The 115,343-nt window shown below is 49.2% G+C and carries 102 protein-coding genes and 4 tRNA genes (1 of these 106 running past the window's edge); 43 read left to right on the plus strand and 63 right to left on the minus strand.

The window, feature by feature from the left end; genetic code table 11:
* Nucleotides 1–1,262: 1,262 nt before the first annotated feature.
* The 3 genes from truA to Q0577_RS23245 are packed head-to-tail and all read right to left on the minus strand — an operon-like array spanning nucleotide 1,263 to nucleotide 4,214.
* The gene (gene truA, locus Q0577_RS23235) at nucleotides 1,263–2,021 is read right to left on the minus strand and encodes a tRNA pseudouridine(38-40) synthase TruA (RefSeq protein ID WP_298740569.1); all 759 of its coding nucleotides are present in this window, start codon (nucleotides 2,019–2,021) and stop codon (nucleotides 1,263–1,265) included.
* Entirely contained in the window at nucleotides 2,021–3,670 is a 1,650-nt protein-coding gene (locus tag Q0577_RS23240; protein ID WP_298740571.1) for a DUF4476 domain-containing protein, read from the minus strand. The genes truA and Q0577_RS23240 overlap by 1 nt, the downstream gene beginning before the upstream one ends.
* Nucleotides 3,671–3,716: 46 nt before the next feature.
* Complete coding sequence (locus Q0577_RS23245) at nucleotides 3,717–4,214, minus strand: acetyl-CoA carboxylase biotin carboxyl carrier protein subunit (protein ID WP_298740573.1); 498 nt, start codon at nucleotides 4,212–4,214, stop codon at nucleotides 3,717–3,719.
* A 122-nt stretch (nucleotides 4,215–4,336) separates the two neighbouring features.
* Here Q0577_RS23245 and Q0577_RS23250 point away from each other — a divergent pair, with 122 nt between their 5' ends.
* The gene (locus Q0577_RS23250) at nucleotides 4,337–6,892 is read left to right on the plus strand and encodes a M1 family aminopeptidase (RefSeq protein WP_298740575.1); all 2,556 of its coding nucleotides are present in this window, start codon (nucleotides 4,337–4,339) and stop codon (nucleotides 6,890–6,892) included.
* Between the two features lie 61 nt (nucleotides 6,893–6,953).
* On the opposite strand, the gene Q0577_RS23255 is transcribed toward Q0577_RS23250, so the two are convergent.
* From Q0577_RS23255 to Q0577_RS23275, 5 genes are read right to left on the minus strand one after another with little or no spacing between them, the layout of a single operon-like run.
* Complete coding sequence (locus tag Q0577_RS23255; RefSeq protein ID WP_298740577.1) at nucleotides 6,954–8,366, minus strand: MBL fold metallo-hydrolase; 1,413 nt, start codon at nucleotides 8,364–8,366, stop codon at nucleotides 6,954–6,956.
* A 15-nt stretch (nucleotides 8,367–8,381) separates the two neighbouring features.
* Complete coding sequence (locus tag Q0577_RS23260) at nucleotides 8,382–8,852, minus strand: DUF4442 domain-containing protein (protein WP_298740579.1); 471 nt, start codon at nucleotides 8,850–8,852, stop codon at nucleotides 8,382–8,384.
* Nucleotides 8,853–8,859: 7 nt separating this feature from the next.
* The gene (locus Q0577_RS23265) at nucleotides 8,860–9,363 is read right to left on the minus strand and encodes a thioredoxin family protein (RefSeq protein WP_298740581.1); all 504 of its coding nucleotides are present in this window, start codon (nucleotides 9,361–9,363) and stop codon (nucleotides 8,860–8,862) included.
* A 51-nt stretch (nucleotides 9,364–9,414) separates the two neighbouring features.
* A complete protein-coding gene (gene ppk1 / locus Q0577_RS23270; RefSeq protein ID WP_298740583.1) occupies nucleotides 9,415–11,484 on the minus strand; it encodes a polyphosphate kinase 1 in 2,070 nt (689 codons plus the stop codon).
* Nucleotides 11,485–11,490: 6 nt separating this feature from the next.
* Complete coding sequence (locus tag Q0577_RS23275; RefSeq protein WP_298740585.1) at nucleotides 11,491–12,774, minus strand: Pycsar system effector family protein; 1,284 nt, start codon at nucleotides 12,772–12,774, stop codon at nucleotides 11,491–11,493.
* Between the two features lie 82 nt (nucleotides 12,775–12,856).
* On the opposite strand from Q0577_RS23275, the gene Q0577_RS23280 reads away from it, so the two are divergent.
* Nucleotides 12,857–13,699, plus strand: coding sequence for a hypothetical protein (locus tag Q0577_RS23280; protein WP_298740587.1), 843 nt, complete (start codon nucleotides 12,857–12,859; stop codon nucleotides 13,697–13,699).
* A gap of 101 nt (nucleotides 13,700–13,800) precedes the next feature.
* Nucleotides 13,801–17,439, plus strand: a complete 3,639-nt coding sequence (locus Q0577_RS23285) for a BamA/TamA family outer membrane protein (protein ID WP_298740590.1) — start codon at nucleotides 13,801–13,803, stop codon at nucleotides 17,437–17,439.
* 69 nt (nucleotides 17,440–17,508) lie between these two features.
* Here the strand turns inward: Q0577_RS23285 and Q0577_RS23290 are convergent, their stop codons facing one another.
* The 4 genes from Q0577_RS23290 to Q0577_RS23305 all read right to left on the minus strand — a co-directional run bounded on the left by Q0577_RS23290 (nucleotide 17,509) and on the right by Q0577_RS23305 (nucleotide 23,318).
* Nucleotides 17,509–19,848 (minus strand): hypothetical protein, encoded by a 2,340-nt coding sequence (locus Q0577_RS23290; RefSeq protein WP_298740592.1) that lies wholly within the window; start codon nucleotides 19,846–19,848, stop codon nucleotides 17,509–17,511.
* Between the two features lie 335 nt (nucleotides 19,849–20,183).
* Nucleotides 20,184–21,413: a diaminopimelate decarboxylase gene (gene lysA / locus Q0577_RS23295; RefSeq protein ID WP_298740594.1), complete on the minus strand. Its 1,230-nt coding sequence runs from the start codon at nucleotides 21,411–21,413 to the stop codon at nucleotides 20,184–20,186.
* A 131-nt stretch (nucleotides 21,414–21,544) separates the two neighbouring features.
* A complete protein-coding gene (locus Q0577_RS23300; protein ID WP_298740596.1) occupies nucleotides 21,545–21,937 on the minus strand; it encodes an RNA-binding S4 domain-containing protein in 393 nt (130 codons plus the stop codon).
* A 7-nt stretch (nucleotides 21,938–21,944) separates the two neighbouring features.
* Nucleotides 21,945–23,318 (minus strand): dipeptidase, encoded by a 1,374-nt coding sequence (locus Q0577_RS23305; RefSeq protein WP_298740598.1) that lies wholly within the window; start codon nucleotides 23,316–23,318, stop codon nucleotides 21,945–21,947.
* A 449-nt stretch (nucleotides 23,319–23,767) separates the two neighbouring features.
* Here Q0577_RS23305 and Q0577_RS23310 point away from each other — a divergent pair, with 449 nt between their 5' ends.
* Together Q0577_RS23310 and Q0577_RS23315 are read left to right on the plus strand one after the other, a co-directional pair.
* Nucleotides 23,768–24,193, plus strand: coding sequence for a hypothetical protein (locus tag Q0577_RS23310; protein WP_298740600.1), 426 nt, complete (start codon nucleotides 23,768–23,770; stop codon nucleotides 24,191–24,193).
* 30 nt (nucleotides 24,194–24,223) lie between these two features.
* Nucleotides 24,224–25,438: a FecR domain-containing protein gene (locus tag Q0577_RS23315; protein WP_298740602.1), complete on the plus strand. Its 1,215-nt coding sequence runs from the start codon at nucleotides 24,224–24,226 to the stop codon at nucleotides 25,436–25,438.
* A 31-nt stretch (nucleotides 25,439–25,469) separates the two neighbouring features.
* Here the strand turns inward: Q0577_RS23315 and Q0577_RS23320 are convergent, their stop codons facing one another.
* Entirely contained in the window at nucleotides 25,470–25,934 is a 465-nt protein-coding gene (locus Q0577_RS23320) for a response regulator (RefSeq protein WP_298740604.1), read from the minus strand.
* A gap of 313 nt (nucleotides 25,935–26,247) precedes the next feature.
* Here Q0577_RS23320 and Q0577_RS23325 point away from each other — a divergent pair, with 313 nt between their 5' ends.
* From Q0577_RS23325 to Q0577_RS23340, 4 genes are all read left to right on the plus strand, one after another.
* Nucleotides 26,248–26,826: a LemA family protein gene (locus Q0577_RS23325; protein ID WP_298740606.1), complete on the plus strand. Its 579-nt coding sequence runs from the start codon at nucleotides 26,248–26,250 to the stop codon at nucleotides 26,824–26,826.
* 191 nt (nucleotides 26,827–27,017) lie between these two features.
* Nucleotides 27,018–27,476, plus strand: coding sequence for a TPM domain-containing protein (locus tag Q0577_RS23330; RefSeq protein ID WP_298740608.1), 459 nt, complete (start codon nucleotides 27,018–27,020; stop codon nucleotides 27,474–27,476).
* A gap of 27 nt (nucleotides 27,477–27,503) precedes the next feature.
* Nucleotides 27,504–28,265 (plus strand): YgcG family protein, encoded by a 762-nt coding sequence (locus tag Q0577_RS23335; RefSeq protein WP_298740610.1) that lies wholly within the window; start codon nucleotides 27,504–27,506, stop codon nucleotides 28,263–28,265.
* Between the two features lie 53 nt (nucleotides 28,266–28,318).
* Complete coding sequence (locus Q0577_RS23340) at nucleotides 28,319–29,263, plus strand: hypothetical protein (protein ID WP_298740612.1); 945 nt, start codon at nucleotides 28,319–28,321, stop codon at nucleotides 29,261–29,263.
* Nucleotides 29,264–29,340: 77 nt separating this feature from the next.
* Here the strand turns inward: Q0577_RS23340 and Q0577_RS23345 are convergent, their stop codons facing one another.
* From Q0577_RS23345 to gap, 5 genes are all read right to left on the minus strand, one after another.
* On the minus strand, nucleotides 29,341–32,508 hold the full coding sequence (locus Q0577_RS23345; RefSeq protein ID WP_298740614.1) for a sensor histidine kinase: 3,168 nt from the start codon (nucleotides 32,506–32,508) through the stop codon (nucleotides 29,341–29,343).
* Nucleotides 32,509–32,543: 35 nt separating this feature from the next.
* Nucleotides 32,544–33,419: an ATP/GTP-binding protein gene (locus Q0577_RS23350; RefSeq protein WP_298740616.1), complete on the minus strand. Its 876-nt coding sequence runs from the start codon at nucleotides 33,417–33,419 to the stop codon at nucleotides 32,544–32,546.
* A 30-nt stretch (nucleotides 33,420–33,449) separates the two neighbouring features.
* The gene (gene dctA / locus Q0577_RS23355) at nucleotides 33,450–34,700 is read right to left on the minus strand and encodes a C4-dicarboxylate transporter DctA (protein WP_298740618.1); all 1,251 of its coding nucleotides are present in this window, start codon (nucleotides 34,698–34,700) and stop codon (nucleotides 33,450–33,452) included.
* A 120-nt stretch (nucleotides 34,701–34,820) separates the two neighbouring features.
* The gene (locus tag Q0577_RS23360; protein ID WP_298740620.1) at nucleotides 34,821–36,017 is read right to left on the minus strand and encodes a phosphoglycerate kinase; all 1,197 of its coding nucleotides are present in this window, start codon (nucleotides 36,015–36,017) and stop codon (nucleotides 34,821–34,823) included.
* 113 nt (nucleotides 36,018–36,130) lie between these two features.
* Nucleotides 36,131–37,147: a type I glyceraldehyde-3-phosphate dehydrogenase gene (gene gap / locus Q0577_RS23365; RefSeq protein WP_298740622.1), complete on the minus strand. Its 1,017-nt coding sequence runs from the start codon at nucleotides 37,145–37,147 to the stop codon at nucleotides 36,131–36,133.
* Between the two features lie 140 nt (nucleotides 37,148–37,287).
* Here gap and Q0577_RS23370 point away from each other — a divergent pair.
* Nucleotides 37,288–37,359 (plus strand) — tRNA-Glu (locus Q0577_RS23370).
* Nucleotides 37,360–37,642: 283 nt separating this feature from the next.
* Entirely contained in the window at nucleotides 37,643–37,891 is a 249-nt protein-coding gene (locus tag Q0577_RS23375; RefSeq protein ID WP_298740624.1) for a hypothetical protein, read from the plus strand.
* Between the two features lie 23 nt (nucleotides 37,892–37,914).
* Here Q0577_RS23375 and Q0577_RS23380 read toward each other — a convergent pair whose 3' ends face one another.
* Entirely contained in the window at nucleotides 37,915–39,417 is a 1,503-nt protein-coding gene (locus Q0577_RS23380; RefSeq protein WP_298740626.1) for a GDSL-type esterase/lipase family protein, read from the minus strand.
* 118 nt (nucleotides 39,418–39,535) lie between these two features.
* Here Q0577_RS23380 and Q0577_RS23385 point away from each other — a divergent pair.
* Nucleotides 39,536–39,607 (plus strand) — tRNA-Glu (locus Q0577_RS23385).
* Between the two features lie 95 nt (nucleotides 39,608–39,702).
* Here the strand turns inward: Q0577_RS23385 and Q0577_RS23390 are convergent.
* Nucleotides 39,703–40,608, minus strand: coding sequence for a DUF6268 family outer membrane beta-barrel protein (locus tag Q0577_RS23390; RefSeq protein WP_298740628.1), 906 nt, complete (start codon nucleotides 40,606–40,608; stop codon nucleotides 39,703–39,705).
* A 161-nt stretch (nucleotides 40,609–40,769) separates the two neighbouring features.
* On the opposite strand from Q0577_RS23390, the gene Q0577_RS23395 reads away from it, so the two are divergent.
* From Q0577_RS23395 to Q0577_RS23415, 5 genes are all read left to right on the plus strand, one after another.
* Nucleotides 40,770–41,786: a histidine kinase gene (locus Q0577_RS23395; protein WP_298740630.1), complete on the plus strand. Its 1,017-nt coding sequence runs from the start codon at nucleotides 40,770–40,772 to the stop codon at nucleotides 41,784–41,786.
* 5 nt (nucleotides 41,787–41,791) lie between these two features.
* Nucleotides 41,792–42,544 (plus strand): LytTR family DNA-binding domain-containing protein, encoded by a 753-nt coding sequence (locus tag Q0577_RS23400; RefSeq protein WP_298740632.1) that lies wholly within the window; start codon nucleotides 41,792–41,794, stop codon nucleotides 42,542–42,544.
* A 25-nt stretch (nucleotides 42,545–42,569) separates the two neighbouring features.
* Nucleotides 42,570–43,520 (plus strand): AraC family transcriptional regulator, encoded by a 951-nt coding sequence (locus Q0577_RS23405; protein ID WP_298740634.1) that lies wholly within the window; start codon nucleotides 42,570–42,572, stop codon nucleotides 43,518–43,520.
* Nucleotides 43,521–43,583: 63 nt separating this feature from the next.
* Nucleotides 43,584–44,210 carry a hypothetical protein gene (locus Q0577_RS23410; RefSeq protein WP_298740636.1) on the plus strand — a complete coding sequence of 209 codons (627 nt, stop codon included), beginning with the start codon at nucleotides 43,584–43,586 and terminating at the stop codon, nucleotides 44,208–44,210.
* Between the two features lie 10 nt (nucleotides 44,211–44,220).
* Nucleotides 44,221–45,141 carry a mechanosensitive ion channel domain-containing protein gene (locus tag Q0577_RS23415; RefSeq protein WP_298740638.1) on the plus strand — a complete coding sequence of 307 codons (921 nt, stop codon included), beginning with the start codon at nucleotides 44,221–44,223 and terminating at the stop codon, nucleotides 45,139–45,141.
* Between the two features lie 11 nt (nucleotides 45,142–45,152).
* On the opposite strand, the gene Q0577_RS23420 is transcribed toward Q0577_RS23415, so the two are convergent.
* From Q0577_RS23420 to map, 13 genes are all read right to left on the minus strand, one after another.
* The gene (locus Q0577_RS23420; protein WP_298740640.1) at nucleotides 45,153–45,914 is read right to left on the minus strand and encodes a LytTR family DNA-binding domain-containing protein; all 762 of its coding nucleotides are present in this window, start codon (nucleotides 45,912–45,914) and stop codon (nucleotides 45,153–45,155) included.
* The gene (locus tag Q0577_RS23425; RefSeq protein WP_298740642.1) at nucleotides 45,895–46,914 is read right to left on the minus strand and encodes a histidine kinase; all 1,020 of its coding nucleotides are present in this window, start codon (nucleotides 46,912–46,914) and stop codon (nucleotides 45,895–45,897) included. The genes Q0577_RS23420 and Q0577_RS23425 overlap by 20 nt, the downstream gene beginning before the upstream one ends.
* 63 nt (nucleotides 46,915–46,977) lie before the next feature.
* On the minus strand, nucleotides 46,978–47,412 hold the full coding sequence (locus Q0577_RS23430; RefSeq protein ID WP_298740644.1) for an organic hydroperoxide resistance protein: 435 nt from the start codon (nucleotides 47,410–47,412) through the stop codon (nucleotides 46,978–46,980).
* Between the two features lie 119 nt (nucleotides 47,413–47,531).
* Nucleotides 47,532–48,314, minus strand: a complete 783-nt coding sequence (locus Q0577_RS23435) for a thioredoxin family protein (RefSeq protein WP_298740646.1) — start codon at nucleotides 48,312–48,314, stop codon at nucleotides 47,532–47,534.
* 151 nt (nucleotides 48,315–48,465) lie between these two features.
* Nucleotides 48,466–50,868: a TonB-dependent receptor gene (locus tag Q0577_RS23440; protein ID WP_298740648.1), complete on the minus strand. Its 2,403-nt coding sequence runs from the start codon at nucleotides 50,866–50,868 to the stop codon at nucleotides 48,466–48,468.
* The gene (locus Q0577_RS23445) at nucleotides 50,861–52,195 is read right to left on the minus strand and encodes an HTTM domain-containing protein (RefSeq protein WP_298740650.1); all 1,335 of its coding nucleotides are present in this window, start codon (nucleotides 52,193–52,195) and stop codon (nucleotides 50,861–50,863) included. Before Q0577_RS23445 ends, Q0577_RS23440 begins: the two co-directional genes overlap by 8 nt.
* Nucleotides 52,185–53,282 carry an imelysin family protein gene (locus Q0577_RS23450; protein WP_298740651.1) on the minus strand — a complete coding sequence of 366 codons (1,098 nt, stop codon included), beginning with the start codon at nucleotides 53,280–53,282 and terminating at the stop codon, nucleotides 52,185–52,187. The genes Q0577_RS23445 and Q0577_RS23450 overlap by 11 nt, the downstream gene beginning before the upstream one ends.
* Before the next feature lie 101 nt (nucleotides 53,283–53,383).
* Nucleotides 53,384–54,478, minus strand: coding sequence for a DUF4856 domain-containing protein (locus Q0577_RS23455; RefSeq protein WP_298740653.1), 1,095 nt, complete (start codon nucleotides 54,476–54,478; stop codon nucleotides 53,384–53,386).
* Nucleotides 54,479–54,638: 160 nt separating this feature from the next.
* Complete coding sequence (locus Q0577_RS23460; RefSeq protein WP_298740655.1) at nucleotides 54,639–57,983, minus strand: VCBS repeat-containing protein; 3,345 nt, start codon at nucleotides 57,981–57,983, stop codon at nucleotides 54,639–54,641.
* 59 nt (nucleotides 57,984–58,042) lie between these two features.
* On the minus strand, nucleotides 58,043–59,404 hold the full coding sequence (locus Q0577_RS23465; RefSeq protein ID WP_298740657.1) for a M28 family metallopeptidase: 1,362 nt from the start codon (nucleotides 59,402–59,404) through the stop codon (nucleotides 58,043–58,045).
* 87 nt (nucleotides 59,405–59,491) lie between these two features.
* Nucleotides 59,492–60,244 carry an SDR family oxidoreductase gene (locus Q0577_RS23470; RefSeq protein ID WP_298740659.1) on the minus strand — a complete coding sequence of 251 codons (753 nt, stop codon included), beginning with the start codon at nucleotides 60,242–60,244 and terminating at the stop codon, nucleotides 59,492–59,494.
* 32 nt (nucleotides 60,245–60,276) lie between these two features.
* On the minus strand, nucleotides 60,277–61,017 hold the full coding sequence (locus tag Q0577_RS23475; protein ID WP_298740661.1) for an SDR family oxidoreductase: 741 nt from the start codon (nucleotides 61,015–61,017) through the stop codon (nucleotides 60,277–60,279).
* Nucleotides 61,018–61,165: 148 nt separating this feature from the next.
* Complete coding sequence (gene map / locus Q0577_RS23480; RefSeq protein ID WP_298740663.1) at nucleotides 61,166–61,921, minus strand: type I methionyl aminopeptidase; 756 nt, start codon at nucleotides 61,919–61,921, stop codon at nucleotides 61,166–61,168.
* Nucleotides 61,922–62,029: 108 nt separating this feature from the next.
* Between map and Q0577_RS23485 the strand changes: the two genes are divergently transcribed.
* Nucleotides 62,030–62,431: a VOC family protein gene (locus tag Q0577_RS23485; RefSeq protein WP_298740666.1), complete on the plus strand. Its 402-nt coding sequence runs from the start codon at nucleotides 62,030–62,032 to the stop codon at nucleotides 62,429–62,431.
* A 153-nt stretch (nucleotides 62,432–62,584) separates the two neighbouring features.
* The gene (locus Q0577_RS23490; protein WP_298740668.1) at nucleotides 62,585–62,851 is read left to right on the plus strand and encodes a hypothetical protein; all 267 of its coding nucleotides are present in this window, start codon (nucleotides 62,585–62,587) and stop codon (nucleotides 62,849–62,851) included.
* 3 nt (nucleotides 62,852–62,854) lie between these two features.
* Here the strand turns inward: Q0577_RS23490 and Q0577_RS27265 are convergent, their stop codons facing one another.
* The 12 genes from Q0577_RS27265 to Q0577_RS23545 all read right to left on the minus strand — a co-directional run bounded on the left by Q0577_RS27265 (nucleotide 62,855) and on the right by Q0577_RS23545 (nucleotide 72,324).
* Nucleotides 62,855–62,968: a hypothetical protein gene (locus Q0577_RS27265; protein WP_366885029.1), complete on the minus strand. Its 114-nt coding sequence runs from the start codon at nucleotides 62,966–62,968 to the stop codon at nucleotides 62,855–62,857.
* Entirely contained in the window at nucleotides 62,929–63,219 is a 291-nt protein-coding gene (locus tag Q0577_RS23495; protein ID WP_298740670.1) for a hypothetical protein, read from the minus strand. The genes Q0577_RS27265 and Q0577_RS23495 overlap by 40 nt, the downstream gene beginning before the upstream one ends.
* Before the next feature lie 147 nt (nucleotides 63,220–63,366).
* A complete protein-coding gene (locus Q0577_RS23500; protein ID WP_298740672.1) occupies nucleotides 63,367–64,062 on the minus strand; it encodes a hypothetical protein in 696 nt (231 codons plus the stop codon).
* A gap of 73 nt (nucleotides 64,063–64,135) precedes the next feature.
* The gene (locus Q0577_RS23505) at nucleotides 64,136–65,467 is read right to left on the minus strand and encodes a lytic transglycosylase domain-containing protein (protein WP_298740674.1); all 1,332 of its coding nucleotides are present in this window, start codon (nucleotides 65,465–65,467) and stop codon (nucleotides 64,136–64,138) included.
* 59 nt (nucleotides 65,468–65,526) lie between these two features.
* Nucleotides 65,527–66,981 carry an Asp-tRNA(Asn)/Glu-tRNA(Gln) amidotransferase subunit GatA gene (gene gatA / locus Q0577_RS23510; protein ID WP_298740676.1) on the minus strand — a complete coding sequence of 485 codons (1,455 nt, stop codon included), beginning with the start codon at nucleotides 66,979–66,981 and terminating at the stop codon, nucleotides 65,527–65,529.
* Between the two features lie 126 nt (nucleotides 66,982–67,107).
* Nucleotides 67,108–67,290, minus strand: coding sequence for a twin-arginine translocase TatA/TatE family subunit (tatA, locus tag Q0577_RS23515; protein ID WP_298740677.1), 183 nt, complete (start codon nucleotides 67,288–67,290; stop codon nucleotides 67,108–67,110).
* Between the two features lie 219 nt (nucleotides 67,291–67,509).
* Entirely contained in the window at nucleotides 67,510–67,857 is a 348-nt protein-coding gene (rplS, locus tag Q0577_RS23520) for a 50S ribosomal protein L19 (RefSeq protein WP_298740679.1), read from the minus strand.
* Nucleotides 67,858–68,041: 184 nt separating this feature from the next.
* Nucleotides 68,042–68,716 (minus strand): tRNA (guanosine(37)-N1)-methyltransferase TrmD, encoded by a 675-nt coding sequence (trmD, locus tag Q0577_RS23525; protein ID WP_298740681.1) that lies wholly within the window; start codon nucleotides 68,714–68,716, stop codon nucleotides 68,042–68,044.
* Between the two features lie 21 nt (nucleotides 68,717–68,737).
* Nucleotides 68,738–69,256, minus strand: a complete 519-nt coding sequence (gene rimM, locus Q0577_RS23530; protein ID WP_298740683.1) for a ribosome maturation factor RimM — start codon at nucleotides 69,254–69,256, stop codon at nucleotides 68,738–68,740.
* 106 nt (nucleotides 69,257–69,362) lie between these two features.
* Nucleotides 69,363–69,803: a 30S ribosomal protein S16 gene (rpsP, locus tag Q0577_RS23535; RefSeq protein WP_298740684.1), complete on the minus strand. Its 441-nt coding sequence runs from the start codon at nucleotides 69,801–69,803 to the stop codon at nucleotides 69,363–69,365.
* Between the two features lie 167 nt (nucleotides 69,804–69,970).
* Nucleotides 69,971–71,296, minus strand: a complete 1,326-nt coding sequence (gene ffh, locus Q0577_RS23540) for a signal recognition particle protein (RefSeq protein ID WP_298740686.1) — start codon at nucleotides 71,294–71,296, stop codon at nucleotides 69,971–69,973.
* A gap of 152 nt (nucleotides 71,297–71,448) precedes the next feature.
* Nucleotides 71,449–72,324 (minus strand): RNA polymerase sigma factor RpoD/SigA, encoded by an 876-nt coding sequence (locus Q0577_RS23545; RefSeq protein WP_213086907.1) that lies wholly within the window; start codon nucleotides 72,322–72,324, stop codon nucleotides 71,449–71,451.
* 364 nt (nucleotides 72,325–72,688) lie between these two features.
* Between Q0577_RS23545 and Q0577_RS23550 the strand changes: the two genes are divergently transcribed.
* Nucleotides 72,689–73,069: an START-like domain-containing protein gene (locus tag Q0577_RS23550; RefSeq protein WP_298740688.1), complete on the plus strand. Its 381-nt coding sequence runs from the start codon at nucleotides 72,689–72,691 to the stop codon at nucleotides 73,067–73,069.
* A 216-nt stretch (nucleotides 73,070–73,285) separates the two neighbouring features.
* Here the strand turns inward: Q0577_RS23550 and Q0577_RS23555 are convergent, their stop codons facing one another.
* Nucleotides 73,286–73,891, minus strand: a complete 606-nt coding sequence (locus Q0577_RS23555) for a hypothetical protein (RefSeq protein WP_298740690.1) — start codon at nucleotides 73,889–73,891, stop codon at nucleotides 73,286–73,288.
* Between the two features lie 102 nt (nucleotides 73,892–73,993).
* On the opposite strand from Q0577_RS23555, the gene Q0577_RS23560 reads away from it, so the two are divergent.
* The 3 genes from Q0577_RS23560 to Q0577_RS23570 all read left to right on the plus strand — a co-directional run bounded on the left by Q0577_RS23560 (nucleotide 73,994) and on the right by Q0577_RS23570 (nucleotide 77,717).
* On the plus strand, nucleotides 73,994–75,445 hold the full coding sequence (locus Q0577_RS23560) for an LptF/LptG family permease (RefSeq protein WP_298740692.1): 1,452 nt from the start codon (nucleotides 73,994–73,996) through the stop codon (nucleotides 75,443–75,445).
* An 8-nt stretch (nucleotides 75,446–75,453) separates the two neighbouring features.
* Nucleotides 75,454–76,131: a phosphatase PAP2 family protein gene (locus tag Q0577_RS23565; RefSeq protein ID WP_298740694.1), complete on the plus strand. Its 678-nt coding sequence runs from the start codon at nucleotides 75,454–75,456 to the stop codon at nucleotides 76,129–76,131.
* A gap of 77 nt (nucleotides 76,132–76,208) precedes the next feature.
* Nucleotides 76,209–77,717, plus strand: coding sequence for a glycosyltransferase family 39 protein (locus tag Q0577_RS23570; RefSeq protein ID WP_298740696.1), 1,509 nt, complete (start codon nucleotides 76,209–76,211; stop codon nucleotides 77,715–77,717).
* Here Q0577_RS23570 and Q0577_RS23575 read toward each other — a convergent pair.
* Nucleotides 77,620–78,354 (minus strand): superoxide dismutase, encoded by a 735-nt coding sequence (locus Q0577_RS23575; protein ID WP_298740698.1) that lies wholly within the window; start codon nucleotides 78,352–78,354, stop codon nucleotides 77,620–77,622. The genes Q0577_RS23570 and Q0577_RS23575 overlap by 98 nt on opposite strands.
* A gap of 527 nt (nucleotides 78,355–78,881) precedes the next feature.
* On the opposite strand from Q0577_RS23575, the gene Q0577_RS23580 reads away from it, so the two are divergent.
* From Q0577_RS23580 to Q0577_RS23615, 8 genes are all read left to right on the plus strand, one after another.
* Entirely contained in the window at nucleotides 78,882–79,604 is a 723-nt protein-coding gene (locus Q0577_RS23580; RefSeq protein ID WP_298740700.1) for a hypothetical protein, read from the plus strand.
* A 15-nt stretch (nucleotides 79,605–79,619) separates the two neighbouring features.
* Nucleotides 79,620–80,261 carry an isoprenylcysteine carboxylmethyltransferase family protein gene (locus Q0577_RS23585; RefSeq protein WP_298740702.1) on the plus strand — a complete coding sequence of 214 codons (642 nt, stop codon included), beginning with the start codon at nucleotides 79,620–79,622 and terminating at the stop codon, nucleotides 80,259–80,261.
* Nucleotides 80,262–80,269: 8 nt separating this feature from the next.
* Nucleotides 80,270–82,474: a 7TM diverse intracellular signaling domain-containing protein gene (locus tag Q0577_RS23590; RefSeq protein WP_298740704.1), complete on the plus strand. Its 2,205-nt coding sequence runs from the start codon at nucleotides 80,270–80,272 to the stop codon at nucleotides 82,472–82,474.
* A gap of 12 nt (nucleotides 82,475–82,486) precedes the next feature.
* On the plus strand, nucleotides 82,487–83,584 hold the full coding sequence (locus Q0577_RS23595; protein WP_298740706.1) for a hybrid sensor histidine kinase/response regulator: 1,098 nt from the start codon (nucleotides 82,487–82,489) through the stop codon (nucleotides 83,582–83,584).
* Nucleotides 83,568–83,984, plus strand: coding sequence for a response regulator (locus Q0577_RS23600; RefSeq protein ID WP_298740708.1), 417 nt, complete (start codon nucleotides 83,568–83,570; stop codon nucleotides 83,982–83,984). The genes Q0577_RS23595 and Q0577_RS23600 overlap by 17 nt, the downstream gene beginning before the upstream one ends.
* Nucleotides 83,985–84,065: 81 nt before the next feature.
* Nucleotides 84,066–84,138, plus strand: a tRNA-Ala gene (locus tag Q0577_RS23605).
* Nucleotides 84,139–84,431: 293 nt separating this feature from the next.
* Entirely contained in the window at nucleotides 84,432–85,808 is a 1,377-nt protein-coding gene (locus Q0577_RS23610) for a right-handed parallel beta-helix repeat-containing protein (protein ID WP_298740712.1), read from the plus strand.
* 420 nt (nucleotides 85,809–86,228) lie between these two features.
* The gene (locus tag Q0577_RS23615; RefSeq protein ID WP_298740713.1) at nucleotides 86,229–87,647 is read left to right on the plus strand and encodes a right-handed parallel beta-helix repeat-containing protein; all 1,419 of its coding nucleotides are present in this window, start codon (nucleotides 86,229–86,231) and stop codon (nucleotides 87,645–87,647) included.
* A gap of 91 nt (nucleotides 87,648–87,738) precedes the next feature.
* On the opposite strand, the gene Q0577_RS23620 is transcribed toward Q0577_RS23615, so the two are convergent.
* The 3 genes from Q0577_RS23620 to Q0577_RS23630 form a co-directional block, all read right to left on the minus strand.
* Nucleotides 87,739–88,452 (minus strand): siderophore-interacting protein, encoded by a 714-nt coding sequence (locus Q0577_RS23620; protein WP_298740714.1) that lies wholly within the window; start codon nucleotides 88,450–88,452, stop codon nucleotides 87,739–87,741.
* A 98-nt stretch (nucleotides 88,453–88,550) separates the two neighbouring features.
* Entirely contained in the window at nucleotides 88,551–89,408 is an 858-nt protein-coding gene (locus tag Q0577_RS23625) for an AraC family transcriptional regulator (protein WP_298740716.1), read from the minus strand.
* Between the two features lie 152 nt (nucleotides 89,409–89,560).
* A complete protein-coding gene (locus Q0577_RS23630; RefSeq protein WP_298740719.1) occupies nucleotides 89,561–90,775 on the minus strand; it encodes a T9SS type A sorting domain-containing protein in 1,215 nt (404 codons plus the stop codon).
* A 154-nt stretch (nucleotides 90,776–90,929) separates the two neighbouring features.
* Here Q0577_RS23630 and Q0577_RS23635 point away from each other — a divergent pair, with 154 nt between their 5' ends.
* The 4 genes from Q0577_RS23635 (at nucleotide 90,930) to Q0577_RS23650 (ending at nucleotide 95,659) form a co-directional block, all read left to right on the plus strand.
* Nucleotides 90,930–92,390, plus strand: coding sequence for a hypothetical protein (locus tag Q0577_RS23635; RefSeq protein ID WP_298740721.1), 1,461 nt, complete (start codon nucleotides 90,930–90,932; stop codon nucleotides 92,388–92,390).
* 84 nt (nucleotides 92,391–92,474) lie between these two features.
* The gene (locus Q0577_RS23640; protein ID WP_298740723.1) at nucleotides 92,475–93,965 is read left to right on the plus strand and encodes a histidine kinase; all 1,491 of its coding nucleotides are present in this window, start codon (nucleotides 92,475–92,477) and stop codon (nucleotides 93,963–93,965) included.
* Between the two features lie 9 nt (nucleotides 93,966–93,974).
* Nucleotides 93,975–94,955 carry a DUF4407 domain-containing protein gene (locus Q0577_RS23645; protein WP_298740725.1) on the plus strand — a complete coding sequence of 327 codons (981 nt, stop codon included), beginning with the start codon at nucleotides 93,975–93,977 and terminating at the stop codon, nucleotides 94,953–94,955.
* The gene (locus tag Q0577_RS23650; protein ID WP_298740727.1) at nucleotides 94,952–95,659 is read left to right on the plus strand and encodes a LytTR family DNA-binding domain-containing protein; all 708 of its coding nucleotides are present in this window, start codon (nucleotides 94,952–94,954) and stop codon (nucleotides 95,657–95,659) included. The genes Q0577_RS23645 and Q0577_RS23650 overlap by 4 nt, the downstream gene beginning before the upstream one ends.
* 9 nt (nucleotides 95,660–95,668) lie before the next feature.
* On the opposite strand, the gene Q0577_RS23655 is transcribed toward Q0577_RS23650, so the two are convergent.
* Both Q0577_RS23655 and Q0577_RS23660 read right to left on the minus strand, forming a co-directional pair.
* Complete coding sequence (locus Q0577_RS23655; RefSeq protein ID WP_298740730.1) at nucleotides 95,669–96,136, minus strand: YbhB/YbcL family Raf kinase inhibitor-like protein; 468 nt, start codon at nucleotides 96,134–96,136, stop codon at nucleotides 95,669–95,671.
* A 90-nt stretch (nucleotides 96,137–96,226) separates the two neighbouring features.
* On the minus strand, nucleotides 96,227–96,502 hold the full coding sequence (locus Q0577_RS23660; protein WP_298740732.1) for a DUF2784 domain-containing protein: 276 nt from the start codon (nucleotides 96,500–96,502) through the stop codon (nucleotides 96,227–96,229).
* A gap of 134 nt (nucleotides 96,503–96,636) precedes the next feature.
* Between Q0577_RS23660 and Q0577_RS23665 the strand changes: the two genes are divergently transcribed.
* Nucleotides 96,637–96,718: transfer RNA gene (locus Q0577_RS23665), tRNA-Leu, on the plus strand.
* Between the two features lie 58 nt (nucleotides 96,719–96,776).
* On the opposite strand, the gene Q0577_RS23670 is transcribed toward Q0577_RS23665, so the two are convergent.
* Together Q0577_RS23670 and Q0577_RS23675 are read right to left on the minus strand one after the other, a co-directional pair.
* Nucleotides 96,777–97,715 (minus strand): hypothetical protein, encoded by a 939-nt coding sequence (locus tag Q0577_RS23670; RefSeq protein WP_298740734.1) that lies wholly within the window; start codon nucleotides 97,713–97,715, stop codon nucleotides 96,777–96,779.
* Between the two features lie 604 nt (nucleotides 97,716–98,319).
* The gene (locus tag Q0577_RS23675) at nucleotides 98,320–99,132 is read right to left on the minus strand and encodes a hypothetical protein (protein WP_298740735.1); all 813 of its coding nucleotides are present in this window, start codon (nucleotides 99,130–99,132) and stop codon (nucleotides 98,320–98,322) included.
* Nucleotides 99,133–99,402: 270 nt separating this feature from the next.
* Between Q0577_RS23675 and Q0577_RS23680 the strand changes: the two genes are divergently transcribed.
* Complete coding sequence (locus Q0577_RS23680; protein ID WP_298740737.1) at nucleotides 99,403–99,888, plus strand: PH domain-containing protein; 486 nt, start codon at nucleotides 99,403–99,405, stop codon at nucleotides 99,886–99,888.
* Nucleotides 99,889–99,983: 95 nt separating this feature from the next.
* Here Q0577_RS23680 and Q0577_RS23685 read toward each other — a convergent pair whose 3' ends face one another.
* On the minus strand, nucleotides 99,984–100,928 hold the full coding sequence (locus Q0577_RS23685) for a tetratricopeptide repeat protein (protein WP_298740738.1): 945 nt from the start codon (nucleotides 100,926–100,928) through the stop codon (nucleotides 99,984–99,986).
* A 413-nt stretch (nucleotides 100,929–101,341) separates the two neighbouring features.
* Between Q0577_RS23685 and tig the strand changes: the two genes are divergently transcribed.
* From tig to Q0577_RS23705, 4 genes are all read left to right on the plus strand, one after another.
* Entirely contained in the window at nucleotides 101,342–102,724 is a 1,383-nt protein-coding gene (gene tig / locus Q0577_RS23690; protein WP_298740740.1) for a trigger factor, read from the plus strand.
* Nucleotides 102,714–103,415, plus strand: a complete 702-nt coding sequence (gene clpP / locus Q0577_RS23695) for an ATP-dependent Clp endopeptidase proteolytic subunit ClpP (protein ID WP_298740742.1) — start codon at nucleotides 102,714–102,716, stop codon at nucleotides 103,413–103,415. Before tig ends, clpP begins: the two co-directional genes overlap by 11 nt.
* A 126-nt stretch (nucleotides 103,416–103,541) precedes the next feature.
* Complete coding sequence (gene clpX / locus Q0577_RS23700) at nucleotides 103,542–104,774, plus strand: ATP-dependent Clp protease ATP-binding subunit ClpX (RefSeq protein WP_298740744.1); 1,233 nt, start codon at nucleotides 103,542–103,544, stop codon at nucleotides 104,772–104,774.
* Between the two features lie 9 nt (nucleotides 104,775–104,783).
* The gene (locus tag Q0577_RS23705; protein ID WP_298740746.1) at nucleotides 104,784–104,984 is read left to right on the plus strand and encodes a hypothetical protein; all 201 of its coding nucleotides are present in this window, start codon (nucleotides 104,784–104,786) and stop codon (nucleotides 104,982–104,984) included.
* Between the two features lie 79 nt (nucleotides 104,985–105,063).
* Here the strand turns inward: Q0577_RS23705 and Q0577_RS23710 are convergent, their stop codons facing one another.
* The 8 genes from Q0577_RS23710 to Q0577_RS23745 form a co-directional block, all read right to left on the minus strand.
* Nucleotides 105,064–105,939 carry a c-type cytochrome gene (locus Q0577_RS23710; protein WP_298740748.1) on the minus strand — a complete coding sequence of 292 codons (876 nt, stop codon included), beginning with the start codon at nucleotides 105,937–105,939 and terminating at the stop codon, nucleotides 105,064–105,066.
* Between the two features lie 325 nt (nucleotides 105,940–106,264).
* Nucleotides 106,265–107,896, minus strand: coding sequence for an NADP-dependent glyceraldehyde-3-phosphate dehydrogenase (locus Q0577_RS23715; protein ID WP_298740750.1), 1,632 nt, complete (start codon nucleotides 107,894–107,896; stop codon nucleotides 106,265–106,267).
* 168 nt (nucleotides 107,897–108,064) lie between these two features.
* Entirely contained in the window at nucleotides 108,065–109,207 is a 1,143-nt protein-coding gene (locus Q0577_RS23720) for an acyl-CoA dehydrogenase family protein (RefSeq protein ID WP_298740752.1), read from the minus strand.
* A gap of 78 nt (nucleotides 109,208–109,285) precedes the next feature.
* Complete coding sequence (locus Q0577_RS23725; RefSeq protein WP_298740754.1) at nucleotides 109,286–109,993, minus strand: helix-hairpin-helix domain-containing protein; 708 nt, start codon at nucleotides 109,991–109,993, stop codon at nucleotides 109,286–109,288.
* A gap of 79 nt (nucleotides 109,994–110,072) precedes the next feature.
* Nucleotides 110,073–110,837 carry an MBL fold metallo-hydrolase gene (locus tag Q0577_RS23730; protein ID WP_298740756.1) on the minus strand — a complete coding sequence of 255 codons (765 nt, stop codon included), beginning with the start codon at nucleotides 110,835–110,837 and terminating at the stop codon, nucleotides 110,073–110,075.
* Nucleotides 110,834–111,142, minus strand: coding sequence for a hypothetical protein (locus tag Q0577_RS23735; RefSeq protein WP_298740758.1), 309 nt, complete (start codon nucleotides 111,140–111,142; stop codon nucleotides 110,834–110,836). The genes Q0577_RS23730 and Q0577_RS23735 overlap by 4 nt, the downstream gene beginning before the upstream one ends.
* Before the next feature lie 106 nt (nucleotides 111,143–111,248).
* Nucleotides 111,249–112,802, minus strand: coding sequence for a response regulator (locus Q0577_RS23740; RefSeq protein WP_298740760.1), 1,554 nt, complete (start codon nucleotides 112,800–112,802; stop codon nucleotides 111,249–111,251).
* 154 nt (nucleotides 112,803–112,956) lie between these two features.
* The gene (locus tag Q0577_RS23745; protein ID WP_298740763.1) at nucleotides 112,957–113,346 is read right to left on the minus strand and encodes a hypothetical protein; all 390 of its coding nucleotides are present in this window, start codon (nucleotides 113,344–113,346) and stop codon (nucleotides 112,957–112,959) included.
* 150 nt (nucleotides 113,347–113,496) lie between these two features.
* Here Q0577_RS23745 and Q0577_RS23750 point away from each other — a divergent pair, with 150 nt between their 5' ends.
* Both Q0577_RS23750 and lpxD read left to right on the plus strand, forming a co-directional pair.
* A complete protein-coding gene (locus tag Q0577_RS23750) occupies nucleotides 113,497–114,723 on the plus strand; it encodes an HD domain-containing protein (RefSeq protein ID WP_298740765.1) in 1,227 nt (408 codons plus the stop codon).
* 92 nt (nucleotides 114,724–114,815) lie between these two features.
* Nucleotides 114,816–115,343: the 5' portion of a UDP-3-O-(3-hydroxymyristoyl)glucosamine N-acyltransferase gene (lpxD, locus tag Q0577_RS23755; protein ID WP_298740767.1), read on the plus strand. 522 nt of this gene lie beyond the right edge of the window; 528 of the gene's 1,050 nt are visible here — the first part of the coding sequence; the start codon lies at nucleotides 114,816–114,818; the stop codon falls past the right edge of the window.

Consider the following 115,343-nt stretch of genomic DNA (forward strand, 5'->3'; position numbering starts at 1 on the left):
CTGTAAAGAGTTAATGTGCTGTTGTTCCAATCTTTCAAAGATCTTGTTTCAAACCAACTGTTAGTTTTTGACTAACAGCTGCCAGCTTGAATGCTGTTGATGTTATGGTTGTGAACCATCAGGCCTTGCGCCACACCTCGTTGTTATTTCTGAAGAACTTGTGTTTGTATCGTTCGTTTCGGGGTTGCAAAGGTACGTGATTTTTTTCTTTCCAACCAAATCTTTTTTAAAGATTTTTTTTCGATTTCATTTCACTGCTTATTTCCATCAAACTCAACAGGTATAAGGCTTTTGGGCTTATAACGTTTATCAATATCCGCAGTAAAATCAGTGTGAAAAGAACTTTTGTAAGCGTGCTTTCTATCAAAGCGGGACGCAAAGGTAGGGAAGTTTTGATTACTTCCAAATTTTTGAGAGAAGATTTTTGAAAGTTTTAGGGAGAAGGGCCAGGGGAGAGGGTTTTAAGTTTGAGGTTGAAGTTTGAAGTTTGAGGTTTGAGGTTTGAGGTTGAGGTTGAGGTTGAGGTTGAGGTTGAGGTTGAGGTTTGAAAGTTAGAGTTCAAAGATGTTCGAAGTTCATTCAGACAGGGTCTTCAGCAACGGCAAGTGTTGTACTAACGGGCCTTCATCCCCGTCATTGCAAGGAGCGATGAGGCCCTGCGGGGAGCAGCGACAAAGCAATCCTTTGAACTAAAAAAGGCAGGCAATTCATTATCTGACATTAAAAAAATTGCTTCGTCGCGCCACGCTCCTTCCCTTACTGCTCCTCGCAATGACGGGGATGAAGACCCGTTTGCCGTTTAGAAGATTGCTTCGCCGCGCCACATTCCTTCCCTTACTGCTCCTCCGTAATTAGAGCGCTGAAGACCTTTATGCTCGCAATGAGGGCGCTGAAGCCCCAGGTGCTCTCTTCCCGCTACACCCCACTATGACAATCGCTTAAACCCCACTCCCTGCCGCATCCATGCGCCTCCTCTCCCCTCTTTAATCCCTTTTTTCCGGTTTTTCCATCCTCTTATCACCTTAATACCAACCTAAACCCTACATATTTCCTTTTTAAGAAGGAAGGAATAAACAAGGGATGAGATAGGAATAAATAAGGGCTTAATAAGGAGATATCTCTTATCAAACATAAGCTCACACTGCATTACAGCCCGGATGGCAGAAAGCCCCCACCCGGATGGAATGCGGAAACAACATGATAATCAATAGGTTAAATCATTCTTTGAAGAAAGTTCAGCGAAGGAAAAAGGTTAACAAAAGCTATTTCAGCAGCCCCTCAGGATAGCTCACCTTTACCAGGAACAAGCCCTGGGGAGGTACCGCAAAATCGGCACGGGTACAGTCCCGGCTTTCTATCGCATCACGGAACTCCTGCAGCGACAGCTTACCACGGCCTACCCGCAGCATCGTGCCTACCAGGCCGCGTACCATACCCCGCAAAAAGCGGTTGGCAGATACATTGTACACCAGCTGGTCCTCCCCGATTGTCCAGTAAGACTCGCGGATGTTGCAAAGGAAGGTCTTTACCTGGGTGTTACGCTTGGAGAAAGTAGTGAAATCCTGGTATTCTTTCAGGATGGCCGCCGCTTCCTGCAACAGGCCGGTATCCAGCTTGTAGGGGAAATAGTAGCCCCTGTCTTTCATGAAGGGGTCTTTATGTGTGTAAAGGTAGTATTTGTAAGAACGGCCTGTAGCGCCAAAACGGGAATGTGCTTCGGTCGCTACCTCGTAAATGGCCTTCAGCACAATATCCTCCGGGAGGATGGCATTGATCTTATAGAGGAACTGCGGATGCGGCAGCAGCTCCGTATCAAAATGCAGGAAGTTCTGCAGGGCATGCACGCCCGCATCTGTACGGCTGGAGCCGGTGGTAGCGATAGGCGTACGGAAAAGCAGGCTCAGAGCCCTGTCCAGCTCCGCTTGTATCGTGAGGGCATTTTCCTGTACCTGGAAACCGGCGTATCTGGCGCCCTTATAGGAGACTTCTATGAAATAACGGCGTAGTGCAGACCCGGTCATTACTTATGCAGCATTGCTTTAAAACGGCCCTGGTAATAGCTGTCCGCCAGGAGATCGCTCAGGCTGCCATACTTGTCAGAGTCATAGGCTTTGGGATAGGCCATATCCAGCAATTGGTAACGGTATTCATCCGTGTTCACCAGCTGGGCCAGCCGCTTTATCTGGGCCGTTTCCAGGCAATAACCGCGGGTATTACGGCGAAAGGCTTCTATCATCCCTGCATCATCCTTAGCGGCTACAAATTTGCGCAGCAGCTTGCGGAAACCATCTTCATCCAGCTGCTTTTCACAGTCTGAATTGACCATTTTCAGCGCAGACCCGGAGGTTTCCTGTTTATCCCTGCGGCGGGGCGCATCGTAGTCAACACTGTCTTTTACAATATTGTTGGGATTTTCGGTGATCTCTATCGCTTCCGCCAGCTTGCGCTTTTTGCGTTTTTCGCGCCTGGATTCGCCGGCAGTAGTATCTGTTGCCGCCGCCATAGCAGCATCTTCAACAGCCGGTGCAGGGGTGGTTTCCTCTACGGCAACACGCTGGCGTTCCTGGGTGCTGTCATCCATAAACTCGATGAACTGCGGATCGGTATCTTTCTTTTTCTTTGACTTTCTAGGCTTCTTTTCGGTTACGTCCTCTGTGGCGGGCAATATAGCAGGTACCGCTGCTGCTACAGCCGCATCTGTTGCCGGCTGATCTGCAGGAGGGGTTGCCGGCTGCTCCTTTGGCGCTTCTTCTTTAGCCTTTGCAGCAGATTCATTACCAGCTGCGGTGGCATCATCATCCAGCAAAGCTGCTTTCTGCTCTTCTGCCAGCACTTCCCTGGCCAGGGCCTGTTCTTCTGCTGTAAGCGGCTCTCTTTCTTTATTACGTTTCCTGCGGTTCCTTCTGCCCTCTCCGGGATCTATTGTAACGGCGCTGGCGTCTACCGCTACAGGTACCGCCGCAGCGGCAACCGGGGCGGGCGCTTTAGGCTCTTCCAGGGAAATATCGTCCGGGCGGTCGTCATGTACCACCTTATCGAGGGTTTCGGCAAATTTATTGGTCTTTCTGGCGGGTTTAGCAGCAGCAGGCGTAGTGGCTGCGGTGGTGGCAGACACTTCGGCTTTCCCTGCCATGGCGGCGTCCAGGTCTTTTTTCAGGGCCGCCATCATGGCCTGGCCATTGGTATCTGCGGCCGGCGGAGCGGGCGTTGCTTCGGCGGTTTCCGGCGCCATCTCCGGCTGCGACGTTGTCTCTGCAGTAGCTGCAGCGGTTTGATCCAGCGGCTGCAGACGGCCATTCTCTCCGCCATCACTGCCCGCCATGGTCACGGCAAAAGTCTGCAGGTTATAGAGGGCATATGTCTTGTCATCCGTACGTTTCAGCAGGAAGCCCTGATCATCTTTACCCACCTTTATTTTAAACTGCTGCTCGGGCTCGTCGCTCTTGGCGAAGCCGATGGCAACAGGCAGGGTACCTGCAGGCAGTTCAGACAGGATGATATAGCCCCTGTCTGAAGAACTGAGGATCTTACCTTTATATTTTACGTAGAACGGTTGCTGTTTCTCATGCTGGATATATACGAAATACTGCGGGTCCTGGGCTATCAGCCTTCCCGCGGCCAACAGGCAAAACAGCAGGGTATATATACCCTTTTTAAAATATCGGATCATATCAGGATTGCTAAAAACGCGTTAATGCGTATTGATTATGCAAATATTATTCCAGCACTATTAAGACCTCCCCTTTTTCCACCGCGGTGCCGGGAGCCACTTTGATCGCTTTTACAATAGCGTCGGCTGCTGATTTGAATACATTCTCCATTTTCATGGCTTCCAGTACCAATACCGGATCCCCCTTGCGGATGCTTTGTCCCGGCTCTACCAGGATCTTTAATACGAGGCCTGGCATAGGCGCCTTGATATCATTCAGTTTATGCGCCAGGGCGTCTTTGATGCCCATAGCAGCCAGCAGCTGATCGATCGGTTCTTCGATAGCCACCTCATAACGCTGGTGGGCTATCTCCAGGGTTACCATCCTGGCTTCCCGGTCTATTTTCAGCACCTGTGCGGTATAGCTGCGTCCATCCATTAAAATACTGTAATTGCCCGCCGGTAATTTTCGGGCCGACCAATCTACCATGGTATCATTACAGTACACCTTAGCGCCAGTCTCAATGGAAAGGGGAGCTCCCCCGTTTACAGTTGCCTTTATCATTATCTTGCTGTCTTAAGGCAAAAATAGGAATTTTAACCACTTGCCTTGTATTTAGGCCATTTGTTTAAATTTGGGCTTTATCGATTTAAAGACCTGCTACATTTGTTTAAAACCGACATTACATGAATTTATTGACGAAAACATTGCTGAGCATTTTACTGGGAGCCACTGCCGGATTAGCCTGGAACGCCCCCGCCAGCGCACAATCCGGAGCCGACAACAACCAGGAAGATCCCCGCCTTAAAATATACCGGGCTTCTCCTACCAAGGTGAACGACCTGGTTCATACTAAGCTGGACGTTCGTTTTGATTACGCTAAAAGATATTTATACGGCAAGGCATGGATCACGCTGAAACCGCACTTCTACCCCACAGACTCCCTGACCCTGGACGCCAAGGGAATGGATATCAAACAGGTAGCCGTGGTAAAAGGCGGCAAGAACAGTCCGCTGAAGTTTGAATACGACGGCTGGGAACTGAAAATAAAGCTGGACAAAAGCTACCGGAACAGTGAATCCTATATCATATATATTGACTATACTGCCAAACCGGATGAGCTGAAAGTACAGGGCAGCGCGGCCATCAACGACGCCAAAGGCCTGTACTTCATCAACCCCGACGGAAAAGATCCGGACAAACCCATCCAGATCTGGACACAGGGTGAAACCGAGGCATCATCCGCCTGGTTCCCCACTATCGACAAGAACAACCAGAAAACCACCCAGGAGATCAGCATGACCGTAGAGAAGAAATATGTAACGCTCTCCAACGGTAAGCTGGTAAACCAGAAAAATAATCCTGACGGCACCCGTACCGATACCTGGAAAATGGACCTGCCGCATGCGCCCTACCTGTTTATGATGGCGGTAGGCGACTTCGCCATCGTGAAAGACAGCTGGAAAGGCAAAGAGGTGAACTACTACGTAGAACACGCCTATGCCCCCTATGCAAAAGCGATCTTCGGCAATACGCCTGAAATGCTGACCTTCTATTCCAATATACTGGGATATGAATACGCCTGGCCCAAATATTCCCAGATCGTAGTGAGGGATTATGTTTCCGGCGCCATGGAAAATACTTCGGCTACCCTGCATGGCGATTTCCTGCAGAAAACCAGCCGCGAACTGCTGGACGATAACAAATCCGGCGAATCTGTGATCGCCCATGAGCTCTTCCACCAATGGTTTGGCGACCTGGCCACCTGCGAATCCTGGAGCAATCTTACCCTGAACGAATCTTTTGCCGACTATAGCGAATACCTCTGGTTTGAGCACAAGTACGGTAAAGACATGGCGGATGATCATAGCTATAAATCCATGAACAGCTATATGCGGTTCACGCAGTATGCAGGCGACCGCGACCTGGTGCGTTTCCACTACCGCGATAAGGAAGATATGTTTGATGCGGTAAGCTACCAGAAAGGCGGCCGTATCCTCAATATGCTGCGCAATTATGTGGGCGACTCCGCCTTCTTTAAATCACTGAACCTGTACCTGAAAACCAATGCCTTCAAGGCAACAGAATCCCATCACCTGCGCCTGGCCTTTGAAGAAGTGACAGGTAAAGACCTGAACTGGTTCTGGAACCAATGGTATTTCGGACAGGGATATCCGCAGCTGGACATCAGCTACAACTATGACGAAGCTGCTAAAAAAGTAAGTGTAATATTGCAGCAAACCCAGAAGACCGGTAAGATCTTCCAGCTGCCCATGGCGATAGACATCTACAGCGGCGGCAAAAAAGAACGCCACCAGGTAATGATGACCAATGCGGTAGATACCTTCACCTTCTCATATACTGCCAAACCTGAATTCGTGAATGTGGACGGCGATAAAGTGCTGCTGGCAAAGAAAACCGACCACCGCGATCTCAGCACCTACGTGTACCAGTTCCATCACGCGCCTTTGTACCTGGACCGCCGGGAAGCGATTGAAGCCTGCCTGAAACAGCAGACCAGCAACGAAGATGCACGTAAAGTGGTGGCCGCTGCCCTGAAAGATAAATTTCACGGCCTGCGTATCCTGGCCATACAGGGGCTGAAATTAGATGATGCCGCCGTGAAAGAGGCTACTGCCGCAACGCTGGCTACCCTGGCCAAAAGCGATGAGAACGCCCTGGTGCGTGCAGCCGCCCTGGATCAGCTGGGTAACCTGAAAGATGCCAAATATACCGCCCTGTTTGAAGGCGCTATCAAAGACAGCTCTTACAGTGCCGCCGGCGCTGCGTTGACAGCCCTTTATGAACTGAACGCCGATAAAGCCTATAACCTGGCCAAACAGCTGGAATCTACTGCTAAAGGCGGACTTTCTGCCGCTATCGGCGAAGTATACGCCAAGCAAGGTAACAGCAGCGATGTGGCTTTCTTTGCCAAAAACTTTGAAGAAGCCGGCGGCGGACAGGCAAAATTTGACGCAGCGATCCAGTATTTGAATATACTGGGGAATGTGGATAATACCGATGCGGTGATCAAAGGCATCGGGCAGATCAAGGAGATGGCAGACCAGTTTAAGAATAACATGGTGAATAATTACCTGATCAACCTGATGCAGCCGATCGTACAGAAGAAACAGGCTAAAGCCGCCGGTGGCAACGGAGCGGATAAGGACGGGCTGACAAAACAGAGTGATTATATCCAGAAAGTAATACAGGAATTGAAGAGTAGCGGAAACGGAGAGTAAGATTTAGCATGCTATAAAACAAAAAGGGCTGACCGTATAGGATCAGCCCTTTTTGCTGGCTTCATCCCCCGTTCCCCACACCCACTTCGTAGTGGCGTTGCGGTATTTCAATATCGCGGAAACCTTTCTTCAGCAGCCAGTCACGGAAGATGGTCTGCACTTCGTATTCCCCGTGCACCAGGAAGAGCTTTCTTACTTCGCGGGGATCCTGGCAGCCCAGCCATTGACGGAGGTCTTCATAGTCGCCATGGGCGCTCATGGAACGCACCATCTCCACATCGGCTTTTACCTCGTAGTGGGTGCCGAAGATAGATACTTCCTTTGCGCCCCTCATCAGGCGGCCGCCCAGTGATTGCGGCTCGCAGTAACCTACTATCAGGATAGTGTTACGGGGATCATTTATATTATTGGCGATATGATGTTTTACACGGCCCGCTTCCGCCATGCCGCTGGCAGATATAATTACACAGGGTTCGCGCCGGAAGTTAAGCTGTTTGGATTCGCTTACCGACCGGATATAACGAAGACCGGGAAAGTCAAAAGGATCGCTGTCTGTTTCCAGCAGTTTGGAGACTGTCTTATTAAAACATTCCGGGTGACTTTTCACTACCTGGGTGGCTTCCATAGACAGCGGACTATCCACAAAAATATCCACCTTTGGCAGCTTGCCATTGAGCTGCGCCCGGTTCAGGGAGTACAACAGTTCCTGTGTGCGGCCCACACTGAAGGCAGGGATAATCAGCTTGCCCTTCTTTAACAGGCAGGTATTGTGGATATGCCCTATCAGCGCATCATCTGAAGGAACGGCATCCGCATGCAGCGTACTGCCGTAAGTAGATTCCATGATAATATAGTCTGACTGCGGGAAAGGGGCCGGTGAGCGGAGAATATCGTCGCCATAACGGCCAATGTCGCCACTGAAAGTGATCTGCAGCGGTTTACCATTCTCATTGATACGCAGGTGTACGGCAGCGCTGCCAATAATATGACCGGCGTCTGTAAACATCGCCTCCACTTCATCGCATACACGAAACCATTCCTGGTATCTTACCGGTTTTAAGCGGTTAAGGGCACGTTTGGCGTCCTCCACCGTGTAGAGCGCTTCAATGTAAGGCAGTCCTTCCTTTGCGCGCCGCTTATTGGTGAACTTCACATCATCTTCCTGTATTTCGGCAGAGTCCATCAGCAGCACCTCTGTCATGTCTTTAGTGGCGGAGGTACACCAGATGCTGCCTTTATAGCCCTGTTTTACCAGGCGTGGTATCAGGCCGCTGTGATCAATATGCGCGTGCGACAGCAGCATATAATCCACTTCTGCCGCATCGAAACCGAAATCGCGGTTCAGGGAATCTGTCTCTTTTCCCATTCCCTGGAACATGCCGCAGTCAAGTAATATCTTCTTACCGTTCCTGAGTGTGATCAGATGTTTGGAGCCCGTCACGGTGCGTGCCGCCCCATGGAATGCGATCTTCATATCTCTTGTGGTGTTTTATTTCTTAACGGCCTTAAAGGACCATGTAATTGCGAAACTGGCAATTAGTGTGCCGTCCCTGCTTTCACCATTGCTTTGTACGGTGATGGTGACCGGTTCTCCGGTTGTGGCTGCGTGAGCAATGGCATCTTTGATGGCGCGGCCCTCGCGGCAGGTGAACCAGGTACGTTCCTTTGCCTTTTTTACGAAAGAAGCCTGCAGGCCGGTCACCAGCATGGAAACGCGGTAAGGCGATTCGCTGGAATGGGCCATGGCCAGGAGGCCGGTGCTCATTTCGGCGGCCATACCAAGACAGGCAAAATAGGTGGATTTAAAAGGATTCTGGGTTAACCAGCGGAAAGGCACCACCGTGGTGCAGCTGTCTGCCGCAATATGGCTCACCCTTACGCCGGAGAGCCAGGCAATGGGCAGCTTACGCAGCAGGTACAATGAGAATAAAGGGTGCTTTACCCGGTCGATAAACGTCATAAAAACATTATTGGGTAGCGTAATGCGCAGGGCTCAGCGCGGCAGGCGTCCATTGCCGGAGCATATTCTGCAGCTTCTTCTTATCGTAGGTGTCTGCTGATTCCAGCAGGCCGGAGTCCTGTGTATGGAGGCGGGCGCCTTTTGCGTCGAGGATCACCAGTACGGGGAAACCAAAGCGCTGCGGATAGTCCAGCTTTTGCAGCAGGGGAAGGTTCCGGTTCTCTTTGCTGTAATTAAGATGATACACCACGTAATTACTGCGTACCATGCTATCCAGCCGGGCATCATCATGCATGAACTTATACAGCCTGCGGCACCAGATACACCAGTTGCCGCCTATCTGCAGCAATACGTGCTTGCCTTCTTTTGCCGCCTGCCGGGTAGCCGCCTCCACATCTGCAGCAGCGTTAGCCGAAGGATCGTAGATATGCTCCAGGTCATAAGGGGCCTGGGCGTTTACAGCGGCGGCCATCAGCAAAAAGAATCCTATGAACAGCGTTGTTAGTCGCAAATGATTAGTTGTTAGTGATCAGCGTGGATATATTTATTAAATATAAGGAAATTATGCTGATGCATATAAAGATGCTACATACGCATGAATGGCAGTCTGCGCGTTCACTTCCGTTCCGGCGGCCGGTGGCGGCGGCGGTACATTGCGGATATGTTCATCCAGCCGCACGGCATTGGTATTGTCTGCCAGCTGCAGGCGGATGATCTCCTTTATCTGCTGTTGCAGCTGCGGATCATATAAGGGGAAGCACACCTCAATACGGCGATGCAGGTTACGGTTCATCCAGTCTGCTGAGCCCAGGTACACTTCTTCCTGTCCGTCGTTATGGAAGATGAACACCCTGGCATGTTCCAGGAAGCGATCTACTATACGCGTTACCGTTATACCCCTGCTGCCCGGCTGGTCTGGCTGCAGGCAGCAGATACTGCGCACGATCAGCTTTACTTCAACTCCTGCCTGTGCGGCTTCGCAGAGTTTGGCGATCATCTGCTTTTCCTGCAGGTTGTTCAGCTTGATGGTGATGGCAGCTTTTTTACCCGCTTGGGCATGGGCGATCTCGCGGTCTATCAGCTCCGTAAAACGGGCTACCAGGTTGAATTGTGCCACCATCAGGTGTTGGAAGTGCATGAAACGGTATCCGGCGGGCTGTTCCCTGGTCTGCAGGTAGAGGAACACTAATTCCAGCTCCCGGGTGATGCCCGGGTGGGCGGTGATCAGCACATGATCTGTATAGAACCGGGCGGTGCTTTCATTAAAATTGCCGGTAGACATGAGACCGATATAATCCCACCGAATGCCCTGTTTGCGCTTTACCAGCGCTATTTTGGCGTGTACTTTCAGTCCGGGGATGCTATATACGATCTTCACACCCGCATCTTTCATTTTCTTTGACCAGCGGATATTATTCTCCTCGTCAAAACGGGCCTTCAGCTCTACGAACACGGTTACCTGTTTACCATTGCGGGCCGCACTGATCAGCGCATTGGCGATGAGCGAACCCGAAGCGATGCGATAGAGGGTGATAAAGATCTCTTTTACATCGGGATCGGCGGCGGCTTCGTTAAAGAAGCGCAGGATGGGGTCATAACGCTGGTAAGGCACATGCAGCAGCACATCCTGCTGCATAACGATGTCCCATATACGCCCGGCCTGCTCTACCATGGGCATACGTCCTGCGGGAAGTTTTCCGTAGGTAAGCGCCGGCGATTTGAGGGGCATGGGCAGATCTGCCAGGTCTTTCAGGTTATGATAGCGGCCACCCTGGACGGGCTCGCCGGGTTGGATGTTAAAATAAGTGAGCAGGTGTTGCAGCACCGTCTGTGGCATAGCTGCATCATAGAGAAAGCGGGTAGGTATGCCGAGTTCCCGTTTGCGGATCATGGTTTCCACCTGTTCCAGCACATCGCCTTTCAGTTCTTTGAGATCGGCTTCGGCGTCTCTCGTTATTTTGATGCTGTAACAGCCGGCGATGGTATGATAAGGAAAGAGGAAGGCAACATGCTGCCTGATCACATCATCCAGCGTAGCGATGTAATACATACCGTCTACCGGATCCAGTTCTATGAAGCGGGGCAGCTGCTGACTGGGAATGTTCACCACGGCGTACTCCTCCTTTTCGGGCGCATCATTCGGGTGAAGGGCGATTACCAGGTACAGCGTGTTATTTTCCAGGAAGAAATGCTGTTTGCTGTGCAGCCATACGGGCTGCAGGTAGGCCAGCACCCTGTTCAGGAAATATTCTCTTAAAAAGGCATCATGTACGGGCGGAATGGTTTCCTTATAGTACAGGTGTACCTGTTGCTTATTCAGTTCGGGCAGCAGGGTACCGGTGAGTATCTGTCCGAACTCCTGCTGCTGGCGGTCTATCTCCTGCTGGATGGCCGGCAGGGTATCGGGGGATACGGGCTCCTCTCCCGCTGCTTCCGGATCCTGCTGCAGCAGCCTGTTCACGGCCAGTATAGCGGGCATGCGTACACGGAAAAATTCATCGAGGTTGGAAGAAAAGATGGAAAGGAAGCGGATCCGTTCGTATAAGGGTACCCGTTCATCCTTTGCCATACACAACACACGATAGTTAAAGGAAAGCCAGCTCAGATCACGATCATATAATGGAATATCCATGCATTATTAGTCTTTTACCGGAAAGAAAACCACAGCAACTACGAAGGCCAGAACGGAGATGATGAGGCCCCACATAAAAATATTATAGGCGATGCGCAGCAGGCGGTATTTCTGGCCCAGCACTACGCCCAGGTGGTAGATGTCCTGGATAAGGCTTCCGTACAGGAAATTGGCATCTTTCATCATTTCAGTCATGCCCCAGCCGTATTCTTCCAGGGTCATGCCGTGGAAGTTACCGAAGAACAGCAGGTTGGTCCTTTTCTTCTCGATGTCATCGCGGGTAAAACGGCCGTTGGTGATATTGGGCCTGGTAGCCAGCACGGAATAAATAATGGTGACCACGCTGGTGGCCAGGAGTATGAAAGAGGGAATGATCAGGTTGGGATTGTCTTCCAGTTTGCGCAGCAGCACCGATAAGAGGATGGATATAATGATGGCGTTGGTAGAGATCATGATATGCGCCTTACTGTCTGCCATAGAGCTCAGGCGTATATGGTTGGTAGAGGTGGTACGGAACATGGTTTCAACGCCCCTGCCGAATTTGCCGGTTTTCTTCGCCTCTTTATCTTTTTCCTTCTTATCTTCTTTTTTCTTTTCTTCCTTGGTCTGGTGTTCTGCAGACGCGGGCAGCGGATTTGCGTTCAAATGCGTGGAAGCTGCTGATGTTGCCGTTTCTTCTTCGTCCTTATGTTTTTTATTCATTTTCTTTTTAAGCCAGCGGATATTATCATCTTTCTGTTCCTTGAGCAGTACGCGGCAGTAGTCTGTAAAGTATTGGTGATTTTCCAGGAATAAAAGGCTGGTACCTGCCCAGGCGGCGGGGGAGATCTCTTCGCCCAGGGTAGCGGAGGCTTCCCGGCGCATGGCCTTGCTGCGCTCTTTATAATGTTTGGAGCCCAGGTGGAAGAGGTCTGCATCGCATACGATCTCTTCCAGCAGGTTATGCGGGTTTTGCGGCATTTTGGTGGCCATGATACAGCCGCTTACCTGGTCCTGAATTGTTTCGGGCAGCTGCTGTTCGCGGAGAAAGTTGCGGGCCAGCTCAGCGCCTTTGTCTTCATGCCCCTTGGCATTGCCCAGCAAATACCCTGCGTCATGGAACCAGGCGGCTACCATTACCACCAGCTGATCCTGCTCCTGGAGCCGGTAATGCGCAGCAATCTGCTCCGCTGCTTCCACCACCTGTTGTGTGTGGGTTAAGTCGTGATAAACCAGGTTTGGATTCGGATGTTGCTGATACTGTGCCTTTACATACTGCCCTGCAGCTTCGATAATGGACGCTATTTGCATAAATAACAATTCAGAAGAACAGCAAGTTACTGCATTTTTGATTTAAATTTACCAAGGAAAACAGGCCTCTCAAACTTGAATTATGGATATACGCTTTTCATCCCTGCTTTTACTGTTGTTCATTTCCTGCAATGCTTTCAGCGATCAGCAGAAAAAAAACACATCCCCCAGGGGGTATAAACTTACAGAACCGGAACGGTTCCGGGTAAGAGAATCCATGCAGGAAATATCGGGGATACAGCTGTTTCCCGACGAGCACCACATATATGCCATCAACGATGAGCAGGGCAAGATCTTCCTGATAGACCTGAGCGCTAATAAGCCTTATCCCGATTCCAAATTTGGCCGCAGCGGCGATTATGAAGACCTGATCCATACCGCCAAAGGCTGGATCGTGCTGAAAAGCAACGGCACTTTATACCAGGTGCATGATATCTTTACAGACAGTGTAACTTCTACCGAATACCCCTTTCATAAGAAGGGGAAACAGGAATTTGAGAGCATTTACCCCGATACTGCGAGCAACAGCCTGATGATCATCTGCAAGCAGTGCGCAGAAGACAAAGGCCAGCGGGCCACCAGCGTTTACCGCTTTGACCTGGGTACTATGCAGTATGATACGGTTCCGGCCTACCGGATAGACGTAAAACAGATCGCCAAAATCAACGGCAATGACATGAAGAATTTCAGGCCTTCAGCGGCTGCCATCCACCCCATCGATAAACGCTTATATATAGTGGATGCCATCAACAACCTGCTGGTAATAACAGATATGAAGGGCCAGGTACTGGAGGTGCATCACCTCAGAGGCAAGCTGTTTGAGCAACCGGAAGGCATATCATTCGCCCCCAACGGAGATATGTACATATCAAATGAAGCAGGAGACGGCGTTGCTGACATTCTCAAATTTTCTTACAAACCATAAAACATACATCGAAATACGTAATTCAGACATTCTTTAGCTTGGGTCCCATTACGATATTAGATATTGATTGCCATCAACCGTATCGATTAAATTAACGTACCATGTTGCGGAGACTTTTCCCATTGCTTATCACGGCGGCCAGCTGCGGCGCCGCGTACGCGCAGACTGACAACAATGTTGTTCAGCGGATCATTCTGATAGGCGATGCAGGCGAACTGCACGAGGATGGCCGTAACCCGGTCATCGACGCTGTACGACAGCGTTATAACATGCAGGATGCCCGTAATACCGTTATCTATCTTGGCGATAACGTGTATCCTTACGGGTTACCCGATGAAGCAGACAAACGCTATCCCCATGCCAAAGAGATACTGGACTATGAAGTAGGCCTGGTAAAGAACACCGCATCCAAAGCCATCTTCATCCCCGGCAATCATGACTGGAACAAGATGAAGCCCGGCGGCTGGGACATTGTCCGCAACCAGCAGCAATATGTAGACTCGCTCTCATTGCCCAATGTGCGCTATTTACCGCAGGACGGATGCCCCGGCCCGGTAGAAGTGCCCATCAACAAAGATGTAACGCTGATCGTGATGGACAGCGAATGGTGGCTGTTTCCCTACCAGAAGCCGGGCGCCGGCTCTTCCTGCGACTGTAAGGACAAGGAAGAGGTGATCACCGCACTATCTGACCTGGTGGCCCGCAACAGGGGTAAACTGATCCTGTTTGCCACTCACCACCCCTTCCGCAGCCATGGCATTCACGGCGGATATTATACTATCAAGCAACATATCTTTCCTTTTACTGACCTGAAGCCGGGGCTGTACATCCCGCTACCGGTGCTGGGTTCTATCTATCCCATTGCACGCGGGGTATTTGGCGCCCGGGAAGACATTCCCCATCCTGAATACCAGCAGATGATCAAACGGGTGGAGGAAACCTTTAAAACGCATGGCCCCACGGTGTTTGTAGCGGGGCATGATCATGCGCTGCAATTGCTGAAAGACGGGCAGCATTATTATATCGTCAGCGGCAGCGCCTCTCACCACGACCGGGTAAAGAAAGGGAAACATTCCCTATTTGCCAGCTACGGTAACGGTTTCAGTACGCTGGAGCTGATGGAAGACGGCACCCTGCGGGTACAATATTACCTGATCAAAGACCTGCAAAAACCTGTATACGAAAGCGCCCTGCTGAAGCTATCGGATATCAAAAAGGCGGCGGTGGCCACCAGTACACCTGCCTCCGCACTGCCTTCTTCTGTAAGGATGGCGGCAGATGTGCAATACAACAAGGCCAGCGGCTTTCACCGCTGGTGGCTGGGCAACAACTACCGCGCCGTGTGGGCAGCACCGCTGAATTTCCCGGTGCTGGACCTCAGCAAGGAGAAAGGCGGATTACGTATTACCCAGCGGGGCGGCGGTTTGCAAACCAAATCCCTGCGGCTGGAAGACCCCCAGGGCGAAGAATGGGCGCTGCGCTCAATCAAGAAAGACCCGCGCAATGCCCTGCCGGAAGAGTTCAGGGAAACCTTTGCCAAAGACGTGGTGCAGGACCAGATATCTTCTTCCAACCCCTATGCAGCACCGGTAGTAGCGTCCCTGGCTCATGCCGCGGGCATACCTCATGCCAACCCAACATTTGTATACCTGCCCAAGGATACCTCGCTGGGTATCTACGAAGCTTTTGGCGGAGATGTATACCTGCTGGAAGAAAGGGAACCGGTAAAAGACAAAACCAACAATACTGAAAAGACCCTGAAACAACTGCAGGGTGACAATGATAATTCCGTTGAACAGGATAAGGTGCTGCACGCCCGCCTGCTGGATATGCTGGTAGGCGACTGGGACCGCCATGATGACCAATGGCGCTGGGGCGCTGTGAAAAGTAAGGATGGGAAAAGCAAAACCTTCTACCCCATTCCGAGAGACCGCGACCAGGCCTTTTTTGTAAGCCAGGGTGTGCTACCGTGGCTTGCTTCCCGCAAATGGGCCCTGCCCAAGTTCCAGGGATTCAACGACCACTACCGGGATATTAACGGCTTTAATTTCAACGCCCGTTATTTTGACCGGTCTTTCATGAACCAGCTGGACAAACAGCAATGGCAGAACGGTATACAGCAATTTGTGCAGCAGATGACAGACACCGTGATGCTGAGCGCTGTAAAACGCTTTCCAGACACGGTACGCGCCATGGTGGGCGATGAAACCTTCAACAACCTGAAGGCCCGCCGCGAGCTGCTGGAGCCCGCTGCCATGAAATACTACCGCTTCCTGGCCAAAGAAGTGGATATACCCGGTACCCTGAAAAATGAACTGTTCTCCATTCAGAAACTGCCGGAAGGGAAAGTGGCTGTTAACGCCTACAAGATCAGCAAGGACGGTGAAAGAGAGCAGGCCATCTACTCCCGCACCTTTGACCCTGCCGATACAAAGGAGATCCGCCTCTATGGCCTTGGAGGGTCTGACCGTTTCATTATAAGCGGCGATCACGGCAGCCCGATCAGGATACGGCTGATTGGCGGCAAAGACAGCGATACCTATATCGACAGCTCCAGTGGCGGTGGTAAACCGGTACGCATATACGATCTGCGCCAGGGAAAGGACAGCTTTGACGTGCATCATGCCCGGCTCCGCCTTTCCTCCAGCCCTTCTGTGATCCACTACGACCGCCTGTCTTTCAAATATGACCGGCTGATGCCACTGATCTTTGCAGGCTATAACCTGGATGATGGTATACTGCTGGGACTGGGTTTCCAGTACACCAAGCAGGGCTGGCGCAAAGAGCCTTTCGCTGCCCGGCATACTTTTTTAGCCGGTCACTCTGTTGCCACCAAGGCTTACCAGTTCCGCTACAGGGGTGAATTTACAGACGCTATCGGCAATACTGACCTGGAGCTGACCGCCAGCGCCAAAGCCCCGCATAATACCATCAACTTCTTCGGGCTGGGTAACCAAAGTGTGTACGATAAATCATTTGATATCTGGTACTACCGTTCCCGTTATAACCTGTATAATGCGGAAGCCCTCCTGAAAAGCAAGCTGGGCGCCAAGGTACGGTTCTTCTACGGACCTTCTTTCACACACTATGCGCTTGACAAAGACGAGAACTTTGACCGCTTTGTTACCAAGTTCCCGCAGAACGGGCTGGACTCACAAAGTGTTTTTGCCAGTAAAGATTATGCAGGGCTGCGGGTAGGCATTACGATAGATACCCGCGATAACGAGGTGCTGCCTACACGCGGTCTGCAATGGACCACCAGCGCATTAGGCACCCAGGGGCTGAACCAGGAAAAACATAATTACCTGCAGGCTACATCAGACCTGAGCCTTTACACCAGTATCAGCATTCCTGCCAATGTAGTGCTGGTAACCCGTTTAGGCGGCGGGCATATCTGGGGCCATTATGAATTCTTCCAGGCCCTGATGCTGGGTGGTGTGCAGAACCTGCGCGGCTATCGTAACAACCGTTTTGCGGGTAGCAGTATGGTGTATAATAATTTAGAGCTGCGCATAAAGCTGTTCCAGTTCCAGTCGTACCTGTTCCCGGCTTCCGTGGGATTGCTGGCGTTCAATGATGTGGGCCGTGTATGGCTGGAAGGAGAAAAATCAGGCAGGTGGCATAACGGGTATGGCGGGGGCATATTCCTGGTACCGGTGAATATGTTTGTGGTGACGGCTACAGTGGGTAAGTCAAAAGAAGGGACGCTGCCGTATGTGACTTTGGGGTTCAGGTTTTAAGGTCTTGCAAGTATAAATAAAAGGGTCTTCAGCCATCGTCACTGACTACGGCTGAAGACCCTTGTTTTTTTAATCTTCCAGGTTCACCTGTACTCTCATGGCCTTGAGGCCGCTGATGCCCTGCAGCTCTTCCAGTTCCAGCATTTCGATACCGGGTTTCAGGATGTTCTTGCTTTGCAGGAACTGTATGTACTTACGGTATTCTTCCATCTCTTTGGCATAGGCGTATACCACGGCGATGGTGTTGGGCTGCGTGAGGCGTTGTCCGCCGGGCTCCACATGCACTTTATCGATCCGTTTTTTCATGATTTCGTACCGGATGTTGTAAGCGCCTTCCACATCAAAACGTCTTTCGTCATGACGGAAGCTGATGTCTATCGCATTGCTGTGCGCCAGGATCAGCTGCGTGGTTTGCAGCGGTACTTTCAGCTCTCCCTTGAGCTTGTGGGTCAGCCTTGCTATTTCGGCCATGGACGACAGCTGCCACAGTCGCAGGTTGCGCAGGTAGAGCATGTCGAACTTACGGGACTGGGCAATGGACTGCCCGATATAGATGTTATACTCTATCCCGTCTGTACGGTATTTTTCAAAGTAGCAGGGAAATGACAGCTGGATATTTTCCTTTTCCTTGTCCAGATACTGGCTGATGGCCATGTTGATGGCAGCCAGGCTGGCCTCATATTCCTGCCGGTTGCGGAGAATGTGGCCTTCTGCCTTATCGATGGTCTGGAAATACCTGTTCAGCAGCGGGTGCAGCGTTGGATGGCTGTCGTACAGGTGGCGGAACAGCGGGGCGATCTCCTGGTCAAGGAATTCGGTGATCTGCTGTTCTTCTTCAGACAGCATGGTGCTGTCTATCCCGCTCAGCAGGACATCATTCCTGACGCGCAATTCCTCCAGCAGGGGCAGATGTATGTTACCATCAATCTGTGCAAGGGTATCCTGTGTGAGCAGCAGCTGTTCGCGCAGATCTTCATGTATGGCATTGCTGCGTTCAATAGAAGAGTTGCGGATATCGATAGCGCCGTACAGCGGGTATACATCATTAAAGGTGATGTTGCCGATATAGTTACGCTCACCCGGAGGGGTGTGCAGGTAGTTCCAGGCGGCGTCAATGAATTTCCATTCCACTGCGGGCTGCAGGGCGGTGAATTCTTCTTTGATTACACCGGTGATGCGGTTGTTCAGGATGCTGAGGCTCCTGCTGACGAACATCTGCGCCATGGGATACAGCACTTCCATATGGCCGAGGGCTTCAAGGGTAATGGCGTTCTCCTGGGTGGAGGCCATCTCTATGATGCCCAGCAGGCCATCTTCATGCATTACCGGGGCCATGATAAAGCTTTTGATGCCTTTCAACGGCAGGTATTTCAGGAAGGGATACGGCTGCACGGTGGTCTCGTTCACGGTTGGCAGTATCAGCGGGTCCAGGGTTCCCAGCACATACTCCAGCATTTGCTGAAACAGGTGTTGCTGTGTTTTTTCGCTTCCCTTCATCCCCAGCACGATGTCTGTTTCGGTAAAGCGGGATTCGAGCAGGTAACGGCCGTTGATCTTGGGTACGGGCAGCAGGTGTACGCTGGCGTCTTTGATCTGCGCGGCGGCCAGTATGTTCTCTTCGAACTTGCGGTAGCTTTTCAGTTCGTTCTTTTCGGTCATGTTCATGACCAGGTCTTTCACCCGGTTGAGCACCTGTTCCTGGGTAACATCCTTCACGGTCCAGATCACAAATCCTTCGAGGGTGAAAAGGCTGAGGGGCAGCACTTCTTCCAGCCACTCCAGGGAGGCCTGTTTAAGGCATACCTTGTCGTAGCAGAGGTCGGGCAGTGTGCCTTTTACCTTTACGTCTACAAAGCGGGGGTCTACCTTTACCTTCACATAGCCTTTGATGCCGTTGCTGTTGTCGGGGGTAGCTACGGTGTGGATGATCTCTGTGTCATAGCTCACGGGAAAATCATATACTTTCTGGAGGATGAGCTTATACAGCCATTCCTTTTTATCGCGCTCCACTTTTTCGGTGGCGATGCCATGAGGAGCGGTAGCCAGGTGCTCACCATCTTTGGTGAAGACCTTTTTGAACTGTTCCGAGTAGTAAAAAATGGCAAACTTATATGGCATGCCGATGCCATAGATGTCCTTATCCATATCAGCGGTTACCGGGAAAACGTTGGCCGCTACGATGTCCAGTAATTCCTGGTGCGCTGCCACTTCTTCGGGCCCTTTGAAGGGCACGAGGGCGGTGGGGGTTTGTTCAAACTTATCTACCAGCTGCTGGTAGTAAGATGCGCGCGTATCATCTCCCTTGGCTGCCTTTTCTTTCAGGAACCTCACGAAAGGAGCGAAGGATATACGGCTTTCAATCACCCCTTCTTCTTTAAAAACGCCCGTTTGTGCGGTTAAAACTCTCATAATCAACTAGCGTATAAATTAAACCATTCCCAATATTTTGTCATAGAAAGGTAACGTCTAACAGTGTGACCGTTTGTGCAGGAATAAGCAGTGGAAGGAAGTTTTGCAAATTTATAACATTTTTTGCCAAGTTTGAAGTTTGAGGTTTGAGGTTTGAAGATTGAGGTTCGTTAAAATGTTAAAGGTTCAGTACCTGTATACCCAAAAAGGAACACTTGTACCAAACCTTGAAACCGGGACTTCAAAGCAACCTCAAACCCGGAACGAACTTCAAATTTCACACCTCAAACCTCGAACGAACTTCAAACTTCGAACGAGGCTCAAACTCCAAACTTTTACATCTCAATTTCCACCTGGTTTTTGAGGAGATCGTCGAGGGTGTCTCTTTTGCGGATCAGCTGAGGCCTGCCGTCTTTCACCATTACTTCGGCCGGTTTGAGGCGGGAGTTAAAGTTGGAAGACATTTCGAAGCCGTAGGCGCCTGCATTATAGAATACGAGGTAGTCGCCTTCCCGCACTTCATTGAGTTTACGGTCCCAGCCGAAGGTATCTGTTTCGCAGATATTTCCTACCACGGTGTAGATCCGTTCAGTGCCTTTGGGATTGGAGATATTCTTGATAAGATGGAATGCATCGTAGAACATGGGGCGGATCAGGTGATTGAAGCCTGAGTTAACGCCTACGAACACGGTAGCGGTGGTTTGTTTGATGACGTTGGTTTTCACCACGAAATAGCCGCTCTGGCTTACGAGGAACTTTCCGGGTTCGAACCACAGCTGCAGCGGGCGGCTGTAATTTTTATTAAAGCCGTTGAAAGCATCTGAAAGCTTTTTGCCCAGCAGATCGATGTCTGTTTCCGGGTCGCCCTGCTGGTAGGCTACTTTAAACCCGCTGCCCAGGTCAATAAACTCCAGGTCGGGGAAGTGTTCTGCCATTTCGAACATGATCTCCACGCCGCGCAGGAACACGTCTACATCCTTTATTTCGGAGCCGGTGTGCATATGCAGCCCGGTTACTTTGAGGCGGGTGCTTTTCACGATACGCTCTATATGCCGCAGCTGGTGGATGGAGATACCGAATTTGCTGTCCACATGACCGGTAGAGATCTTGAAGTTGCCGCCGGCCATGATGTGGGGGTTCAGGCGGATGCAGATAGGATAGCTGCCGCCGAAGGTATTGCCAAACTGTTCGAGTATGGAGATATTATCGATATTGATGTTTACGCCCAGGTCTTTAGCGGCGATGATCTCCTGCAGATCCACGCAGTTGGGCGTAAAGATGATATGCTTGGGATCGAAGCCGGCTTTGAGGCCCAGCTGTACTTCCTGGATGGACACGGTATCCAGTCCGCAGCCCAGGGAGTTGATGTACTTCAGCACATTGATATTGGTGAGGGCCTTACAGGCGTAGAAGAAACGGGCGTCCGTCTTCGAAAAGGCCTTTTGCAGCTTTTCGTACTGGGTTTTGATCTTTTCTGCGTGGTACACGTAAACGGGGGTACCGAATTCTTCTGCTATCTTCACCAGGAAATCGGCGGAGAGAACATCGCTTTGTTTAGTAGCCATCTATTATATAATAAGGATGCAAAGATAGATTCCAAATCCCAATTCCCAAATTCCAAACAAGACAGTGTCTAAATGAACCCTTTATTCCCCTTGGAATTTGGTATTTGGAATTTGGAATTTTGCATTTGCCTTCAGGCATCCCCTTCCATGAACTCGTCGAGGTCACGCCGTTCCCGTTTGGTGGGGCGGCCTATTTTGCTGGGCCGTTTACCGGTATAGAAGCTGGCGCTTACCCGCTGGTTGAATTGCTTATCTTCTTCAGGGGTGATGTCTACATAGTATTTAATGGCCTCCGTATACTGGAGCCTGTTATGCAGCAGGCCGGTGACTTCGATCTTCCAGCGGCGGGCTTCGGTTTTCACTTCGTACTGATCGCCGAGGCTTACGGTACGGGCAGCTTTTACGGCTGCGCCATTGAGTCTTACCTTGCCTGCATCGCAGGCTGCAGCGGCCTGGCTGCGGGTTTTGAATATACGGATGGCCCAGAGGTATTTATCTACCCGGAGCTTTTCTGTTGCTGGCATACAATGCTCACTTTTTGCTCATCTCCGCAAAGTATTGATGGAAATAGGGGATGGTCTCAATTCCTTTATAGAAGTTCTCCAGCCCGTATTTCTCGTTGGGAGAGTGCAGGTTATCACTATCCAGGCCAAAGCCCATGAGGATGGTCTTCAGGCCCAGCTCTTTCTCAAACAGCGCCACGATGGGAATGCTGCCCCCGCCACGCACCGGGATGGGCGCTTTGCCAAAAGTGCTTTCTATGGCCTTGCTGGCCGCCTTGAAAGCAATATGGTCTGTAGGCGTAACGTAGGGGCTTCCGCCATGGTGGGCAGTTACCTTTACTTTTACTGTTTTGGGCGCAATTTTTTCGAAATGTGCTTTGAACAGCTCAGATATTTCTATCCAGTCCTGGTTGGGCACCAGGCGCATGGAGATCTTGGCGGATGCTTTGGACGGCAGTACGGTTTTGGAGCCTTCGCCGGTGTAACCACCCCAGATACCGTTCACCTCCAGGGTAGGACGGATACCGGTACGTTCGATGGTAGAAAATCCTTTCTCACCCCAGAGTTCATCGATGCCCAGGTCCTGTTTGTACTCCGCTTCGTTGAAAGGCGCTTTGTTCAGGGCGTCCCTTTCTTCTTTGGAAAGCTCCAGCACTTTATCATAGAAGCCGGGGATGGTGATGTGATTGTACTCATCGTGCATGGAGGCAATGAGCTGGCAGAGGATGGTGGCCGGGTTGGCCACTGCGCCGCCGTATACGCCGGAGTGCAGGTCGCGGTTGGGACCTGTTACCTCCACTTCCATGTAGGAGAGTCCGCGGAGACCGGTGTCCAGGGAAGGATTTTCCAGGCTGATCATAGCGGTATCGGAGATCAGCACTACGTCGGCCTTCAGGCGTTCTTTGTTCTCTTTCACAAAGATGCCGAGGTTGGCGGAGCCTACTTCCTCCTCTCCTTCTATCATGAATTTGATATTGCAGGGCAGGGTGCTGGTTTTGGTCATGATCTCGAAGGCCTTCACGTGCATGTAGAACTGGCCTTTATCGTCGGCACTGCCGCGGGCAAAGATCTTACCGTCTTTAATGACCGGCTCAAAGGGGCCGCTGTGCCAGAGCTCCAGCGGATCGGCGGGCTGTACGTCGTAGTGGCCGTATACGAGCACGGTAGGTAATGCCGGATCTATTATCTTTTCACCGTAAACGATAGGGTGGCCGGCGGTGGGGCATACTTCCACCTTATCTGCGCCGGCTTCCTGCAGCCGCTGCTTTACGGCTTCTGCGCAATCCTTCACGTCCTGGTTAAAGCGGGAATCTGCGCTCACAGAGGGAATGCGCAGCAGTGCTAACAATTCATCCAGGAAACGGTCTTTATGATTTGCCTGGTAATCTTTCCATACTTGCATATTCAGGAATATTAAGTCTTACAATGGGGTGCAATTTAAGGGAAAGTTTCAAGTTTGGGGTTTGAGGTTTGAAGTTTGAGGTCTGCGGTTTGAGGTTCGTTAGAGGTTAAAGGTTCGGTTCTGATGTATCAAAAGAAACACTTGTACCAGGCTGATACCCAACCCTGCACCTGCAACGTCAAACGACCCTCAAACCCCAAACCTGAGACCTCAAACTTTACATATTTAAAGTATTATACTTTGAAACTTCCGGGTATACCTAAACGCCGGATTTTAAATATCAAGCTGATACTGTTTCAATTATTTAACTTTATTAACCAATAATTAACTTTTTGTTGTAACTTTTAATAGGAAATTATGGCCGCCAAGAAACGAACACCTAAACAGAGAGCGGGTTTCGACCAAAAAACAGCTCATAATTTTCACCTATTATCGCAAAAAGCAACGATATGACTAGTATTGATGATATGGCTGTATTATCAGAGTTAAAACTGGGTAATATAAAGGCGTACCAATATTTCTTCCTGAAATATTACAAACCTTTATGCCTGAAAGCCTTTACTATGGTAGGTAATATGAAACGTGCGCAGGACGTTGTACAGCATACATTCATACGTATATGGGAAGAAAAACTATATCTTGACATACAGCAATCGGTAGGAGGCTTCCTCTATCAACAGGTTCATTTAGATTGTCTGGACCAGGCCCGGGAGCCCCGGAATGAAAATGGTGAAGAACAATATCTCCCACACCCAAACGAGAACGCAACAGAACACCAGGAGCTTCGTAAGCAGGTTTTAAGTTCCCTTGATAATATGCCTGCGGAAAAATTAAAACTGGCCCTGGAGGATATACGTCGTATACGGTATAGCTAAAACGTCGAACTTTCTTATGTGCTTTTCTATATGAAATTTAATGAAGAACACATTTACCAACTATTGCTGGAAAAGCAATTAGGCGAGATCAGTAAAGAGAATGACAGGTATCTGCAGCAGGTGATTCAACAAGACGAGCACGTACGCAATTGCTGGTTTGAACTCGAGAATGCCAAAATTGCCACCAACAATGATATCCTGGAAGACCTCCGGGCCGACCTTGCCTGGTGCAAGATAGAGGCCCTGTTAAGGCCCGCCCCCTCTTTCGGTACAAGGGTGCTGACGTTCATGAAAAGATATCGTGCAGCAGCCGCCGTCGCCGGTGTGCTGATCACTTTCTCAGGTTTTGCCTATTATAATGGCTGGCTGCAACGTTCCTCCCAACCGGCAGCCGGCGTGGTAGCCAGTGCAACCCCTACCCCTGCGGCAAAAGGCCGGCTGATAAAGGCAAAGGCCAAAACGGAGACCCCGCCTGGCCCGGAGCAGTTGCCTGCAAATAATAATACCGCCCAACAGGATGCAAAGACGCAGGCGGCGCCTGCAACAGCGCAGACACCTGCATCAGCGCCTGCAGCGCAGGATGATGATAATAACGTTACGGTGGAATGGAATACACTGACCGTACCGCCAAAAACGGATTACAGGATTGAGCTGGCAGATGGAACGGAAGTACACCTGAACGCCAGTTCCACTTTGCGTTTTCCTTTTATCTTCCCTGGCAAGACAAGAGAAGTTTACCTGGAAGGCGAAGCCTATTTTATTGTGGCCAAGAATCCCAAACAACCTTTTATTGTACATACGCCCAGCACGTCTGTGAAGGCGCTGGGCACTGCTTTTAACATTAACTCCTACGATTCCGGTATGATCATTACATCACTGGTGCAGGGCGCCGCAGTTACTGATGTAGGCGATACACTGGACGTAACGCTCAAACCCGGGTATGAGGCTATTTACCGTACCGGTGAACGGTTCAAGGTAAAACGTTTTGATGAATCCATAACGCTTGGATGGCGGGAAGGCATCTACCGCTTCCGCAACAAAAATTTGCGGGAACTGGAGCCGGTTATTCAGCGCTGGTTTGGACTTAAATTAGCATTTGACAGACAATCGATGGCAGCTATGCAGTATTCCGGTTGTCTTGAGAAAGACAAACCCCTGCAGGATTTCCTGGAGCAATTGTCATCCTCGCTGAACATCGGGTATCGTATCTACGATAATACGATCCATTTTCACCCACGGACATAAACAAACGAAACGATAAACGACAGGAAAAGTATCAGGAGATCAGTTTTTGCCTGAGCAGGAATTCCAGCTTTTCATTTACATCCAGCAATTTGGCCGTCAGTTCCCTGTTCTCTTTACGAAGGGCGTACACTTCATAGGCCTTTTCAATATTATGCCGGAGCTCTTCTTCATTCCATGGTTTGGAGAAGTATTTATATACCTGGCCTTTGTTGATGGCATCGATCACCGCGTTGATATCTGCATAACCGGTGAGCAGTATACGGATAGGTTCAGGATATTTTTCCAGTATGGATTCGAAGAATTCGATGCCTGTCATCTTAGGCATCCGCTGGTCTGAAATTATGATGTGGATATCGTTTTCTGACAGGATCTTCACTGCCTCTTCTGCCGATTCGGCGGTAAATACCGTATACAGCCTGCGAAAAGAAGCTTTGAAGGCGTTCAGATTGTGTATCTCGTCATCGATATAGAGAATATGGATGTGTTGCACACTCATTGAGGAGTCTTAGCTCTAAGTTAATTAAAATAAATGAGTTACAAACAATAAAACCACATCTGAGTTAAAAGCAGGATTTGCATTTAGATGAGGGTGATGAATACTCCGGCAAAATTATATATAAACAGCATGATTTTGGCCCTATTTTTTCAGTAGACTGTGCAGTAACAGCGGTGGAGATTGTTTTTGTGATTTGATGAATTTCGTGTAGGTTTGATACATCCCAACCCAATGCGCTGTTAAACTGCACTAAACCAGCAAGCTATTAGGGGCAATATATCTTAATGTGAAATCATAAAATCAAATATTGAAGATGAAAAAAGGTATCATCGTTATTGTAGTCCTGGTATTATTAGGCATGTTCGGCTGTAACAAATACAACGGCCTGGTAAAACTGGATGAGAATGTAAAGAATAAGTGGGGCGCCGTAGAAAGCCAGTACCAGCGCAGGGCCGACCTCATCCCTAACCTGGTGAACACCGTAAAGGGCGCTGCCAACTTCGAGCAGACTACCCTGACGCAGGTGATAGAAGCACGTGCAAAAGCCACACAGATCACTGTTAACCCGGAAGACCTTTCACCGGAAAAGATTCAGCAGTTCCAGCAGGCGCAGGGACAATTAAGCACTGCGCTGGGCCGCTTACTGGCAGTAGCAGAAAGCTATCCGCAGCTGAAAGCTAACCAGAACTTCCTGGACCTGCAGGCACAGCTGGAAGGTACTGAGAACCGAATCACGGTTGCCCGCAATGATTTCAACAATGCGGTAAACGGTTACAACAGCTCTGTGCGCAGTTTTCCCAACAACCTGATAGCCGGCATCGCAGGGTTCCAGCAGAAAGGTTATTTCCAGGCACAGCCCGGATCTGAAAATGCACCCAAAGTCCAATTCTGATAGAAAATTCTAAAGAACAAATTCCAAATGCCAGATTCCAAATTCCAAATACACAAACGGGAAATGTGCCAGTGTTAAAAACAATGTACTTTTAAGTCAGGCGCCTTCCCCCCATTGAAGTCTGGGATTTGGAAATTTGGTATCTGGCATTTGGAATCTGAATCTGGCACTTGACCTTCAATACTTGTATTATGCGCATATTTCCATTTGGCAAAAAAGAGCTTGTAGACGAGGCTGATAAAGCCAGACTTGTACAGGCGGTCCGTTCAGCGGAAAGACTTACCAGCGGAGAGATCAGGCTGTTTATTGAAAGCCGGTGCGCTTATGTAGACCCGATGGACAGGGCGCAGGAGGTTTTCCTCTCGCTCGACATGACAAAGACCCGGCAGCGCAACGGTGTGCTGCTGTACATCGCCCTGCGGGATCATCAATTCGCCATTCTTGGAGACCGGGGCATCCATGAAAAAGTGGGTGATACCTTCTGGCAGGGCGAAGCCCTGTTGCTGAAACAACATTTTTCACAGAACAGGGTAATAGAAGGTATTGAAGCCTGTATCAAAGAGATCGGGGAATCACTGCAACTGCATTTTCCTTACACTGCCGGCGATGATACAAACGAACTGCCGGATGATATTGTAATAGGGAAATGAACATTTACTGACCTATAGTTTTAGACAATGAGGATATTCTGCTGGTTATGGTTTTGTTTATTATTGATAACAGGTATACAGACATTTGCACAGGAGATACCGCCAAGGCCAACGCCACCGAGGCTGGTGAATGATATGGCAGGCGTGCTGCTACGCCAGGAAGCAGATGAGCTGGAACGGAAGCTGGTTGCCTATGATGACAGCACCTCTACGCAGATCGCTATTGTTACCGTCAGAACCACCGGCGATTACGACATCAGTGAAACAGCGTTGAAAATATTACGCGACTGGGGCGTTGGTTCCAAAGAAAAGAACAACGGCCTGGTGATACTGGCCGCCATTGACGACCGGAAAGTGCGTATAGAAACCGGTTACGGACTGGAAGGAGCCGTACCGGATGCGATCGCCAATCGTATTATAGATGAGATCATTGTACCCAATTTCAGAGAGGGACATTATTACCAGGGGCTGGATGAGGCGGTGAACGCTATCGAGAAGGCAGCTGCCGGGGAGTACCAAGCTATTCCGAAAAAGAAGCGTGGTAAAGGAGGCGGCTCTATTTTTGTGCTGATAGTGATAGCCATCATCCTGCTCTCTATGATTAACAACCGTCGTGGAGGCGGCACCACAATCAGCCGCAGAGGCTGGGGTGGATGGGGCGGCTTCCCAATGGGCGGTGGCGGATGGAGCAGTGGCTCCGGCGGAGGCTGGGGCGGCGGAGGAGGCGGCGGCTTCGGCGGATTTGGAGGAGGCTCAGGCGGCGGAGGCGGTGCAAGCGGAAGCTGGTAATAATGGCAATGAGTAAAAGGCTGGATTGATATCACCTCAATAAAGCGTAAACCATGTCGTACCTGCATGTTCTTAATGGAGATGCTACCCTTACCCCATTCCGGGAAAGCGGAATACCAGGAGCAGTAGTAGTGTGCCGGGAAATGATGTGTGAGGGCAAGGTGAAATGCACCAACGACATGAACGCATTTTTTGAAACCCGCTCCAAACACCTGGAATACCATTACGGTATAGACAAGCAAACCTATTATGCCCGTGTGGTGAGCGAGCTGGAAAAACTGAAGCTGGCAACAGACAATGCCGCCATTGTACTTTGGTTTGAGTCTACCCTTTTCTGCCAGATCAACCTGTTGTTTATTTTACATTACCTCCGTACGCAAATGATCCGGCTTCCGCAGGTAAGCCTGGTGACTTTTGACCGCCCCGCCGGACTAACCGAATGCAAAAGCCTCGGCATGCTGCCGCCTGAACAATTTCCCCCCTTATTTGAACAACGTGTGCTTTTGGACGATGCAGACCTGGAACTGGCAGCCCGCGCCTGGCAAGCCTACTGCGAAGGCGAACCGCTGACGCTGGAAGCGATCAGCAAAGGGCCTGCCGGCCATCTTACCAACCTTGGAAAAGCCCTGACGGCACACCTGCAACGGCTTCCCTCCGTAGAGAACGGGCTGAATGCCATTCAAAGCTATTTTCTTTATAAAGTGACCATGTGCCCCATGCGCTGGTACGATCTTTACGCCCAGTTCTGGGAGGATATGAAGATCTATGGCTTCAGCGATTTCCAGCTCGATATTAACATTCAGCGGATGCGCAGCGCGGGGATCATTGAACAGCAAGATAACATGCTGATCATTACCACACTGGGCAAAGAAGTGCTGAACAATGAAGAAAACTATACAGATTACATTTCATTGCAGCATCGCTGGCTGGGCGGACTGAGACTATTGCACAGCCCGTGGAGGTGGGACTCCAGGCAGAAGAGAGTTGTACAGGTTTAATAGTTAAAGCGTTTGAAGTTGACCCAAACCCTTGTGCCGCTTTCGAACTTTTAAACTTCCCAAACGCTCAAACTGTTTCAGTCTTCCACCAATGGGAACCAGAGGTTAACACGGGTGCCGGTGGCCTGGCCATATTCATCGTAAAGATCCTCTATATCAAAGCAGGCATCCATATTGAAACGGCTGTTATAGAGGGAAAGCCTGTCGCGGGTGATCTGCAGCCCACGGGAGGCGTGGGTATAACCACTGGCCTGTTTAAGTGCGGTTGATCTTTCACGGCCGATACCATTATCTTCTATCACACACAATATACGGTCCTGCATCTGGGTGAAGGACAGCAGCAGGCGGCCTCTTTCCTTTTTATGCAGCAGCCCGTGCCAGATGGCATTCTCTATAAAGGGCTGGATGATCATGGTGAGTATCTCTGTAAAATCCGGATCCAGCGAAGGGTCGATGATGATCTTATAGTCAAACTGATCTGCAAAACGCAGCTTTTCCAGTTCAATATAGTTCTCCAGCATACTCACCTCTTTGGAGATGGGAATAGTGTTTTGCTGTGAGTTATCCAGCACGCTGCGAATAAGGCGGGCAAAGCGGTTCAGGTAAGAAAGCGCCTGTTCTGTTTCGCTCTTCATCATAAAGGTCTGGATGGAATTGAGGGCATTGAAGATGAAGTGCGGGTTCATCTGCGCCCGCAGGGCTTTCATTTCCAGCTGCGCCATTCTTTGCTGCACCAGGGTGCGGCGCTTGGCCTCTTTCTTAATATAGTGGATACGCGCCCTGAAATAGATATAGATCAGGGCAGCGGTTACCAGCAATACCAGTATCCTGAACCAGTTGGTTTGCCAGAACGCCGGCTTTATGTTGATACGGAGCGTAGTGGTGTTGGCAGAAAAGGTTCCTGCGGCATTTACGCTGCGTACCCGGAACGTATACACGCCGGGAGACAGGTTGGTGTACTTGGCCATCAGCAGTCCTTCTGCATTTACCCAATCTTCATCCAGGCCGTCCAGCTGGTAATAATAACGGATCTTTTCCGGGTGATACAGCAGGCTTTTGAACTCAATGGAGATGAAGTTCTGCCGGTGCGTAAGTTCTACCGACTGCTGCGGATCAATCTGTATGGCGCTGTCCAGTGCCCGGAGGCCCAGGATCGTTACATCCGGCGGGGGCGGCGCCACCTTTAACGCCTTTGGATCAAATGCCAGGAAATGGTCTGAGGCGCCCACCAGCAGCCTGCCATCCTGCAGGCCGATAATACGGCGCCGTACTTTACGGTTGTTGTCTACAATATTATCCCCCTGAACAAAGGTTTCCAGTGTAAACTGTTTGGGGTTGAAACGGTAGAAGCTGTAAGGCGTGGTGAACCATATACCCCCGGTGGCATCATCGGCCCGCATGCTGAGCACCCATTCATCAAACAGCACACCGTTGGTGGTGAGGGGCCTTGCGGTATGATGGTTGGTATTGTATACCCACAGTCCATGATCCGTACCTGCCAAAAGGGTGGTATCATCTGCTTTGTACAGGCAGGTTATATTATTGACCAGCAGGGTGCCCTGGCGAAAATTATCCCGCGTTACCACATGGCCATTGTACTTATTGAACAACACAAGGCCTGCAGTGCTGGTAGCCAGCCATAACAGGGAATCGTTGTGCGGCACCACGTCCATTACGGAAGTTTGCCGCTGCAGGTTCTCCTGCAATTGCGGATATCCGTAAGCAGTATGCAGCCGGGGATTCCAGCGCGCCAGTCCTTTTTTGTAAAGGCCTATCCAAACTGCTGTATCGCTTTCCACATAGAGGCTCATTAAGGTCTGATCGTGGAAGGCGGCCGGTTGATGGTGGGCGATGAATTTTCCCTGGCGTGGATCGAATACGGAGAGGAAACCGTTCTCCTGACCTACCAGTACGTTCCCGTTCCTCAGTTCAGCAAAGCTCCACACCAGGTTACGGCTTTCAGGAATTGTGGATGCAGGATCTGTGCCGCTGTGAGAAAAATTGCGTTTCAGCTCCAGCTGGCTGTTCATCCAGCTAAAGCCTTTACCCCAGTACCCCACGTATACGTCTCCGTTACTGGCCTGGAAAAGGTCTGTTACTTCCGCTCTTGGCAGCCGTTTTCCCCCATTGAATACAATGCGCTGGTCCATCACCCGCAGGGTGGGGTTATGCAGGCTCAGTATATTAACGCCCCTGTCTGTACCTATCCAGAGATGACCTTCCCGGTCGGTCAGGAAGCAATTGGTCTCAAAGTTGTAATGCAGGCTCAGATCGTCTTCATTATTTCCCTGGATACGCACGGTGAACTCCTGGCGGTTATCATCAAAGCGGGCGATGTTGCCACCTTCCAGCGCCACCCAGATATTATGTTCCAGGTCTGTAGTGATGTCGAACACCTCTCCTATCTGAAACGACTGCAGCTTCCTGGCGCCGGGGTCATAGCAAAGCAGGCCCCGGGTGCGGGCGGCTATCCAGATGCGCCGGCGATAGTCTATGTAAAACTTACGGACACTTTTATCAATGGAGAAAACAGGCTGCTGTCCGGGGTTATTGGCAGCGCTGTAGAGGTGCTTCCGCTCGCGGTCCAGCAGGTAGATGCCGCTACGGCCGCTGATCCAGAGACGGCCTTCCTCATCTTCCACGATGGCGCTGTTCATTTCGCGGCGTTGAGACTCTGGTATCATGGCTGCTTTTTCAAAACTGCCGGTGCTGTCGTTGAAGCGTAAAAGCCCTTCCTGCGTGGTGGCCCACACAACGCCTGCATAATCTTCCACTATCTGGCTGCATTGTATATTGCCCTGCGGTGAGGGGCGGATGTCTACTTTCAGCGGGCGCGTAATACCAGCTGCGGGATCGTAGATGTGAATATTATCAGGCGCGCCCATCCAGATACGGCCTTTACGGTCTTCACAGAGGCAGATATCATCATAATAGATGGAGCCGGGCACTTTATCAAAGCTGGCTACGGTGAGCAGGTTACTTCCGTCATAGCGCTGGAGGGCGGTGCTGGCTATCCAAATAAAGCCTTTCCTGTCTTGCAGGATGGCCGACACGTGGTTACTGGCCAGGCCGTTCTTCAGGTTGATATGAGAGAAGGAGTAGGAAACATCCGGCTCCTGGGCCTTTGCGTGAAAGAGAAACAGGAGAAAGGCAACGGAAAAAAAAGTAATGTAGGAAAGCATTGCTGCCGGTATTGCCAATAGCCAGGCAGGGATGTACGATATCTTCCATTGAAACACTTTCACTAACAGTTACATTTTATTTTTGTGGTTTGCCCCTTTTATAAACCTTTGATCCGGTATGCCGCTACGGTATTGCCGTTAAAGGTTGGTATATACACCATTTTCTTTTTTGGGTTGTAGCCGATGTCGGCGGTGTTTAGTTGCTGCTCCCGGGTATCCAGCAGTTTTACGGCGGCGCCGGATGCTGCATTAACATAGAATACCTCTCCTGGCCAGCAAGATACGATGAATTCGCCAGCTTTTACCTGCACTATACCATCTACACTCTGGCCTATGTCTGCAATTTTCTTCAGCGTATTACCAGCCTGCAGCTGAAAGAAGGCGCCGTCAGCCAGGACCTGCAATCCGGAGGGTAGCCATAGCAGGCCGTTAGGTCCATTCACTTCAAACAGGGTATTTACTTTTCCGTCTTTGATCTGGTGTACTCTTCCTGCACGGGTATCAGAAACATAGATCACGCCTTTATTGTCAATGGTAAGATCGTTCAGGAACACGGCACCCTCCACAGGTATACGCTCTGCAACAGCACCCTTGCGGATATCGATCACCACCACTTCCGTGAGGTCGGCCACGTAGAGACGCCCTTTGTAGATCCCCATGCCTTTGGGAGCGCTCATGCCTTCTACCCAGCGGAGGTCCAGTATCTTGCCTTCGGGCGTCATGCGGGAGATGAAACCATTTCCATCATTCCCGTTACTCTTACCTTCTATATTGGATACATACAGGATATTCTTTGCAGCGTCGAAGTATACTGACTCCGGTACACGCAGCGAAGTATCTGATACCCATACTTTTTCAAGCGTAACAACCGGCTGCTGTGAGAAAGCGCTAACAGGTAACAACATAGAGCCGGCCAGCAGATGGAGTTTCACAAAGGTACGGCCGGTTAGCAGGTGTTTCATGCTCAGTTTCATAACGGATAGTATTTTTAATGTAGAATATGTTTATGCCAGCTGGCGTTTGATAGCGGCCTGGTATTTCTCATCGTCAAATTCCTTTTCACTTTTGGCCACTACGATAGTAGCAACGCCGTTCCCGATCAGGTTAGTGATGGCGCGCGCTTCAGACATGAAACGGTCTACACCTATCAGGATGGCCAGGGATTCTATCGGTATCACCCTGATCACTGTCAGCGTGGAAGCCAGTACAATAAAGCCGCTGCCCGTGATACCGGCGGCTCCTTTGGAAGTGATCACCAGGATACCGATGATGGTCAGTTCCTGTGCCAGTGTCAAATCTATATGATTTACCTGGGCCAGGAAAATAACGGCCATGGAAAGATAGATGCTGGTGCCATCCAGGTTGAAAGAGTAGCCGGTAGGTATTACCAGGCCTACCACGGAACGGGAGCAGCCCAATTCTTCAAGACGTTCCATCATGCCTGGCAGGGCGGACTCTGAAGAGGAGGTGCCGAGCACCAGCAGTATTTCGTTGCTGATAAACTTCAGGTAACGCCAGAGGCTAAAGCCGTATACCCGCGAGATAATACCCAGCACACCGAAAATAAATACGAACATGGTGAGGTATACGCATAGCATCAGGTTTACCAGCGGCATGAGCGCTGCCGCCCCGAAGGTACCAATGGTGTAAGCCATACCGCCAAACGCTCCCACTGGCGCCAGCCGCATGATCAGCTTAAGAATATTAAACAGCACCTGCGCAAGGCGGTCAAAGGTATGCAGCAAGCCGCTTCCGGCGGCTTTCATTTTGCTGAGTGCATAACCAAAGAGTACCGCAAACACCAGTACCTGTATGATATCGCCTTTGGCAAAAGCATCTACTACGTTGGAAGGGATGATATGCAGGAGGAATTCGGTCCAGTTCATGTCACCGGCGGCCTTTTCTATCTTATGAACAGCGGCCGTATTTCCATTGACTAAAGGCACGCCGTGCCCGGGTTTCAGCCAGTTGGCCACCACCAGGCCGATCACAATGGCCAGGGTAGTTACGATCTCAAAGTACAGCAGTGCTTTGCCGCCTACCCTGCCTACCTTTTTCATATCGCCCATACGAGCGATACCCAGCACGATGGTAAAGAAGATGATGGGGGCGATCAGCATGCGGATGAGGTTAATGAACATTTCGCTGATCAGCTTACCGGTACCGGCTATACCGGGGAAAAGCCATCCGGCCAGGATACCCAGGAAGATAGCAACCAATACCTGGAAATAGAGATGACTGAAAAGTTTTTTCATAGATATACAAAATACAAAATTCCAAATACCAATAACCAAATTCCAAAGCAGGAAGTGGTGTAAATAAAAATCCCAGGTTCCTGGCGGAAACCTGGGATCTGAATATTGGTATTTGAAGCTTTATGCTTTGATAGCTGCGATTCCGGGTAATTCTTTGCCTTCAAAGAACTCGAGCATAGCGCCACCACCGGTAGATACGTAGCTTACTTTTTCTGCCAGGCCAAACTGGTTTACCGCAGCTACGGAGTCTCCACCACCTACAAGGGAGAAGGCGCCTTTTTCAGTAGCTTTCACGATAGCGTCTGCCACTGCTTTGGTACCGCCCTGGAAGGCCTGCATTTCAAAAACGCCCATAGGACCGTTCCACAGGATGGTTTTTGACTGGCTGATCACATCACTGAAGAGCTGTACGGATTTTTCTCCGATGTCAAGGCCCATCCAGCCTGCGGGAATATTATCATTGGATACTACCTGTGTATTGGCATCGGGGGCAAATTTGTCTGCCGCCACAGAATCAACGGGCAGCAGCAGGTTCACGCCTTTTGACTTTGCCTTGGCCAGGAGCTCAAGGGCCAGGTCCAGCTTATCATTTTCCACCAGGGAGTTACCGATCTCTTTGCCCTGCGCTTTCAGGAAGGTGTACGCCATACCACCACCGATGATGATGTTGTTGGCTTTTTCCATCAGGTTCTCAATGATCAGGATCTTGTCGCTCACTTTAGCGCCACCCAGGATGGCGGTGAAAGGTTGCGCGGCCTGGTTCAGAACTTTTTCGGCATTGCTCACTTCTGCTTCCATCAGGAAGCCAAAGGTGCGGAACTCAGCAGGGAAGAATTTCGCGATCACGGCGGTGGAGGCGTGTGCACGGTGAGCGGTACCGAAGGCGTCGTTTACATAAACATCGCCCAGTTTGGCCAGCTGCTGTGCAAAGGCTTCGTCACCTTTTTCCTCCTGTTTGTGGAAGCGCAGGTTTTCGAGCAGGAGCACTTCACCCATTTGCAGGTTGGCTGCAGCCTCTTCTGCCACGGGGCCTACGCAGTCTTCTGCAAACTTGACGGTAGTACCGTTCAGCAGTTTTACCAGGTGATATACGAGGTGTTTTAAGGAATATTTTTCGGTAGGGCCATCTTTCGGGCGGCCCAGGTGAGACATCAGGATAACCGCGCCACCGTCTTTCAGTATCTTCTGGATGGTAGGCACAGCCGCACGCATGCGGTTATCATCAGTTATCTCGTATTTATCATTCAACGGAACGTTGAAATCTACACGTACCAGCGCTTTGCGCCCATTGAAATTATAATCAGAGAATGCACTCATAACATTTAGGTTGAGGTGGTGAGGAAGGAGAAAAGTAAAAGGTGAAAGGTGAAGAGTGAACCATACAATTCACTTTCACTTTTCACCTTCCACTATAATAAATATGGCTTGTGTTATTTGGTGATCAGTCCTGCAAAGTACTTCACAGTACGTACAAGTTGAGAAACATAGCTCATTTCGTTATCGTACCAGGAAACTGTTTTTACCAGCTGGGTATCGCCTACTGTTACGATCTTGGTCTGAGTAGCATCAAACAGGGAACCGAAGGTCATGCCTACGATGTCAGAGCTTACGATCTCATCTTCAGTATAACCATAAGATTCGTTGGCGGCTGCCTTCATGGTAGCGTTCACTTCTTCTACGGTTACTTTTTTTCCGAGGATGGTGGTCAGTTCGGTGAGAGAACCGGTGATAGTGGGAACGCGTTGTGCGCCACCGTCCAGTTTACCTTTCAGTTCGGGCAGTACCAGTCCGATTGCTTTAGCAGCACCGGTGCTGTTGGGAACGATGTTGGCGGCAGCTGCACGTGCACGGCGCAGATCACCTTTGGCGTGCGGTGCATCCAGGGTGTTCTGGTCGTTGGTGTAAGCGTGGATGGTGGTCATCTGACCAGCCACGATACCGTATTTATCGTTCAGCACCTTTGCCATAGGAGCCAGGCAGTTGGTGGTGCAGGAAGCGCAGGAGATAACGGTTTCGCTACCATCCAGTGTTTCATGGTTTACATTGAACACGATGGTTTTGAGATCGCCGGTTGCAGGTGCAGAGATCACTACTCTTTTAGCGCCGGCAGTAAGGTGTGCTTCCGCTTTAGCTTTATCAGTAAAGAAGCCGGTGCACTCGATCACCACGTCGATACCGTGCTCTTTCCAGGGTATCTGAGCAGGATCTTTTTGAGCATATATTTTAACTTCATCGCCATTAACGGAGATAGCGCTTTCGCTGGAGCTAACTTCAGCGTCAAATCTACCTTGCGCGGAATCATACTTCAACAGATGAGCCAGCACTTTGGGGCTGGTCAAATCATTGATAGCTACCACGTCAATACCGGGCATTTTGTAGATCTGGCGGTATACCAAACGGCCTATACGACCGAACCCATTAATACCGATTTTAAGAGTCGTTCCCATTTTAACACTGTTTGAATTGAAAAATAGAGACGCGAATTTACAAGGTATACCGGTATAAATCAATAGAAATTTGCGTTAAGCAAATATTTTTTGGAAATATCAAAAGAGGTATTACCTTTGCAATCCCAAAGAAAAAGAATGCCGCGTTGGTCAAGGGGTTAAGACGCATCCCTTTCACGGATGAATCACGGGTTCGATTCCCGTACGCGGTACGAAAAGTTGTAAAAAGGTCGCCAGAAGGCGGCCTTTTTTTATTGTTTCCTTACCTCAACAGCGATGCTGTAAACCGTCAGTAGGACTTAGAAATCACGTGTAAACTTCAAACAGGATCTTATAACAGCTCGTGTAAACCTATATCAGGACTAGACCCCTTACCAGCGCCTGCAGCCTCCGATCCCGATCCAAACCCGATCCGGGTCCCGGTCTCTCCCATATATGTCCCATATCAGTCCCAAAGATGTCCCATTCCTTATAAAGGAGTGGAACATCTTTGGGATGACTTTGAGACAGGACTGGGGTAAACCGGGACCCGGATCGAACAAACACCGAACAAACATCGCACTTCCCCTCTGCAAAGCCCCGTTTTCACCGCTTATAGACGAATACTGCCTGGCGGTTCACCCGGTAACACTGGGACAGGGTCTACCCATCTTCAGCGATCTGGCAAAACCGTTTGACCTGAAACTGGTAGATGCGAAAGCTTTCCCCGGCGGCATTGTTGTTCACACTTATCAGCCCGCATAACGTGCTGCGGCTGGCTATCCTGCTTACAGGTATTTTTTATCCAGCAACAGCTTTTTCCATACCAGGTATCCGTCGCCGGTAAGATGTAAGCCGTCATTGGTGTACTGTTTATTTAACCGGCCTTCACTATCCAGGAAAGCGTGGTAGAGATCAACATAGGTGCAGCGCTGTTCGCGGGCCAATTGCTGCAGATAAGCGTTGATCGCATCAATGTGCGCTTCCTTACGCTGGTGGCGCGGAAATTGCGGGAAGGTGCCGTTGGTGGGCAGCAAACTCTGTATATAGATAGCGGCATCCGGTAAAGCGGTGCGCAGCCGTTGTATAATGGTGGTGTAATTTTGTATGATCACACTGTCCGGGATATTTGCGGCGATATCGTTGATGCCGATCATAATAAAGACCTTTGCAGGTTTGCGTTTGATCACCTCATCCAGGCGGTTGAGGATGCCCCGTGTTCTGTCTCCACTGATGCCTCGGTTCTTTATCTTATTGTTTTTGAACAGGTCTGCCCATTCCGCAAAATCGGTGATGCTGTCGCCCAGGAAAATGATCTCTCCTGTTTCCGTATCGGGGATCAGCCTGAACAGGGACACTTTCTGGCGGTAATAAGTAGTGCTGTAACTGGTATCATATTGCTGCACCCCCGCTGTACTTTCTGCCTTCTCTATAATATGCAGCGGCACCTGCTCTTTGCCCTGGATGGCATTCTGCATGAAACGGTCCATCTCTTTGAACTTGCTGGACATGTAGCCGCTTACTTCGTGCCCTTTGCCTTCATAGGTATACAGTGTTACCGGGAGGTTCTCTTTCTGCATTTCAGTGAAGATGGTATGAGAGCCGGACATGATCACCCAACCAGGGGCTGTTGCATCGCAGTAATGATGCCCTGCAGTGGCGTAGGGCACCAGCTCGTCTTTGGTGCCGTGCATCATCAGCAGGGGCAGCGCGGGTTTACTGTATACGCGGTTCATATCCAGCACAGCGCCTGCGAAAGACATGAGACCGGCGTAGCGGAAAGTTTTATACGTGGTATCCCCTGCTTTTACAAAGGGATTGAATACAAGATTCAATACGGTTTCAGCACCGGCGCTGCTTCCCGCCAGGATTAATTTGCTGGTGTCTACCTGTAAGGCGGAAGCATGTTGACGCAGGTAAGTAGTTGCATCCCAGGTATCTTCTACCGCCAGGCGGATAGCTTTCATTTTCTCCGGCAACACTGTTTCGCAGCCAAAGCTCCTGCCCTTCAGATACAGGCGGTATTTAATCACGAAAATGTTGTAACCCATTTTTGACAGGCCTTCTGCAAAAGTAGCCTGCCCTGCGGGGTCACCGCCGGTAAAGCCGCCGCCATGTACAAAGAGTACCGAAATACCGTTGGAGGCGGTACGGGGAAGGTAGTGATCAAACCAGAGTGTATCCGTACCCTTTATAGCGTATACCGTACGGGAAGGTTGTTGTGCAGATAAGTACAAAGGCAATGATAACATTACCCATAATGCAAGACCGTGGAACTTTTTACTATTCATGAATTGATGATTTTCTACATTAGTACAGCTACTGCAATAATGGAAAAAATCGGGGGAATTTTTAAAAAATTTGGTATTTGATTTCTTTTGGTTACTTTTGTCATCCCAAAAACGAAACGCCGCGTTGGTCAAGGGGTTAAGACGCATCCCTTTCACGGATGAATCACGGGTTCGATTCCCGTACGCGGTACAAAAGAGGGAATTTTCAGCTAAGGCCTGGAAATTCCCTCTTTCATTTTACCCCACCGCCTGCAGCCTGCGTACAAACCTTCTGATACTTCCCTATTAAAACCGCCATTGCAGCCCTACAGCAGTATAGACAGATCCCCGGAAAGAATATCCTTTATCCTGGAAGATCGTCTTCAAACTCCTGTCGGTTATCTGCGCGGTACGTGTAGCATTGAATCCGAATGTGAGCGGGATGGTGGCGTGCTTCCCCACCTTAATTTCCGGGCGCAATCCGAAAATAACATACTGATGCGTGAATATTTTATTCTTCCCCTCCTGCTCCAGTAATGCCATCTGTCCGTTCACCTCCATTACCAGGTTGAGCCTGAAGTTGGAATTAAAATGATAACCTGCCGCCACTTCAAGACCATCCCTCAGCGAAGCCTGTACTGAATAACGACCGGCCGTTCTCCAGTTAAGGTAAAAGGCGGGAAACAGCATGGGAAACCCGAAAGAATTGTTTAATGCAAGACCGGCGCCCAGGTCAAGGTTCGGTTTCAGGTGACGGATAAACACGGCACTAACACTGCCCAATACATGCCTGAACTGTACCTGAGACAAATTTGCACCTGGCATAAAGATGCCGCCACCAACACCGGCTCTGAGTGACCAGCGCTCATTCAGCGGCCGCAGGTAATTTAAGCTCACCCCTGCATTCAGAACTTTGTCCACCACCAGGGGTTGGGTAAAATTCTTATTGTTAAGATCAACATAGGCTCCGCCAATACTGACAGACCATATGGTTGGACGATTCCATTCGTTCATTTTCCTGGATAACGGTATGTTGACACCCGCCTGGTAAACTACTGCCGAACCTTTGCTGTTGCCTATCCGGTGACTGGAATCGCCTTCAGTCATCTGGTAACCGGAAGTCCCGAAATATTCGGTCTTAAAGAAAGCCTGTGCATTGCCTTTAGAAGCAGCGATCCCTATAATACACACACCTATCAATAATGATCTCATAAACTTTAAATAAATGTTTCCACTAATTCAGACGTTCGTGATCGTCCATTTAAAGCAAAGGTGAACCGCGTAGCTGCCCCATAGAAATTGTTTTGACCGATGGGCGTTTGGCTTTGACCCCTGGTAAGCCGGCTGTGAACGATTAGGATTAACTTTGCCGCATGACGCTTCTGAAAAAATACGACCGGTTTGTGATCCTGATCTGGATCTTTCTGACCATCGTTTTCTGGTTTCGGTACATACCAGACTCCTCTGTGCTGGAGGGCGGTTTACTTGCGTGCTGCATCATGTTATGTTTATACCCATTCACCACTTATCTCAGCACCACCCTCCTGCAAAAGGCGCTCAGGCAAAAGCAGATGCTGTTGTTTGCCGGGCAGTTTTTCCTGGTATCAGCCATATCTGCGTTATGGATACCTGCTATCCTGCATGGTTTTCTCTACCTGGAACAAAGCGGGTTGCTGCCTTCCTCAGACCTGTTGCTCGGAAGAAACCGCTTCGGCATTATGTATATAAATGCACTGCTGGTGGCCTTGTTTGTGAACTTCGGATTCTGCGGACTACGATTCCACGAAGAAAGTATGAAACTGCATGAAGCACTGGTGGAATCTCAATTACGGATACTGCAGCAACAGATCAGTCCTCATTTTATGTTCAATGTGCTGAACCATATTAATATCCTGATGCAGGAGGATGTAAACCTGGCATCATCATTACTGATCAGGTATTCCAAGATATTGCGCTATCAGCTGGACAGCAATAAAAACAGTAAGGTGAGTATTGCGCAGGAAGTACAGTTCCTCAAAGACTTTATCGAGATAGAAAAAGTGAGGTGGGGCGATGAGCTCACCATCAATTGCTCGTGGAAGATAGAAGATATGCAAAAAACATTTCCTCCTTTATTATTGATCACCTTCATTGAAAATGCATTTAAACATGTGGCCCGCGGAATATCAGAAATGGTGTACGTTAACATCGCTTTTGAACAAATGGCCAACTCTGTTAGTCTGGAGGTAGAGAACTCCAAATCAGGCATTCAGCAGGAAAAAGATCCCGTTTCGGGTATTGGATTGGAGAATGTGAAAAAACGCCTGGAACTGCTTTACGGAGAACATTATGACCTCACCATCCGGGATGCCGAAACAACTTATTATACCAAACTGGTTGTCAAATTATAAGTATTATGGGAGATGTACTGTTAAAACAAACAAGCAGCCTGCGCTTAAAATGCCTTGTTGTGGATGATGAACCGGTGGCCATAAAAGGGGTGGTTAACTTTATTAAACAGCTGGACTTCCTGGAAGTGGCAGACACCTGCACTTCTGCCATTAAAGCAACGGAGATCCTGAAAGCGAAAGATATTGACCTGATGTTCCTGGACATCAATATGCCCATGCTATCCGGACTTGAGTTCCTGCAGTCTTTGGAAAAATCTCCACTCACCATCTTAACCACCGCTTACTCAGAACATGCACTGGAAGGCTTCCGCCTGAATGTAGTGGACTACCTGATGAAGCCGCTGGAGTTTCAGCGTTTCTTCCAGGCAGCAAACAAGGCACTGGGCATATACCAATCGCGGCTTGTTCTGCAAAACACGAAGGAAGGTGCAGATGCAGATATGTATATCCGGCAGGGCGACAGCTTTCAGCGAATTAACTGGCAGGATATCCTGTTTGTGGAAGGCATGCAGAATTACCTGAAACTGCACTTTAAAGAAAAGACCTTCATTATCCATCAGACTATGAGCTCCCTGGAAGAAATGCTGCCTAAAGACTCTTTCTTCAGGATCCATCAATCCTACCTGATCAACACGCATAAGATTGATGCTATTTCCGGCGGGCGGGTTTTTATTAATGGTAAACAGCTCCCCCTTTCACGCCACAGGAAAGAAGCGCTGCTGAAAGCGGTGGTGTACATTAAGCTGATCAGTAAATAAGTGGCTTTTGTCGTAACTTTCCTTCGTGATCTTCCATGAGTTTCCCGATCTCAGCTGGCTAAAACACCAGATTGCCCACGGCTTCAGCAACCGCCTGGGATGGGGAAATCTTCCGCTTGAAACAGACGGTTTTCCCAGTGTCATTATCCATACAAAGGTCAAAGCATGTTTCCGTCCTGATATCAAAGGGCCCTTTTCCTTTTTCCTGAATTTACAGGGCAACAGTTTTTGCAGTGTAGAGCGGCAGACTACCCGCATTGACGAAGAACATTATTTTGTAAGTAACCGCTCCCAGTTGTACACGCTGGAGATGAAAGAAGGCGCCGGTAGTACTGAAACGTTTAATATTCATTTCGGGGAGATCTTCAGTGAATCTGTATTGCATGCACTTATCACACCCGCCCACAGGATACTGGATGCAGGCACTGAAAAACAACTATCTCCTGTTCTGTTCTTTAACCAGTTACACCGGCGGGATGCCACCTTTAACGCGCTGATCCGGTCCATCATGGTTGCGCAACAGGAAGCAAAACCAGACAAACTGCGGTTTGAAGAACAGCTGAGTTCCCTCCTGTCGTATCATTTGCAGCAGCACCAACACATTGCACAGATCATCCATCAGCTGCCACCCGTTAAAAAAGCTACGCGCATCGAACTTTACAAACGCCTTTCCCGCGCCATGGATGTACTCCGCTCAGGCTTTTGCGGCACAGTAAGTCTTGACCTGCTTGCAGCGGAGGCATGCCTTTCCAAATATCATTTTCTACGCCTTTTCCGCCAGGCTTATGGCTTATCGCCCTATCAATATATGCAGGAGCTCCGGATTGAAAAAGCCAAAGAGCTGCTTGCACATTCTGCTGTTCCCATAGCAGCTATTGCCGACCTGCTGGGGTTTGACAACAGCCAATCTTTCAGCCGGCTCTTTTTCCGGAAGATGCGGTGCTATCCTTCCCAATACCGCCTCCTGGTAAAATAGCAATTCTGGTTATCCGTCAGATGATCTGCCATCGGAACTTTGTAGCACACATACAATGTAACTATGCTCAGACTCACTTTTCAAAAAATGGCCATTGTGCTTATTGCATGGCTTATACTGCTCGGTATATTATCCGTGCGGGGCTTTTTTGCCGACTTCTCTCACCTGCCTCCGCGCCTGGCGCTGGCATTGTTGCCGCCCTTACCTGCGGTACTATTGCTGCTCCGCTCTGGTGCGGGCAAACGGCTGCTGCAGCACATCCAGCCACAATGGCCGGTCTACCTGCAGTCTTTCCGGATCCTGGTTGAAATAGGCATATGGATATTGGTGCGCAGGGGAGCACTACCCCCGCAAATGAGTTTTGAAGGACGCAATTTTGACATCATGAGCGGCCTGCTGGCCTTCCCGGTAGGCTACTATTGTTTTGTAAAGAAGAGCTGGCCGCCCCTGATAGCGCTGTTGTATAATATTACGGGGCTGCTAATGCTGATTAATATTGTCAGTATCTCCGCGCTCTCCATGCCTGGCCCCCTACGTGCGTTTCATCATCCGCCCGATAGCTCCCTGCTGACCCGGTTCCCGTTTATTTATCTGCCAGGTTTGCTGGTGCCCCTGGCTTATGCCCTGCATATCTTCTCCCTGCGCCAATGGAGGTATTTTATTCCTGCCGTGCGATCGCTTTTTTTGTAATTTTAACACCATGCTTATCGACCAGGCAACTTACAACCGGAAGAAACTCAGGAACCAGGTACTTATTTTTATCATCAAGCTGCTGGTTTATCTCGGACTTACCTATTTCAGCTTCAGTCAACACGATCTGTTTAGCAGGTACCATTGGCTGGAGCGGACCACCGGGGCCGTTTCCATGTTCCTGGCCGCCAACCTGCTGATATCTGTGGGCTGGATCTTAACTATCTTCTGGTACCTGCAAAAGCACCGCCTGCAGAAACTTACACGCGACAATTTTGTACTGGGCTTAAACCGCATTACCTCGGTACTGAATACTATATTTTTCCTGATAGCTTTGCTGATCTTCTTCGGGCAAAAAATATCTGAACTGTTCTTCAGCCTTAGTATTGCGGCGGCGGCACTTGCGCTGCTGTCAAAGGATTATATCACCAACATGATCAATGGCCTGATCATTATGTTCTCCGATCAGCTGTCGCTTGGAGACCAGATCAAAATAAATGAATACCGGGGGAAAGTGCTGGACATTACACTGGTCAATGTTGTGCTCCAGAATGAGGATGACGATATCGTGCTGATCCCCAATTCAGTAATCTTTTCATCTATGGTGATCAACCAGAGCAAACAGAACATTAAAAAGCTGACCATAGAATTTGAGCTGGACCTTAAACACCAGGCCTATCCTGAAATGATAGAGAAGGCGCTTAAAACGGTGCTGATTCCCTTTTCCAGTAACATAACAGACAGCAGCTTTTCACTGAAGATCCTGGAAATAAAGAAAGATGCCGTGCACTACAAGGTGCAGTTCCTGATGCCCAGACCGGATAAGGAAACGGAGCGGAAAATAAGACGCCTGCTGCACAACTGTATACTGTCTTTTTCGGGCAGGGAAGTAAATTCCAATGAAGATGCGGTACAAAATACGGGGCTGTAATGGGTTTCCCCCTACCTGTTCTCCAGCCAGCTTAAAAAAGCGGTTGTCTTCTCTTTACCCACCAGCAACTTTTCCGGGCTGGGGATAACCAGCTTTACCAGCAGTTTCCTGGCAAAATAATGTTCCACTTCTTTTACTGCGGTGAAATTGATCAGGTACTGGCGGTTCAGCCTGAAGAATTGTTTGGGAGATACCAGCGCCTGCACCTGGTCCAGCGACTGGCTAATGAAATAGGATTGTTCGTCAAACGTTTTGATAGTGGCAGAATCATAGCTGATATAGAAGAACGCTATCTGGTCTGTTTGTATGGTCGTGTACTTGTTGTCTTTAAACACCAAAAAACTCTTCTTCCCTTCATCCAGCCCGATCTTTTTTAACAGGCTATCCAGGTCTGGCTGTGTATTCTGCTGGAAGAAATTCCTGAAGTTCTCCACCTTTTCAAAAGCGGTTTCCAGGTCTTCCCTGGAAAAGGGTTTGAGCAGATAATCTATACCATTGGCTTTGATGGCATCCATGGCATATTCGCCATAAGCGGTGCAGAACACTACGGGGCACTGGATCTTTACAGATTTGAAGATCTCGAAACTTAACCCGTCTGAAAGCTGTATATCCATAAAGATAAGATCAGGCGTTTCATTATGCGGGAGGTAATTCACGGCGCTTTCAATACTCTGCAGCTGAGCAGTTATCACTGCATTGGGCCGTACTTTCCCGATCAGGGCTGCCAGGGATTTTGCGGCTTTCAGCTCGTCCTCAATGATGATGATCTTCATGAATAACAGGAAGTTTTACGGTGAACAATGTTTCGCCCGCCAGTATCTCAATCTTCTTATCCAACAGGTGAATGTAACGCTGGTTGATATTTTCCAGGCCCAGTCCTGTGGACGCCTCCGGTGTCTTTTTCGGCTGCAGCGTATTCTCTACCACTATAGCTCCACCATCCGAATACAGGTGGATGTGCAACGGCCTGTCAAGCGATACAACGTTATGCTTGATGGCGTTTTCTACCAGCAGCTGTAGTGTAAAGGGAGGGATCAGTGAGTTATAGAGGGCTTCGCTGATATTGACCGACAGATCGATGCCTTCTTCAAACCGCGCTTTCAGCAGGAACATGTAAGCATGCAGGATCTTCAGTTCTTCCGACAGTTTGATGAGATCCTGTTTACGGCTTTCCAGTGTAAAGCGGTAAAAATCTGACAGCTTCAGGATAAAGGGAACCGTCTGCGCATCTCCGCTTTCTACCATGTATTTAAGCGTATTCAGGCTGTTGAAAAGGAAGTGCGGGTTCACCTGTTGTTTCAGCAGTTCGTACTGTGCGCTGAGGTTATCGCTTCTGGTACGCTCCAACTCTATACCTACCTGCTGGTTCTGGAAGCCCTGGTATAAAAGATGAATGAATAAATAGAATGCAAGATTGATCAGGATACCTCTCATTTCTACCATCAGCACAACAGGCCCGAAATCAAGATGCGAAAGCAGGTACTGCTGAATGAGCGCCAGGATGAACATCACTATTAACCCCACTACCAGGCTTTTGACCATACGCGCTATGGAAAATCCTGCTGCAACATTGCGCGAAGCATAGGCAGGGAACGTGATGATATTGTAATACCATACGAAAAGCGAAAACAGGAAAGTAACGGCAGAATTTACAATCGCCTCATACAGATTAAAGTGATGTTCAGCAACCTTAGGTATGGAGGCCAGGATGCCCAGAAAGAGTGAACTGAGCCAGATCAATTTGCCTGAAACCCTGAATGTTTTCTTCTTCATATAGTTGTTAACTCAAATGTAGGAACACTGGCCTATTATACCTAAAATTCTTGCGGTGCCTGTTTATACCAGGTTAATGGTAACATCAATATTGCCCCTGGTAGCTTTTGAATACGGACATGTCTGATGTGCCGTATCTACCAGGTTGCGGGCCACCTGGGGATCCAGGCCCGGAAGGCTGACGTTGAGACGGGCGCGGAGAAAGTAACCGGTATCACCGGCGTTGAGATCTATCTCTGTATCAACCGCCAGATCAGCAGGCAGCTTTACTTTGCTTTGGGCCGCAGCAATACCTATTGCACCAATAAAACAGGCTGACCAGCCGGCAGCAAAAAGCTGTTCGGGATTGGTGCCGTTGCCATGTGCCCCGGGAGTGGTAAGCTTAATATCCAGGCGGCCGTCTGAGCTGCTGGACTGGCCATCCCTGCCACCGGTGGTGTGTGTTTTAGCTGTGTAGATAACCTTACTTGTGTTGGTTGCATTGATTACTTGTGACATATACTATGTTTTTTTTGTTTTACAAATTGTGTGTCAAAATTACACCTGCTATCAGCCTCAGGGCAAGCGCCCAACAGGCAGCCCGGCAAAGTAACAGCTGAACCAGGCAATTCGGGGGCTCAATCAGCAGACTGGAAACCTGTTCTGGCGGCAGCAGTAATATGGCCGCTGGCATTATCCTGTACAAAGCCGATGAGTTCCCAACCATTGTCACTAAAATCATCCGGCAATTGAATGTGGCTGTTCTTTTTAGCGGCGCTGAGCGGGAAATGCACCATACGCCGTACTACCTGCACATGAGTTAATTTCCTGCCTGCATTTTCACCTGCCTTTACATTGCTTTGTGTAGCCCGTTGTACCAGGGCCAAAACCAGCTCTGCATCAGCAGCATTACCGCTTTGCTGGTAGGTTACCGCCAGCTTGTTACCTTCCTGCTGTGCATGTAATGTTAAGGTACCGCTGGCCTGCTCTTCCAACCCGGCAGTAATAGCCTGCAGGATGGCGCCCGTATTGGAACCTACATGTTCAGATGCACCATTCACTACCACCTGCGGTGTGTATATGGTTCGAAGGTTCATCCATTGCGCATACTGCGCCTGTCTGTTTGAATACGCCGCATCGCTGAAGCGGTCTTTCCAACCCTGGTGATCCCAGTAATCTACATGAAAGGCCAGGAGGAAAAGCTGTTTGTTCGCATTATCCCGTTGAAGCGTTTCAAAGAACCTGTCTGCAGGCGGACAGCTGGAGCAACCTTCTGAAGTGAACAGCTCTACTACTGCAAAGCCGTTGTCGTTCCCTGCTGTTTTCAGATTTTTCATGGCTCTTTCGTTACGCTTATTTACAAATGCAGCCGATACAAGCAGCACAGCTGCCAAACCGGCTATAATCGTCAATGTTCTCATACCCTGGTGTTTTTGATTTATGATACAAATATATGCAGGGTCTGCGCGGGGAATTAAGTACTATGGGGTTAACCCGGCAAATAGCCACCTGAACCCGGCATTTCCTGAATCGGGAAGTACGAGCGCTGCCTGCATTGGGTCAGCCCTTATGTTATATTTTTACCTGCAGGGTAACATAATAGCCCCTTCTGTCAGATGGAATGATACCGGGCCCGGGATAGCCGTCGGCCCTTCTTGTAAAGTACTTACTGTTAGCAAGGTTGTTGATGCTGCCAAAAATGCCAAAGCATTTCCACTGGTAGCTGAGGCTCAGGTCCATTACCTGGTAAGCAGGCACCACCCCATCTACGGCAGTGGGCGTAGACACTGCATTGGTAGCATCTGAATACTGTCTGCCTACATAAGAATACTGGTACGTAATGTTATACTGTTTATTACCGAATGATACACCGGTTCTTATCAATACCGGTGGCACATATTCTACCAGCTTATCTTTTATGGCCGTTTCCTCTGTATTGATATAGCGGGCGTCTATCAACGCAACATTGGTATAAACTGATAGGCGATGCTGCGACCTGCCTTCAGACAAAAGCTTTAACAGGTCTGCTTCTACCATGCTTTCAAAACCGATATTGCGGCTGTCCGCCACATTGGTACGCAGGCGATACACCAGGTTGTCCTGGTCTTTGGTGTAGATAGAACCAATGCGGTCGTTATACCGGAGCAGGAAAACACTCGCATCAAAGTATAACCAGTCATGCAGCTTTCCCCTTACGCCGCCATCAGCTGTAAAGCCCGTTTCATCTTTCAGCAGAGAGTCTACTTTCGCATTATCATTCAACACACGCAGATCGTTGAAGTTGATGGAACGGTAGTTCTGCGAGATGTTGGCATAGAGCTCTATCCCGCTCTTAAACTGGTAAGATGTTCCAATGCCAAACAGCACGAATGAGCGGTTGTTCTCTTTTTGCTCGGGCACTTTTACATTCGGCACAAAGCGCATGACCTGGTAGTAATAGCCATCTGATTTCGTGGAGATATATTCGAAGCGTACACCGGGTGTAATGCTCCATCTGTCTGTAAGCTGGAAGATGTTCTCCGTAAACGCAGCGATGTTGGTGCCGGGGAATTTATAGGAAGACGCATCCGGCTCTTTTGGATTGAACACAAAATCTGCACCGGCACCATCATCCGCGCTACCCTGGTCGCGGTAGGTAAGTCCTTTATATACCCGTACGCCGGAAAGCAGGGAGCTGGTCTGGCCTTTGAACAGTGTGTACTGATGCAGCAGCCTTAATTCTGAGCCATAGTTCCGGTACTTATCTGCCAGGAGATCACGCGCACCGCCGGGATCTGGACGGTTGATATAGTTCAGGATGCCCAGTGCCTCCCTTTCTGCACGTAGGGCATAGCTGCGCCAGTTGAGCTTTGTGCCGGGGCTCAGCTGGTAGTCGAGCGTGATGTTATAGAGGTTCCAGTTCACTTTAAACCAGTTCCTGCTTCTGACAGACATTGCCGGATCCTTTTCAAAGTCCTCATCTGTTAACCCTCCGGGTTGCTGCGCCAGGTAGTGCATAAAAGTATACTCACCGGTTATTTTCAGCTTATCAGTAATGGGGTAGTCCAGGTGGATGTAAGCGGTTTGCTGTTTAAAATGGCTGTTGGGGCGCCAGCTGTCTGCCTGTTTATACTGGAAGTAGGTGTAATAATTGAGCTTACCAACGGTACCGCCTGCACTGTTAAATGAATTAAAGAAACCAAACGAGCCACCGGTTTGCCGGCTTACCAGCTCAAAGGGTTTATTGGCAGGCCCTTTCTTTAACTGGAAGTTTACCAGTCCGCCAAACTGGGTGCCGTATTGCAGGCTGGCGGCGCCGCGCACTACTTCTATACGTTCAATAGCCTCCGTGGGAGGTGTATAATAGCTTTCGGGATAGCCCAGCGCATCTGCACTGATATCATACCCGTTCTGGCGGGTGTTGAAGTTAGATACCCGGCTGGGGTTTAATCCGCGGCCACCAATGCCTAATTGCAGACCGCCGCCGTCGTATTCCCAGATGTTCAGTCCGACGATACGGCCATACACCTGGCGTGGGTTATTGGTAGCCAGGTTGGCGTTAATATTGGCAATGTTAACTACTTCGGTTTTTTTACCGGCGTATATAGCGGTGCCTTCCACCTGCCTCAGCTTACCGGCGCCCTGTTCGCTGGCAGCATATACAACGATATCATCCAGCTGGGTGTTCTTTGCAGGTGTGAGGCTGATCGTCAGCTGCAGGCTTTCAGACTGCAATATTACGCGTTTCCTGTATTCCTCTGCCCCTACCCTTTGTATGGTCAGTTCATAATTACCGGGCACAAGGCCGGAGAAGCTGAAGTTACCGTTTTCATCACTGGTTGTTTTTAGTGCGCCTGGCGTAAGTTTAAGGGCGGCGCCTTCTACGGCGGCGCCATTCAGCTGAATACGGCCGCCAAGGGACAATTGCTGTGCATCAGCAACAACAGCAAACAACAGCATGCCTGTCAGGCATACCCACATGCTCATTTTACTCATGTTTCTCTTTATAAGGTAAAATCCATTGATAGTGGCGCCAGCTGAAATGCTGGGCCGCAAGGTTCACAGTTGAATCAATATACAAGCGGGACCTTTTGCCATTTAAGGCTACATAGCTTTCTACATATACTTCCGGTTCACGTACACCGCGTGCCGCATAGACGGCCGCCAGGTGATGTGCATACTGCAATATCATATCCGGCTGTGTGCTCATCATTTTATCCTGCAGTGGTGTAAGGAACTCCCTGTTATTGACTTCATATGTTTTACCGGTGGCCGGTTCTTTAACATAGAAAAATATATTGCCTGATTTTTCCATCAGCATTACCCGCCAGGAAAAGCGAAAGCCTTCTTCTGTCCAGAACAGGCGGCCGGGATACAGCAGATACCTGAAAGGCAGCAGCAACTGTATGATAAAATGGAGGCAGAGCATTGCCATCAGCAACTTAGCCACCACAGGCGGATAGGTATAGGTTGTGCCCTGTTTGTTTTTGAAGAACGGCAGGTAGCGTAGTAAACGCAGGTGAAAATCGCTGCTGAAAAAGATAAGGCTGCTTACGATCATTACATAGGGGAACATGCCGATGCCCGGAAAGAATAAAGCAGTTGCCAGGTGAAAAGCCACCACAAAGCAATAGGCCACGGTTCTTGTTCTCCGGTTCAGCAGGAAAAAGGCAATGAAAAGATCATAGCAGGCGCCAAACCAGCTGAAAAAATAGGCTACCCATTCTTTGTACATCAGCGGGCCAATCAGCGGCAGATGGCTTTTTGCGGGTAACCAGATCTTCATAGGCTGCGCTTCCAGCAACCAGTCATAATTCAGCTTTGCGAGCCCCGCAAAGAAATACACCAGCAAGAGTTGCAGGCGGAAGATGCCTATTGTCCAGGCAGGGACCCGTGTTCTTTCAGCAGCCAGGCCCCACCTGGTATCCAGCGAGTAATAAGCATTGGCAGGAACCCAGATTAAGAGGAAGCTGATAATGCTGATGAAATAATAGTGATTGAGATAGTTGGTGATATCGATCAGCTCCACATAAGTGAATGCCAGGAAAAAAATAACGGCTGCCGCCCGGTAGCAACAACCCAGCATGATCAGCAGGGCCGCCAATGCCATTACGATAAAAAGGATGTGCATACCTGCTGCACCCAGCGGCCGCACCCAGTTCAGTCCCTGCAGCGGAAAATAAAAGCGCGGTGTTACATATAATGAGGTGATCCATCCGTTTACCCAGAAACGGATAATGCTCAACAACATCATTGCGCCGAAGGCGACCCGGAAGGTAACCAGCGGCGCAATGTGAACCGGACGTTGTATATTAATCCCCATCACTATCCTGGTAGGTGATCCGTACGCCGGTGGCAGAAGCTACGTCTGTTTTAATCAGGGTAAGCAGGAGCTGTACTTCTTTGTATGCGGCATCAACAAGATCTTTATTAGCCGTAAAAGCGGCAGACAAGGGATCTGGTATTGCATTCAGTTTTGCCAGCGTTACATCAAACTGTTTCAGCACATCTGCATTGAGCTGCTCTTTTTTCAGGGATACCAGGTAATCGTCTATCCCTTTACCATCACCTCCGGTATAACTTTTACGCAAGCTGCTCAGATTCTCTATTGCCAACGCTTTGGAGATGCCGGAGTAATAAGCCTCACATTTATCGGCAAACACAGTACCGCCGGATTGTTTGCCAAAGGGCCAGCCAATACGTGGGCCTTTCAGCTGGTCCATTTCATAAGCAAACTGGTTTACCAGGTAACCTATGGGACTACCTACATCTGTGCGGGTGTTACTTACAAACTGCGCACGGTAGGTATTCTTCCAGTCTGCCAGGGTTTTATCCACCAGGCTTTTGATACGGGCCACAATATCCTGCGTATATTTTTTACGTGCGGCCGCATTACCGCCGGTGAATTGCTGCAGGGCGCCGGTTTCAGCGAGGAGGTAGTCCAGCGCAGATAATCCCTGCTGGTCTACCGTTCCGGCGCTGGTAAAATCGTAGGAACCGGATTGTATGTTGGCATTTATCTTGGTGGTATCGGCTGGGAAAGTATTGAGGAAGTTAACCAGGAGGTATGTTTCTGCAGGGCCGTACTGGTTCACAGCTATCCTTTCAAACTGGAGGTACGCTTCTTTAAGCGCGGCTTTGGCAGACTGCAGGCCTGCATCTGTTGGCGTAGCCAGGAATGTACCAATGTCTGCGTCCAGGTCCTGCACTTTTGATTGCATGGCAGTATACCCGGGTATGACCAGGTTATCTGCGTAATTGGTCAGCATAGCGGCTTTGTCAAAGCCATTATCCGGCTGGGGATCGGATGATCCGCCGCCTTTACTGCAAGCGTAGCATATGGTGGCGATCAATCCTGCCAGCAATGCTACTAATAATATCTGCTTCCTCATCATGGTAGATTTATTCATGTTTTAATACGTTCAACAGCACGCTCCCGGTTGCTTTACCAGGAGCATGCTGTTCAACCCTTCAAGGGGTTTGAAACCCTTGGAGGGTTTGCAGTTGGTGTTTAGAGACTATAGGTTTTCGTTAGAATGTCTTTTGCTTCGTTCAGGCTTTTGAACCCGGATTCATTCACCAGTGTGTAAAAGCTGGTGTTCATGATCGTTACCAGTTTCTGGTAATCTGCATCTGATAATTTACTGCCGGCAGCCCTGTATTTAAGTGAGGCGATGAAACCATGTCCTTCAGACAACGCATGGAACTGGGCGCCCAGGTTACCGATATTGGCGGAGCCCTGCGGCTGCGTTACGTAAGCCAGTGCAGCGGCGGCGGCCAGTCTTTCCCAGGTGCGCTGAATGGTTTTAATTGCCTCATCGCGTACGGCATAATCTTTAGCGCCGATAGCCGCGCGTCCTTTACGGAAGGCTTCGAAGAGGATGCCGCCAGCCTGTATTGCCTTTCCTCTTTCAGCAAGGTAGCCGCCCCAGAGTAAAGGTCTGTTGGCATCTGCGGATGTATATGTTCTGGATGAATCGTAATCTGCAGGGACAGCGAGGTAGCCAAAGGCCTCGTCCCAATGGTGCTGCATGGCAGTACCCTGGCCCGGAACAACGGTGTTGTTATCGTCCTGGGGGATCTTGCTTAAGATGGTCATGGCTTCTTTAAAGAACAAGCCTCCCATCATACCTTTTAATGCGGCCTGGCCATATTCATTGCCATTTGCACCTACGATGATCTTGCCTGTACCACGGGGAATGTAGCCGGAAGCGCCTTCAGCAGCCTGTACATCATTCCGCTGGCTGGCTACCACTACGCTGTCCATATAGCCTTTGAAAATCACCGCATCGGCAGTCTTTTCTGCCAGGTTCAGGCCTGAAGCATCCAGCGCAGCATCACCAAAGGGATTACCGGTGTTGTTGAACATGAAGTTAACAGTGTCCTGCTTCAGCTTTACCGTTGTGCCTTTCTTCATGTAGGCGTCCAGCTTTACCATCATATTTACCCGGATGGTAGCACTGCTGTAGTCTACATTATCGAATGAATAGGTGGAAGGTACGTTGTATTGCGGAGTTTCGTTTTTATCATCCTTAGAGCAGGAAGACATAATAATAGCACCAGATAATGCCAGTGCCGCGAGATTTGCAGGAAGTAAATTTTTCACTGTGACAGAAAGATTTAGATAGTGGTAATTTTTACAGGACGGCGCCTGTTTAATTCGAAAGCAAAGGAATAGAGATTTCCTATCAAGTATCGATCAAATCCGGAAATTTATCGATCAAAAACGGAAAAAGAAGGGGTTACCAAATTAAATATCTTGAGAATTAATGATTTAAAAACGACACTACCTGGGCGGCCCCATTACTTTTTGCGGCAATAATCAGTTTTTGGTTAGCGTTGGTACCCGGCATCACCAGGTCTCTTACGTCTCCGTCTATCAGCAGGCCGGTGTTGTGGTAGTTCTGCGGGGTGAAACCGCCCTTACCATCGCCCTTGAGCAATAAACCTTTTGAGGCATCTTCCCTGCCCAGCTGCACACGGAAGGGGTAAAAGTTTCCAGCCAGTAACAAGTCTTTTTTTCCATCGTTGTCAAAATCGGCAGAGAGGATGCCAAACACGGCGGAAAACTGCGCGGCTACGGGTAGTTCACGCAGACTGAAATGCTCCTTACCATCATTGATCAGTACTACATTACGGAGCTGCTGCACCTGCAGCACCTTACTTTTCTTCAGTACTTCGGGCGGGAAAATATCTTCGATGGTAGTGTTGGCATAATCGCTGTAGTGCACATACTTTTTGCGCAGCATAACAAGCTGCTCCAGCAGCTCATCACGGGAGGGATAGGGATAGCTTTTACCTTGTATGTAGTAACAGATAAGCGGGTCTGCTACACCATCCATGTTAAAGTCGTTTATGTACATGCACATCGGCTCCTGCACGCTTGCCTTTAACTGTGTATTGGGGGCCAGGTTACCGAGCACAAAATCCGTATCGCCATCGCCATCTATATCATCTGCGATGATCTTCTGCCACAGGCCGCCTGTTGCGGAGAGGCCGGCGGCCTGGGATACATCAGTGAAGCGGCCCTGCTTGTTCAGGAACAATTTTACGGGCATCCATTCTCCTGCGATCATCAGATCCGGCCAGCTGTCTTTATTTATATCTGTCCACACGGCGCTGGTCACCATCCCCGGGTTACGCAGTTCAGGCGCTACCTGTGCCGTTACATCGGTGAATTTCACCTGCCCGTTCCTGGTATCGTTCCGCAGGATATAACTGGACGCTGCCAGGGGAAAGGCCTGTGGCTGCAGGCGGCCGCCGATAAAAAGATCGGCATCACCGTCTTTGTCAAAATCAGCTGCTATTACACAGGAGCGGCTGTCTTTAAACTCCGGCAATACACCTGCTGCCTTTTCAAATTTTCCCTTACCATCATTCAGGTAGAGGCGGTCTTCCAGCTGTTGCGGGTTGGTATATATTTCATTACCGCCGCTCACTGCATAAAGATCCAGGTCGCCATCCTGGTCTGCATCAAAGAAACAGGAGCCGATCGTTTCGCATAAGGAATCCTGTGACCAGGGTTGTGAAGGGCTTTTGATAAAAGCGCCGGCGGCCGTTTGCAGGAAGAGTGCAGACGACTTTCCGCGTGGGGCACCGATAAACACATCATCGAGGCCATCGCCATTTACATCACCCTTACTTAACTGGGGCCCCTGGCAGGACAACTGGTAAGGCAACAGCGGTTGGTACTTGAAATCTACTACCTGGTTCTCCTGCTGTACAAAACTGAGCCCTGATTCCGCTGTAATGTCTTTGAATAAAGGGGTGGCAGTAAGCATCGGTGCGCTGGCAGTATCAGGTGCGGCTTGCGTTTCATCTATTGTAAAAATGCGGTCTGGCCGGATGTGATGATAGGCAGTGGTATGACCATCGGCCCATTGCACCGTCAGCTGTTCTATGATGGTATCACTACCCAGGCCGAAATGCAGGCGCGGATCTACCGCAGATTGAAAGCCCCGTGCGGGGTACAGCTCACTGCATTGTATGCCGGATGCTGTTTTTACACGCACTTTTGCCCCGATGGCATACGTGTTTGGCTGCCTGCCTTTGAGTGCAATGGTAACGTAGTGTTGTTGTGCTGCATTGCTGGTATGATTTTCCCAGATAAGGGAAGGCTCGTTCATGGCATTTACTACCAGGTCTACATCGCCGTCATTATCAAGGTCTGCATAGGCGGCGCCGCTGTTAACAGAAGGAACCTGCAGTCCCCAGTCTTTTGTAACATCAGTAAAGGTAAGATCGCCCTTGTTGCGGTACATGTAGTTGCTGGTTTTCAAAGAGGGCATCTGCTTTACGAGTGCTGCCGTTTGCAGGTGGGCGCCCTGTTGTCTTCTTGCATCGGCTACTTTGTACTTCATGAAATCCATGTCCGTAAAATCACGGAGGATACCGTTGGTGATGAACAGGTCTTTCAGTCCGTCGTTATCATAGTCTGCCATTAACGGCGCCCAGCTCCAGTCTGTATTGGAAACGCCTGCCAGCTGTCCTATTTCGCTGTATACCGGTATCCCGGATGGGGTAATGCCGTTGTTCAGCTGTAAGGTGTTGCGCATGTTCTGGTGATAATAGCCATTGTCAACCAGCAGGTGGTACTTATCATAATCATCAGGACCGCGCAGCATTTTCTGGCGGTAATTGTCTTCCGGCAGCATATCGAGTACAATAATATCCTGCAGGCCGTCATTGTTATAGTCGGCAATATCCACCCCCATCCCGTTCCGGGAGATATGGGCGATGGATGCTTTTATTGCTTCGCCGTTGAAGGTGCCATCGTGGTTGTTGAGGTACAGGAAGTCCTGCTCTTCGTAGTCGTTGGTAACGTAGATATCGGGCCAGCCGTCATTGTTCATATCACTGATGGCAATGCCCAGGCCAAAGTTAATACCGCCTCCTTTTATGCCTGCTGCTTCGCTCACATCGGTAAAATGCATGCTGTCGTTACGATACAGTTTATTGCCAAAATAAGGATGGCGGAGCGTGCGGAGTTTTTCTGTGTTATAAAAGGGGTTGTAGAACATGGTAGCGTGATTGAGCAGGAACATGTCCAGGTCTCCATCACGATCATAGTCAAAGAAAGCGGCCTGTGTACTGTTGGATCCTTTGCCATCCAGTCCGTAGGCAGCGGCCATCTCTTTAAACACCGGCACGCCCAGTTGTATGCCCTGGTTAATGAACAGCTGGTTGTGCCTTTCTTCCAGGGGTGTGTTACCGGAGTAGCAAACGTAAATATCCAGCAGTCCGTCTGCATTCACGTCTGCCATGGTTACGCCGGTTTTCCAGCCTTTGTGGTTTTGGATGCCTGCGGCTGCTGTAATGTTTTTAAAAGAAAGATTGCCCTGGTTGAGGTATAACTGATCGGGCACCATGTTACCGGTGAAGTAGATATCGGGCAGGCTGTCGCCATTCAGATCACCTATGGCCACCCCGCCACCGTTGTACATGTACTCGTAGTTCATAACGTTCAGCTGCTCCGTTTCCTGTATGGTATTCTGGAAAGTAATGGCTGATTGTGCCTGCGGCACGGCTGAAAAACGTATTTCCTTTTTATCCTGTTTGCAGGAAAAGGCGAAGCAGCCGAACAATATGAAAGACCAGTAATGCTTTATCATGTATCTGTAGCTGGGGGAATCCAGCCAAAGTTACAATGTTATATGAAAAAGCAAAGCGCTTAGCGGCGTCCGGCCACTTTGGGCACTACCGGCAGGCTTTCGTTGCCATCTGTGCCTACTGCCTGCACTGCAAAGAAATAGTTATCTTTTGAATAGGGCAGTTTCATGGAATCTGCTGTGGTAAAGAACTTTTTCTGCCAGTATGCGTTGGCAGACTCGCGGAGCAGCACATAATAACCTTTTATTTTTCCATGCAGCGGCGCTTTCCAGTGCAGGGTGGTGGAGTTGCCCAGTCCTGCTACCTCTATTGTTACCTCCCGGGGCATGGAGGGCGCCTTGGCCAGGTTGGCCAGGTTGGCCAGGTTGAGGGCCGTGTTCTTGCGCAGGTATTCAAAGTCCATAAATTTAACCAGGTCTCCGTATTCAGTGCCATTCTCCGTTCTCAGGTCCTGGTGCTGGTGGTAGAAGTTCTCATTCATTTCGGTGAGCCTTACTGCTGCAAAGCCATTTTCTACGAAGGGGGAATGATCGCCGCCGCGCAGGAAGCGGTCGTTCCGGTAGATCATTACCACCTGCAGGTTGTCTACATAACGTTCACCGGTTTCTTTTACGTAGCGGGCCAGCTGCCTGGCCTTACCATCATTTTCCAGGCCCTGCTGCCGGATCATATTGGCTACGGAATCCAGCCTGTAGGCGGGCAAGCCTTCGCTGAATACCCGGATCTGGGTGTTGTTGATAATATTCGTTTCGTTGCTGTTATTGCTGCCTACTATATCGTTGTTGAAAACTGCTTCCAGTTCCCAGTGCTGATCCCTGGCTTTGTTGGCCAGGAAACGAGCGCCCAGCAGGCCCTGCTCTTCACCGCTTACGGTAACAAAGATCACCGTAGCCGGGAAGGCATGGCTGCTCATTACCCTTGCGCATTCAATAACGGCGGCGCAACCGCTGGCATCATCATTGGCGCCGGGGGCGGTGGATGTTCTGTTGGATACATCGGTTACGCGGCTGTCCAGGTGGCCTGTAATGAGAAAGATCCTTTTATCGTCAGGGTCTGTGCCTTTGAGGATAGCCATGGCATTACCCAGGTTGACCGGTACATCTACCCTTCTGCCATCCGGCAGATAGGTGATGGTATCTACGAAAGCGGTCATACGTCCATTGGACCTGAGGGCAAATTGCCTGAATTTAGCGGCTACCCATTCCCGCGCGGCGCCGATACCTTTTTTAGGATCTTTCTGTGTGCTGAGGGTGTGACGGGTATCAAAGGCTACCAGGGTTTCAATATATGATTTTAAGGAGTCGGGAGATACTTCCTGCACCATTCCGGCAATCTCCGGGTCGCGTTGAATAAGGGCGGGTAACTGGGCATGGGCAAGCGTAGCGCCGGACATAAGCAGTGCAATAGCAAGGCATTTCTTCATAAGATCCACTTATTTTGAGATTGAAGTATGCAAAATATTGAACTGCGCTTAATTTTTCCGGATTAATACATGTATGGAAGGGAGGGCTTAGTTTGTTGCAGCGCCATTCACTAAGAGGTGCTGACCGGAAACAAAGGAAGAGAGATCGCTGGCAAAGAACTCGGCAATATTGGCCACGTCTTCAACTTCTGCCAGGCGCCCCATGGGGCAGCTGTCCAGCAATTGCTTTCTCAGTTCAGGATAAGCAGCCGGATCCACGAAGATACCGGAGTGGTCTACGGCAAAAGGAATAATCGAATTAACGGTAACGCCCCTGTGACCAATCTCTTTGGCCAGAACATCCACGAGGTAACGGGGAGTGGTTTTGCTACCGCCGTAAACCGCCATACCTGGCACCGGGAAAGCAGTGGTGCTGGAAGCGATGTATATGATACGGCCCTTGTCTGTAACATGCCTGGCAGCCTGCTGCATGGTGAAATAAGCGCCCTTGGTGTTGATGGAGAACAGGCGGTCAAACTGTTCCTCGGTAAATGCGGTTGCGGGTGTTTCCACCATTTCGATACCTGCGTTGGCCACTACGATATCTATCCTGCCAAAGGTTTTGATCGCTGCTGCAAATAGTCTTTCAATATCAGCTACCTTGCTTACATCTGCCTGTACAGCGATCACTTTTACGCCCATGGCGCTGATGTTTTTCTGCACTTCCTCTGCTGATGCTTTATCTTTTGAGTAGTTAATGACAATGTCTGCGCCCAATGCGGCATAACGTTCTGCTATGGCTTTTCCGAGGCCCCTGGCAGATCCGGTGATCAGGGCCACTTTATGTTTCAAGGAATTCATGATAATAAACTTTACACGGTTAAAATGAGGTATCAGGCCATGCCGCCGTTAATACCGATGTTCTGTGCGGAGATCCATTTGGCCTCATCGCCGGCCAGGAAAACGATCACCTTTGCAATGTCTGCCGGTGTGCCGAGGCGGTTGAAAGCAGCCATGGCAGCCAGGCGGTCTATTAACTCCTGCGACTTACCGTTGAGGAAGAGATCGGTGCCAGTGGGGCCGGGAGAAACGGAGTTCACATTGATGTTCCTGCTGCCCATTTCTTTGGCAAATACCCGGGTTAATTGTTCTACCGCTGCTTTAGTGGCCACATAGATACCATAGGTGGGGTTGATAACACGCAGTACGGTAGTGGAGAAGTTGATCACGGTACCGTTGTCTGCCAGGCGGGTGGCGGCTTCGCGCATGGTGTTGAAGGTGCCTTTAACGTTGATGTTGAAAGTGCGGTCAAAGTCTTCGTCGGTAGCATCCTTGATCAGTTTAAGGATCATGATGCCTGCGTTGTTCACCAGCACATCTATCCTGCCGTAGTGCGCGATGGCGGCATCAAACAGGGCTTTTACATCAGCGGGTTTGCTTACGTCGGCCTGTAATGCCAGGGCATCGCCGCCTTTTTCCCTGATCTCGTTCACTACCTGGCTGGCGGCATCTTTACTACCTGCGTAATTCACTATTACTTTGGCGCCGGCGGCTGCAAGCTGGCGGGCTATTTCAGCGCCAATGCCTCTTGAGGCGCCGGTTACCAGGATTACTTTTTCATGTAAGGTGCTCATGATTGTTGTTTTTATTTGTTGATACAAAGTTCATGTATCCGCACCGCTGAAAATTGTAAGTATTACAGGATGTGTTGCAAATTTCGGAGCTCAGCCCCGGGAGGCGTGGGCAATGGGGTAAAGTAAGGGGGTTAACAGTCTGAAAGACTTAAATCCCGTTGGCGGCAGTTAGAATAACAGGTACGCCATCTGTTACAATGATGGTATGTTCATGCTGGGCTACAAAGCTGCCGTCTGTTGTTACCAATGTCCATCCGTCGCCTTTGCTATAGGCATAGGATGCACGGGTAGAGATGAACGTTTCTATGGCCACTACTGAGTTCTTCCTGAATCTGCCCCTGTTATATTTATCATAGAAATTAGGGATTTCTTTTGGCTCTTCATGCAGGCTTCTGCCTACACCATGGCCCACCAGGTTCCTGATTACCCGGTATCCGGAGCGTTTTGCCTCCGTTTCTATCAGTTTTCCTATGTCGGCGATCTTTACACCACCCCTGATCTGGCTGATGGCTTTATGCAGTATCTGGCGGGAGGCGTTTACGAGGGGTTCATGGACGTGAAAATCCTGTCCCAATACAAACGAACCGCCGTTATCTGCCCAGAATCCGTTCAGTTCGCCGGAAACGTCAATGTTCACCAGGTCGCCTTCCTGTAGTACCCGGCTGCCGGGTATACCGTGGGCTACTTCATTATTAACACTGATACAGGTGTAACCGGGAAAACCATAGGTAAGTTTGGGGGCAGAGCGCAGCCCGCTTGTTTCCATCAGCTGGCCGCCATATTCGTCCAGTTCCGAAGTAGTGATCCCGGGTTTTGCGTATTCGCGCATTTCTTTCAGGATCCTGCCTACTGCTTCGCTCACCTGCTGCATTCCCAGCAGTTCTGTATTGGATGTAATTGACATAGCAGCAAATTTACGAAAACCCTGCTTAATACCTGGAAAACCTGTTTACATACCGCCTGTTGTGCGTACCCTGCGTGTAACTTTGTGATAAGTTAAAAACGATCCACCATGCATGTAAAAGAATTAAGAATCATTCTGACGGTTGATAACCTGGATGAAGTGATCAGGTTTTACCGTGAAGCAGCCGGGCTGCCCACTTCAAAAGAGTGGCATGAAGCCACCGGCAACGGGATCATACTGGAAGCAGGCAGAGCTTCCCTGGAACTGGTAGACAGTAAACATGCCGCTCTTATTGATGATATAGAAGTAGGCAAAAGAACGGCCGGACCGGTTCGCCTCGCGCTGAACGTAGGAAAAGATATTGCATTGGCAGCCAGTCAGCTGGCAGCCGGCGGCGCTACACAACTCGCTGAAATTAAACAGGCGCCCTGGAGCAAAGTGGTGAGAATGGAAGATCCGGCGGGTATGCAATTCACTGTTTTTGAGAATTCTACATTATTCGAAAAGTAAGGGCTTCTTTAAAAGCAACAGCGCGGGCAACAAATTGATAACATATTTGTGCTAGCGCTGTTGCTTTTTGTTTTTGATATTCCTACATTGTACTGCTAACTGTTAGAGCTATTCCTGAAACTAAGACCAGAATCAAAAAGTCCGTGCTATTCTATGAACATTGACACTGATCGTTTTAAAGCATTTATAAATAATTCATTCCCTGCCTATAAAATAGACATCAAGGAATTTAAATCAGGCGTGATTGTTATTGACATCTTCCGGGCCAGAGACTTTATCGCCATTCAGTACGACGGTGAATCTTATATTGGTGTGTCGGTTATTCCCAATACTGGTAAGGCGGCCAGTTATGGCCTGCTGGATAGGGTTTTTGATAACATTGAAGATTTCGAAGGGTATATTACTGAAATGATAAAATGACCCCTACCGGCTTTCCAGCCAGCGCTTGAATGCTGGATTGCGGCTAGCACTGGTGTATACGCCGACGGCCCTGTTCTTTAAAAATATCTCTGTTCTATCGCCTTCAATACTGCACATGTGATCAATCTCTTCCACATTGATGATGTTGCCGCGGTTAATACGGAAAAAACGTCCGGGTCAAGCTCCTGTTCCAATTGTTGCAAGGTTTGCTCCCGGAGGGAATGTTTTTCCCCTGAACGGTCATGCGCATAGACGATACCATTGGTAATGGAGAAGCGGCACACATGAGCAGTTTCCACGAGCAGGATCTTGTCGTACAGCCTGTAGGTAAATCTTTGCCTGTACCGCTTACGGTCTTTCTGCTGCAAGGCCTGCCATAGTGTTTCTAAAAGATATAAAAATCAGACAGGTGCTTCAATCCCAGTCCCAGGCTTTCGTGCCGGTACGCTTTGGATTGTATGGCATTGGCAACGGTAAGGGCATTGTCATCAATATATGGTTGCTCACGGGAATCACTAAGACTTCCGTATAAAATCCTCCAGTCGCTGACGGGTGATCACCTGGTTATTCCAGTACCAGGTTTCCTTTGCGTCCAGCATGGCCATAGAAGCATTTGACTGAGCAGCCAGCCAATCTACAAAGTCGGCGCGGTCAGGGAAATGTTGTACCACGTTGATCATTCCTCCGTCAAACACCTCTCCGTAGAGGTATTCTCCGGACGTTCCCACCTCCAGGCCCATACCGCAATAATCGCGATGGCTGAAGAACAGCGGGCCATGTTGCAGGGCATCTGCTACCTTCTCCGCCAGCTCACGGCCATATGGCGTATCCTGGCGGCGGATCCTCTCTACCATATCCTGCAGCCGGCGCTCTTCTTCCTTCTTCTTTTCAATGGCTTCCTGATGTTCCCGCGCCGCCAGCTCCCGGCGGGAAATGTGGTGGTACTCAAATTTGTTGTCTGACAGATCAATATCTATGATAAGTACGGCTGCATCCGGGTCTGTGCTGTTCAGGTAATTATCTATCAACTTCTTCAACGGCCGTTCCAGGTCCCAGAACAACATTGACTTTCCATCCTGCCGTTGGCCGCTCAGTGTCAATAACAGGGCGCCTGTCATCCGGCATTCAAGCCGGCCGCCGGTGCAGTGCGTGGTTTCCAATTTGTGTTGCAGGTACTCATTGAGCGCCTTCAAAGGAGAATGATCTTGCATATCGATGATGACTGCTATTTACAAAAAAGGACCGCCTTGATGGCGATCCTTTTATCCTTGTATCTTCAGTAACTTATTTCTTTGTAACGGGTGCTACTTTTGCCTGGTTGGTGGTAGTAGTCCTTTTAGTTTTATTGGAAGAATACCTTGCAGTGGTACCTTTTTTCCTGGAAGCGGCAGACTTCCGTGTGGCGGTATGCTTACGTGCGGCAGCAGTACCAGTAGTAGTCTTCTTTGCGTTCACATTCCGCGCCGGTACCTTGGCAGGAGCAGGGAATTTAGCCCTGTCGGCAACAGTTGCCTTATCATCCAGGGTCATTTGAACAGACTCTTTCAGGATCTCCTCTTTCTCATTCATGAACAGCTTCATTTTTTCCTTCGGTACACGCAGGTCGTAGCTGTTATCCGGACCCGCCATTGTTTTGGCAAAGTCGGGGTTCAGACGGTTCATTTCTGCCAGGCTGATATCCAATTTTTTGGCGATCGCTTCCAGGCGGTATTTACCGGAGATGTTGAACTCCACGGTATTGAACATATCATCTTCAGTCAGTTCGGCAGCCACTGCAGCGGCAGGAACCACCTTTTCGGCTTTAGCCACCATGCGGTTGTCTCCTTCACCTACACCGAAAAAGTTATTGAACCTGTCAAGGATATAACCGGTTGCGATGAATTTATAAACATGATTCCTGGATTCGGAAGGCAGGAAGTACTGCATTCCCCAGAAATCATCACGACCGCTGGCTTTCATTGCGCGTTGTACGCCACCGGCGCCACAATTATATGCGGCTACTACCAGCAGCCAGTCGCCAAACTGTTCATACAGCTGGTTCAGATACTGCGCTGCAGCCAGGGTAGATTTGTAGAAGTCCTTTCTTTCATCCAGCCTTTTGCCTACGCTCAGGCCAAAGAGACGGGCGGTGCCTGACATAAACTGCCAAACTCCCACTGCTCCTACCCTTGAACGGGCATTGGTATTAAAGCTGGATTCGATAACTGCGAGGTACTTCATTTCTGTGGGTATCCCATGTTCCCTGAACACTTTTTCGATCATCACGAAATAGGGTTCCCCTTTCTGTAACATCGCTTGCAGATGCTGGCTGTACCTGGTGGCATAGGTATTAACATATCCGGCTACCAGGTTATTATTGATCTGCTCATACACTTTAGGGGTGATGCTGGACGGCAGGCTTTGAGCTGCGCGTTTCACAGCAGCAGACGTGTTGGCTGTTAACGGTACTGCCATGGTGGTATCTTTCGGCAACTTCACCTTGTGCACCAAGATAGAAGTGTCCGGAGCTGCCTCCCCGGGAGCAAGCATCTCTTTAGATACCACATTGCCATCTGCCGCGTACGCACTCACTCCGCCTATCACTGGCAAAAGCAGTAGTAAAAAGATTTTCCTCATACACATTTTTATTTTAAACAATAGTGACCTGTTTTATGGTCAGCTGAAACTTTGCATAATTAATCCACTATGCTGGGCTTCACTGAATTCATTTGCATAACGTGATCTGCAATGTTCAACAAGTTCGCTTCGTCAAATTGCTTTGTGATGATCTGCACACCAAAGGGCATTCCGTTTGAATGCCGCCTTAAGGGCACCGATATGGCTGGCACACCTGCCAGATTTGCCAGTACCGTATAAATATCTGCCAGGTACATGGCTATAGGGTCTTCGGTTTTCTCCCCGATCTTAAAGGCTGTACAGGGAACTGTTGGCATTAGGATAGCGTCGTACTGGGACAGAATTTCCGATAATTTGTCCACAACCAGTCGCCTCACCTGCTGTGCTTTTGTATAATAAGCGTCGTAATATCCGGCACTTAGCACAAAGGTTCCCAGCAATATACGACGTTTTACTTCTTTTCCGAACCCTTCAGAACGACTTTTTTTGTAAAACTCCGTGAGATCCAGGTTTTTCTCAGCGGTTCTGTGACCAAATTTCACCCCGTCGTAACGCGACAGGTTGGAAGAGGCTTCTGCTGTTGTAAGTACATAATAGGCAGGCACCACATAATCTAAGTAGGCGAAATCGGCTGCTGTAACTGTATTTCCCGCTGTTTCCAATTCTTCAAAGAAGCCAGTGTAGGCCGCCCGCATCTCTGTATCAAGTCCCTCGTGATACAGCGCATCCTTTAAATACGCTATTTTGTAGGATTTATTGTGCGCAGGACTCAACTGATAATCAGGTACTTCCTGTTGGGCCACTGTGCTGTCGAACTCATCCGGTCCGGCGATGACTTGTAGCACTGCCGCCACATCCGCAATATTCCTGCCAAAAATCCCGATCTGGTCAAAGGAAGAGGCATAGGCGATCAGCCCATACCTTGAAATACGGCCATAAGTAGGTTTCAGGCCTACAATACCGCAAAAATCCGCCGGTTGCCTTACGGAACCGCCGGTATCGCTGCCAAGACTTACATGGCAAAGCCCCGCCTGCACGGCTACTGCTGATCCGCCGGAAGAACCGCCTGGTACGCGGGTGGTATCCAGGGCATTAAGTACGGGCCCGAAGGCGGAGTTCTCATTGGTGGAGCCCATAGCGAACTCGTCGCAGTTCAGGCTGCCTATAATAATAGCATCCGCTGCCAGCAGTCTTTCAATTGCCGTAGCGGAATATAAAGAGGTAAAGCCTTCCAGGATACGGGAGGCTGCACTTACCTTATGATCTTTGTAACAAATGACATCCTTATTGCCTACTATCACACCGGCCAGCGGCCCAAGAGTTTCACCTCTGCTGATACGGGCATCCAGCTCACGGGCCTTTTCAAGGGCTTCCGTCTCGTATACTTCCAGGAAGGCATTAAGATGCCTGGCCCCGGCGATACGTTCCAGGTAATAACGCACCATCTCCGTACAGGTGGTGCTGCCGGCGTATAAGGCTTCATGAAAAGACGATATACTGCTGAATCCAGACAATGCCAAACCAGTTAATTCTTAAATGTTAAATTGTTATATGGTTAAATTGCGCTATAGGTTGATACTATCTCAACAATTTAACATAAAGCCCCTTAACAATTCCAAAAATGAGAGTAGGATCGGGTGTTATTTCTTTGCGTCGGTAGTGGAAGGTTGTTCTTTCATGCCCTCTTCGATCTCCTGACGTACGTTGTTCTTAGCATCATTGAATTCGCGGATGCCTTTACCCAGGCCGCGCATTAATTCGGGAATTTTTCTACCACCAAACAGTAACAATACAACCAATGCTATTAAGAGTAATTCAGTCATACCAAGATCCTGGAATAATAAGAGAGGTGATTTTACAAAAACAGCAGTCATTTTCTCAGTTTTTAAAAGTTCAGCTAACAAAGATAGTTGATAAAATCGGTTTTTTTGCTGTCCTGCTACGAGTTTAAGTAGATTTTAACCCCTTCGCTGAATAGCAAAAGAAAAACGGGAACCGCTAAAAACGGCTCCCGTTCTCACTAATTTCCCTGTATTTTTATACTAAACCCTTTTTTCCTTGATACGGGCTGCTTTACCAGCGCGTTCACGCAGGTAGAACAGTCTTGCCCTTCTTACTTTACCCACCTTGTTCAATACAATTGAATCAATATTGGGAGAATATAAGGGGAATACCCTTTCAACACCTACACCGTCAGAGATCTTTCTCACAGTGAAAGAAGCCGTAAAACCAGTGCCCTGCATCTTCAGCACATCGCCCTTAAAGGACTGTATCCTTTCCTTGTTACCTTCAACGATCTTATAGTTAACGGTAACATTGTCACCGGCTTTAAATTTCGGATACTGTTTTTTTGCAGTCAGTTGCTCGTGAACAAACGAAATAGCGTTCATCTTTCAATTATTTATGGGACGGCAAAGGTAAGAACAGAAACTGCAAATTCCAAATACCAACTGGCAAATTCCAAAGAAATAATGCTTTAAATTTTGCCCTTAACTCCATAACTCACTATTTATTAACAAAATACAATCATCCAAGCGTGCAAAATTTGGTGTTTGGTAATTGGATTTTGGATTTTCATTTCAAAAGATCGGGTCTGCGTTGCCTTGTACGCTCTACCGCCTTATCATGCCGCCACTCCCCAATCTTCCGGTGGTCGCCGCTAAGCAGCACATCGGGTACTTTCCAGCCGCGAAATTCCTCCGGACGGGTGTATACCGGGGGCGCCAGCAAATTGTCCTGGAAGGAGTCAAAAAGAGCGGAAGTCTCATCGTTCAGCACCCCGGGGATCAGGCGGCCAATGGCGTCTACGAGGACAGCGGCCGCCAGCTCTCCGCCAGACAGCACATAATCGCCGATAGAGATCTCGCGGGTAACAAAATGCTCACGGATCCGCTCGTCTATCCCCTTATAGTGGCCGCATAGCAGCAGGAGGTTCCCTTTGAGGGACAGCTGGTTGGCAATTGGCTGGTTCAGCGTTTCGCCATCCGGCGTAAGGTAGATGATCTCATCGTAACTGCGTTCTGACTGCAGGTGCTCTATGGCCTTTACCACCGGCTCCAGCATCATTACCATGCCTGCTCCTCCCCCAAACTGGTAGTCATCCACCTGTTTGTGCTTCAGATCGGAAAAGTCGCGCAGGTTATGCACCTGTACGTCCAGCAGTCCCTTGGCCTGTGCCCGCTTCAATATAGAGTGGGAAAAGGGGCTTTCCAGCAGGCCGGGCTGTACGGAAATGATGTCTATGCGCATTGGTTAAACATTCAAACGTTCCTATAGATAAATGTCCAGTAATCCTTCGGGAAGCTGCAGGTATACTACCTGTTTTTTCTTGTCCACCTTCACCAGTGACTGCTCATTGAGGGGCAAGAGGGCTTCTTTACCATGAATGGTGACCTTGGCTAATACCTGTAAGGGCATTTCAATCACTTCTTCGATCAGGCCCAGCTCACCGTGCTGCCCGTCATGCACGGTAAACCCCAGCAGAGATAGCGGCGCCGAGGAGGCTGCCTGCTGCTTGAAATCTGTCTCCTGGAGGTATACGGGCAGCTGCACCAGCTTTTGTGCGGCCTCCCTGCTGTCAATCCCTTCCAGCTTCACGTAAACGTGCTCATGATCTTTAGGGCTGGCTTTCTGCAGGAAGTAGGGAATGAAACTGTTTTTGCGCTCTTCTACAAAAAGCGCTTCCACTCCTTTGAGGGCACTCCTTTTACCCAGGCTGTGCCGGAGGATCAGCTCGCCCTGCAGGCCAAATGTGGCCGCCAGTTTACCTATGCTGAAATAGTTATTCATTTTCTGTAAGCTGTTAGCTATTGGCAGACAGCCTTTAGCTAAAAAAGAAGGGAAATATTTGCGGACAAATATTTCCCTTCTGTGAAAGTATCATTAGCAAAACTGCTTATGCTTCGGCATTACCGCCTTCAGCAGGAGCGTCCTCTACTCTTTTCACTACCGGTGTTGCAACGCGTGCCTTTTTGTGGCTATCGCGGCGTGCAGCAACCTTTTGCTCGTGTTCTGCCTGCCATTGCTCAAATTTCTTGTAAGCAGTTGGTTCATCAAACAGACCTAACTTAACCCCTCTCAACAGGTGCTTCAGGTAAAGCACGCCCTTGAAAGAAAGGATCCTCCTGACAGTATCAGTAGGCTGAGCGCCTTTCTGCAACCAGCGCAGTGCCTTTTCAGTATCAATATTGATTGACGCCGGAACAGTCAGCGGGTTGTAAGTACCGATTTTCTGGATGAATTTACCATCTCTGGGTGCGCGCGCATCGGCTACTACAATAAAATAGAAAGGTCTTTTTTTCGCGCCATGACGTTGTAATCTGATCTTTACTGGCATAAATAAATCGAGTTATTTTTTTGCGAGTTTAAAAATATTATGGGGGGCAAATTTAACGCTTAAATTCAGAATCTCAAAATAAATATCAACAATTGATGCTAAAACGCTGAAAGCCTAGTGTTAAACACCCGGAGCATTGCGTTGTTTTGCGTTGAATTTTACTGAGATCAGCGGCCCAGTGCTTTCAGTCCTTTTCCTCCCGCCCCCATCTTATTCATCATCTTCATCATCTGCCGCATCTGGTCAAACTGTTTCATGAACTGGTTCACGTCCTGTATATCTTTACCGGCGCCTTTGGCAATGCGTTTGCGGCGGCTGCCGTCTATAAGGTCAGGGTTGGCGCGCTCCTGGGGTGTCATAGAGCCGATCATGGCTTCGATCCCCTTGAAGGCGTCATCGCTGATGTCAATATCCTTAATGGCTTTACCCACGCCGGGGATCATGCCCATCAGGTCTTTCAGGTTACCCATTTTCTTGATCTGCTGCAGCTGTTCGCGGAAGTCCTCAAAATCGAACTGGTTCTGGCGGATCTTCTTCTCCAGCTTTTTGGCCTGTTCTTCGTTGAACTGCGCCTGGGCCCTTTCAACCAGGGTGGTGATATCACCCATCCCCAGGATACGCTGGGCCATACGCTCGGGATAGAATACGTCGAGCGTATCCAGCTTTTCGCCCATGCTCACGAACTTGATGGGCTTCTCTACGGTGTACTTAATGGTTAAGGCGGCACCACCGCGGGTATCGCCATCCAGTTTGGTAAGTACCACGCCGCTGAAGTCCAGCCGGTCGTTAAATGCCTTGGCGGTGTTCACCGCATCCTGGCCAGTCATGGAGTCTACCACAAAGAGGATCTCCTGGGGCTGTACGGCCTGGCGGATATTGGCTACCTCCGTCATCATCGCTTCGTCTACCGCCAGGCGGCCGGCCGTATCGATGATGATCACATTATTCCCGTTCTGTTTAGCTTCCCGTACGGCATTTTCTGCAATCTGTACGGCATTTTTATTTTCCGGTTCACTATATACGGGCACCTCTATCTGGCCGCCCAGTACTTTCAGCTGGTCTATTGCCGCGGGGCGGTAAATATCCGCTGCCACCAGCAGGGGTTTCTTTCCTTTCTTGGTTTTGAGGAAGTGAGCCAGTTTACCGGAGAAGGTGGTTTTACCGGACCCCTGCAAACCTGCTATCAGGATGATGGTGGGATTGGCTTTCAGCTCCAGCTCTGCGGCGGTGCCGCCCATCAGCTCTGCCAGTTCATCCTTCACGATCTTTACCATCAGCTGGCCGGGAGAAATGGCGGTGATCACCTTTTCGCCCATGGCCTTTTCCTTTACCTTATCTGTAAATTCCTTGGCAATTTTATAGTTCACATCGGCATCCACCAGTGCGCGGCGGATCTCCTTCACGGTACTGGCTACATTGATGTCCGAGATGCGGCCTTCACCTTTCAGCTGTTTGAACGCGGATTCAAGCCTTTCTGATAATGATTCAAACATTTATCGTGTGTATTTAAAATCAAAGTTACGCTATCAGCAAAAAAAATGGTGAATATGCATGATATTCACCATTTGCGTATGCAAAATTATGTTATTGACGGCTGATTACAAAAGCTAAAAACAAGCGTTGAGGCTAAAACCATTTAGCATAATCAGCTGCCTAAATAGTTGCGCAGCAGTTTACTACGGGAGGTGGTACGCAGCTTGGTAATGGCTTTATCCTTGATCTGGCGTACACGCTCGCGGGTAAGACCGAACTTCTCTCCTATATCTTCCAGCGACATGGGATGTTCCACGGCAATACCGAAGTAGAGCATGATCACATCTTTCTGGCGGTCTGTAAGGGTGGAAAGTGAACGTTCTATTTCCCGGCGCAGTGAATCATGATGATCCAGCTCTTCGTCGGCGCTTACTGCGTTGGGATTTTCCAGTACGTCCAGCAGGGAGTTATCTTCTCCGTCTATAAAAGGAGCGTCCATGGAAACGTGGCGGGCCGCAACCCCAAGGGTGGCCTCTACCTCTTCTGTATTGATCTCCAGGATGGTGGCCAGTTCATCGGGGGAAGGTTCCCGCTCAAATTCCTGCTCCAGCTGGGAGTATGCTTTGCTGATCTTGTTGCTCAGCCCCACTTTGTTAAGGGGCAGGCGCACTATACGTGACTGTTCTGCCAAGGCCTGGAGGATAGACTGACGTATCCACCAAACTGCATAGGAAATAAATTTGAAACCGCGGGTTTCATCAAAACGCTGGGCGGCTTTTATAAGGCCCAGGTTACCTTCATTAATGAGATCACTGAGCGACAGGCCCTGATTCTGGTACTGTTTAGCCACGGACACCACAAAGCGCAAATTCGCTTTAGTCAGCTTTTCCAGTGCGCGCTGATCACCCTGTTTAATACGGATGGCCAGGTTCACCTCTTCCTCAGGCGTAATCAGATCTACCTTTCCAATTTCCTGCAAATACTTCTCCAGGGATTGTGACTCCCTGTTAGTAATCGACTTAGTGATCTTGAGTTGGCGCATTGACATAGAGTCGGAACAGTTACAGGTGATTTAATAAAATGTTAATTTTTGACGAATGCCAGACAAAAATAACTTTTTTTAGACACCACCCAAAAAAAATGTTTACTTGTTAAACCGTTTTTAAGCAAAATCGATTGATCGTTTGTAAGAAGCCCGAGTAAAGATTTGCCGGGTTTTTCATTAAAAAAAAGTGTCTAATTGACTCTTTATCAACACGGATATATCGAAAGTATTTTTAATAACATTAATTTTTATAAACTATCAAATAAATACATTAAATGATTAAAAAAAAACAGTAAATTATTTTGACAGAATAAATATTTTTCTATAATTGCAGCCGGATGATATTGATTTACTAATTACTTGAGCGATGTCTAAGAAAGTGCAATATGAGTTGGAATACCCGGTACGGTGCTCACCAAGTATCTTATACGAATTCCTTTCCACTCCCGCCGGCCTGCAGGAATGGTTTGCTGATAAAGTAGATTTCAGGGATAATGTTTTCTCCTTTTCCTGGAATGGCAATACAGAAGAAGCCGAAGTGCTGGAACAGGAGGAAGAAGAGTTTATCCGGCTACGCTGGCTGAACGCCCCAAACGGAGAGTTTTTCGAATTCCGCATACAGATCTCAGAAGTTACCAATGAAACCATACTGGTAGTAAAGGATTTCGCAGAAAAGAAAGAAATAGCAGACCAGAGCCAACTTTGGAATTATCAGGTTAAAGACCTCTTTCACCGTATCGGCAACTAACTACTCGTCAAAGATTTAATAATTGCTTCTTTAATGAAGAACAGTGTACTATTTAACAGTAGCATTGTGCTGTATCTTTCCTGTTCTATCCCGGCATTCCACCTTTTCTTGTATTAACCTGGTGTTACGTACCTGCCACCCCTACTAAAAGCGCATACCACCTTCGGCAAAAGCGTACAAGCGCCTGCTAAAAGCGTGTGCAGCTGCTGACTGGGTTTAACCGTTCAGAATAGTCAACAGGGTAGTATAACAAGTAGTAGCCTCTGGCACCAGCTGCTCCCACAGCTCCAGCGGAAAAGGACGGGCCAGTTTTAAGAACGGGTGTTCCTGCACCCAGCCACCCCACTCCTGCGGCGTAAATGCGCTAACCGCCCTGTAGTTGCCATTTTCAAAATCGTGCTCCCAGGGATCATCCTTCGTATATACACTAAGTCCTGCTGCCGACAGCTGCGCATGGCCCTGTATCAGCGCCGCTGCATGCTGCTCCTTGATGCTCCCGGCCAGGTGCAGGGTACAACTGAAGTAATGGCCCCACCAGAACATGGTACGAAAAGCGAATATATCCTCCCGGCCAAAGCACCGCGGGTAATCCAGCATCACCCAGGGCAGTTCCTTATAACGCTCTCCCTTTGATATTTTGGCGCCCCGCTGCAGGCAGCCTTGCGGGAATGCAAAAGTGCAAGTCAGCTCATGCACCTGTAATTGTAGCTGCAATGCGCCCAGCAGCTCCATCACCTTTTCTATCACGCTGTTCTTGCGGTATATCCAGCCGGCGTCAAAAGCCAGCTGTTTTTCTTCGGGTGTAAGTAAAAAATTTTTCATATAATTAACGCTGCCATAACGGCTGCTGTTACTGCTACTACAGGAAATCGTAGTAACTTCGCGGGCAGCATGCGCTAAAATCGTAAATAATAATATTAGGTAGTGAAAAAACTCGATAAGCTCATCGTTAAGACATTCCTGGGGCCATTTGTGGCTACTTTTTTCGTTACCTGGTTCGTATTGCTCATGCAGTTCCTCTGGAAGTATATAGATGACCTGGTGGGCAAGGGACTGGATCTTCCCGTGATACTGGAGCTTATCTCTTATACCAGCGCCAGCCTGATTACCCTGGCCCTGCCCCTGGCGGTGCTGCTGTCTTCCATCATGACCTTTGGTAACCTGGGCGAAAGCTTTGAGCTGGTGGCATTAAAATCATCCGGTATATCCCTGCTGCGTTTTATCCGCCCCCTGTTGTTTGTCTGCATCGGTATTGCCATACTGGCCTTTCTCTTTGCCAACTATGTAATACCGGTGGCCAACCTGCGCGCCAAATCCCTGTTATACGATATTACCAACTCCAAACCTGCCTTCAATATCAAAGCGGGTGTATTCTACAGCGATATTCCCGGCTACACCATCAAGGTAGCCCGTAAAGAAAAAGATAATCGTACCATCCACCAGGTAATGATCTTTGATAAATCAGCCGGTGGCGGCGGTACCGGCGCCGATAAACTGATCCTCGCAGAGAAGGGCACCATGGAACTGTCTGACAACAAGCGTTTCCTGATCTTCGTGCTGCAGGACGGATGGCGTTATGAAGAGCGCAACCTGCGCGGCTCCACTGTACCGGGAGAGCTGATCCGCATGGGCTTCAAAGAGTACCGGAAAGCGTTTGACCTCAGCTCGTTCACCTTCAGCCGCCTGGATGTGGGCCTGTTTGCGTCCAACCAGCAAATGCTCAATATACGGCAGCTGGATAAGGCCATTGACTCGCTTAAAAAGGAGGAAAAGCTGTTCAGTCGTACCGTGAACGCCTATATCACTTCCCGTTATGCCTTCTATAAATGGAAAGATACCGGCTGGTTGGCGCAGGCACCTCCCTTACAGGTAAAGGAATTTACAGACATTGTTCCTGAAAAGAACCTGAAATATGTGCTGGAACGTACGGAGCAAACCCTGCGCGAAGCGCAGAGCAACCTGGATGGCACCGCAAAAGAGTTTGAGGATAAACACTCCGTGATGATCCTGCATAAGGTAGAATGGCAGCGTAAATTCACCCTGGCGTTTTCCTGCATCGTAATGTTTTTGATAGGGGCGCCGCTGGGTTCTATCATCCGCAAAGGCGGCCTCGGAACACCACTTGTCTTTGCAGTAGTTTTTTTTGTTATATTTAACATCTGTTTCATGGTGGGAGAAAAAATGGCCCGTAAAGACGTGCTGACCACCTGGAGCGGGATGTGGCTTTCCAATATTGTATTGATGCCGATTGCAGCATTCCTGATCTATAAGGCCATGAATGATTCGCAATTATTCAATAAAGAGTTTTATTTCAGGATCTACCAGATCACCAGGAAGTTCTTACAAAAGATTAAGAAAAAGCAACCTACAACTTAAAGCGTTCTATGAAAACGTTCGTTACACTGTTTAGAAAGAACACCTACTTCTTTCTAACGCTGGTCCTTTGGGTACTGGCAGGGGGAGTTATGCAGAGCATTTTCACCCCGGAAGAATTATTTATCGGCATTAACCGCATGCATCATCCCCTTACAGATGTGCTGATGACGGGCATTACCTACCTGGGAGACGGCATTAGCTTTGCCGTGGTGCTGGTTTGCATGCTGGTTACCCGCAAGTTCAAACCATTCCTGATAGGCCTTACGTCTGTATTACTAATGACCCTGGTAGTACAAACTGTTAAACACATGGCAGATGCGCCGCGGCCTATGCTCTATTTCCAGGAGGCAGCCTTTGTACATACCGTAAAATGGGTTTCCGTACATTATCACAACAGCTGGCCCTCCGGCCATTCAGCCTGTGCCTTTGCCCTTTTCAGCTATCTTTCGCTTATTGACAATAATAAAAGACGGGGACTTCTGCTTATCGGACTGGCCCTGGTAGCGGCTTACTCCCGCATTTACCTTGCACAACATTTCTTTGCAGATATCTATATCGGCAGCATCATTGGTGCGCTGGCAAGTTTTGTGGTATACGGTTTGTTCGAATTCCGGAACCTCACCAGAACACCGGTGCTTTGTCCGCATGCGGAAGCCGCCCTGCTGGCGGAAGCCAAACTGGGATAACTCCCGCGCTGTGGTGGTGAGGCTAACAACCCAATAAGCGGTTCAACTGTTAAACCAATAAACCACCTGCAGCGGGAATGAAGTACCTGTTAATTGCCATAGTAGCCGGATGTTTATTTGTGCCATTCCTGGGCGCGATGCCACTTTTTTCGCCCAACGAAACAGGCCTGGCAGCCGCTGCCCGGGAAATGCTGGTCAGCGGCCGCTATACCCTGGCCCATGCAGGTTCAGCACCTTTATACGATACCTATCCCCTGTTTGTGTGGCTGCAGGCCGGTAGCATGGTCCTCTTCGGCAGCAGTGATTTTGCTGCCAGGCTGCCCAACGCCATGATCGGCATCATTACCCTGCTGACGGTCTATGCCATCGGTAAAAAACAGGCAGACAGCAACCTTGGGATCTGGTGGGCAATTGTTTTAGCAGGTTCCTGGTTACCTTATTTATTATTTAAATCGGGCCTGGCCGACCCGCTTTACAATTATCTGGCCTTCCTGTCTGTTTACTTTGCCTACCGTATAGCGTATAGCGGTAAACCATTCCGTACGGCAGCGCTCAGCGGGCTTTGCCTTGGACTGGCCGTTCTGACCAACGGCCCTGCCGTCGTCGTCATCCACCTGCTCACCCTGCTGGCCTACTGGATCAGCAGTAAAGGGAAGACGGGTATCCGGCCTGGCCATATAGGCATCCTGCTGCTGGTAGCCTGTTTGCCCGCTGCTTTCTGGCTGGTGTGCGTGGGACTCAGGGAAGGCTGGACCTTTGCAGGCAATTTTTGCCGTCACCAGGCAGCCATACTCCCCCGCATCTTTCTCCGTGGTCCTTTTTATTACTGGACCTTTTTGCCCGGCTGTTTTCCGATGGGCATTTTCCTGTTCACTTATCTGCAACGGCGCGGCCGGCGCTCCATATATGCTACACCGCCGCCCCTGGATATCAGGGCGCTCAATGCCTGGATGTGGAGTATGTGCTGGGTGATATTGCTGGTATGCCCGTCTACGTTATACTATCTGCCTCTCTCCTTCCTGGCTGCCCGGCAGGTATACCGGGTTGCAGAAGGCAGGCATTCCCTGCGCGGATGGAATATCGTTCTATTATTAACGACAGGTATCATTTTGGGTATAGCACTGATACTGCTGCCTGTAGCCGGAGTGTATAAACAGGTGTTAAGTACCAATATCAGGGATCCTTTTATACGGGCTTACCTGGAGGCCAATATACACTGGAGCCTGTTGGAGGTGAGCTATGGCCTTATATATATACTGCTGGTAACGCTGAGCTGCATTGCATTGTTCCGTAAAAAATACCAGGCGGGCTTATTATGGCTTTTCCTGGGCACGGCTATATTTATCGAAGTGGCCCTGCTGCATTTCGGGCCTAAAGTCATGGCACATGCGCAGCAAACAGTGGTTAGCGGTCAGTCGTCAGCCATTAGTAAAAGACAGCTATCGCGGCTTCCTGTACTAACGGCTAACGGCTATGCACTAACGGCTTTTATTTCAAAGCCATATCATATCGTTTCTGTACCTCATTCCAGTTCACCACGTTCCAGAAGGCCGCGATGTATTCGGGCCGCCGGTTCTGATGTTTGAGGTAGTAGGCATGTTCCCATACATCCAATCCCATTACCGGGATGCCTCTTTCCTTCACCAGCTGGTGCATCAGCGGATTATCCTGGTTAGGTGTTGATGTTACGGCCAGTTTCTTTTCCGGAGTAAGGATCAGCCAGGCCCAACCTGAACCAAATACGCCTTTGGCGGCATCGTTGAATTTCTGCTGGAAGGTGTCCCATGAACCGAATGCGCTGTTGATGGCGCTCTTCAGTTTATCAGAAGGGGCTGTTTTTTCTGCAGACAACAATGGCCAGAAAAGGGAGTGGTTATAGTGGCCACCGCCGTTATTACGTATAGCCTTGTCTTTCTCCGTTACCTTATTCAGGATCTGCTCCAGTGTAAGGCTGGCAAAGGTGGTTCCGTTCACTGCTTCATTCAGGTTCTTCACATACGCACCATGATGCTTATCATGATGGATCTCCATCGTCAGTTTATCAATGTTGGGCTCCAGGGCATCGGCGGCATAAGGCAGTGGAGGCAGCTCAAAAGGCGCTTTAGCACCCCCCGTCTTGCCGGTAATGCCGCTTACGGGTGTAGCAGCCAGCAGGCCGGAAGGATTGCTCAAAGCAGCCACCCCTGCCAGGCCGGCCAGTTTAATGAATTCTCTCTTATCCATATCAATAGTATTGAAATTGATGATATAATGACGCAAAGCTAAAAGGCAGTAGCAGGTAAAGCTACAAATATTGCACCACTTATCCGAGTAGTAAGGCTGGCCGCCTGAGTGCGCTATTGCATGACTACGCGTTTAACGGTGCGTTTAAAACTGCGTCTTTCACGGTTAAATTACTGCATATTTATACAGACATGTGGTATGTGCTTAAAAATCATTATCGTTTATTGTGGAAATAATACTATTTTAACTGTAACTTCATGTAGGAAAGTCAATACAAATAACTATTCTGAGATACAATGAGACTATTTATCCCGTGTGGTGACTACATCGTAGTCAATGATGTAATATTTGCTGTACTGGTAAATAAATTGACTATGTTGTACAAGGTGGAAAATGTATTGCCAACTGTCACCTCTACATACACGGGAAGTGCACCGACGCATAAGACGGACTGTTTTGCGAACGTACATTACTAAGAATAACCATAATGTTTAGCAGAGTTTAAAAAAATTAAAGCATTCCTATACATGCTTAAGGTAAAAATATTCAGAGCAGTGGATTATCCGGAAGAATGTATGCGCTATATCAATGGGCATAGGAAGGTACTGGAGGCTTATGGCGTTACCAAAGTAACGTCTGCTTCCACCAATTGGATGTATGAACCTTACACTTACCTGATCAGCGTGGTAGATGATACTGAAGAAAAGATCTATGGAGGATGCCGGCTGCAATTAACGGGCGGTAAAACGCCCCTGCCCATTGAAACGGCTATCAATGCAATGGACCCGGGCATTTACCGCCTGGTACAGACACTACATGAGCAGGGCGGCACCGGTGAATTCTGCGGCCTGTGGAATTCAAGGGAGGTAGCCGGCTGGGGCATCGGCAGCATGATCATTGGCAGGGCTGCCATGGCGGTATTGAACCAGCTGCCCATTACCACCCTGCTGGGCTTCTGCGCCCAGGCCACCTTCAAGAACAGCCAGCGCATCGGGTTCAAGATACTTACCTCCCTGGGCAACAACGGCACCTTTTACTACCCCAAAGAAGATTTGATTGCCACTGCCCTGATCATAGAAGACCCGGTAGAACTCAGTATGGCACACCCCGATGAGCGGGTCAGGATCATGGAGCTGCGCGACCAGCCCTACCTGAGCATTGTATTGAAAGGTCCTAAAGGGACAATGGACCTGCAGTACTACCTGGAGCTCGATGGCATCCCATTTCAGAAACCTTATTACATCACCTGATAACCGGACAACTCAATGGTAAAAAAGGCAGGCTTCACACTGGTTACCATATTCATTGCTATGATACTTCCGCTGATAGGTAACCTGGAACGGCTTTTAGACTATAGGATCGGTATTATTGTTATTGCGATATTTTTACTTAACTTAACTCAGCCGGCATTCAGCATGAAAGAGCAGCGGGAGCACCAGCAAAGCGACCGTTCTTCCATCCTGCTGATCCTTGTAATGTCAATTTCCAGCCTGGTATTGCTGATGTTACAGTGGGGCTACTGGGCCTCTTCCTTACCGGATCAGACCTGGCCGCTCTGGCTCGGACTTATCATGATCATAGCGGGACTTTATATCAGGATCAACGCTATCCGTTACCTGGGACGATACTTTACGGCCAATGTGCAGTCTGTAGATGCACATCGCCTGATCACAGACGGTCCGTACGCACTGGTGCGTCATCCCAGCTACCTGGGCGCCCTACTGATCCTTACAGGCTTTCCCGTACTGCTGGGATCTTTGCCCTGTTTCCTGCTGGCGCTCTTATTGATGATGATCGCCTACTACAAACGGATCACGGTAGAAGAAGCGCTGCTGCTTAACCTTTTCCCGGATGATTATCAACGATATCAGCAGCACACTTACAGGATCATCCCCTACGTCTGGTAATTAAAGCGATGAGGCACGTTTATACATTCATTTATCTTTATCTGAAACGGCTTTCCCTATGGCAGGCGCTTTGCCTTTGCTGCCTGGCTTGTTCCTCCCTGTTACCAGCCCGGGCACAGGACACCATCAAGGTCAGGAACGATGAACGGGAAACACTGATCGGCGCTAACGTATGGCTGCTCAGCCAGGAAAACGATACTATTGAGGACGTAAGCCAGCTGCTGAACAACCCGGGCTTCAAACCCAGCAATAAAAGCATTATTAACTTCGCTCCCGGTCCCGCAGCTCAATGGCTCAGGTTCAGCCTCACAAATAAAACGGGGGAACCCTCCCTCTATATGGAGCTGCCCTATATGAACATCAGTGAGCTCACGCTTTTTATATTTCAGAACGGCCGCCTGGCACATACATTCAAAACAGGCAACCGCTATCCTTTCAGCCAGCGGCCCTACCCTCATCAGCACTTTGTATTTAACCTCTCACTTCCCAAAGACAGCACGGCCACTTACCTGCTGAAGGTAAAAAGCGACCATCCCATCCTGCTGCCACTGAACGTGTGGACGCAATCCCAGCTGGATGCCAATATTAACCAGACTGACCTGATACTGGGCATATACATGGGTATACTGCTGGCCATTTTTGCCTATAACCTCTTTATTTATATATCCACACGGGACCGTGTATACCGTACTTACCTGCTTTACCTGGCGGGACTTGGTCTGGCGCAGGTGATATTAGCGGGATACCTTTACCGCTTTCTCTGGCCCAACTATCCGGAGCTGAACTACTACGGGGTTACCATCAGCACCATGCTCGCGGGCGTGTTCGGTATCCTGTTCATACAGGACTTCCTGAAGGTGGGGCACTACCTGCCTTACCTCAACAAGATACTGAACGGCGTGGCCATCCTTTATATCCTGGCGGCGGTACTAAGCCTGCTGCGCCAGAACATCTATGCCTATACGCTGCTGAACATCTGCAGCGGGGTGGTTAGCCTGCTCCTGTTGTTAAGCTCCGCACTGGTATTGGCAAAAGGCAACCGCCAGGCCTTGTTTTACCTGGTTGCCTGGAGCGTTTTCCTGGTGGGGCTGATCGTGCTTGTACTGCGCAATGTAGGGGTACTGCCATATAATCATCTGACCACCTATGGCTCTTACGTAGGCTCAGCGCTGGAAACCATCCTGCTGTCCTTTGCACTGGCAGACAGGATCAACATACTGAAGAAGGAGAAGGAAGCCTCCCAGGCCATTGCGTTGGAGGTATCGCAGGAGAACGAAAGACTGGTGCGCGAGCAGAACGTGATACTGGAAACCAAGGTGGCAGAACGGACAGATGAACTGATACGCGCCAATACCGAGCTGAACGCAGCCCTTAAAAGCCTGAAGGAAGCGCAGACGCAGCTGGTAGAGAAAGAAAAGATGGCCTCCCTGGGTCAGCTGACAGCCGGCATTGCGCATGAGATCAACAACCCCATCAATTTCGTTACCTCTAATATCAAACCGCTCAAACTGGACATAGACGATATCAAGGCCCTGCTTGAAAAATATGACCAGCTGGAAAAGCGCCCTGAACTGAAACATGTGTTCGAGGATGTAGTAGCCTATAAAAAACAGATCGACATCACTTTTTTACATGATGAGATAGCAGACCTGATAAAAGGCATAGAAGATGGTGCGGTACGTACAGCCGAGATCGTGAGAGGGCTGCGCACCTTCAGCCGCCTGGATGAAAGCGATGTAAAATCCGTTGACCTGCATGAAGGTCTTGATTCCACACTGGTATTGCTGCGCAACAGCGTGCCGCCCAATGTAAAGATCATCAGGCAATACGGTGATCTGCCCAAGATTGAATGCTATGCCGGTAAGCTGAACCAGGTGTTTATGAACATCATCACCAACTCCTTCAATGCCATCAAAAGCAAGCATAGCGATAAGGAGGAAAGCCTTACCATCACTACGCGGCGCGAAAGCAACGGGCAGGTAATGATCAGCATACGGGATACGGGTACCGGTATGTCGCAGGAAGTGAAAGAGAAAATATTTGATCCCTTTTTCACTACAAAAGATGTTGGAGAAGGCACCGGTTTGGGATTGTCTATTGTTTTTAGTATTATTGAAAAGCACAACGGGCGGATAGTAGTGAATACAGCCCCCGGCGAAGGTGCTGAATTTATTATATATTTACCATTGAAAATTACCAGTCTGCCGAACTAACAATATCCCTGAATGAAAGAGAACCGTATCAGGATATTGTACATCGATGACGAAGTTCATAACCTCAATGCCTTTAGAGCCAGTTTCAGGAGAAGTTATGAGATATACACTGCCAATTCCGCACAGGAAGGCAAATTGCTCTTAAAGAGCGTCGATGTACATATCATCATTGCAGATCAGAAAATGCCTGTTACTACCGGTGTTGAATTCTTCTATGAGATCAGGGAGGTCCTCCCTGACCCTATCCGCATTCTGCTGACCGGCTATACTGATGTAGAAGATATTATTGAGGCTATCAATAAAGGCCATATTTTTTCTTACATTAAGAAACCGTGGGATGAATACGAATTGCAGAATACCATCAGCAATGCGTATGAAATGTACCAGGCGCGCAAAAACCTGAAAGAAAAGATAACAGAGCTGGAAAAGATCAACGACGAGCTTAACAGGTTCATTTACTCCACCTCTCATGATCTGCGTTCACCGCTGATGTCTGTGCTGGGTATTATCAACCTGGCGCGGCTGGATAATTCAGTAAAGGACCCTAACGGTTACGTGGATATGATCGAATCGTGCATACTGAAGCTGGACGGTTTCATTCAGAAGATCATCGAATACTACCGTAATTCCCGCCTGGATGTTGAGCATGAAAAGATCTATTTTGACAGCCTGTTGCAGGAATGCATTGCCAATTTCAAACCCCAGAACACTTCGATAGAATTCCAGCTGAATATAGACCAGCCCGTGGATTTTAAAGGGGATACTTTCCGCATCAGCGTAATTTTAAACAACCTGATATCGAACGCTGTTAAGTATCAAAAGCCGGATGAAGCCAACCCCAAGGTGAACCTGACGGTAAAAGTGGAACCGCATAAGGCCACCATATGGATAGAGGATAATGGTATCGGCATACTGAGCGAGCACCTGAATAACATTTTCAAAATGTTTTTCCGGTCAAAGAATAATAATAAGCCGGGCAGTGGCATTGGTTTATATATAGTTAAAGAGGCGCTGAACAAAATTGGCGGTACAATAAATGTAGAGTCTAAATACGGTGAAGGTACCCAGTTTGAAATAACTATTCCTAACAGAAATGATTTCGATTCCTGATTTACGGATCATATTGATTGACGATAATGAGATAGACCTGCTACTGCATGAAAGGCTTATTACGCTTCAGCAGATCAGCAGGACGGTTCTGTCGTTTACAAGCGCTAACAAGGCATTGGAGTTCCTTTCTTCCAATATCAGCCTGCACCGCATCCCTCCTACCATCATCCTGCTGGATATCCAGATGCCCGAAATGGATGGGTTTGAGTTCCTGTCGGCCTTTGACGCCTATCCTTCAAAGATCAAATCACAGTGTTACATCGTAATGGTATCTTCCTCGCTGGATTATGGGGATATTAACCGTACAAACGCCAACCCGCTGGTAATTAAACTGCTCAAGAAACCCTTGCTGGCAAGGGATCTGAAAGAAACCGTAGGTGAAATATTCAAAGATTTTTAAAGAAGTGTTTGCTTTTTTGGAAAAAAAACTAAATTTGCACTCCGCTTCCAGCAGTACTGCTGCTGACAGGCGGCCAGCAAAGGGGGATTAGCTCATCTGGTAGAGCGCAAGCATGGCATGTTTGAGGTGATCGGTTCGAGTCCGATATCCTCCACCCAGCAAAAAGCCGTTTCCTTTCAGGAGACGGCTTTTTTATTTCCCCTCAGCAGCTGCAGCTATGGCCATGACCCCGAAAATGGCGCCCCCACATTTTATAAAGCTGCTATTGACCGTTACCCAACCTAACCGGCTCATTCTGAAGCACAATAAAAAAATAACAGAAAAAATCATAATATTTAACGAAAGCTACGTATTTTTAATATACCTGTGTAAGCGTATCTTTATTTGTGCTATTCCGATGAAAAGCCCTATACCATGAAATCATCCATACCTTTTAAGCAATCATGTATGTTGATCATTGCAGCTCTAACCTTTCTTTTTGTTGGCTGTAAAAAAGGTGACGTTCCCGCCAAACCGGACAATAGCCATCCGCCCGGAACAGAGACTAACCCTCCACCTGCTGTGGGCAAAACCTATACGCTGACACCGGATGCCAACGGCAGACTGTCAGTGGATAACAGTAATAAATTCTACAAGCCAGGCGATGTGCTGAACCTGAAAGGCAATTTCTCCAGCATTTATTTTACCAATATGAGCGGCAGCGCCACTGCCCCCATCATCATCAGGAACCCGCCCGGCACGGTAACCTATATAGGTAACCCCGGCTGGAACGGCGGCTCATGGGCAGAAGCGCTCAGCTTTACCAATTGCCACTATATTAAAATAGGCGCTGAAAGCAAACGCTCCGAGTTTGTGATACAGGGCGCTACCTCTTCTGCCCGGGCTGCCTATTTTGATCTTATATTAAGAGGACATACCGATCACGTGGAGATCAGGAACCTGACCATTAAAGGCGGCGGCACCGGTATCTGGGCAAAAACAGATCCTGTAAAAAGCGACCCCAGCACCTGGTATCCCAACTCGCAGATGGAAGAACTGTCTATACACAACGTAGAGATCAGCGGAACAAACAATGAAGCCATGTACATCGGGCACACGGCCACTTACTGGGACCTGACAGCCAATCTATCCTTCTACGATTCTCCGGATAAATTTACCCCGGGTCATGAATATGTACAGCCCAGGCATAATGTAAAGATATACGACAACTATGTGCATGATGTTGGTGCAGATGGTATACAGACTTCTGCTATTGACCAACTGGAAGTATATAATAACGAAGTAACGAACTGGGCACTGCAGCATAACTCTGCTCACAACGGCGGTATACTGATAGGTGGCCGCACTACCAACACCAACACGCACGACAACTACGTGCATGATGGCTGGGGAGAATTGCTACAGTTTTATGGATCCGGCGAGAACGGATCTGTCCATATTATCCACAATAATCTTTTCCGCGATAACATGGAAGGCAATGATGGCGTAAGCATCAGGGGTTCCAACAAAGCAGTTGTGAAGATCACCAGCAACACGGTGGCAAGAACCGGTGGCAACAGCATCCGCCTGAGCGGCTTTACAGGCATGACCTCACAGCAGATAGCCAACAGCAATGCGCTGATACAACCAAGAATGGGCGGCGCTCCGCTTTATCCTAACGCATACATTTATACGGAAGGGGGCGCTACTGTTTTAGAAGGAAGCGGCGCTGAAGCCAACACAAAATTCAGCACCGTAGAAGCAGCAGATGTAGATGTAAGTAACTTCTATCAGCCACGGCTAAACTCACCACTTTCAACTTCCGGTTACAGAAAAAGGGGGTAAACCGGACACCCCTGTATTTTTGGTTAAACAATCAAAACAAAAAATTATAAAAAATTTTAAGAGTTAGAGTTTTTTATATATTATAACATTACTCTATTCATTACATATTTTTTTTAATCAGGTTAGGTATAAAGTATTACTTATCGCCTGAAGGCCCGCCACAGGCATAACTTTCAGCTTACGGACATCCACCAACGTAGCAGGTATAATTTTTTAAAATAAGTTCCGTTTTTTTGCAAACACATTTTGAGTACTAAACACAACAAATCAACACCGCAACATCCATATCTTGTATAACCTCTACCACAACATCCATTAGTATATGTCATTAATGCCGGTTATGTACTACCTGTCACATAATTGTCATGCTGACACCCTGTTTGCTTTTACTTTTTAACAATTAAACCATACCGAAAAACCATGAGAGTTCTAAGCCAACTTTATGCAGGAAAACTGTTTGCTGCCGTTGTTACTGCCGCTTCAATCCTGGCTGTAAGCTGTAGCAAAAACGAATTAGCAGACACTGTGAAACCCGGGGCAGATTCAACTGCCGAAGTATCAGTAGAAGGCAACCGCGTTTCCGGAAGACAATTTACCCTTACACCAGACGCCAACGGGTACCTGAGCGTAAACAACAGCAACGGTTATTACAAGCCCGGTGACGAGATCTTCCTGAAGGGTAATTTCAAAGCAGTTTATTTTTACAACATGAGCGGAACTGCTGATCTTCCGATCTACATTAAACATCCGGTTGGCGCTGTAACTACCATTGGTAATCCTAACTGGGCAGGCGGTTCCTATGCAGAAGCGGCCCGCTTCTCAAACTGCCACCACATTAAGTTTGGCAGTCCTACCGGCAAAAATTATTTCAAGATCACAGGTTCTACCCAGTCTGCCCGCCAGGCATACTTCAACCTGATCCTGGCAGAGAAGACAGACAATTTCGAGATCAGGAACCTGACCATCACCAATGGCGGTACCGGTATCTGGGCTAAAACAGATCCTAAGAAGAACGACCAGAGCACCTGGTATCCGAACTCACAGATGAAGAACCTGACCATCTACGGCTGCGAAATCAGCGGCACCTGGAATGAGGCAATGTACATTGGACATACCGCCACTTACTGGGACCTGACTTCCAACACTTCCTACTACGGTGATAAATCCGGCTTTACTTCCGGTCACCAGTACGTACAGCCCATCAAATGGTCTAATGTGAAGATCTACAACAACTATGTACACGATGGTGGTGCAGATGGTATCCAGACTGCCGCTATTGACCTGCTGGAGGTGTACAAGAACGAAGTGAAGAACTGGGCGCTGCAGCACAACTCTTCCCACAATGGCGGCATCCTGATTGGCGGCCGCGTTACAAGGTCTAACGTACATGACAACTACGTGCATGATGGCTGGGGAGAATTGCTACAGTTTTACGGTGAAGGCGCCGGACACATTCTGCGCAATAACCTGTTCCGTGACAACCAGGGCGGCCACGATGGTATCAGCTTAAGGGGTACCGGTCAGGCTACCATTACCATCAGCAACAACACCGTTGCCAGAACAGGTGGTAACAGCCTTCGCATCAACGGCTTCAACGGCCAGATGACTGCTCCGCAGATCATTAACGCCAACGTGTTTATCCAGCCGAGAATGGGTGGCGGACCGCTGTATGACAACGCTTACATCTATACAGAAGGTGGTGGTACTTACAAAGAAGGTACCGGTACACTGGCTGACAAGAAATTTGCAACCGTTACAGCTGCCAAGGTAAATACCAGCTACTTCTATCAACCGATGTCTGGTTCCACTATCGGAACTGCCGGTTATAAAGTTCAGTAAAAAAAGGCCCTGGCGCCATCAACCAATAAGCCGCAGCCTGTTGCGAACATGATCATTGCTGATGATCGTTCCGTAACAGGCTGTGGCCTTTTTATTTCCAGAAGCCCTGGGATTTTATCTGTATACCGCTGATGCCCTGGGCCTTCAGCAAGTTCCTTAACTGTACTACCACGGGTATCTGCCCCACCAGGTAGAATACCGTATTGCTGTAAAAATGATGCCCGGCTACCCATTGCAGTAATGCATTGCTATCATGCCCGGGTGTTTTAACTACTGCCTGTACGGTGCCAAAGTCACAGAAATATTCCCGGAACGCATCCTGGTGTGCAGGCTCCGAAAAAGCAATGGCACCTGTTACCGAAAGCGGGCGCTTAGCCAGCTGGTGTAGTGCAACAAAATGACCTATCGCGCTTTCATCTCCCAGGAACACCAGGTGCACATTGTCAGCCGGTTTCTGCATGGAAGAACCGATGCCTACATAAGAGATGATATCGCCGCTCTGCAGATTGCGGGCCCATCGTGCCCCCGCCCCATCATGACCGGTGTGTATGATCAGCGTACAGGTAGCTGTTTCTGCATCCCAGCCGCAGGGGGTGTAATCGCGGTACTCAAAATCTGCCACTTTACATTTGATATGCTGCGCCTGTGTCCATTTATGCATATTAACCCCGGGCAGGTGAAGATCTACTTCCATGACAGCGTCTGGCTGCCAGGCGCGTACCGCCAATACGGTACCTGTTTTAGACATCCGTTGTTCTATCAGGGATATCGCTTTCCGTTTAATCAGCTGAAGAGTAGCTCCCATAGACGATGATTAAATGATTATGTGATGTATTCAAAATAATATGCAAAACAACAACATCGTCCTCCGCAGGAAAGGGACAAAACATGGCAAAAGAAGGACTATTCGCGGTTCTGCCTGCGGTAGTCTCCGGGGCTGAGCCCTACCACTTTTTTGAATACGCGGGAGAAGTAAGTAGGGTCTTCATAACCCAGCTGGTAGGCAATCTCTTTAACGCTTATTTTACTGTAATACAGCAGGCGCCGGGCTTCCAGCATTGTTTCCTGCTGTATCCAGTAGCTTACCGGAAAACCGGTATTGGCCTTTACCGTTTCGTTCAGGTACGACAGCGAAAGATTCAGCTTACCGGCATAATCTGCGGGGCTTTTCAGGGTCTTGTAATGTGCTGTGAGCAACTGGCGGAAGGAGGCCGTAATGGCGCTGCTGCGGAGCGCCTGTTTACAGTCGCCCGCCTGCCCGGCATATAACCCTGCCACCATCCCGGTGAAGGCGCTTACCAGGGAATGCAGGATGGGTTTAAAGTAGGCGCTCGCTGCATCATTCCTTGCGGCTTCCAGTACTTTCAAAAGACCGGACAGTGAGGCCTGCTGCTCTGTTGTAATACAAAGCGGCCCCAGGGCGGCTGCCTCATGTAATACGGGCTGAAAAAGATCTCCTACCCACATGGCGTCTACCGCCACGAACCAGCCGCTTGCATTGATGGAATCAACGTATTCATGCACCTGTCCCGGTTGCACATACAGGAGGCCGGGCGCTTTAAGGCACTGCGTCTGGAAGTCTATCATAATACGGCTCTCGCCTGTTTCCAGCAGCACAAAAATATAGTGATCGTCACGATGAATACCCAGGCTCTCTCCGGGTTTCTCCCCCGCCATGCTGACAGACCAAACCTCCAGTCCCAGGGGAGACCGCTCTTCTAATATATGTACGGGTATGGTTTGCTTAAGACGTGAAGACATAACTGCAAAACAACAGCTTTTTGTTTATACAGTAATAGACGAATAAGGAAATGCAATATTGCAGCCGGCACAGAGAAGTTAAAAAAAACCGGCGGGCTCCACGTTGCAGAACCCGCCGGGATGGTTGCTTATCAGGAACAGTAAGGAACTGTTTATAGGATAAAAATTTTACGGGCGGTTTGTGTTATATTATTGCTGTTCAGCACCTGTACCACGTATAAACCGCCGGAAATACCGGACCCGTAGTTAATGGGGATGGTCTGGCGTTTGGAGCCCAGCCTTACAGGCCTGCTTACCACCACCTTACCGTCCATATCTACCAGCTGTACAATGTAATCGCCTTTATCCAGCGCGTTAAAGGCCACATTGAAAGTATTGCCCGTTACCGGAACGGGGTTGGGCCAGACGGAGATATTGCTGCCGTCTACATCCAGTTTCTCCGGTGCGGTAGCTATGTAGTTGTCTTTCTTATTATCCTGGAAAAGGAGGTTGCCGCTGGCCAGATCGGAAGCGTTGTATACATCGGTATTTTTTCCTGTAATGGCGGCTGCCGTGAGCGAAGGCATATCCAGCAGGTAGTAACCCTTGCCGTAGGTGGAGCAGCTTAAGATCACCTTGCCGTTATCGTCTACAGCGGCGCCGTTGGTATAAAAGCCCTGCGGCAGGCCCTGTATGGCGCCCATGAAAGTAGCTTCACGGCTGTTTACATCTATCTTGAAGACTTTGTTGTAAATGTTGATCAGGTACAGGTAGCCGTATTTATCCGCTACCAGGTCGCCCCCCCAGCCGGTGCAGAAAGCGTGAACGGAGTTCCCGCCATTCTCCGGCGCATCTTTCAGGCTGCCAAGGTCTCTGAACTTTACCTGCTGCCCGGTAGTGGCGAAGGTAAAGAAGTGTTCTGCGTCGTTAGTAAGGGCATAGCCGTTACCATCTGCGCCGATGACCATACGGCTGATATTATTCTCTTCGGGATGGCTGACAAAGGGATCATTGATACGCAGATCAGCCACTTTTACCGGTGCGGCACTATTACTGTTGAGGTTCACCGCATACAGCTCATTGGTATGCATGGTGGCAAAGAACAGGCGATGCGTGGTATTATCAAATGCGGCGGCGGCTACCTTGCCTGCATTGTTCCTTGCATTTTCGGCAGTGGCCGGAGCGGGGGCCTTACCCAGCTGGTTGATAGCTGATCCATTGTTGATGTCAATGAGGCGCAATACATTCCAGTTCATGCCGCCGATGGTGTCTGCCGTAATAGCGTAGGCACTGCTGCCACGCTGCTGTGCAGCAGCGCTGAAACAGGTAGCCAGGAGGCAAACGGAGCTTAAGAAAAAAGGGATTTTGCGTAAAGTTACGGTTTTCATATAAGGTTAATTTGGGTCTATAAAAGTTACGACAAATTTCGATCATTTCTTCTGCCGGGTAACGGGCAAATAACATTATTTTTGCCGAGGTTATTCTCCTGATAAGCCCTCGTACCAGCACCCCTTTTTCTAAACTACTAAACCCCAAAATGTTATGAAAAAGTTGCCATTACTTTGGATGTTGTTGCTATTGCTACTGACGGGCGCCTGTAAAAAGTATCCGCCGCCGTCCCAGCCTCCCAAAGAGATTTCGACCATTATTACCGATGCCGGGGGTAAGCCCCTGGGCGATGCGCATGCAGGAACCATTATACAGCTTACCGCGGAAGCGTTCAGGAAATGGAACCAGGAAGGCCGGATAAAGGCAGAAGGCAAACTGTACTTTGATACCATTCCTGCGCAGATCATTGAGGCCAGGGATAATTATATCCTTACCATCCTGCCGCTGATGGGTTATATAGACACGGTTCGTATTGATGTTATAGGCCTGACCATTGGCAGTTCCATCTTCCAGCTTTGCCGCAGCTGCCTGCTGTACCGGCCTACCGTACGGGGCGTGGTCTTCGCCGGCTTTACAGGCGGAAAAGCAGACGGCACTTTCACCATGCCCGCAGAAATGACAGCCGATGGCACCGGCAATCTCTATGTGATAGACCAGCGCCCCTCCCATGATGTGATCATCAAGGTAACACCCGCAGGAGTAACCTCTGTGTTTGCAGGAGGCGCCAATGAATTTGGCCGCCTGGTGGGTATTGGGATCAACCACACAACAGGACTGATGTACGTATCAGACGCTACCGCCAAACAGGTGAAAACCATTAACATGGCCACGCCCTCCCTTGTTTCCGTACTCGCAGGTAGCGGGGCCACCGGCAATACCGATGGCACAGGCGCCGCCGCCAGCTTTGCTTTCGGCGCACAGCGGGTAGACGATTTTGCCAGCTCAGAACTGGGACAGGGACTCGCAGTAGATGCTGCCGGTAATATCTTTGTGGGAGAAAATTACAACGCCGTTACCTTCGGCTCACAACTCAGAAAGATAACGCCAGCGGGAGTAGTCACCACGGTGCCGGGCAGCCGGATAACGCCCATGGCACAGGAGCAGGTGGCCCTTCCATCCGGTGTCACCATCAACACCAGCAATGAACTCTTCTATGTGAGCGGCAGCTCGGGGTTCTTCCAGGGCATTACAAAGATCAGTCCGGGTGGGGTGGCCTCGCGGCTCGCGGGTAAAACGTCTTTCGAGGGGTTGAATGACGGCACGGGGGCGGTTGCCCAGTTCTCCTATCCCAAGGCTATTGCCGCTTTCAATGATTTCTATTATGTGGCAGACGGTACCAATGGGGCATTACGTAAGGTAAGCACCTCCGGTAAGGTAATCACCCTCGCGGGTGTGGGGCACTTCTCTACCGCCACCTATTGCGGCTGCCCCTTTGTGGGGCCGCGGGACAGCAGCTACCATTTGCCGCTGATCGTACTGGATCCGGACGGGCATGAGGAACTGGCGAAAGCCATCCGGATGGACCAGGTGGGCGGACTGGCGGTGATCCACGGCGGATTGATCTATGTGGCGGACTACGGGTATAAATGTATCTGGAAGATCACCATTGGATAGGGTTTCATCCCATTTTCACACGTGTTCGTCCCATTTTAAATACGCACTCGTAATAGATCACTATCATTGTTGAAAGTTTCAACAATGATCCCTTTCAAAAAACTAGAATTCGGCGTTGCTACCGCCATATTCCTGTTACTATTATTCCCGCTGCTGTATCAAAGCGTTACCTATAATGTGTTTGATATGCAGCGTGACTATGGTTATAAGTTTCATCATTACCACCAGGTATTTGATTATTATATCCATTATGTGTTGCCGTTATTGGCGCAGATGTCTGTTGTATATGCCGCCTTTCTTTTCCTGAATATGCATGTGATCCCCGGATTCCTGGAACAACGGCGCTGGCTGCCTGGTCTGTCACTGGCTGTGGTTACGCTGGCGCTGGTGTTCCTGGTGCTGATGGTTGCCTACTCTTACCGTTACGGTTACCTGTTTGGCGTGTATGCTACCGTGAGAGGGGCGCATATGCACTTTGCCAAATCAGCTTTCACTACTACTGCATTTTACGCGCTGCTCTATGTGCTGTATTATGCGGTCAAACATATTTACTTCCAGTATTTCCATGGCAGGAAAAAAGTACTGAGTGAGCCCCTGCTGCTGGGCTGCATCTGGGCGATGCTGCTGGTATTTTCATATGGCATACACCATCGGGAGTTTTTCATTGTGCTCTTATGCGGAGGACCTTACTACACCGTTGTCTTTTATGTTTGGTATCACCGGGCATTCCCTGCTTTTTATAAAACACATCATCGTAAATCCATTCTCTGGCGTGATCTTATCCTGACCTCCATGGCTGCAGGCATACTGACCTTCTTTTTCGGTTTGATTGCCTGGCATGGTTCTCCGGAGCCGCTGTCGCTGATGGTGTTCTGTATGTTCCTGGTACAATTTGTGGCGCTGCTGCCGCTCACCTGGTGGTTGTATACCACCAGCCAATCGCGTCAGCATACCATGCTGAACCTGCAGGCGGCACTGGGACGTTCTGCCGCTGATCTTGACTTTCTGCGTGCGCAGATCAACCCGCATTTCCTGTTCAATGCACTGAACACGCTATACGGAACCGCCCTGCAGGAAAACGCGGTAAATACGAGTGAAGGCATACAGAAGCTGGGAGATATGATGCGTTTTATGCTGGATGAAAATCACCTGGAGAAAATCCCCATGCATAAGGAAGTAGCATACCTGCAAAACTATATCTCGCTGCAACGCCTGCGCACACAGGGTGCCGCAGACATACAGATCAATGTGAACATTGAAGAAAATTTCTGCGAGCATGACATTGCACCTATGCTGCTGATCCCTTTTGTAGAGAATGCATTTAAATACGGCATCAGTTTGCGCAACCGTTCCAGGATCACCATCTCGCTTTCCTGCGATGCAGAGAAGATCTATTTTGATGTGCACAACACCACACATACCAGGCCGGAGAATGACCCTGAAAAAGAAGGCCGTGGCATTGGCCTGAACAATGTAAGGACCCGCCTTGCTTTATTATATCCTGACAGGCACGAACTGGGCATCCGCCAAACCGCTACCGAATATTTTGTACACCTGACGATACACGTAAAATAAAACAAGCGCATGGAACAGACGCCTACGAACAGCATAACAACAGCAGACGGGCTTAGTAAATTTCTTTGGTGGATGGCTGCTGCAGATGCAGCCACACTGCAAGAATGCCGGCTAGACCGCGAGCGCTACCGTATCATTGGTATATCCGTGCTCGTTACCTGGTTATTTGCCACACTGGCATGGGGTTACTTCTTCTCTACCGTGATAAACGACGAAATAGTGGTCGCAGGACTGGCTGTTTTCTTTGGTTTTGCCATCCTTTCCATTGACCGTAGCCTGATAGCAGCCATGTCGGGCGCAGGCCGCCGGCAGTTTCTTCCGGTGGCCTTTCGTTTGTTCCTGGCCGTTATCATTGGCCTGTTCATCTCACAACCTGTTGTGCTGATGCTTTTTCAGAAAGATATACAGGCACAGATGGTGTTGAACCGACAGGGTAAGCTGGAAAAATTCCGCGAAGAACTGGACGCGCTGAATGCCCCGCGTAAAGCAGCGCTGGAAAAAGACCGGCAGCAATGGGAACAGCAGCTGCAGCAGAAAGAAGCACAGGTAAAAGCCTATAAAGACGATTACATCAAAGAAACCGACGGCACCGGTGGTACAGGCAAGATCGGTGAATCATCCATTGCCCGTGTTAAGAAAACCGAATACCTGAAAGCGGAGCAGGAGCTGAGCATGCTGCGCAGCAGCCTTATGCCACAGCTGCAGGAGCGGCAGCGCCAACAGGAGGAGATCTGGAAAGAGAACCGTGTAAAGGAACAGGCTTATGCAGCCTCGCTTACAGACGGTTTCCTGGCACAAACAGAAGCATTGGGCGAACTAACGGATCAGCATCCTGCATTACGCCAGCGCTATCGCCTGATCGTATTAATCATTACTTTGATAGAGATTATGCCCTTACTCAGCAAACTGCTGATGCCAAAGGGAGAATATGACAAGCTGATGGACCATAATAATGTTTATCTTGGATACCGGAAAAACAGTATGGTATGAAGCTCTCCGCTATTGCCATAGATGACGAGCCGGTAGCGCTGTCTGTCATCAGATCACATGCAGGTAAAGTGCCCTTCCTCGAAATGACGGGTTACTATACCAATGCCTTTGAGGCAATGGAGCACCTGAACCGGGAAAGAACAGACCTGCTGTTCCTTGACATCAAGATGCCTGATATTACGGGTATCGATTTCCTGACCAGTTTGTCTAACCCGCCGATGGTAGTATTCACCACTGCCTATTCAGAGCATGCGGTGCAAAGCTTTGAGCTGGATGCGATAGACTACCTGCTGAAACCCTTCTCCCTTTCGCGTTTCCTGAAGGCCTGCAACAAAGCGCATTACCTGCTGCAAATGAAACAGCAGCATACCTTGACTGGTTATATCCCTGAATATCTGTTTATCAAAAGCGGGTACGAGCAATACAAGATATTACTGGATGATATACTGTACCTGGAAAGCGCGGGTAATTATGTGAACTTTGTATTGAAAGACCGCAAGCTGCTTTCGCGTATATCCATGCAGGAAGCGCTGGCCTTACTGCCATCGCCGCTGTTCACCCGGGTACACCGCTTTTTTATTGTTGCCAATAACAAGGTAGAGCGTATTGACCGCAATTACCTCTACATACAACAGGCGAGCATCAGCATTGGCGCTGCCTATGCCGATGCCGCGAGTAAAATATGGAACGGGAAAGACAGCTGACTGTAGCGATCATTGCACAGTCTTGACCGGCTGTTCTGCCGCTGTACATAATCCCTGCAGGGCGGCTGTCTGCAGTACATGTCCCTGCATAGCTGCCTCTACGGCTTCCCGCTCGGATGCGGGAGGAAGATCCAGCATGATATCCAGTGCATATAAGCGGAACCAGTAATGATGAGTGCCGCTGAAGTATTTAGGACAGGGGCCTTCATAGCCGAAGCTGTGATTATTGGCCAGGCCTTCCACGCCGCCGGGCGGGATGGTGTTCTGGGGCACTTCCGTGGTGCTGGCCGGGATGTTGAATACCATCCAGTGTGTCCAGGGTTTGGGTGTTGCGTCTACATCTTCAAAGATGAGGACGAGGCTGCGGGCGGCGGTTGGAATATCATGGAACTGCAGCGGCGGACTGATATTAGGTCCGAGGCAGGTGTATGGCTGCGGTATGTGCTGCTGATGGTCAAAAACGCTGGTGATGTGCATAGTGCATGGTTTTAGAGAACACCTTGTACAAAAAACATGCGGGGTTAAAGAAGGGCGGCCAGCTCATCGTTACCAACACCACACGATCCATCAATACATCACTGAAATGACGGCCGGTAATCTTGTTTGCCTAAAAGTAATAAACGAAGCAGGCAGGTTGGTTTCTCCCAGCTTTTCTTTCACCTGCCATTGCCAATCGGTGATAGGGCAGTAACCGATGCCGAACCAGATGCCCAATATAAACCAGCTGGCGGCGGTAAGCAGGATGAAAATGAAATGCAGCTTACGGGTAGCCGGGAAGATCCATCCCAACAGGTTAAACCCGATGATCAGGAGGTGTAAGCCGGTGAGTAAAAAGTCTGCCAAATGGAGCATTACCTGCTTTTAATATCAAATCTAACTAATTGATAAACAAGAGCCACTCACTTTTCTGTATAAACGATGACCTTACATTTTTTTAATTCCCAAAAAATAATACCTTTGCAGTCCTCCTAAAGTTTGCGGGTGTGGTGAAATTGGTAGACACGCCAGACTTAGGATCTGGTGCTTCACGGCATGGGGGTTCGAGTCCCTCCACCCGCACAACAGCCATAATGATTTATCATTGTGGCTTTTTTATTTCCCTTCATTAAATACTTAGCTATAGCAACACCATAATCAGCGCCGCTATCAACCCATACCCCAAAACAGCACTACCAATAGCCTGACAGGTAAACTTCCTTTGCGACTTCCTGCTCTTCATGAATTCCCTTTTTACATCCTCATGCCCTTCCACACCTGCCAGGCGGGAGAATGCCCGTTTGTTATACACCCCTTTGGAAAAAATCCATTCCCGCTGTTGCGGCAGATCTTCTGCCAGGCGGAAAAAGTAGCTGGGTTGGCGCTGTGTGATTGTATCTATCACTACCCCGGCGTACTGGCTTTGATGATATGCCAATAACGCCGTCAGGCTGTCTTTCAGCACGCTATAGTGCAGGGTATCCATGTGTTGCAGCAGGTAGTTTGTCAGGCGGGTGCATCGCTCCTGTTCTGCGTAGATATGCGCTTTTGTATCGTTTTGTTGTGCGGCTGACACCGCCCTGAATTGCAGGTAGGGCATATACTTTTCATGCTCAGGAAGCTTTCTCCAGGCAGCGTAGGCTTCTGTGTAATGATAGTTGCTCAGGGGATAAGTTTGCCTTAGCTGCCGGCTTAGCGACAGGTAATGACTCATGTGCCAGGCGTTATTCAGGTGAAGATTTGCCTGTATGGTGTCAGTAACGGTGTTTAGCGGCAGGGCCTTCTTTTTCCCCGGGATGTTGAGCTGGTAAAGCCCGTTGTTGCACAAGGTTACCCGGAAATAGTTGCCGCGGTAACCGCCATCTGGCTGTTTATGTAATGTGTCTATTGTGATCACTGCTGCTTTATATCCCAGATGGTCGCGGTAGTGGTCAAACACCCAGGCAGCGGTGTCTTTCAGTTCAACGTAATGAAGGTGGGATCTGCTGTCTGTTTTGAGCAGCAGGCTGTTGGTAGCTGTTTGTGCACAGGAAGGGTGGTAATGTACAAACAGCAGGATAGTGACAAACAAATGTTTCATATCAACACTAAAGATGCAGCCGGGTAGTATTTCCATAAGAAAATGGGAAGATATTGGCGATGGATTGTTTACCGGAAAAAGCCAGGGGATGATGAGGTGATAGCTTCCCGTGTTGGCATTAGCGCGAGGGAAATTTCGGGGAGTTGGCGGGGGGTAAAAAGGAATAGGTGAAGCATAGGGCAAACACTTACTAAACACTCAGCAGGCAATCACTAAGCACTTACTAAGCAAACACTCCGCCTGCACTAAGCTTACCCCTTAGGTAAGCGTCTCGTAAGCCTATAGTAAGCGTTAAGTAGAACTAAGGGCTTAGCGGAGCTGAGGTGGACTTGATCAGGAGTTCAGGGGGAGTTGATGCGGGGTGGTACGGGGGCGTGATGCGGGGACCGGGAGATGGAATGCGGGTTAGTACCGGAAGATGGCAGGGTGTTATTCGGTCAAAGCAATCCTTTAAACAGGAATGGTAGTAGCTAAGTGTAACCATCACCGTTTACCGTTTAAAGGATTGCTTCGGCGCGTTACGCGCTGGGCTGCGCGGCGCCTCTCAATGACGGGGGAGGAAGAACCGTTTGCTGCTAGACGGGGGAGGAAGAACCTTTTACCGCTATGACGGCACCGGCGGCCCGTTTACCGTCGCAATACAGGAATGCCGCACTTCTTCTTCCGCAGCAGAGAGTGATACACTCCGGTTGCGGAATACAAACCGTTTACGATATGCCTTTGCTAAGATAGCTGCCGGTATACGTACCTGGTCAGCCGGTACTTCAAGATGAATAATATCCGCAGCTATGTAGCGGCGGTCATTAGTGGGATATAATACGCCGTTAGTGTCTTTACAGGCGCGGCATTGCAAGGTCACCATCAGCACACCTTCTCCTTCGGCAGGAACGCTCAGGGCTAGTCCGTTGAAAGGTACATCATCATTTAACTCAATGACAGCGGTAGATGATTCGGCACTCACTACACGATGTGTGCGGAAATTCACTCTTACCGCAATCAGGCGAAGCTCCAGGTGGGTATGGGCGCCGGGTGGCTCCAGCTCCTGCGCGGGTACGTGCAGGGTACCGTTTGCCGTAAATACAGGCGGAATGGTGAACAGCTTTTCCAGTCCCGTATAGCGGTTAAAGTGAAAGCCCAGCAGATCGGGGAAATTATCTGCACCGGATTGAATGAACAACTTATTCAAACGGTTCACCAAGGTACCGTCGTGGCGTATGCCCAGGTGCGGACGAAAAGCGCTGCGCAGCAGCTTTCCTTTCCGGCTGGCAATACCGAAGCGACGGGCAGCGCGTTTAGTTGCAGCTGTCTGTTGTATGTTGTCCGGCATGCTACGGAAGAAATATTTGCCATTTCTGCGGTAGCCTATCACGTTATCAAGTCTGCCGGTGAACTTGTGAATGCCGACTTGTAGCGCCATGAGCAGTTATTTTATATGAAAATAAGGGAAACATTTTAAACCTGGTGCAGGGGTAGTAATTTCTTGATCTGGATCAATTTTTTGAGGGTATTTATGCCGATTTAGGTGCAGTAGCGGTTTGGCGGCCAGCCAAGATTATCTTATTTTTACGCAGGTCCGCATAACATTCTGATCCCTGTAACAGCATGGCCGGTGATGAATGTGCGATGCTGATCATCCCCAAAAATAAAACCAGCTTAATATATGAGATACCAGGCAAATTTAGATTCCTTGTCAAAAATCATTACGAATGTGTTCATCATTATAGCACTGATGATGTTATTGCTGCACATCACCAATGTCACCAACACCGCTTCAGGCTTTCCCTTTTATTCATACATTCTCCTCCCGGTAATACTGATTGCATGGGGCCTGAGCCCGCAATACTACGAGGTAACAGATGGGGTGATCATTATCAAAAGGCCTTTTAAAAGTATTCATGTGCCCATAGAAAAGATCAGTACAATAAGCACCACTACCAGGGCTGAGCTGGGCTTCAGCGTACGTGTTTTCGGTATCGGGGGGCTTTTTGGTTACCTGGGCAGTTTCAGATCAAGTGTGATTGGCTACCATCAAAGCTGGTGTACCAACCGGGAACATCTGGTGCTGATCGAATATGACAACAAAAAAATGCTGATCAGCCCATCAGACCCGGTAGGCTTTGTACAACATGTAAATACACTGCAACGTACCGTTCCATCCGGCAGTAATGATTAGCCGCGTTGAACCTGAAAGAAATGTAAAAGGGAAGATCACAGTGATCTTCCCTTTGTTGTTAACCGGGATATATAGTAGTCTTTACAGTTTGCGGCTTACCGCATTTTGCAAAGCGTCTCTATCAGCTCAGTTACTTCGGTACCATGATACCTGGCAAAACCCAGGCTCAGTGCTTTCTGAAAATCGGTACAGGCATCGCTGTTCCTTTTCAGGGCGGCGTATATCAGTCCCCTGTTCTTAAAGGCATAAGCATTTACGGGCAATACGTTGATGGCGTTATTGATGTCTTCCAGGGCGCCCTGCAGGTCGTTCAGCTTATACTTTATATAGCCGCGGTTGTTCAGCGCATAGGCTTCGCCGGGTTTGAAGGAGAGCAGCCTGTTGCTGATATCGAGCGCTTTCTGGTATTGCCCCAGGTTGGAATATAAATAGGCCAGGTTGCCGTAACCGCCTTCAAAAGTAGAATCCAGCTGAATGGCTTTTTCCAGGCAGGCGATGGCTTCCTGCGGCTGATCCATATGCGGCAGCAGTCCACCCAGGTTCTCCAGGGCGCACACGCTGTTGGGGTTGTATTTAAGCGCTTCGCGGAAATCTGCTGCGGCGCCCGCATGATCGCCAGATAGTCTCTTTGCCACTGCCCTGTTCACCAGGATGGTCTCTTTATCGGCGGCGCTGTCTGCATACTGCAGTGCCTCGTCATAATCCCTGATGGCCGCTTCAAAATCTTCCAGGTCGGTCTCCAGGTCAGCGCGCCAGCGGTAAGCCGGCCAGTAGCTGGGATCGGCGTTCAGTGAAAGGGCAAGATCCTGCAGGGCTTTCTCATGTTCGTTGATCTCCGCATAGGCATGGCCTCTCAGCGCCAGGACTTCGGCATCATCCGGCGCCTGGCTCAGTATCCGGGTATAGACGGCAATGGCCTCCCCGTATTCACCGCCGTTGGTGAGCGCTACTGTGCTGTCTGTAAGGGGGGTATTGTCCTGGGAATGGGCATAGGAAATGCAGGCGAGCATCCATAGGTATAGTAGGGCTATTTTCTTCATATGTTTGTTACTAAAACAAAACCATTTAACGCACCAAAATACGAAAAAACGGCGGAATCTGCAAGGGGGTGGCCGGGAGCGGGAGGGTTAAAAAGCGGGGTTAAAAAGCCCTGATGCAGGGTACATCCGGGCTGGCGGCTAAAATTTTGCAAATATTTTGCAAGCAAACTTCAGCTAAACGCACTATCTTCGCGCTTCTGAAAAGATAGTCATTTTTTTGTAACTACTTGACAGATAGATTTTTACCAGGGAGTTTGCAAGGAGCTGAGGGCGTACTTCACGCCATAAAGGCGTTAGGTCACCAAGTATATATCTTCCCCGCTGCCATTCCTTCGTGCCTAGTGACTTCATGGCAGAAAAAATAATTCAGGAACTATTATTGCACATACAGAACACTTTTATTAATAATTATTATGGCAACCGTTACCAGAGAAAACATTGGTTTATTGAACGATAAGATCACTGTGAAAGTGAGCCAGGAAGATTACCTTCCTAATTTTGACAAAGCAGTAAAACAGTTCAGCAAAGCTGCTAATATTCCCGGTTTCCGTAAAGGAATGGTGCCGGCTGGTATGGTAAAAAAGATGCACGGTCAGGCGCTGTTTGCTGACGAGGTGCTGAAAACCGTTGAGAAAGAACTGATGGGCTATCTCCAGAACGAGAAGCTGGACATCTTTGCCCAACCCCTGTCTCTCGAAAAAGAATCCAAGAATTTCGACTTTAACAAGCCCGAAGAATATGCCTTCGATTTTGAAGTGGGCCTGAAACCTTCTTTCGAGGTATCTCCCCTGGAATCCGGCAAAACCACCCTTACCCGCTACAAGATCAAAGCTACCGATGCGGAAGTGGAAGAGGAAGTAAAACGCCTGCAGATCAAAGGCGGTAACATGACCGAGCCGGAAGCTATTGATAATGAAGACAATGTACTGAACGTTGAGTTTGAAGAATGCGACGCACAGGGCAATGTGATCGAAGGCGGTATCAAGAAAGACAACTCCCTGCTGCTGAAATACTTCTCTGCCTCCCTGCAGGAGCAGCTGAAAGGCAAGAAAACCGGCGACACACTGGTGTTCCAGCTGGCTCCTTCCTTTGACGCTGAAAGACTGGGCTGGATACTGAAAGACCTGGGCTTTGACGAGAAAGACGAGGCTGCCGCCCAGAAATACTTTAAACTGACCATCACCAAAGTAGGCCTCATTGAAAAGCGCGAGCTGAACGAAGCGTTCTTCAAAGAGATCTACCCGAACGAAAATATCACCACAGAAGAAGCTTTCAAAGCTAAACTGAAAGAAGAGATCGAGAAATACTGGGATTCCGAAAGCCGTAACCGCCTTCATAACGACCTGTTTGAAACGCTGGTGCACGAAACTGCCATGGAACTGCCCAAAGATTTCCTGAAACGCTGGCTGCAGACCGGTGGCGAAAAACCCAAGACCGCCGAAGAAGCCGAAAAAGAATATCCGAACTTTGACCACCAGCTGCGCTGGACGCTTATAAGCGATAAACTGATCCGCGAAAATCAACTGGAAGTTTCCTTTGAGGAACTCAGAGAAGGCGCCAAACAGAAATTACTGGGCTACTACGGCGCAGGCGCTGCCCTTGACGGGGCCGACTGGCTGGACAGCTACCTGGACCGCCTGATGCAGGATGAGAAATTTGTAGACCAGACCTATCGCGAAATGGTGACCCAGAAACTGTTCGAGTGGGCAGAAACCAAGGTGGATCTTAAAGAAGAGGAAATAACAGCCGAAGAATTTGCTAAATTACCTCATAAACATCACCATCATGAACATTAATAACGAATTTAGAAAATATGCGATCCAGCATCGCGGAATCAGCAGCCTGGTAGTAGATAGCTATGCACGCCATCAGATCAACGCATTGACGCCCTACATCATTGAGGAGCGCCCGATGAACGTTGCTACCATGGACGTTTTTTCCCGCCTGATGATGGACCGGATCATATTCCTGGGCGACCCGATCAATGACTACGTAGCCAACGTGGTTACCGCCCAGCTGCTGTTCCTGGAATCTACAGACCGTAACCGTGATGTACAGATGTATATCAATAGCCCTGGTGGTAGTGTGTATGCGGGTTTAGGTATCTATGACACCATGCAGATCATCGCCCCGGACGTAGCCACTATCTGTACAGGTATGGCCGCCTCCTTCGGCGCTGTACTGCTGGTAGCAGGTGTGAAAGGCAAACGTACCGCCCTGAAACACGCCCGTGTAATGATCCACCAGCCTCATGGCGGCGCAGAAGGCCAGACCTCCGATATCGAGATCACCGCCCGCGAGTTCGTGAAGCTGAAGAAAGAACTGAACGAGATCATCGCTACCCATTGCGGTCAGCCGTTCAAGAAAGTGGAAAAAGACTCCGACCGTGACTACTGGATGACCGCCGATGAAGCCAAAGAATACGGCATTATCGACGACGTGCTGGACAGGAACCCGAGGAAGAAACAGGAAAACACGCCGCAGTAAGCGCATCATAGAGAAAGGAGAAACGGAGGAAGGGCAACCGCCTTTGCTCCGTTTCTCCTTTTTTCTGTTTTTCCTATTTTACCTAACTTTGTTAGCTTAGCTGCCTAATAAATAAACTAATCACGGATGAAAGAATCCAAAATACGTTGTTCCTTCTGCAACCGCTCCAAAGATGAGGTGCAGATACTGATTGCCGGTGCAGAAGGCCATATTTGTGAGAATTGTGTGGCCAACGCACAGGAAATTATAGAACAGGAGCTGTTCCAGCATAATAAAAAGGCCCCCTCCCACTTTGTACCCAAAGTGGCAAAGCCGGTTGAAATCAAGAAATTCCTGGACGAATACGTGATTGGCCAGGACGATGCCAAGAAAATACTGGCCGTAGCGGTATATAACCACTACAAACGTCTTAACCAGCAGATCGGCGAAGATGAGGTGGAAATAGAAAAATCCAACATCATCATGGTAGGAGAAACCGGTACGGGAAAAACCCTGCTGGCTAAATCCATTGCCAAACTGCTGAACGTACCTTTCACCATTGTAGACGCTACCGTGTTTACAGAAGCAGGGTATGTAGGAGAAGATGTGGAAAGCATCCTGACCCGCCTGCTGCAGGTGTGCAACTATGACGTAGAGGCTGCCGAAAGAGGCATTGTATATATCGATGAGATTGACAAGATCGCCCGTAAGAGCGATAATCCTTCCATTACCCGCGATGTGAGCGGCGAAGGTGTACAGCAAGGCCTGCTGAAACTGCTGGAAGGTACCGAAGTGCTGGTGCCCCCGCAAGGCGGACGTAAACACCCGGAACAAAAGCTGATCAAGGTAAATACACAGAACATCCTGTTTATCTGCGGCGGCGCTTTTGACGGTGTAGACAGGATCATCAGCAGAAGGGTGCAAACACATTCCATCGGCTTTACCGTAGATAAAGAGAAAGAAGAGGAAACCAAAAAGCACATCCTGCGCTATGTGAACAGCCAGGACCTGAAGTCTTTCGGCCTCATCCCCGAACTGCTGGGCCGCCTGCCGGTGGTGACTTACCTGAACTCACTGGACAGGGACGCGCTGAAGGCAATCCTCACCCAACCCAAGAACGCACTCGTTAAACAATACAAGAAACTCTTCAAGGTAGAAGGTATTGAACTGAATATAGACGAAGATGCAATAGATTACATCGTAGACAAAGCCATGGAATTCAAACTCGGCGCCCGTGGCCTGCGCTCCATCTGCGAGGTGGTAATGAGCGAAGCGATGTTCCACCTGCCGTCTACCAGCGAAAAAGTATTCTTACTCACCAAGTCTTATGCCCAGGAAAGACTGGAGCAATCCACACTGGTGAAACTCAAAGTAGCTTAAAACATATTTATGCAGGAACTCATTCAGCAACTCCAGGAAAAAGCAGGGCTCAGCGCAGAACAGGCCACTAAAACAATTGAAGTGGTAAAAGACTTTGTGAAAAGCAAAGTGCCCCCCTTCATTGGTGAAACCGTTGATAAATGGTTTGCCAGCGCCGGCGGCGCCAACCAGCAGGCCCCCGAACAGCAGGATGATTTCCTCGACAATTGAATTAATAATTAATAAATAAAAAAATAAGAGACGCGGAGGTGATCTTCGCGTCTCTTATTTTTTTATTAATACCTATTAATTACTGAAGACTTTTCAGGTAGAGGTACAAGGCTTCCAGCTCGGGCTCCGTGTACTGGGCGGTCATCTGCCAGGGCATGTCGTCATTATTCAGTTGTTTGCCCTCCGGGGTTTTACCGGTGCGCAGCGTGGTAATGAACTGCGCTGTGGTCCAGCTGCCTACATGCCCCTTTCCCGTAATATCCGCCACACGTGTTTTACCCGGTACGGGGTTGTCGCCGCCCCGCAGGTCTTTATGATGACAGCCGGTGCAGGAGGTAGAGAGATACCTGCCATAAGCGGCAGACACTTCCTGTTTCACTATTTCAGGCGCCTGGTAATGATGGTCCACCTTTTCTGCAGGTACCAGGGGTATCTTTCCCAGCGCCGTTAATACACGGCCCAGGGGCCCGATCTTGGTGGGGGGCGGTTCATTATCTACCGCAGGCTGCGTTTTACACCAGGCGATGATGCTGGCAATATCATAATCTGCCAGGCCATTGAACTCGTAAGATGGCATCAGGATCAGCGATCTTCCATCGGGTTTCAGGCCATGCCGCACGGCCATCAGCCAGGCCTTATCATCAAAATCAGCCGGCAATCCGCCCTTGCCCCTGGTAAGATTAGCGCCGGTGAAACGCCCTATCATAGGATCATCTACAAATACCTTCCCGGCCAGGTTGGGGCCATGACAATCCGCACACCCTTTTACGATGTAAAGACGGGCGCCGTAAGCCAGCATGGCTGAATCGGCGCGGAGCGATACAGGCTTTACCTTTACCGCATACTGTTTGTTTAGACGGCCCGATACATTCATCCAGGCAACGGAATAAGCGATCAGCAATAATACCAGGATCGTACACACGACAATGCCTGTCCACTTTAATATTTTACGCATGGGGTTAGAATAATTTTAATGCAAAAATATAAGGCGGGCGTGCGACGGCTATCAGTAGAACTACTTAATTATGGAAACGGGTATTAGTACGAAGGGGCCACAAAGATAAAAGCATCCCGGTGATACCGGAATGCTTTTTAGATTGCGTAAAAGTGTTTCAATCTTTGTGTTTTGGGTTTAGGTTGATAAAAGGTAAAGAGTGATTGACTTAACCCAAATTTAACATTTCCTTTTTAAACTTCCATCACACAAAAGGGTAATATTCATTTTTTTGTCAAAACCCATAAGTGGTCACACAATACGCCTTTTTTTACATTATGTGCGATTAGAATATATATTTTGTTGACAGGAAATTGGATGTTTGGTCGCTAACAATCTTATTGATCAATGCCTTGTTCTCTTCCGTTTGTTTGGTGGCTACCATAGAACGGATAGAAAATGCCCTCAAAGCATCGGGAACGCTCAGGGTAGCTTCGGCGCTGTCTTTACGGCCGGTGAAGGGGAAGGTATCCGGGCCACGCTGACATTGACAGTTGATATTTACGCGGCTCACCTGGTTCACCAGCGGATCTATAAGAGAAGCCAGTTCTGATGCGTTATTGGTGAAAAGGCTCACCTGCTGTCCATGCTCTGAGTGGATCAGGTACTCTATCGGGGTATTGATATCATCGAACGGCAGCACCGGTATCACGGGTCCGAACTGTTCTTCGCTATACAGCTTCATACGTTCGTTTACGGGATATACGATAGCAGGGAATACCATAGACTCATATGCATCGCCGCCGTGCGGGTTCACTACGGTAGCGCCATTGGCAATAGCGTCTTCTATACAGGTCTTGAGGTACTTTGGCTTCTGCGGTTCAGGCAGGGGTGTCAGGAACACATCTTTCTCCCAGGGCATACCTGCTTTCAGCTTGCCTACCGCCTCGCTCAGTTTGTCGAGGAAGCTTTGCGCAATACGGCGGTGAACAAAGATGATTTTGATAGCCGTACAACGCTGACCGTTAAACGATAATGAGCCCAGCACACATTCTTTCACCGCCAGGTCGATATCTGCTTTATCCGTGATGATGGCGGCGTTCTTGGCATCCAGTCCCAGGATGGCGCGCAGGCGGTTCACCTTGGGGTGCATCTTCTTCAGCTGGTTGGCCACCTTGCTGGACCCGATCAGGGTCAGCACATTGATCTTGCCGGATTCCATCAGGGGCTGCACGATCACATTACCGCGGCCGTAAATAGTATTGACAACGCCCTTGGGAAAGCAGCTGCGGAAGGCTTCCAGCAGGGGGTAATGCAATAAGGTACCATGTTTGGGAGGTTTGAAAAGGATGGTATTACCCATGATCAGGGCAGGTATCAGCGTGGTAAAGGTTTCGTTCAGCGGGTAGTTGAAAGGCCCCATACACAACACTACGCCCAGGGGGGAACGGCGTATCTGGCCGATGATGCCCTGCTGTATTTCAAAGCGGGATGAGTTGCGGTCAAGATCTTTCAGCGCATCTATGGTGGCGTGGATGTATTCTACCGTACGGTCAAATTCCTTTACGGAATCGGTGTAGGATTTTCCAATTTCCCACATGATCAGCTTCACAACTTCCTGTTTGCGCTCGATCATTTTACCGGTGAATTTCTCTACGCAGGCAATTCTTTCTGCCACCGGCATGGTGGGCCATTCGCCACGGCCATCATCATAGGCGGCCAGGGCATCGTCCAGCGAAGCCATGGCTTCTTTTGCGCTGCACAAAGGATATGATCCTATTACTTTACGTTCCAGTCCGTTGGCTGTTCTGACCCCGATGGGTGATACTACCGTGTGTACGTCACCGTTCCAGGGCCTCATTTCACCGCCGGACAGGTATTCACGTTGATGGATCTCTGCAGGGAGGCGGTATTCCGCGGGTATTGTCTCTTCCGTTTCAGGGAACAGTTTTTCTAATTGTTCAGCAAAGGTTGTCATAATTAACAATGAATAATTAATAATTAATAATTGCGTAGTGGAGTTCTTGCATTGATAAGCATCTCGATCAGGCGGCAGTTGTTTTCAATAAAGTAAAAGCCTGAGTGAAGACCACTCATAATTACGGAACACAAATTAATTATTCATTGTTAATTATTCATTATTCATTTAAGAGCGCAGGGCTTCGCGGGCAATAACGATCTTCTGTATTTCGGAAGTGCCCTCGCCAATAGTACAGAGCTTGGCATCGCGGTAATATTTTTCAACGGGGAAGTCTTTGGTATAGCCATAGCCGCCGAAGATCTGTACCGCATCATTGGCAGTGCGCACGGCTACTTCGGAAGCATAATATTTGGCCATGGCAGCCTGTTTGGTGCACTTCTGGCCGCGCTGCTTCAGATCGGCCGCCTGCATGGTGAGCAGCTCTGCTGCGGCTATCTGGGTGGCCATATCGGCCAGCTTGAAAGAGATGCCCTGGAAGCTGGCAATGGGCTTGTCAAACTGGTGACGTTCTTTTGAATACTTCACGGCGGCTTCATAAGCGCCTTTGGCAATACCGAGCGACAGTGCAGCAATAGAGATACGGCCGCCATCCAGCACTTTCATAGACTGGATAAAGCCCTCTCCTACTTCGCCCAGCATCCGGGAAGCCGGTATGCGGCAGTTATCAAAGACCATTTCCGCTGTTTCGGAGGCGCGCATGCCCAGCTTGTTCTCTTTTTTACCACCGCTGAAACCGGGCGTGCCTTTCTCTACTACAAAGGCGGTCATACCGTGGCTGTCGCGCACTTCGCCGGTGCGGGCTATCACCACGGCTACGTCGCAGCTTTTACCGTGGGTGATCCATGATTTGGTGCCATTGATCACCCAATGATCTCCATCCTGCTTTGCCACGCATTTCATGTTCATAGCGTCAGACCCGGTATTGGGCTCTGTAAGGCCCCAGGCGCCGATCCACTGGGCAGTAGCCAGTTTGGGGAGGTATTGCTGTTTCTGTTCTTCATTGGCAAACTGCAGGATGTGCCCGGTGCAGAGCGAGTTGTGGGCGGCCATGCTTAAGCCGATACCGCCGCAGAATTTAGCGATCTCGCTGATAGCGGTTACGTATTCGGGGTATCCCAGGCCGCTGCCTTTATATTGTTCAGGAACGAGTACGCCCATCAGGCCCAGCTCTCCCATTTGCTGCAAGAGGGCTTTGGGGAACTCCTGGCGTTCGTCCCAGTCAATCACATGGGGTTGTATATGCACTTTTCCAAAGTCGCGGATCATTTGCGCAATCTGTTGCTGCATTTCTGAAGGCTGAAAATCCATAGCACTTAAAGTTTGAGGTTTGTATTCAGCTGCCGGCTGTTAGCTGTTAGCTAAATGCCAGCAGCCGGAAGCTAAAAGCTACAAGTTGATGTATTTTTCAAGTTTACGATAAATACTATCATTCACCAATGGTATGTTGTAAAGGTCTTCCGGGCGGCTGAAAGGCCCGTGGTTATTACGGTACTGCACTATTAAGCGGGCTAATTTGTAGCGTATGTATGGATGTTGGCCTAAAGATTTCTCATCCATCTGATTGATGTTGAGTTTTTTTAGAGAACCGCTATCCAGGCGGAGAGAAGCTTGAATTTTATTAAATGTACTATCCGGCAAGCCGTAGGTTTCGGCCACCTGGGCGATGGAATAGAAGCCGCCCAGCTTCTCACGGAAGCGCACCACGCGGGCTGCCAACGTGGGACCGATGCCAGGTAAAGCCTCCCAGGCGGCAGCATCGGCGGTATTGACAGAGATAACAAGGGGTTTACGCCGGGGAAAGCGGGCCGGGAAAGTATCTCTTTGAAGGCGGACCGGCTGTTTGGCCAAGGTTTTCCGGGGGTACGGAGTATACGTCCTGTTGCGTGTTTTTACCGTATCTGCGGCAGCCAGTTGCTGCTGAAAGGCCCTGACCTCGGCCGCGAAGGTACTGTCTGCCGGGAGGGTGGCGGGTAGCCAATTTTCGCGCAGGCGGGGCACACCAACCGTTATGGCAATAAGGGCCAGCAATACCAGTATGCCTCTTTGCTCCTGCTTAGTGAAGGTCAGCTGGTTTTGTAACAAACGTTTTTTCATAAACGCCGGCAATTTAACGGATAGCCTGAAGCTTTCGCGTTAATCAGATACTAATGACAGGGATGACAGGCAGGGAGGATCACATTTCCAGCTGAAGGCCGTCATAGGCCAGTTCCATACCGGCGGGCAGTTCCTGGTTCACTTCCTGGTGCAGGCCCAGCTGATGACTGATATGGGTGAAGTATACGCGGGGCACTTCCAGCTCCTGTGCCAGGGCAATGGCTTCGCCCAGGGTGAAATGGGAAATGTGCTTTTCTTTGCGCAGCGCGTTCAGCACCAGTACCTGTGAGCCGCGGATCTTTTCCTTTTCTTCATCGGCTACAAAGTTGGCATCGGTAATGTAGGTAAAATCGCCAAAGCGGAAGCCCAGCACGGGCATCTTATGGTGCATAACCTGTATGGGAATGATGGGGAAGTTCTTAACGCTGAACGCCTCGTCTGTAATGGTTTTGAGGTTCAGCTCGGGAATGCCGGGGTATTTAAAGTCGGCAAAGGCGTAGGCAAATTCGCGCATGATGGCGCCCTGTGTGAATTCGGTAGCGTAGATATCAATGGGCTTTTGCTGAAAGTAGTTGAAAGCACGGATATCATCCATACCGGCGATATGGTCTTTATGGGAATGGGTGATGAGCACAGCTTCCAGGTGCTGTACACGTGCCCTCAGCATCTGGTAGCGAAAATCCGGTGTGGTATCTACCACGATATTGCCGATCTCCGATTCAACAAATATGCTGCTTCTTAAACGATTATCCTTTTTATCTGCAGAGGTGCATACCCGGCAATTACATGCTATAACGGGTACTCCCTGCGATGTACCTGTACCAAGAAAAGTGATCTTCATCATGCTGATTCTTCAGAGGAGGGGTTTTCTGCGTCTGTAATATTCCTGTTTTCCTGTACCTGTGTATACAGTTTCAGGGAGTCCGGGCTGAGCAGCGTGGTGTCCAGCTGCAGGGTAGACAGGATATCCAGCAAAGTATTGATACGGCCCTCCAGGTTCAGGAATTTATTGATCACCACCACTTTCTTATGCTCCAACACACAATACCCGGAGGTGAAAGTCCCCTTTTCAAAGCGGAGCATATATTTCCCCTCTTCGAAAATCTTTTCCAGCCGGTTGAGATTGGCTTGCGTGATTTTGATGTTCATCCTGCAAAAATAAACAATCCTGTTGGTTTGAGGTTTGAAGTTTGAGGTTGGAGGTTCGTTACACGTTGCAGGTTCAGCTCAACAGCCACCTCAAACTTCAAACCAGTTATTTACTCACCAGCCTTGCCACAGGCACGATCATTTCTTCGAGAGAGATGCCGCCGTGCTGGAAGGTATTCTTGTAGTAGTTTACGAAGTAATTATAGTTGTTGGGATAGCACAGGTAGCCATCCGCACGGGCAAATATATACGATGAATTGACATTGGGCTTGGGCAGGCCAGCCTCTTTGGGATCGCGGAAAGCCAGTACTTCCTTGGGATCATAGTTGAGGTTGCGCCCGTGTTTGTAACGCAGGTTGGTGGTGGTTTGCTTGTCGCCTATCACTTTCACCGGTGTTTTTACCCGCACGCTGCCGTGGTCTGTAGCTACGATCAGGTTGATCTTTCTGTCTGCAATGCGTTTAAGGGCCTGGTGCAGCGGAGAGTGTTCAAACCAGCTGGCAGTAATGGAGCGGTAGGATGTTTCATCGCCCGCCAGTTCTTTCAGTACTTCCATTTCCGTACGTGCATGGCTCATCATATCCACGAAGTTGTATACCACCACGTTCAGCGGATAGTCCAGCAGGTTATGAATATTGTTCACCAGGTGCTGACCATCGGCATGGTTGATCACCTTGGTGTAGGAGAAGCGTGCATCTGCTTTCAGGCGGGAAAGCTGCGCGGCAAAGAACTCTTCCTCGTACAGGTTCTTCCCTCCTTCTTCATCATCGTTCTTCCACTGTACCGGGAACTTCTGCTCAATGTCTACCGGCAGCATACCGGCAAAGATGGCATTGCGGCTGTACTGGGTGGAAGTAGGCAGGATGCTGTAAAAAGTGTCCTCCTCCAGGAGACGGAACGATTCCAGGAAAATGGGCAGGATGGTCTTCCACTGGTCAAACCGCAGGTTATCAATGAGGATAAAGAAATTGGGCACCTCAGGATCGAGGTTGGGGATCACCTTATCCCGGAAAAGGGTATGCGACATTACAGGGGCATCTTTTGATTTGGGATGCACCCAGTCTGCATAGTTACGGCTGATAAACTTGGCAAACTCCGTGTTGGCCTCGGCTTTCTGGGTATTGAACACCTCCAGCAGCTCGGGGCTGTTGGCTTTGCTCATTTCTATCTCCCAGTATACCAGCTTTTTATAGATGTCCATCCACTCTGTATGGTCCAGGTTAGAGCTCAGGGCCATGAAGAGGGAGCGGAACTCCTGCTGATAGGCGCTGGTGGTTTTTTCGGCCACCAGGCGTTTATTGTCTATGATCTTTTTAAGAGAAAGTAATACCTGGTTAGGATTGACCGGTTTAATGAGGTAGTCGGTGATCTGGCTGCCGATGGCATCGTCCATCACGTTCTCCGCTTCATTCTTGGTGATCATCACCACGGGGATCTGCTGATCGATCTCCTTGATCTTACCCAGGGTTTCCAGTCCGGTAATACCGGGCATTGACTCATCCAGCAGCACTACATCCACCACCTGGTCCTTCAGAAATTCAAGGGCATCATAGCCATTGGTAAGGGCCGACACCTTGTAACCTTTGTTCTCAAGAAAGAGTATCTGGGACTTCAGCGATTCTATTTCATCATCTACCCAAAGTATATTTATTTGACTCATCTATATCAGTTGTCTAATTAAGAATGATTAAACCAGGAACAATTTAACCTTTTCCGGCAATAATCATTCCGCACATCGCTCAATGAATTGTTAAAAGACGATCAATATACTTTATGGATATCTGCAAATGGATGCGGAAGGGCGTCCAGGGTTGTTAATACACTTTATACACAGCTATCGCTTTATCAGGGGGACCGGGGCCCCGTTTGCAGACGGCGCCTTCAATGGGCACAATAGATTCTGCATCAATAAAATACTCCTGCCCTACGGCCAGGTTGGCAAAAAGCTGATCGCCCTGCTGTACCCATACGGCCCCGGGATGGTTTACATTATCCAGGCGGTAGTCTGCCGCTCCCCAGCGGATCACCCGCGGGTCAAGGATATCCACGATAACGCCCATACAGTCTTTGTTGAGCAGTTTGACCCTTATGCGGGCTGCCGGGCCTTCGGGCTGCTCATCATCGCTGCTACAGGAGGGCAGCAGGGTGAGTGTTACCAGTATTGTTGTCACTATGGTGAAAATACGCGTAAAGTGAGATCTCATATGTAATGGGATTAATATATTTTGGTAATATCCTGCGGATTTGGCCTGGCTAAATGTAACATATAGGGGTATTTTATTCGTTAAACGTCTATACATTAGAAAAAGTTACCGTTTGAAACCGTAGTTTTGTAGATAGCTAAAGCGAGATTAATGACGGAGCGCAAGCGAAAGATCATAAATGACCCGGTATATGGATTTATAACGATCGATCATCCTTTGATCTTTAACCTCATTTCCCATCCCTACTATCAGCGATTACGCCGTATCCATCAAATGGCCCTGGCCCACCTGGTGTACCCGGGCGCCATGCATACGCGTTTTCATCATAGTATGGGAGCCTACCACCTGATGTGCTGGGCGCTGAGCGAGCTGCAGGGAAAGGGGGTTCATATTACCAGGGAGGAGGAGCTGGCCGCTAAAATGGCCATCCTGCTGCATGACATCGGTCACGGACCGTATTCTCATGCCCTGGAGACCGATATTATTGAAGGGGTGTCTCATGAGGCCATCGGCAGCTGGCTGATGGAAGACCTGAACCAGCAGCTGAAGGGGGCCCTGGGCCTGACACTGGATATAATTAATGACCGCTACCATAAAAAGTTCCTCCACCAGCTGGTGAGCAGCCAGCTGGACGTAGACAGGATGGATTACCTGAACCGGGACAGCTTTTTTACCGGGGTATCGGAGGGGGTGATTGGCTATGACCGTATTATCAAGATGCTGACGGTGCACAACGGAGAGCTGATGGTGGAAGAAAAAGGCATTTATTCTATCGAAAAATTCATTGTGGCCCGGCGATTGATGTATTGGCAGGTATACCTGCATAAAACGGTGCTGAGCGCCGAAAATATGCTGGTGAAGATCTTATGCCGGGCTAAGGAGTTAGCGTTAAAAGGGGTGGAGCTTTTTGCCACGCCCGCTTTACAATACTTTCTGTATCATACCATTACGGCAGATAACTTTGAGCGGGAACCTGCCTGCCTGCAACAGTTCTGCCTGCTGGATGACTATGATATCATGGGCGCCGTAAAGGTCTGGACGCAGCATGAGGATAAAGTATTGTCGCTTTTATGCAAATGGCTGATAAACAGGAATTTGTTTAAATGCATTCTCAGTAATGAGGCCTTTGACGAGACCGCTGTATCCCTGCTGCAGCAGCAGGTCAGGCAGCAATGGGGCATTGAAGGCAGGGAATTGGACTATTTTGTGTTTACCGGAACAGCCAGTTTACGCGCCTATAATGTCGCAGATGAAAAAATTAACATTCTTTTTAAGGATGGCACTGTGAAAGATATTTCCAGTATAGACAATGCGTTAGTGAGTCATACGCTGGCTATACCCGTAAAAAAATTCTACATTTGTCATCCAAAAATATAGGTAAGCAACGTTTTATAAGTAATTAAAATGTTACAGAATTAACTTATACGATCCGGTGAGGGCCTAATAGGTAACTTTATTAATCTTTAACTATGCAATTTAGCGCAGTACAATTGGCTACCATGTTAGATGGTAAGCTGGAGGGAAACCCGGAAGTTAAGGTGAGCAATATCGCGAAGATAGAAGAGGCCGGAGATGGCATGCTCAGCTTTATTGCCAATCCAAAATATGAAGAGTTCATATATAGCACGCAGGCGTCCATACTGATCGTGAATGAAAGCCTTGTAACAGAACGGCCTGTAAAACCCACGCTGATCCGTGTGAAAGATGCGTACAGCAGCTTTGCACTGCTGCTGGAGAAGTATAAGCAGATGGTGGGCAACAAAACCGGTGTGCAGCAACCTTCGTATATTCCAGCATCCGTGAAAATGGGGGCGAATGTTTTCGTAGGCGCATTTGCGTACCTGGGTGAGAATGTAGTGCTGGGCAACAATGTCAAGATCTATCCCGGCGTATACCTGGGCGATAATGTGATTGTGAATGACGACTCGGTGATCTATCCGGGTGTGAAGGTGTATGACAATTGTGTGCTGGGCTGCCGGGTAATATTACATGCCGGC

The organism is uncultured Chitinophaga sp. (genome assembly GCF_937898475.1).
Lineage (GTDB): Bacteria > Bacteroidota > Bacteroidia > Chitinophagales > Chitinophagaceae > Chitinophaga.

Bases quoted from the DNA above. Each gene is read 5' to 3' on its own strand.
- tatA (WP_298740677.1), bottom strand. From the start codon at position 67,290: ATGACTGAATTACTCTTAATAGCATTGGTTGTATTGTTACTGTTTGGT.
- Q0577_RS23670 (WP_298740734.1), bottom strand. From the start codon at position 97,715: ATGAAACATTTGTTTGTCACTATCCTGCTGTTTGTACATTACCACCCT.
- Q0577_RS23705 (WP_298740746.1), top strand. From the start codon at position 104,784: ATGCAGGAACTCATTCAGCAACTCCAGGAAAAAGCAGGGCTCAGCGCA.
- clpX (WP_298740744.1), top strand. From the start codon at position 103,542: ATGAAAGAATCCAAAATACGTTGTTCCTTCTGCAACCGCTCCAAAGAT.
- Q0577_RS23285 (WP_298740590.1), top strand. From the start codon at position 13,801: ATGTTGCGGAGACTTTTCCCATTGCTTATCACGGCGGCCAGCTGCGGC.
- Q0577_RS23440 (WP_298740648.1), bottom strand. From the start codon at position 50,868: ATGAGTAAAATGAGCATGTGGGTATGCCTGACAGGCATGCTGTTGTTT.
- Q0577_RS23400 (WP_298740632.1), top strand. From the start codon at position 41,792: ATGGGAGATGTACTGTTAAAACAAACAAGCAGCCTGCGCTTAAAATGC.
- dctA (WP_298740618.1), bottom strand. From the start codon at position 34,700: ATGAAAAAACTTTTCAGTCATCTCTATTTCCAGGTATTGGTTGCTATC.
- Q0577_RS23305 (WP_298740598.1), bottom strand. From the start codon at position 23,318: ATGCAAGTATGGAAAGATTACCAGGCAAATCATAAAGACCGTTTCCTG.
- Q0577_RS23550 (WP_298740688.1), top strand. From the start codon at position 72,689: ATGTCTAAGAAAGTGCAATATGAGTTGGAATACCCGGTACGGTGCTCA.
- Q0577_RS23475 (WP_298740661.1), bottom strand. From the start codon at position 61,017: ATGAGCACCTTACATGAAAAAGTAATCCTGGTAACCGGCGCCTCAAGA.
- Q0577_RS23415 (WP_298740638.1), top strand. From the start codon at position 44,221: ATGCTTATCGACCAGGCAACTTACAACCGGAAGAAACTCAGGAACCAG.
- Q0577_RS23465 (WP_298740657.1), bottom strand. From the start codon at position 59,404: ATGAAGAAATGCCTTGCTATTGCACTGCTTATGTCCGGCGCTACGCTT.
- Q0577_RS23380 (WP_298740626.1), bottom strand. From the start codon at position 39,417: ATGAATAGTAAAAAGTTCCACGGTCTTGCATTATGGGTAATGTTATCA.
- Q0577_RS23445 (WP_298740650.1), bottom strand. From the start codon at position 52,195: ATGGGGATTAATATACAACGTCCGGTTCACATTGCGCCGCTGGTTACC.
- Q0577_RS23275 (WP_298740585.1), bottom strand. From the start codon at position 12,774: ATGCAAATAGCGTCCATTATCGAAGCTGCAGGGCAGTATGTAAAGGCA.
- rimM (WP_298740683.1), bottom strand. From the start codon at position 69,256: ATGAATAACTATTTCAGCATAGGTAAACTGGCGGCCACATTTGGCCTG.
- Q0577_RS27265 (WP_366885029.1), bottom strand. From the start codon at position 62,968: ATGTGCAGTATTGAAGGCGATAGAACAGAGATATTTTTAAAGAACAGG.
- Q0577_RS23615 (WP_298740713.1), top strand. From the start codon at position 86,229: ATGAGAGTTCTAAGCCAACTTTATGCAGGAAAACTGTTTGCTGCCGTT.
- Q0577_RS23505 (WP_298740674.1), bottom strand. From the start codon at position 65,467: ATGAGGAAAATCTTTTTACTACTGCTTTTGCCAGTGATAGGCGGAGTG.
- Q0577_RS23590 (WP_298740704.1), top strand. From the start codon at position 80,270: ATGAGGCACGTTTATACATTCATTTATCTTTATCTGAAACGGCTTTCC.
- Q0577_RS23375 (WP_298740624.1), top strand. From the start codon at position 37,643: ATGACTTTGAGACAGGACTGGGGTAAACCGGGACCCGGATCGAACAAA.
- Q0577_RS23470 (WP_298740659.1), bottom strand. From the start codon at position 60,244: ATGAATTCCTTGAAACATAAAGTGGCCCTGATCACCGGATCTGCCAGG.
- Q0577_RS23250 (WP_298740575.1), top strand. From the start codon at position 4,337: ATGAATTTATTGACGAAAACATTGCTGAGCATTTTACTGGGAGCCACT.
- Q0577_RS23395 (WP_298740630.1), top strand. From the start codon at position 40,770: ATGACGCTTCTGAAAAAATACGACCGGTTTGTGATCCTGATCTGGATC.
- Q0577_RS23545 (WP_213086907.1), bottom strand. From the start codon at position 72,324: ATGTCAATGCGCCAACTCAAGATCACTAAGTCGATTACTAACAGGGAG.
- lysA (WP_298740594.1), bottom strand. From the start codon at position 21,413: ATGGCTACTAAACAAAGCGATGTTCTCTCCGCCGATTTCCTGGTGAAG.
- Q0577_RS23555 (WP_298740690.1), bottom strand. From the start codon at position 73,891: ATGAAAAATTTTTTACTTACACCCGAAGAAAAACAGCTGGCTTTTGAC.
- Q0577_RS23730 (WP_298740756.1), bottom strand. From the start codon at position 110,837: ATGATGAAGATCACTTTTCTTGGTACAGGTACATCGCAGGGAGTACCC.
- Q0577_RS23390 (WP_298740628.1), bottom strand. From the start codon at position 40,608: ATGAGATCATTATTGATAGGTGTGTGTATTATAGGGATCGCTGCTTCT.
- rplS (WP_298740679.1), bottom strand. From the start codon at position 67,857: ATGAACGCTATTTCGTTTGTTCACGAGCAACTGACTGCAAAAAAACAG.
- gap (WP_298740622.1), bottom strand. From the start codon at position 37,147: ATGGGAACGACTCTTAAAATCGGTATTAATGGGTTCGGTCGTATAGGC.
- Q0577_RS23290 (WP_298740592.1), bottom strand. From the start codon at position 19,848: ATGAGAGTTTTAACCGCACAAACGGGCGTTTTTAAAGAAGAAGGGGTG.
- Q0577_RS23485 (WP_298740666.1), top strand. From the start codon at position 62,030: ATGCATGTAAAAGAATTAAGAATCATTCTGACGGTTGATAACCTGGAT.
- Q0577_RS23580 (WP_298740700.1), top strand. From the start codon at position 78,882: ATGCTTAAGGTAAAAATATTCAGAGCAGTGGATTATCCGGAAGAATGT.
- Q0577_RS23450 (WP_298740651.1), bottom strand. From the start codon at position 53,282: ATGAATAAATCTACCATGATGAGGAAGCAGATATTATTAGTAGCATTG.
- Q0577_RS23565 (WP_298740694.1), top strand. From the start codon at position 75,454: ATGAAAACGTTCGTTACACTGTTTAGAAAGAACACCTACTTCTTTCTA.
- Q0577_RS23630 (WP_298740719.1), bottom strand. From the start codon at position 90,775: ATGAAAACCGTAACTTTACGCAAAATCCCTTTTTTCTTAAGCTCCGTT.
- ppk1 (WP_298740583.1), bottom strand. From the start codon at position 11,484: ATGGATATTCCATTATATGATCGTGATCTGAGCTGGCTTTCCTTTAAC.
- Q0577_RS23600 (WP_298740708.1), top strand. From the start codon at position 83,568: ATGATTTCGATTCCTGATTTACGGATCATATTGATTGACGATAATGAG.
- Q0577_RS23325 (WP_298740606.1), top strand. From the start codon at position 26,248: ATGAAAAAAGGTATCATCGTTATTGTAGTCCTGGTATTATTAGGCATG.
- Q0577_RS23425 (WP_298740642.1), bottom strand. From the start codon at position 46,914: ATGAAGAAGAAAACATTCAGGGTTTCAGGCAAATTGATCTGGCTCAGT.
- Q0577_RS23710 (WP_298740748.1), bottom strand. From the start codon at position 105,939: ATGCGTAAAATATTAAAGTGGACAGGCATTGTCGTGTGTACGATCCTG.
- Q0577_RS23575 (WP_298740698.1), bottom strand. From the start codon at position 78,354: ATGGATAAGAGAGAATTCATTAAACTGGCCGGCCTGGCAGGGGTGGCT.
- ffh (WP_298740686.1), bottom strand. From the start codon at position 71,296: ATGTTTGAATCATTATCAGAAAGGCTTGAATCCGCGTTCAAACAGCTG.
- Q0577_RS23720 (WP_298740752.1), bottom strand. From the start codon at position 109,207: ATGGATTTTCAGCCTTCAGAAATGCAGCAACAGATTGCGCAAATGATC.
- Q0577_RS23715 (WP_298740750.1), bottom strand. From the start codon at position 107,896: ATGACAACCTTTGCTGAACAATTAGAAAAACTGTTCCCTGAAACGGAA.
- Q0577_RS23745 (WP_298740763.1), bottom strand. From the start codon at position 113,346: ATGAGATCTCACTTTACGCGTATTTTCACCATAGTGACAACAATACTG.
- Q0577_RS23655 (WP_298740730.1), bottom strand. From the start codon at position 96,136: ATGCACATCACCAGCGTTTTTGACCATCAGCAGCACATACCGCAGCCA.
- Q0577_RS23350 (WP_298740616.1), bottom strand. From the start codon at position 33,419: ATGAAACTGAGCATGAAACACCTGCTAACCGGCCGTACCTTTGTGAAA.
- Q0577_RS23460 (WP_298740655.1), bottom strand. From the start codon at position 57,983: ATGATAAAGCATTACTGGTCTTTCATATTGTTCGGCTGCTTCGCCTTT.
- Q0577_RS23490 (WP_298740668.1), top strand. From the start codon at position 62,585: ATGAACATTGACACTGATCGTTTTAAAGCATTTATAAATAATTCATTC.
- Q0577_RS23585 (WP_298740702.1), top strand. From the start codon at position 79,620: ATGGTAAAAAAGGCAGGCTTCACACTGGTTACCATATTCATTGCTATG.
- Q0577_RS23725 (WP_298740754.1), bottom strand. From the start codon at position 109,993: ATGAAAAAACGTTTGTTACAAAACCAGCTGACCTTCACTAAGCAGGAG.
- Q0577_RS23360 (WP_298740620.1), bottom strand. From the start codon at position 36,017: ATGAGTGCATTCTCTGATTATAATTTCAATGGGCGCAAAGCGCTGGTA.
- Q0577_RS23435 (WP_298740646.1), bottom strand. From the start codon at position 48,314: ATGAGAACATTGACGATTATAGCCGGTTTGGCAGCTGTGCTGCTTGTA.
- Q0577_RS23640 (WP_298740723.1), top strand. From the start codon at position 92,475: ATGATCCCTTTCAAAAAACTAGAATTCGGCGTTGCTACCGCCATATTC.
- Q0577_RS23335 (WP_298740610.1), top strand. From the start codon at position 27,504: ATGAGGATATTCTGCTGGTTATGGTTTTGTTTATTATTGATAACAGGT.
- Q0577_RS23500 (WP_298740672.1), bottom strand. From the start codon at position 64,062: ATGCAAGATCATTCTCCTTTGAAGGCGCTCAATGAGTACCTGCAACAC.
- Q0577_RS23620 (WP_298740714.1), bottom strand. From the start codon at position 88,452: ATGGGAGCTACTCTTCAGCTGATTAAACGGAAAGCGATATCCCTGATA.
- Q0577_RS23610 (WP_298740712.1), top strand. From the start codon at position 84,432: ATGTTGATCATTGCAGCTCTAACCTTTCTTTTTGTTGGCTGTAAAAAA.
- tig (WP_298740740.1), top strand. From the start codon at position 101,342: ATGGCAACCGTTACCAGAGAAAACATTGGTTTATTGAACGATAAGATC.
- Q0577_RS23750 (WP_298740765.1), top strand. From the start codon at position 113,497: ATGACGGAGCGCAAGCGAAAGATCATAAATGACCCGGTATATGGATTT.
- Q0577_RS23410 (WP_298740636.1), top strand. From the start codon at position 43,584: ATGCTCAGACTCACTTTTCAAAAAATGGCCATTGTGCTTATTGCATGG.
- Q0577_RS23420 (WP_298740640.1), bottom strand. From the start codon at position 45,914: ATGAAGATCATCATCATTGAGGACGAGCTGAAAGCCGCAAAATCCCTG.
- Q0577_RS23240 (WP_298740571.1), bottom strand. From the start codon at position 3,670: ATGATCCGATATTTTAAAAAGGGTATATATACCCTGCTGTTTTGCCTG.
- Q0577_RS23740 (WP_298740760.1), bottom strand. From the start codon at position 112,802: ATGAGTCAAATAAATATACTTTGGGTAGATGATGAAATAGAATCGCTG.
- Q0577_RS23685 (WP_298740738.1), bottom strand. From the start codon at position 100,928: ATGAAGAAAATAGCCCTACTATACCTATGGATGCTCGCCTGCATTTCC.
- Q0577_RS23260 (WP_298740579.1), bottom strand. From the start codon at position 8,852: ATGACGTTTATCGACCGGGTAAAGCACCCTTTATTCTCATTGTACCTG.
- Q0577_RS23625 (WP_298740716.1), bottom strand. From the start codon at position 89,408: ATGTCTTCACGTCTTAAGCAAACCATACCCGTACATATATTAGAAGAG.
- truA (WP_298740569.1), bottom strand. From the start codon at position 2,021: ATGACCGGGTCTGCACTACGCCGTTATTTCATAGAAGTCTCCTATAAG.
- clpP (WP_298740742.1), top strand. From the start codon at position 102,714: ATGAACATTAATAACGAATTTAGAAAATATGCGATCCAGCATCGCGGA.
- Q0577_RS23430 (WP_298740644.1), bottom strand. From the start codon at position 47,412: ATGTCACAAGTAATCAATGCAACCAACACAAGTAAGGTTATCTACACA.
- Q0577_RS23280 (WP_298740587.1), top strand. From the start codon at position 12,857: ATGGATATACGCTTTTCATCCCTGCTTTTACTGTTGTTCATTTCCTGC.
- Q0577_RS23310 (WP_298740600.1), top strand. From the start codon at position 23,768: ATGACTAGTATTGATGATATGGCTGTATTATCAGAGTTAAAACTGGGT.
- Q0577_RS23320 (WP_298740604.1), bottom strand. From the start codon at position 25,934: ATGAGTGTGCAACACATCCATATTCTCTATATCGATGACGAGATACAC.
- Q0577_RS23245 (WP_298740573.1), bottom strand. From the start codon at position 4,214: ATGATAAAGGCAACTGTAAACGGGGGAGCTCCCCTTTCCATTGAGACT.
- Q0577_RS23635 (WP_298740721.1), top strand. From the start codon at position 90,930: ATGAAAAAGTTGCCATTACTTTGGATGTTGTTGCTATTGCTACTGACG.
- Q0577_RS23570 (WP_298740696.1), top strand. From the start codon at position 76,209: ATGAAGTACCTGTTAATTGCCATAGTAGCCGGATGTTTATTTGTGCCA.
- rpsP (WP_298740684.1), bottom strand. From the start codon at position 69,803: ATGCCAGTAAAGATCAGATTACAACGTCATGGCGCGAAAAAAAGACCT.
- Q0577_RS23315 (WP_298740602.1), top strand. From the start codon at position 24,224: ATGAAATTTAATGAAGAACACATTTACCAACTATTGCTGGAAAAGCAA.
- Q0577_RS23735 (WP_298740758.1), bottom strand. From the start codon at position 111,142: ATGAACATCAAAATCACGCAAGCCAATCTCAACCGGCTGGAAAAGATT.
- Q0577_RS23340 (WP_298740612.1), top strand. From the start codon at position 28,319: ATGTCGTACCTGCATGTTCTTAATGGAGATGCTACCCTTACCCCATTC.
- Q0577_RS23645 (WP_298740725.1), top strand. From the start codon at position 93,975: ATGGAACAGACGCCTACGAACAGCATAACAACAGCAGACGGGCTTAGT.
- Q0577_RS23255 (WP_298740577.1), bottom strand. From the start codon at position 8,366: ATGAAGATCGCATTCCATGGGGCGGCACGCACCGTGACGGGCTCCAAA.
- Q0577_RS23330 (WP_298740608.1), top strand. From the start codon at position 27,018: ATGCGCATATTTCCATTTGGCAAAAAAGAGCTTGTAGACGAGGCTGAT.
- map (WP_298740663.1), bottom strand. From the start codon at position 61,921: ATGTCAATTACATCCAATACAGAACTGCTGGGAATGCAGCAGGTGAGC.
- Q0577_RS23650 (WP_298740727.1), top strand. From the start codon at position 94,952: ATGAAGCTCTCCGCTATTGCCATAGATGACGAGCCGGTAGCGCTGTCT.
- trmD (WP_298740681.1), bottom strand. From the start codon at position 68,716: ATGCGCATAGACATCATTTCCGTACAGCCCGGCCTGCTGGAAAGCCCC.
- Q0577_RS23675 (WP_298740735.1), bottom strand. From the start codon at position 99,132: ATGGCGCTACAAGTCGGCATTCACAAGTTCACCGGCAGACTTGATAAC.
- Q0577_RS23595 (WP_298740706.1), top strand. From the start codon at position 82,487: ATGAAAGAGAACCGTATCAGGATATTGTACATCGATGACGAAGTTCAT.
- Q0577_RS23300 (WP_298740596.1), bottom strand. From the start codon at position 21,937: ATGCCAGCAACAGAAAAGCTCCGGGTAGATAAATACCTCTGGGCCATC.